Below are 115343 nucleotides of genomic sequence, written 5' to 3'. Positions count from 1 at the left end.
TTCGGTGAGCACGAAGGGAAGTCTATCCTTGAGATTTGTGACACTAATCCAGATTATTACAGCTATCTTATCGAAAAGAAGGAAGAAGGAAGCTGTATGATTAGAAGAGGAAAAGATAAGTCTTTTAAATTATACGTTTCATACACTTTAATGTAGAAACATCTCATTTTTTTGACGCGGGGCTTCTCGCGTCAAATTTCTTAATTAAATCCTAACAAAAGAATCCTGTCTTTTATTGTATTGTTTTAGTCAATTTAAACAAATACTAAACAGGACGGAATAATGAAAAAACTTCTACTTTCTGTACTTGCACTATTTTCAGTTCAAGCACTAGCAATCACTAAAATAAATGGAGCAGGCGCATCTTTTCCATATGCAATTTATTCAAAATGGTTTTCAGAATATTCAAAAATTCATTCAACAATTCAGTTCAACTATCAACCAATCGGTTCTGGTGGTGGAATCAGACAATTTGTTTCTGAGACAGTAGACTTTGGTGCATCAGATGCAATTCTGAATGAAAAGGATAGAGCTAAGGCAAAGCATAAGGTTATGCACATCCCAACAGTTCTAGGAGCTGTTGCGGTTTCTTATAATGTTTCTGAGATCAACAACGGAATCAAGCTAGATGGTCAAACACTGGCAAATATCTACCTTGGAAAAATTAATAAGTGGAATGATGCCGCTATTGTAAAACTAAACCCAACGCTCAATCTACCAGCAAAAGATATTCTTGTAGTAAGAAGAGCAGATGGTTCAGGGACAACATCGATTTTCACTGAATACTTAAGTGCTGTTAGTGCTGAATGGGAAAATAAAGTTGGTACTGGTAAATCTGTTCGCTGGGTTACAGGTGTTGGAGCGAAGGGTAATGATGGAGTTACAGCACTTATTAAGCAAACAGATGGAACTATTGGTTATATTGATTTAGCTCACGCTCAAAAAAATAATCTTTCAGTAGCTGCTCTGAAAAATAAAAATGGCGAATTCATTATCCCAGATGTAAATGCAGTTTCTCTTGCTGCCGCAAACTTTAAACGAGCAGGTGATGATTTCACAGGGTCAATTATCAATGCAGCAGGTTCTGGTGCATATCCAGTTTCAGCATTCACTTACCTGCTTATTTCTTTGAAAGAAAAAGACTCTATTCAAACAGAGATTCATAAATTTATAAAATGGGCCCTCACTGATGGACAGAAATATGCACAACCTCTCTTCTATGCACCTCTACCAAAAAATCTAAGTAGCGATGTACTTGAGGCGGTCAACAAGCTATAATGTCGAACATGATAGAAAAATCTACTGTTAATATAAAAGATGGTCCAAGTTCCTCTTGGGCCATTTCTTTTTCTAAACAAGATAAACTAGCCTATCTTATTCTTAGGTTTATCGCCCTGATTATCGTTATTCTACTTGGGGCCATGATTTTCAAGCTCTTCATTGCTTCAAAACTTGCATTTAATGAATTTGGTTTTAGCTTCATTTATACAGACTTCTGGAATCCTATCGAAGATGAGTTTGGGGCTCTTCCATTTATTTTTGGAACGATAATAACGTCTGTTGTTGCGCTGATTATCGCAGCACCAATAAGTATCGGTGTAGCAATTTACGTAAATGAGTATCTTGGAACAAAGGTTGCAACCTTTCTTTCTCTCTTCGTCGAATTAATCGCTGCGGTCCCAAGTATTATATTTGGTTTGTGGGGTCTTTACTACCTTGCCCCATTTATTAAAAATACTCTTGCTCCTTTTTTAAAAAGTACACTTGGCTTTCTCCCACTTTTCCAAGGAGTCAGTTACGGGATTGGAATTCTTGCGGCATCAATTATTCTTGCTCTGATGATTATTCCAACGATCACAAGTGTTTGCAGAGAAATTTTTAAAACTATACCTAATTTAAACAAAGAAGCAGCACTTGCTCTAGGGGCAACTAAATTTGAAATGATATCCCTGACAATTTTAAAACCATCATTCTCAGGAATTATAGGTGCAATCGTTTTAGGACTAGGAAGGGCTTTAGGAGAGACAATGGCCGTCGCGATGGTTATTGGAAATACTCCAATTATTTCAAGCTCATTATTCTCATCAGCATCAACAATGGCATCTGTCATGGCCAATGAGTACGCCGAAGCAGATTCTGACTTACATCTATCAGCTCTCTGCTATATAGGACTGTTACTTTTTGTCGTTACATTTATTGTGAATCTTTTCGCTCGAACAATCGTGTGGAGACAGACAAAGAAATCAAAGAGGAGAAATTAATGCAACTATCTTCTTCTCGAAAATTTAAAAATACATTATTCAAGGCAACTCTAGTACTTTCTAGTTTAATTGTTGTTATACCGTTATTTTTAATTTTTAATTTCCTACTTCAAAAAGGAATATCTTCTCTAAACTTCGACTTTATCTTTAACGCTCCTAAGCCGGTTGGAGAGATTGGCGGGGGAATGAAGCACGCATTTATTGGTACTCTCGTGATGGTTGGAATGGCCGCATTGATCGCCATTCCTCTTGGAACTCTTTGTGGTGTCTACCTTAGCGAATACAACAAAGGGAAAATAGCCTGGTTTTTAAGATTTACTATTGATCTTTTAACAGGTGTTCCATCTATAGTTATTGGAATTTTCTCTTATCTCATCATCGTTGTTTCCATGAAAGGATTCTCTGCATTTGCGGGGTCATTTGCACTTTCGATAATAATTTTGCCTACAATCACGAGAACGACAGAAGAGATATTAAAACTTATACCTACACATATAAGAGAAGCAGGTCTAGCACTTGGTCTTCCACGATGGAAAGTCATTTATCACATTCTTTTAAAAGGTTCTCGTGCATCTTTAATGACAGGAGTAATCCTTTCGATATCAAGGGCGGCAGGAGAAACGGCACCACTCCTCTTTACTGCTTTTGGAAGTATGTATGTAAGCTATGACCCAAGAGAACCAATGGCGTCTCTCCCAGTACAGATTTATAACTATGCCATCTCTCCATATGATGATTGGCAAAGACAAGCATGGGCCGGGGCATTTAGTTTAATTCTACTTGTACTCGGTCTAAATATTTTTGCAAGACTCTATTTTAAGAAGAATACATTTTTGAAATTCTTCATCAAGAAGTCTTAAAGAGGATTCGAAGTGAACGATATAGCTTTAAAAGTTTCAAATTTACAGGCATGGTTTGGAGACTTCCATGCAGTTAAAGGTATCTCCCTCGATTATGAGGCTAACACAATCAACGCTATAATTGGCCCATCAGGTTGTGGTAAATCGACATACATTCGTTGTTTAAATCGAATTCATGAAGAAGTTGATGGGGCAAAAGTTAGTGGCGAGGTACTTCTTGGTGATAAGAATATCTACGCGCCTAATATGGATCCCGTTGAAGTTAGACGTCATATTGGGATGGTCTTTCAAAAGCCGAACCCATTTGCTTCTATGTCTATCTTTGACAATGTTGTAATTGGTCCAAGACTTTGGGGAGAAAGAGATAAGAATAAACTTGAAGAGATTGCAATTTCTTGTTTGAAGAAAGCCGCTCTATGGAATGAAGTAAAGGATAAGCTTCATCAAGATGGAACAAGCCTCTCTGGTGGTCAGCAACAACGACTATGTATCGCTAGAACACTAGCAACTTATCCTCCTATTATTTTAATGGATGAGCCTACATCAGCACTTGATCCTATTGCTTCAGCGAAAATTGAAGACCTTATGACCGAGCTTAAGAAAGAACATACAGTAGTTATCGTGACTCACAATATGCAACAAGCAGCAAGGGTCGCAGATAACACGAGTTTCTTTATTCTTGGTGAAATGGTAGAAACAGGACCAAGTTCAGAAATATTTACAAACCCAAAAAAGAAACAAACAGAAGATTACATCACTGGAAGATTTGGATAAAAGGCAGACTCATATGGCAGAACTTAATGTTAATTTTTTACGTAAACAAATTCTCGAGATGGGGGCTCTTGTTGAAAAGATCCTAAGCTTTTCACTTGTTAGTGAAAACTCACTCAATGATATTTTCTCGATCGAAGATGAAATTAATAAGTATCACAAGAAAATTGATGATGATGTTTTCAAATATATTGCCCTTAAAGCACCGCATGCCACAGACCTTAGAACAGCCCTTGCTGTTATGAAGATGAACTCAGAACTTGAGCGCATGGGAGATCAGTCTGTAAGTATAAAGAGATACAACCAAAATCTAAAAGGTACTCACCCACTACTTGCAACTCTCCAAGATGAAGTTATGCAGATGGTGAAGAAGAGCTTGGATTCTTTTTCAACATCAAATACAAATCTAGCCGCAGATGTTATCAAAGCGGATAGAGAAGTTAATGCCATTCACCGTGAAATAATTAGAGAATACTTTAGAAAAATGAAAGAAGATGCACACCCATTTGAAGATGGTTTCGCAGCAATGAGAGTGGCCAAGAACCTTGAGAGAATTGGAGATCACTCAACAAATATTTGCGAAGATGTAATTTTCCTTGAATCAGGACATGATATAAGACACAACCCGGAGAAGAAGAATGAGCGAGTTTAGTGCACTAATCGTAGAAGATGAAAATGCAATTGCGAACCTTATTAAGGTAAATCTTGAGACTCTAGGAATTACAGCGACAATCATTAATCAAGGTCGAGAAGCCATTACTCATTTACAAAACTCAACAGATATAAATTACTCATTGATTATTCTAGATCGTATGCTACCGGCCCTTGATGGTATCGAAATCTGTAAATTTATAAGAATGTATGAACGGACCAAGAATATACCAGTTCTAATGGTTACGGCGCTAACTAAACCATCTGATATTGTCGACGGCCTAGAAGCCGGAGCAGATGATTATATCACTAAGCCTTTTGACATCAATGTTCTCAAGGCCAGAGTTAAGTCACTTCTTAGAAGATATCAACCCGAGAAAGAAGAAGAGAAGTCAGGCTCAATTACAGATCCGACACATGGAAGACTTAGCCACCGTGGAATCACTGTTGATACTGAGCAATGTCGAGTTTGGACAGGTGATGATGAAATAAGTCTGACAGTTTCGGAATACAAGTTACTCTGCACCCTATTAGAAAGACCTGGAAAAGTATTGACTAGAAAATATCTTGTTGAGACGATTCAAGGAGGACCAATCCATGTGACAGAGAGGACAATCGATACACATATTTTTGGTCTACGAAAGAAGCTAAATAATTACTCAAACTTTATTGAGACAATAAGAGGCATTGGTTATAGAATCCTTAACGACTAAGCATAAATTATTTCGAAATCTCACCTGGAGAATTTTCAAGCGCTTTGCCCTTGTGCAAACAATAGCGATGGCCTTGGCCATTATTTTAACAATTCTTGTCGCTAGAGATAGAATTAATAAAGTGGCTGCGAATAATCTTGTTTCACAGTCACGTAATCATGTGAATATTTTTTTACGATATAATGAGATCAATGATCCTCGCCTCTGCAATGCACTGAATGATGACCTAATCTACCTTGCCCTCTTTCATGCAACCGAACAGTATATCTGTAAGTCAAATAATTTTGACGGGGTTAAGAATCAAGATATTCTTCGAGTTTTTGATGATTTGAAAGGTGAAGATAAGAAACTACTCTATAACAAAAGACTGAATAATGACTTTCTCTACTATCACTCAGAAATAACTTTTGCGGAAAAGGCTTATTCTGTGTATATGATTTTTAATGCTGAGAAAATTTTTCAATTTCTTGTTAAAACAAATAATTCAATTCTAATTTATATTTTCCCTATCTTTATCATCAGTACTCTACTCTCGTTATTTGGTGCAATGAAGATGGCAAACCCACTACGCTCTATTCTTTCAAAGATTATTTCATTTTCAAATATTTACACCAAAGATAACCTTATCTCTGAGATTGAAAACTCTACTCAATCAGAATGGGAAATTATTGAAAGAAGTATTGATGAGAGTGAGTACACAAACAGAAAACTCCTCTCAAACCTAAAAAAAGAATCGAGTAAGTTCTACACTCTACTCGAATCAATTTCAGACTCTATTCTTGCAATTGACTCAAAGGGAAAAATTCTTTTTGCAAACAATGCTTTTGTTTCTTCTTTTTCAAAAAGAACGACGAAAGTTGATAATTTAAACTATATCGATGTAATCAGAAATCATGATCTAATGAAGTTTATCGAAAGCTCTTTAACTTCTGATAGCTACTCCTTCAGTGCAGAGTTTGCAATTGAGATTTCAGAAGGAAAGAAAAAGTATTTCTACATTAACACCAACCCATTAAAAGACACCGCCGGAAATAGTTACGGAATCGTTTGTATCTTCCATGACCTTACAAGTTTGAAAATGGCAGAAAAAATGAGGAGTGACTTCGTTGCCAATGTTTCGCACGAAATTAGAACTCCACTCACTGCAATTAAAGGCTATGTTCAAACAATAGAATCAATTAGAGCTGATTACACAGAGTCTGAGAAAGAAATTCTTCAAACCATCGTTCACAATTGCGACAGACTTACAAGTTTGTTTAATGATCTTTTAAGCCTTTCAACAATTGAAGCAATCAACGAAGTAGAACTAAGTGAAATCAACCTCCACGAGCTCACAGAACAATCTATCTCAGATACTCTTCAATCATTTAAAGATTTACAAGTTCAGGTAAATACAACATTTATGGCCAATGAGTTTATATCTAATCCAAAGATGGTTGAGCAAATTATCATCAATCTTGTTTCAAATGCCATCAAGTATAATGAGAGTGTTAGCGATATAAAGATTGATCTCAGATGGGAGGAGAATGAGCATAATACATTCCTCTACATTGCTGATAACGGTCCAGGGATTGCTAAAGAACACCTTCCTCGAATTTTTGAAAGATTTTATCGTGTCGATCAATCTCGTAACCGAAACTATGGAGGAACAGGCTTAGGGCTGGCCATCGTAAAGCATCTTGTTCAAAAACTTGGTGGAAAAATTAGTGTTACGAGTGAAGTTAATATTGGGACAACATTTAAGATTCAGTTCAGGAAAGACTTGGTATCTTAACCAAGCAGCTTAACTGCCGCCGCAGGTCTCGTATTTGCCTGTGCCAGAAGTGCAAGTGACGCATTCTTCATTATTTCATCTTTTGCATTATTAGTAGTTGATTCAGCAACATCAGCATCAGCGATCTTAGACTTCGATGCTTCAAGGTTTTCTCTATGAATCTGTAGATTCTGATTAATAGATTCCATTCTAACCATTGCTGAACCAAGCTTCGCTCTTGAACTTGAAACTTCACCAATCATTGCATCAACAGGTTGAAATACTCTTCTTGCATCTTCTTTTGTTAAAATATTAAGACCATTAAGTCCAAAATTATTAGACGACGCTAAAACTTTTTGTAGATCGTATACAAGACGGCTTGTTTCAGCTGATCCATCGATTCCAACTTGTAGTTCATATATTGAACCTTTCCCATTAATAATGTGGTTTCCGTTAAATTTTGTAGATGCTGTTAATCTTCTTGTTTCTTGAACCATTTGTTGAAATTCTTTATTTGCAACATAACGATCTTGATCATTAACAGTGTCTGAAGCTGCTTGCATTGCTAGCTCTCTTAGTCTTCCACTAATTGAGTGCATAACACTAAGTGTCCCTTCAGCTACTTGTAAAAGAGAGACACCATCATTAACATTTCGTTGGGCCTGGAGATTTGAAACACTTCTAGCTTTCATTCCTGTAGCGATTGCTAAACCTGATGGATCGAATGAAGCTTCAAATATACGACTACCACTAGACAACTTTGTCTGTTCCACATTCTGGTGCCTATTAACGTCACCAAGACGCCTTTGTGCAACCATAGATTGGTAGTTAGTATTAATTCTCATCTTCCGTGAGTCTCCGTGAGATCGACCTTGATCTCTTCTATCAACTAACTTTCGGAAAATATTGCCGAATACTTAAATTTTGATAATACCAGAGCTAATTACTGGCCTAATCCTAAGGCCAGTAACTATTGGAGGGATTAATTTCTAAGGGCAGATGCCTTAGAAAAAACTTTTGAAGCAGCTTTATAAGGGTTGTGATCAACACTATGAAGAACTACTGGTTGACCATATCTCTCAAGAATCATTTTAAACATGAAATCTTGACCTACTTTCTCAATATTCATTTTAACATTCATAAGATCTTTAAATTTTCTTTGAATTTTTTGGAATTTTCTCTCAATGAAATCTTGAAAGTTTTGAGACTTATCAACATGGTGGAAAACGAGATTGTGTAGCATATGAACCTCCTCTATCACTTTCCTTCCTACACTTGTAAGATGGTGTTAAAAATCAAAAGCACAAGGGTAAAATTTAAATTTATTGCTAAATATCCATTATCATTTAAAATAAAAGAGAATAATTATTAGGAGAAATATATGAGATTATTTGAATACATTGAGCAAGGTGGACCAATTATGTACCTACTGGTACTTCTTAATATTATTGGTTGGGCACTAATGCTATCAAAACTGTATTTCCTATCTCTTGAATTAAAATCAACAGATAATACAGCAGATACTTTAAAAGAGGACTTGAAAGGACTGACACAAACGAGTGACGCATCTTCAATCATTGAGCTGACAAAACAAATTGTATCAACGCATGTAACGAAAGCAGAAAAAGGTCTAAATACGATTAAGATTATCGCGACAATATCACCTCTACTTGGGCTTCTTGGAACAGTACTAGGGGTTTTAACAGCGTTTCATGTGATGTCACAAACAGGTCTCAATAACCCTTCAAATTTTGCACAAGGAATTTCGATGGCGCTTATTACTACTGTTGGTGGAATGATTGTAGCGATTCCACATTATGTTGGTCACAACTATCTTCTAGGAATGCTAGATAAATTGGAAAATGTTTTAGAAAAGAAGACATTATCAAAGGTTCTTTAAGTTATGGCGAGACGATCTAGACAAGAAGTTTCTACAGATATAACCCCGCTTATTGACGTTGTTTTTCTTCTTTTAATATTCTTTATGACTTCAACAGTCTTTAAGAAATCAGAACTGGCACTACTCCTAAGTCTTCCCAAAACAGAATCTGGAGAAGCTGTTAGTGCTCAAACTAAAACAATTGTGATCGAAGTAAACAAAGATCAAACAGCACTAGATGGAAAAAACCTAAGTCCAGAAGAGCTTGAAGCACAACTTACGGATATCAAAAATAAAGAAACGCCAATTGATCTTAGAGTGGATAAAGAAGTTCAATATCAAAGATTAGTTAAAATTCTCGATATTCTAAAGAAATTAAATCTAAGCAATTTATCACTTATTACAGAGAACTAAACAAGTTCTCTGTAAACATTCATAATATTTTCAGAAGTCTTACTGCGGTGAAATTTCTCAACAAAATTACGGCCATTTTCAACCATATCAAAACGCAGTTCACTATCCGTTAAGACACGCTCTATCGCGCTTGCGATTTGCTCAACACTTTTAGGGTCAATATAAATAGAGTTAGGTCCACCTGCTTCAGGAAAACAAGATCCTTCAGATGTAATAACTGGAGTTTTTGAATACAAAGCCTCTATAATTGGAATCCCAAAACCTTCAAAAAAAGAAGGATAGCAAAACAAGCTACTCCCCTGATAAAATGCAGGAAGGTCCGCGTTATCAACAGTCGTAAGAATTTTTACTCGATTCCCTAGGCCTTTACTTGCTATATAATTCTCAACCTCAGTTTTATAATCACCACCATTACCGATTAAAATAAGCTCATGATTAATTGATTTTTTAAGGCTCGCATAGGCCTTGACTAGACTTAATGCATTCTTACGTTCTTCAATTGCCCCAACGTATAAAATAAAGTTCTTACCCACCCCATACCTTCTTAGCACAGTATTTATTTCTTCCTCTTCGAGAGGAGTGTAAAAGCGTGGATTACAAGATTGGTAAACAACACGAATTTTCTTTTCATCGACATTGAGAAAGCTAACGAGATCTCTCTTTGTTTGCTCACAAATCGCAATCACAAGATCAGAACTTTCACAGGCATACTTAAATTTTTTGAGATAAACTTGACGATCAATCCAAGGAAAAAAGTTTGGATAGCGCATAAAAATAAGGTCATGAATAGTAACTATCGATCTGACATTAGACTTTTCAATTCCTTTTGGAAGTTCGTGACTAAGCCCATGGAAGATATCAAGCTGCTTTTTATCAATGTCTTCAGTTAGAAATAAACTTCTCCAGACACTTGAAAATTTACGATTAAAAAAACCTGAAGGCTCAACAACATTGAGCTTACTATATTGATCTAGCCACTTTTTAGCACGATCATCACTAAAAGGTGGCGTAAAAAGAAAATACTCATCATTTGGATAATAACGATTAAGACCGGCGATTAAATCTCTCGAATAATTACCTAATCCCCTAAAATTATGAAATGCTCTCTTGGCATCAAAACCTATTCTCATACGATTAGTATATTGAAGTCTTTAAGTTTTGACTATCCCTCATCTCTTAGTATTGTTAAAACTTGTCCAGAATAAACAATATTTGAGTCCAGATCATTTACTTTCTTTATTTCACCTACCGTAACCCCAAATTTCTTTGAAATCTTTGTAAGATTATCCCCGCGTCTCACACGGTACTTACTAGTTTGAGCTTTAACTAAAAGTTGTTGACCAACGTATAGCTTTGATGATCTTAAAGAGTTCATTTTCTTTAATTCAGTAATACTAAGTTTGAACATACGTGAAATATGATAAAGATTATCACCAGGTCTTACTCTATATGTTGTTGCGTTATTTGAAGCGACTTCTCTAGCTTTTTTGTGAACCTTTAATTTTTGGCCCACATAAATTTTAGAACCACTAATACCATTAATCTTTTTTAATGTATTAACATCGACACCAAGTCTCTTTGATATTGTGATTAGATTATCACCTCTTTTCACGCGATAAACTTTTTTCTTTACTTTACTATCTGAACTCGAAACTCTTACAACATCAATATCTTTTAATGCAGAAAAGTCAGTATGTTTTGAAGTTGGAACAAATACAACCTGTCCCTTACGCTTAGATACTTTAACCCATCTTTGTCTCAAGTCTGGATTCAATGCCTTAAATGTACTTAATGAAACATTTAATTCTTTTGCTTTTTTATAAAGATCGAAAGAACTTGATACCTTCACCGACTTAACTTTTTCAAATGGGCTATCAATTCTGCTCGGTAAACTAAGTCCATATTTTTTGGAGTCTTCATATAATTCACGTGCTGCAGCTACTTTAGGAATATAGAAAATTGTCTCCTTTGGAATCAATTTCTTCTTAACAAGTTCTTTATAGTCACGAGTATTACCCTTTCTAATTGCATTAATGATTCTATACTCTCCAGCATTATAAGCGCAAAGAGCTAATTCCCATGAACCAAAAATATTATAAAGATCTTTGAAGTAACTAGCAGCTGCTTCTGTTGCCTTTATAATGTGAGATCTCTCATCTACTTGTGAATCAACTCTTAGTCCATATCTTGTGGCAGTTCCTTTAATAAACTGCCAAGGGCCTACGGCAGATGCATGACTTCTTATATGAGTATTATATCCACTCTCAATTAGACCAACATAAAATAGATCAGTTGGTAGCCCATGAGAAGTTAGGATTTGATTAATTACACTTCTATACTTCGCCCCATTTCTTGCATGACGAATAAAACGTTCTTTTTCTTTCTTCGAAAAATAACCGATCCAAAAGTCAAAATGCTTTTGCTTATAGTCTAGATCAAGATCGTGAATGTGATCAAATATAGGCTTCGTTGTAGAACTTATTTGTCTTGAAACTTCATCACTCGTAAGACTCTTTATAGAAATATTTTTAGGAAGTGTAACTGGTACTGTTGCATTAGCGTTAACTGGCATTTCATCAACTTGCGCATTCTTCATTGCAATCTGATCACGAGTCATAAACTGACCACATGAAGTTAGTAATAAAGTTAAGGCTAATGAATGATAACGAGACAAGGCTAACTCCTAATAATTATTTTTTATATACTCTATTGTAATTAAATATTGAGAAAGTAACACCTGGAATTTAATTCATTCCTGACAAAACGACTTTCCCATTATCCCAGAATACTCGATCATATTTATCTACTTCTATTTTTGTAAATCCATCAAAGTCATAGTAATCAAAACCATAAGCGACAGAAAAGAGAGAAGCTATCCCAACACTAGATTCCACCATACAACCAAGCATTGTTTTCAGGCCAAGGTTCCTTGCTTGTGTTAATTGAGAGAGAATCCTTGGAATAGATTTACTTTTGGCACTTTTTAAAACAACCCCATCACAGATATCTAAAAAAGCATTTAAATGCTTATGATCTGCAATTGATTCATCGAGAAACACTTGAATGAGACCCAGTTCTTTTAACTTCTGGTGCTCTTGAACATTGTATCTACCAAATGGTTGCTCAACTAATAGTATTTTTGTAAGGTCCAACTTTTTAATCGATTCAACAAAACTATCTAAATCTGAACCCCATGATTCATTTGCATCAAGAACAATTTTTTTGTCACATGAATTTATGAAATCTACTTGCTCATTGAATGTTTCTTTAGAGATTTTAACTTTTAAAATATTTGATTGTGCATTCTCAGCAAGAAGCTTCTCCCCTTCTGCTGTAGAAGAAAATAGACCAATTGATGCCATTGATTGAATGCTACTAATTGTATTTGTCCCTAAAATTCTCCACTTCGATATCTCTGTGGCTTCACTTAAGTAATCAAGAAAAGCAGCTTCGATTGCAAAACGTAGTTGCTCAACTTCAAATTCTAGTCCATCAAGTAGTCTTGTAAGATCTGAAAACTGTGAAACATTCGCATCTTTGTAAGCATATGAGAATGTATCCAAATCCGCTTCAAGCGAAGCTCTAGAAATTTCCTCTTTACTAGAATAGGAAACTTCTCCAAGTCCCTCATATTTTCCATTCGTAAATTTGACTAAAAAGATTTGCTTCTGTTTAACTTCCGCACCTGCTATTTTCCAAGTTGTCTTCAATTTTGCAGATAAAGTATCTATTTCCCATTTCATAAAACATCCAATAAAGATAAAATAAACCAAAAAGGTATTTTTTATGTTACCAAAAATAATTTCAAATATCACACTAGCATTAATTGCCATTTTTGTGATTTACACTTTCGCACCCCTTATTCGAGATTTCTTTCTCTCTTTTTTAGGGACACCTCAAAAAAAGAATTATACAAAAGATGAGTTTGAAGACCTCATTCGTCGAAAGCAAGAAAGAATGGGTTCGACAACAGTAGGCTCATCCCAAGGCCAACAAGCAAGTTCAGTTAAATCAAAACGTGGAGAATTTGATTACCTTACTGAGAATCATTTCTTTGCCAGCGATGAAGAAAAAAATTATTTTATCGAACTAAAAAAAGAGCTCGAATGGGGAGCTGGAAAGAGAATCACAAAGATTCAGACAAGCATTTCAAAAAATCTTTCACAAGAAGTTGATGTCGATAAAATTGTAAAACTTGTAAAAGAAACATTAACTAAAAATTTTCTACTTGAAGCTTTCCCGATGAAAGGGATCAATATTGATAAATATATCTCCCATCTTTCATTTATCGTTCTCACTAGAGCTATTGCAGATCTTCAAATTATCGCAAAAAAACTTCAGTGCTCCCTCGAAGAACTGCAACAAAATATTGTACTTACAATCAAGAAAGAACAAAACCAAGAATGGCTAGCCTCAGTTGAAGAGTATATCGTAACAGGTTCAGCTGATTTCTCAACAATAAACATTGTAAAAATCTTCGAGTATGATGAATTCATGTCAAAACTAAAGAAAAATATCGACATCGTCGCCCCCCTATCATTTCTTGATGATAAAAAATTGAGACAGCTATATAATGAGGAAGATCAGGATCTTCTTAAAAAAAAGCACAAGCGATTACTTGCTCTCTATCATCCCGACAAGTGGACCTTTGCTGAAAAAACCGACAGCATCGATAAAAGACTTCGTGAAAACTTTGATAAGATTCAGACAGAATATACATTAAGGACAAATAAAAATGGCTAAGAAAAAAGAACAAATCATTATTACACTTGAGGAAGAACTGACAAAAATTATCAGTGAAACCAATGGTATTAATCTATCTGATACATTAGAGCTCTTGGGCTATAGCGAAGTCGTGTTAGAAAATCCCCCTGTTCAAAAAACTCTTAATGAGTTCATCACTCTTCTTGCAGCTTTCCAGGTTGATGAAGTTGATATTAATACACTACTTGGTCACCCAATGGCAGAGGTAATTTTTAATTTCTTTCAGAAATTTCCTCTTCCTTATCATGAAGAGCACATTCACCTTACAGGTTCTTTGAGTGCTGAGTTCATCTATCCTCGTCTCAAAAAACTTCTTGAAGGAAAAGATAGGGCCATCTATGAAAAGCAAATTCAAGCGGTGTATGGAGAAGATTCAATTCCTATTGAGTCAGTTGAAGATGTTGATGATCTTATTCGTCTTAAAGATGGCGAACAATTTGGGACTTACCTAAAAATTCTTTTTCTCGCTAAATTAATTCTGACTTCTCGAGAAGCTCACTTCGATGCAGCCTATCACATGGCAAAAGAACTTTACGAAAAGTACAATGTTGGAAATATTAGACTTAAATTTACTCTCTCTCGTGCTAATAAGATGGATGCAGAACAAATCCCAGGTCTTGAAAATGTAACAGAAGAAGATGTGGTTATTGGTCTTTATGAAGGATTTAAAAAGTTTCAGTCTGAAGTTGATTGTTTTGATTTTACGCTGTCTCCTAGTTTTAGGAAGGAATTAAATTTCTTTGACTCTGACTCATATTCAACAAAGAAAGAGCACTTTGAAGCACAAGTAAACTCTCTTTTAGAGATTATGGACAAGTATCCTCACATTAGAAAATACCTAAAAGAAATAGATACAGTTGGTGACGAAAAAGAACTTTATCGTAAAGCACACTTCAAAGAACTAAAAGGCGGACTTAGAAAACTTCAATACCACGGAATGAAGATTAGAAGTCACCACGGAGAAACTTGGAAGAATTTAAGAAAGGGTATTCAGTCTGTAGATAATGCTATGAATATTTGGCATATTGACACCCTAGAGCACGGACTAAGCCTTGGTATCAATCCAAACTACTACTTCCATAGACTTTACCAAAGAGTGATGGATAAAAATTTAAAGCATCAACAAATTCTCAAAAAATCACTTGAATGGGAAGAACTTGAAGACATGGAATGGCACGATCCAGAGATCAAAGAAAAGCTCTACGAAGGTATTCCACTGAATGATGAAGAGAAAATTTCTTTTTTAAAGACAAAATTTCATACGGCACGAGAAGTCGAACATTATCAGCATGATATTTTAAATCGTATGATACATAAGAATGTATCACTTGTGGCACTACCATCATCAAACTTAAAACTGACAGGCGCATTCCCCGATTATAAAGATCATCCATTTTCATGGTGGGAGAAGAAAGGTTTAAGACTTGGAGTGGGAACAGATAACTACATCACTCTAAGTACTAACTTCATTCAAGAAATGCTAATTCTACTTTTCTCTGATCCAGGTAAACTTAAAATCACAAAACTCTTAATGATCACAGCCAAAGAAGACCGTCGTCCATATATAAGTCATCTTCTATGGACAATGAGAAAGAAAATTGAATCAAAGAATACTTCTGAGGAGTGATGCCACTCCTTGGGGCTTAATATCAACCATGCACTTTTGATATACATCTTGAGTGCATTTTCCACTTCCATCCTTTGTACAAGGTCGACAAGCCAAATCAACTTCACAGACTTTTGATGTCGATGCGCTAGGAAAGCCAAATGCCGTTGGGCCAATAAGTGCAAGAGTTGGAATATGAAGAGTATCAGCGACGTGAAGAATTCCTGTATCGGCACTAATACATGCTTTTGACTGCTGAACAAGATAACTACTTTCTGTTAGGTTTGTCTTTCCCGCAAAATTAAAAACTCTATCTGGAGCAACATCTGCGATATCTTGGCAAAAATCATCGCTTGGTCCGCCGAGAACGACAATTTGATATTCAGATAAATCACGACAAAGTTCTTTCCAATGATCAATTGGCCATCGTTTCATTTCCCAAGCTGCAGAAGGAGCAATTGTAATAAAGTCTTTAAGCCCTGTTTCTAAAAGAAGACTTCCAACTTTAGACTTCACTTCTTCATCAAACTGCCAACGATCTCCCCTCTCTTCTTTCCCATGGTCACTAATCCAATCTCTTATCGGGTCAATGAACGAGAGAGCACCTTTGAAAGGTTTTGGAAATTTATTAACCTTAAAAGTAAAAAGTAAAATTCTCTTGAGTCTTTCTTTCGATCTAATTTTATAATTAATATCTGAAAATGTTTTAAAAAATAAAGTAAAGATACTGGATCTAATATTTGAGTGTGCATCATAAAGATGAGTATAACCGCTCTTACGTAATCTAATTGCAAGCTTAATAAGTCCGATAACCCCTTCTTTCTTTGAAAAAGATATTACCTGATCGACACTCTCGGATAACGATACTAATCCTGCGAACTCTTGTTTCACCAACCAATGAACTTCAAACTCTGGCTTTAAATACGGCAAAACGGCCATATTCTGAATAATATCGCCAAAACTTGAGAATCTTATAATCAAAATCTTTTTAGTCATTTATTTTAAACTCAATTTTAATTTATCCGATAACTTAGCATAGAACAAATCTCTATTTTTGACAATTTAAAGGATCTTAATGGCTTTTAGTTTAAATAACCTTAATTCTCTTATTAGTGTTGCCCTTCAAAATAATGCGAGTGATATCCATATTAGAAGTGGGGAGCCTCCATGCTTAAGAATTAGAGGAGAGCTTGTTCCAGTTAAGTCGAATAAAAATATCGAATTTGAGGATGTAAAAGATATTTGCAATATTATCTTTCCACAACATGAACTCGAACATTTTGATCACATCAAAGACCTGGACTTCGTTTATGAGATCCCAGAGCTTTGTCGTATTAGATACAACTTCTTTAGGTATAGTAATAAAATTGGGTTGATTCTTCGTCTCGTTCCAATGAACGTTCCTGAGATTGATGATTTAAACCTAAGTCCTATTCTAAAATCCATCGTGACCAAGAAACGTGGATTAATTCTTGTTACAGGAGCCACTGGTTCAGGGAAAAGTACAACTCTAGCTGCATTGATAAATCAAATTAATGAAACGGAAACACGACATATTGTAACAATTGAGGATCCAATAGAATTTCTTCATCCACAGAAGAAATCAAGAATTACTCAGCGTGAAATTGGAACTGATACAGAGGACTTTACATCTGCCTTACGTGCAGCAATGAGACAAGACCCAGATGTTATTTTGATTGGTGAGCTTAGAGATGCCGAAAGTATATCGACAGCACTAAAAGCATCGGAGACTGGCCATCTTGTTTTTGCAACAGTGCATACGACAGATGCGATAGCAACTATTGGGAGAATTCTATCAATGTTCCCACCAGAAGAACTTATTGACGTACGAAAGAGACTTGCTGATTCTTTATTTGCTACTATCTCTCAACGAATGGTTAAAAGTACAAAGGTCAAACGTGGTGTTGTGATCGCACAGGAAATCATGGTGACAAACCCTGGAGTAAAAGAATGTATCCGTGGAGAAGAACCAATGGATAGAATCATCCAAATCATTGAAAAGGGTGGAACTAATGAGCTTGGTGTAAAATGCCAGAGTTTTGATCAGAATATTATGGAACTTTATAAGAAAGGACTTATTACAAAAGCTGAAGCTGAGAAAAGTGTTCGCTCGAAGAGTGACTTTGTGCAAAAACTTATGATTGAATAAAAAAAGGGAGCTTAGCTCCCTTTTCTATTACTTATGTCCCAGTTGTACTCTAATTTTTCCTCTACTTCCAATTAATCCCGATGAAACACCACTCACAACAATTTTATCTAGTGGTTTATCAAGTTCGTGTGCAAGTCTAAAGGCTACTGCTTGACCAGGCTTTAATCTTCCATCAAGCTCTGTTAACTCTATCCTCTCACCATCTGCAAAGTGAAGAGTTACGCTTGTGACAGATACTTTTTCCTTCTCACCTACAAGCCTGATTCCATCAACAGGACCATTAACTCTAATAGTTTCAGAAGATCCAACAACCTTTGAAACTTTAAAGCTTGTTTCATCAGTAAAGTGAAGTTGAGAAGTATTTCTAAAGTCATATGAAGGAGTTGCCTCAAGACCAACAGTAATCGAATCAATTTTTATATCACCCAATGTAATTAACTTCAAAGCACCATCACCCTTTGCGTGACTTGGAACAAAGAAATTTGTATATGAGAATCCAGTATTACGAGTATGGTAAGAATCAGCATTACCAACAAGTGACCTTGACTCAAGCTCACCTCTTCCTGAAACAAGTTTCAACTGACCTTGATCGTCAATACTTTTTGCTCTCACTTCTACCGTATTGATAGACCACTGAGCCAGTTCAGAACGAGAAAGATCATCTCTTAGAATTCTTTTGATGCCTATTTGGCCAAAATCTCTAAACTCGGCTTCATAAAGATGAGTCGTATGACTTTTCTTCATTGCAAATGTTTGAGCACATAATAACGATAACAGTACAACTGATAAATTCTTCTTCATTGGTTTTCTCCCTCTACCTTTTGAATGATAAAATTCATAGAGCAAAATGAATGCCAAGTTTTCAGTAGGTTATAAGGGACAAAGTGCTACCTTAAGGTAAAAAGTGGAGCAATATCGCATCTTGCGTAGCAAAAAAAAAAGCCCCAAACTGGGGCCTTTTTTATCATATTTTTTAAAGTTAGAGATTCTTTATAGATAAGACTATATCATCGAGCTCTTTTTGGGCCTCATCACATAGAACTTTCCATTCATCGTGAGGAATGCGAGGGTCCTTATTTACAACTAACATACCTAGATTCTTTGAAGCTTCATTAAACTTTTTAAGTAGCTCAACTGCGAGAACCTCATCATCAAGGTTCTCTAAAATTGTCATTACTTCTTCAACTTCTTTATTATCTAGAATATTACTCATTTTATTTTCCCGAAGTATATACCATCTTCTTTGAAGTCTGCTCGATCAGATCAGCTAAGATATACATCGCTTCTTCAAGTCCTGCATCTTTTCTTAGAGTCTCAACCCAGTCTTCTTTTCTTTGTTTAAAATCTTCTTGCCACTGCTTTTCTTCACCAGCACGAACTGTTTCGTGTGCCTTAAGAGATTCTTCAAAATGTGTAACAGTTAATCCCTTATTCTCTTCATCGAGCTTGAGTTTTTCAACCATCTTTTTATTTTCTTTTTCTTCTTTTAGCCACTGATTAAGATTTAGCGTAACTTTTGTATCATCTTTTCTCTTTTTTAGGTAGGCTACATTTTCATTAATCTTTTGAAGACGAGCATTTTTCTTTACACGTTCAGAACTTTTCTTCTTCAGATTATCCAAATTATGTTTAGGCCCATTCCACTTTGTATACTTTCTCGCCTCTACTCTATCCCACGGAAGTGAATATTTAAGATCCTTCTCTCTATTTTCAATATAGCTAAATTGATCAGGAATAATAATATCTGGAGTTACACCTTTGTACTGTGTAGAGTCCCCGTTGATACGATAAAACTTTTGCACAGTAAGCTTTAGCGCTCCAAGCTTTTCAGAAACCATGCTCGACATAAATCCATTATCAAGAGAGATGACCTGTTGAACAGTTCCCTTTCCGTGTGACTGAGCACCACCAACTATTACTGCACGTCCATAATCTTGCATCGCGGCTGCAACAATTTCAGAAGCAGAAGCAGAGAATCTATTAATCATGACAATAAGTGGTCCGTTGTATTCTACACTTGCATCATGATCCGTTAGGATTTCACCTTTTCCCTCACCATCAATAATTTGAACAATTGGTCCTTTCTGGATAAAGAGACCTGACATCTCTTGGGCATCTCTAAGTGCCCCTCCACCATTATTTCTAAGGTCAAGAATTACACCATCAACATTTTGCTTCTTTAGTCTAACAAGTTCGTTTTTAACATCAGCCGTACAATTCACTTCACCACCAAACTCTCTGTAGAATTTTGGAACATGAATATAGCCGATTTTCATGTTAAGCCCAGCCAATTCGAGTACTGACCCCTTAGTAAATGAAGCCCCAATTACAACAACATCCCTTTTAATTGGAATTGTCTTTCGCGAACCATCTGCCTTTTTTACTTGTAACTTAACGATAGTGTCTTTCTTACCTCTAATATATCGAACAGCATCGTCTACTCTCATTCCCACAAGATCAACAACATCTTCACTATCACCTTCTGATACAGCTAAAATTAAATCATCAACCTCAAGTTCTTTTTGTCTCCAAGCTGCTCCACCTGGAACAATTTGATTTACTTTGATATACCCTTCATCTTCAGTTAGAACAGCACCGATCCCTTCTAAGCTACCTGACATATCAATATCAAAGTCTTCTTTCTTTTTTGGTGCAAAATAATTTGTATGAGGATCAAAGATTTCTGTAATTGAGTTATAGAACTTATCCATGAAATCATCACGCTCTTCTTGAAGTTCTCTTTCAAAATAACGTTGGTACTTCTTAGAAATAGCTTCATGTGCTTTTGTAACCATTTCTTTTTCTGTTAAGATTTTTCCTGCATCCTTATCTTTCTTCTGCTTTTTCTCTTTCTTGTCTTCTTTCTTTTTTGGATTTTTTAAGTCTTCTTGATCTTCTAAAATTGAAGTATAACGAGATAGTACTGATTGCTTAAAACTCTTTCTCCAGTAATCTTCAAATTCTTTTTCGTTTTTTGGAAAGTCTCTCTTCTTTGGATCAATTTCAATGCTCTCATTTGCATCGAAAGTAAAATGTGATTTAAAAAACTTTACGCGTAGAGCTTCTGCTTTCTTAATTCTCTCCATCATGATGTCATGAGATTTCTCAATGATTGGATAAACACCATCTAGCATCTGATCATCCATTTTTAATTTATACTTCGCAAGCTCCGCGACATCACTTTTAAGTAGAAATTGTTTTGAATAATCTAATTTCTCAATATATTGATCAAACGCCTTTTGTGAAAGGTCGTCGTTGATTTTAACTTTTCTATAATGTAGTTCTTCAAGATATTTTTTTAGTAATTTACCTAGAACCTGATCCCTATTTACTGTGAAAAGTCCATTTGATTGTTGTGCACTTGTCACGGTAGAGAAAGATATTGCAAGAATGCAAATTAGCGTTGCGAAATGTTTGCTCATTTTGTCTCCAATTTATTTTACTAAGGGACATTTTATCTCGATTCTAACTACTTAGAAAGAGGGAAATGACTCGTATATTTTACCCCTTATCGGCAAAAAAGAAGACAAGCGTATGTTAATTTTTCGTAAAATTACTATCTTTTATCATGAGCCTATTATTAAACGAAAAGACTTCGGCATTTTCAATACACTCATCAATTAATTCAGTACATGGAAATTTATTGATAAACTTATTAAAATACTCCATTTTTGGCTTAGTGATCGGATGCTTCGGAGCAAAGAGTGAACAAGCATCATCATGAGGAATAATAGAGGTATCGTGAGTTCCAATCTTTTTAGAAAGAGCAATAATATCTAATTTATTATTACCAAGAAGTGGTCTTAGTACTAACTTGTCACAACTTTTATCAAGAGCTGCCATGTTATGAAGAGTCTGACTTGATACTTGAGCTAGAGAGTCCCCCATTAATATTGCTTCGGCCTTAATCTTATCAGCAAGTTTAGATGCGACATCCATCATATATTTTCTAAAAAATAGAGTTCTATATTCTTCATAACATTCATTCGAAATGAAATTCTGAACATTTCCAAAAGGTATAACATAGAGTTTTGCTCCATTTTGGAATTTAGAAAGGATTTGGCACATTTTAACAATCTTATCTTTTACTTCCTCACCTACATATGGATATGCATAGAAGAATGCAAAAGTCTGCTTACAACCTCTACGTGACATCAAGTAACTTGCAACCGGAGAATCGAAGCCTCCTGATATTAGAGTAACAACATGTCCACTTGTATTTACAGGAAGGCCACCAATCCCATAATGTTTTTCCCACGACAAATAGATATGCTCATTTAGAATTTTTACCTCAACTGTAATGTCTGGATTATGAACATCTACTTTTAAATGTGTATTCTTAAGAATTGCTCCACCAAAATGAAGATTTAATTCACGACTTTGAGTTGGAAACGACTTATCAACTCTCTTACTTTGTACCTTAAATGTACTAATATCAGTTCTGAGTTTAAGATCAGCAATAACAAGATCTACGGCCTTATTAAGATCCTTTTCACATTTACGCACTTTTAAAACAGAATGTAGACCAGGAATATCACAAAGCCTTTTAATGACATCATCATTAAATCCTGCTTCACAATCACACACAAAACGTTGTTGATCATTTCGAATTGTCCACTTCGTATCAAGATATGAAGATAAGATATCTCTAACGTGCTTTCTTAAAGCATCTGAATATGATTTTCTATTTTTACCTTTAAGCCAGAGTTCATCAACGTTGATAATAATTGTAGTAAACATGTGTGTATTCCTATTTTTTAATTAAAAATTTAATTTCATTTATAACTTGATTAAAAGCACTTAAAAACCCATCAACGTCTTGCTCGGTTGTTGAATGCCCAAGTGAGACACGAAGAATATTCTTATGATATTTTTCTTCGATTCCAAGAGCCGCAAGCATTGGATTAAATCCTTTAATTTTTGAAGAGCATGCCGTCGTGCTTGATACGTACACCTTCTTCATTTCTAAATGTCTTAAAAGAACATCACTTGGTATTCCTTTAAATAATACAGAGATTATATAAGGTGATGTCACAACTTCTTTAAACGGTAGGCTAATATTTGGATGAACGACTTCGAGACCTTCTTCAAGCTTCTTTGCGAGTAATGTTATTCGAGCATAATTATCTTCAATATCTCTAATCGCAAGTGTTACCGCACGAGCAAGTGACAAAATTAGAGCAGTACTCGGAGTTGACGAACGAAGCCCTTCTTCGTGGCCTCCTCCAAATAGAAGAGGTTTAAGTTTCTTGTCTTCTTTCTTGTAAACAAGACAAGCAATACCACGAGGTCCACCTAGTTTATGACCAGCAATTGTAATATAATCATAAAGCTTTGGATCTTTAGAAAAATCAAAAGGAATTTTACCTATTGCTTGAGCAGCATCAATAAGAACAGCTATATTTGAATTAAACGCCTTCACTTTTTTTGCAATAGTTTCAATATCTACAATTAAACCTGATTGTGGATTAACAAGAGTCAAAACAACTAAGCTCACGCTCTCATCAAGTTGCTCAATTATGTCATCACTTAGTTTAAGGCCAATAGCACTTTCTTCCACGCTATTAGTAACGCTCGGGTGATCAGTTTCATAGAAGATAACTTTTCCACGCTTTGAAAAATTTTTTATAACTTGATTATTTGATTCCGTTGCAGATGATGTAAAAATTAAATTTGAATCTCTAAGTTTTAACGTTGCAAGAATCTCTTCTCGTGCCCCATTTATTTTCTTACTAAGGTCCACTCCAAGCTTGTGCTTAGATGCAGGATTGGCAAAGTCTTCTTGGAGACTCTTGCAAAGAATTTCATAAGCTTCAGCATTAATAGGCGTTGAAGCTGCATGATCAAAATAGAACATTGGTTTTCCTCTTAATAGCTATAAGTATGCCATACTCTTAATCTGCGTCCCAAATGTCAATCTGATGTCTAGCAATGGCTAAATAATACATAATTATTGACAGTGTCTAAAAGAGAGACACTCTATCTCCCTAAAACTAGGTTCTTTTTATGGCATAAGTATTGCTCCTATATACATTATGAACACACTAATGACGAAGAAAATTCTTATTATTCTCCTGGCAATATTTAGCTTAAATATATTCGCTAGTGAGGAGCTGTTAAAAGTCTCTAATGGCCTGGAAGCCGCAAAAAAATCTATTGATATCGGTATGGGAATCAATGCTCAGACGGAGCTCAAATATCTAAAAACCCAGGCGATGAATATGAGAGAAGACGTGCTGTCAGACTATCAAAAGAGCTTAAAATTACAGTATATTTACGAGATTGACCAACTCCTTACACAAACTTTCGAAACTGTGTCTCGTTGTGAATATATTTTCAAACAAAGTAATGAAAAACTTGATGCACTAAACCTTTCTGATTCTAGAAAATTTATCGATAATTGGAAAACGGTTAAGCTCATTGAATACAAAATTGGCGAAAACAGTAAATGCAAGCTGATGAGAGTTCTTAGAGAGCGTATAGACCAGACAAAAGCTAAAATTTATAAGATCTAAGGATTATCAATGAAACTTAAATTATTAGTCACTTCACTACTCACTGTTTTTGCATTTTCCAAAACTATTCTTGTCACAGATATCGACGATACAATTAAGGCCGCACATATTAGAAGTACGTTCGGTAAAATTAATACCGCGTTTAGAACTAAGAATGTTTTCCTAGGAATGGCCGATCTCTATTCAGAACTAAAAAAAGAAAACTCACTAAATATCTACTACCTTACAAATGCTCCAGAAAAATTAATGGGTAATTCCCACCGAGCAACACTTAGGAACGGACGTTTTCCAGAAGGAGAACTTCTTCTAAGACCATCTGGTGTTGATTCATCAGAGCATAAAGTAATTGAACTAGAAAAACTAATACAAAAAGAGTCTCCTAACAAAGTGATTCTCATTGGTGATAACGGAGAGCACGACGTGCACTTCTATCAAGAGATAATGGATAAACATCCAAGTATTAAGTTTCATACTTTTATCAGAATCGCTTATGATCTTGATGATGAGAAGGCGAATCCGACAGACTCACAAATTGGCTTTACAACTCCATTTGAGATTGCAGATGCTTTAAAGTCAGAAGGGATTTTTTCTGATCGTGCATTAAGAGAACTTTATGTTACTCATGGCCCGAGCTTTCTTGCGGATAAAAAAGATGAATCAAATGGACCTTTATATCTTCCAGAGTGGCAAAGCTGTAATGGACATAGCGTAAGACTTGAAAATCTTCACCACTTAACTATTGTTAACCTTGTAGAAGATAAAATTAACAAAAACTGTTCAAACTAGTAACTAACACAAGTCCAGTGGTTCTAATAACTACTGGACTAAGCTATCCCCAGCCTATCGTCTTAGATGTTTCCCGATTCAATTTTTAAACTGCTCCATTTAAATGGGGATAATATTAAGAATATCATCCGTTATATTAAGTGCTTATCCTTTAAATATTTTAACTGCTAAGAAAATTTAGATTTAGTACTTAGTAATTATTAAGTTTTTCAAATATTCTGTCCCCATTTACCCGGAGCAGTTTAAATCAAACACCACTTATAAAAATTACACGACTCATTGAGTGCTTGCGCAAAGCGTTATATGTTTAGATATTACTAAATATGGAGAATATGTGCTTAAAAAGCTATTAGTTGCCACATTACTAATTCAACCTGTTTTCTCAATGAAGATTGAGTTAAAGGCATCTAAAGACGTGACGAATGTTGCAACAGACTTTATTGTCGAAACTCTCAAACCACTTCCATATAAAATCAAAAAAGTATTAAGCAAGAAGACACTCTCGGTTGAGTTTGTTGATCTTAATAAGGGCTTTAAAGGCCTCCCAGATCCTTGTGCTGCAAGTGGATTTAAGTACGGTAACTACAAGCTTGGAAAGATTAAACTCGACAAGAGACTGATTCAGGTTATTAAAGACAAGAACACAGATAAAGAGTTTGATTGTAAGCACGGTAACTTCTATCAATTAACGAAGGCATCTCTTCTACATGAGATTGCTCACGCATACGACAATAAATTTCTATGGGTTAAGCGTGCATCTAATGACAAAGAATTAAGAGCTCTCGGTTTCTGGGATACTGAGGCAATTTTAAATAAAAACTACAATACTTTTCATAAACGCTCACCTGATGATTACGAGTATGAAAAGCGCAAGGAGTTCTTTGCTGTAAATTTTGAATACTTCTTCTTGGATAAAGAATTCAAGTGTCGTAGACCAACACTTTACAATTACTACTCAAAAGAGCTTGGAGCTACTCCATTTAAAAATTTTGAGTGTAAGACGAATGATGAAATAAATCTAACTACAGATAACGGTGTTATGTCTGTTTCAGTTAATAAAAATAAGATCAAAGAGGTTCAGTTCTTATTTGCAGCAGAGGGCCCACAAATGATGAGTAAGTGGGGACACTCAATGTTCAAACTAATCGTTTGTAAAGATGAGGGTGATAGTCTTGAAGAGTGTCGCAAGAACTCGAGAGAGCACGTTGTAATAAGCTTCCTTGCATACGTTGATGATATTTCAATTGATGCGGTAAAGGGAGTATTTGGAGCTTACCCATCGAGAATGTTAGTGTCAGACCTCGGTGCAATAAAGAGACAGTACACGCGTGGTGAATTTAGAAGTTTAAAAGCATTACCAATTAAATTTAACGAAACTCAAAGAGAGAGATTTTTAAATCATTTATTGAGAGTTTATTGGGAGTATGCAGGAAGATACTACTTCTTCACAAATAACTGTGCTGACGAAGCTTTCAAGTTAATTCAATTAGCAATTAATGAGGAGTCTGTTTACAAAGACGATGTTGTAACTCCACTGGGTCTATATAAATATCTTAATAAAACAGGCTTAACTGATGAGACGATTCTTGAGGATAGAAAAGCGGCAACTTCGAATGGCTACTACTATCCAAGCTTTGGGGACAGTTTAAACAAAGTTTACAGTGCTCTTAAAGTAAATCTTAGTGATATCGCATGGCCAGAAAATGTTGAAGAGTACACTAAACTTCACCCTCTAACGAGACGTGAGATTATTAGTGATGCTTTGGCCTTAGTTACAGAGAAGAAGGAAGTTTTCTCACTTATCGGAATCGAAGGACACGGCCAGTATCTTGATGGCTTAAAAGTTATAACATTGATGACTGATTTTAAGACTATCGATTCCCTTGGTGACGATTTTAAAAAGATGCTTGAGGAAACTGTGGAACTTAAAAACGTATATCTCTATGGAACCACAGTAAAAGAACTTGGGTATGGAATTCCACTAGAAGGAGATTTTTCTAGCGATGATACGACTCTTAGAGATGATAGTGATAAGCAAAGGGATGAAATCCTTGCAAGAGTAAGGGAAGAAATAAAAAGGGTGAACACAACAGTTTTTGAGCGATATGAAAATGCTCTAGAAAATATGACTTTAATTAAGAGTAAATTAAAAGATTTATAACAACAATACGGAACAACAAGGTCATGGATGGCTCAAAACACAAACGAGGCAAAAAATGAAAAAATTATTAACAGTTACTGTTTTAGCACTTATGGCAACTTCTGCTCTTGCACACTCTACTTATGAGAGAAGATGTACTACAAAGTATGACAGACGTGGAAATGCTTACACAAAATGTTCAAACATTAGAGTTTATCATGATCATCATGGTCACCATGATGGGTACGGAGATGGTTTCTTTGATGGGATGCTAGCATCATCTTATCTAACAATTACAACGTCTGATATTCTTGATGGAGATGATAAGATTGATGCATTCAAAAATGAAGTATCTCTAACTCTTTCACTTCTTTCTCAAGGAATTGATGAAGCAATTTCTCCAGAAATTCAAGACGAAATGGAAGCAATTAAAGCTGCTGATGAGTCTTTAAAGAATGCATCTGATGAAGAAGTTCTAGAAGCAATACTTCTAGCTGAATAATCACTCAGTTTTTAAGATTTTACTACGGGCCTTTAAGCTTTCCTTAAAGGCCTTCTCAAACAAGAAAAAATCTTCTTGCTGCCCTTTGGCCAACATAATCGTCTTTATATCTTCATGATACGCAAAAACTTTCTGCTCGAAGTTAATCGCTGATGACATCAGATTGTGATAATTCATGAACTCAATAGCTGCAACCATCTTTGAAATCACATCGATTTTACGAAGTCCTTTTTGTAGATAAAAAGTATGCCTATCTTTTCTGATTGAAGAAATAATTTCGTCATCGATATTATCTACGATAAAAAATAAGCTAGTTCTATCAATATTGATATTCTTTCTAAAGAGAAAACGGTTAATGTCAGATTTAGTCATGCCTTCGATAAAAATAAATTCAGGCGTCATTTGCGACGTAGCAGTAAACAACTCAGAAAGTGTTCTATATCGTTGAATATAGATATTTGAATCGCCGATAATTTCTTCTTTTAAAATATTATAAGAGTCATCATCGACAAGAGCATAAATCATATTTCTATCACCAAAGTCGAGCCTCGATGTCTTTGGATCAAATTTCTGCTGGTCTTGTATTTCTTTAAGTAAATCTAGACCTTGCTGCGTAAATTTTTCTGGCATAGGGCTATTTTTAAAAGCAACAAGCTCGTTATAGAAGTTTTCAGAAATTTCATCCTGTGAGCTACTTATCATTTTTTCAGCATCACCCAGATAGCGAATTATCAAGTTTAAAAAAACATGGTCTTGAACTTTCTTTTCAAAAAGATCTTCAATATCATGAAAGAACTCTCCGATTTTTATGAAGCCGACCATCTGTAAAGTCCCTTTCAAATTATGCAGAGATCTCTTAATGTGAATGCACAAGTTTAGGTCATACTTCTTTTCTAAGACCACGAGGAAATCAGAAAGCTTATTGAGTTCGTCCAAAATTTCACATTGCTCATCAATTTCAATATTCATAACCTCTCCAATATTTTAAGAATAACAATAAATATTAATGATCTCCAACATAAGAATTCTTGATTAAAATCAGGAAATGAATTCCTTTTATGAGTAGTGATCATTAACTTAACAGCCTCAAGATCTGAACATGTTCACATGCTTCTTTTAAGAAGCTATAAATATTCTTCCACGATAGCGTATCAATAAAAAGCTATTAACTCCAACAAACAATTTTTGATTTTAGTCAGAAGTGATTTCCCCCTCCTTATCAGAGGGGGAAATATAATTTAGATCAGTGTGAGTTGTTCAGATTTCTTAGTACATACTGAAGAATACCACCATTTTTAAAGTAGTTCAGCTCATCAACAGTATCAACGCGTGAAATGACTCGTACGACTTCAGTGGTCTTGTCTGCTCTAGTAATAGTCAACTCAAATTGCATTTTAGGGGCTAGTTCAGAACCTATTGGTGTTAGAGAAATTTTCTCTGACCCATCAAGATTTAATGTTTTCCGAGTTACTCCATTTAAGAATTGAAGAGGCATCACACCCATACCAATTAAGTTTGAACGGTGAATTCTTTCAAATGATTCAGTAATAACGGCCTTTACCCCTTGAAGATTTGTCCCTTTCGCTGCCCAATCACGTGAAGAACCAGTTCCATATTCCTTACCGCCAATGATAACAAGTGGAGTTCCCTCTTCTTTGTACTTCATTGCCGCATCGTAAATACTCATCTGCTGCCCAGAAGGTATATGTTTTGTGTACCCGCCTTCTACACCAGGAATCATTTCGTTCTTAATTCTGATATTAGCAAATGTTCCTCTCATCATAATATTATGATTTCCACGACGTGATCCGTAAGAGTTAAAGTCCTGCTTAGCAACACCCCTCTCTGTCAACCACTTTCCAGCAGGGGAATCAATTTTAATATTACCCGCAGGAGAAATATGGTCAGTAGTTACTGAGTCACCAAGAAGAGCAAGGATAGAAGCATTTTTTACTTCAAAGCTTTCAACTAAACCGTCTTTAATATTTTCAAAAAATGTTGGGTGAGCAATATAAGTAGAATCTTTATCCCATTTATATGTTTCTCCATCTGGAGCATTAACCGCCTTCCATTTCTCATCACCTTCAAAAACATTGGCGTATCTTGTTTCGTACATTTTTCCTGAAATAAATTGCGCAACAACTTTTTGAATCTCATCATTTGATGGCCAGATATCTTTCATAAATACATCATTACCATCTTTATCTTTACCTAGAGATTCCTTATTCATATCAAAGTCCATCGTTCCTGCAATTGCATAAGCAACAACAAGCGGAGGAGATGCCAGGTAATTTGCTTTTACATCTGGGGAAATCCTTCCTTCAAAGTTTCTATTTCCAGATAGAACTGAAGTTGCACACAAATTATTAGCATTTATTGATTTGGAAACAGCAGGAGGTAATGGTCCAGTGTTTCCAATACATGTTGTACACCCATATCCAACAAGGTTAAATCCAAGCTGATCAAGATATGTTTGCAGACCAGATGCCATAAGGTAATCAGTAACAACTTTAGACCCAGGAGCTAACGAAGTTTTTACCCACGGTTTAGTCTGTAATCCTTTTTCCACTGCTTTCTTTGCAATAAGACCAGCGGCCATAAGGACTGAAGGGTTTGAAGTATTGGTACAAGATGTGATTGCAGCAACAACAACATTACCATTTTTCATCTTGAAGTCTTTACCTTCAACTTCATATTCAAAACGAAGGGCATCTTCACTATAGCCAAAAGTCTTAGTCAGAGCTTCCTTAAATGAAGATTTTGCATTTCTTAACTGTACTTTATCTTGAGGTCTCTTAGGTCCTGAAACACAAGGTTCAACAGTCGACATATCAAGTTCTACAATTGATGAAAATACAGGATCTGCGTCTTCTGTTGAGAGCCAAAGACCTTGCTCTTTCGCGTAAGCTTCAACGAGAGCTATTGTTTCTTCTTTTCTTCCTGTTAGTCTCAAGTACTCTGTCGTCTTCTCATCGATAGGAAAAAAACCACAAGTGGCACCATACTCAGGGGCCATATTTGCAAGAGTTGCTCTATCAGCAAGAGATAGTACTTTGAGTCCTGGCCCAAAGAATTCAACAAACTTATCTACTACACCATGCTTACGAAGCGCTTCAACAACATTCAACACAAGGTCTGTTGCCGTAATCCCCTCTTTAAGTTCTCCAGTTAATTTAAAACCTACAACTTCAGGAATAAGCATCGTTACAGGCTGTCCAAGCATTGCAGCTTCAGCTTCAATTCCACCAACACCCCAACCAAGAACAGAGAGTCCATTAATCATTGTCGTATGTGAATCTGTTCCAACACAAGTATCAGGGTAAGCAAATAATTCACCATTAACTTCATTTGTCCAAACGACATCGGCAAGATACTCAAGATTTACTTGATGAATAATTCCAGTTCCAGGAGGAACTGCACGAAAATTTTTAAAAGACTTCTGTCCCCACTTTAAAAAATTATATCTTTCAGCATTTCTTTCATATTCAATTTCAACATTTTTTTCAAAAGCATCTTTATTTCCAAAATGTTCAACCATCACAGAGTGATCAATAACTAAATCAACAGGAACGAGAGGATTAATTTTTTGCGGATCTCCTCCAAGAGATACCATTGCGTCTCTCATCGCAGCTAGATCAACAACTGCAGGAACACCCGTGAAGTCTTGAAGAACAACGCGAGCAGGGTTATAAGCAATTTCATGATTAGATTTTCTAGTTTCGGCCCATTCATTGATGGCCTTTACGTCATCCCAGGTAACAGTCGTTCCGTTCTCATGCCTTAATAAATTTTCTAAAAGTACTTTTAATGATCTTGGAAGTTTATCGATGTTACCAAGTCCTGCGGCTTTTGCCTCGTTTAAAGAAAAATAAGAATAAGACTTTTGGCCCACATTTAAGGACTTCTTAAATTTACTCATATCCACTCCTTCTGACGTGATCTAAATTTTCTAAATTATAACATAGATGAGAATTTCGGGCTAGAAAAGCGAAGTTTCCAGCCCAGAGAGTTAAGTGAATTAACTAGATAGTATCAGAGATAAGCGACCACTTACCTCCTCCTTCAGAGCGAATGATATACCCCATATCATGAAGTTTTCTTCTTAAATTATAAAGGTGTACATCAACCGTCTTTGGGTGAACATTTGTATCGCCCCAAACATTATCAAGGATATCATCTCTTGTAACAACTCTATCAGGATTATCAAGAAATAATCCCAATAGTTGCTTTTGCTTACTCGTAAGATTTCCAATTTCTCTTCCGTCAAGTAAAACTGATTTCTGACCACCTACATGTGTGGAGACACTACTCTTCTTTGCTCCTGAAAAGATATTTTCAATTTTAACGATGAGTTCGTTTTTCTTAAAAGGTTTAGTTAGGTAATCAATTGCTCCTTCCATAAAACAATATCTAAGAGCATCAATATCATCAATTGAAGATACAATTATAAATGGAATTACCATAAGACGTGGATCCTTACCAGAGTTTAGGTAAGTCATAAAATTTCCATCGTCGAGCATTAGGTCCGCAATGAGAAGAGCAGGGTCTTCAGTTGTTGCTTCAAGGGCAGCTTGAAAATCAGCTATCTTACTAAAGTATCTCGTCTTATAACGATGATCGAGTGTTTGCTCATAGACAAACTGACAACCTTTATCATCTTCTAAAATCCAAATTTCTTTTTCTGAAAAACTCATAATCTAATCCTTACACTTAAAAAGTTATTATCTAATTCGATACTATATGTTCCATTATTTTCTTTAACCAGCTCCACTCCATTGAAACGTCGCTGAGTTTTTTCATTTTCATTTCCATTGTCCAAGATTGCATTGGCCTCCTCAATTGAAAACTTTGAAACGTTAGATGTAATTTTCACCTCACGTTCTCCATTGTTCAAAAGATGTCCACTAATTTTGAAATATAATTCTTTTTGGTGATCTCTAATTGCAAAAAAAGATGCTAGCGATGCTGCAGCATAAATAGCTTCGATGAAAAGAATTCCTTCATCTGTTGCAAGTTCGAGTTCACCTTCAACGATATAATTAATTTCTTTAATAAATTTTCCGTTATACAAAGTGACAAGACCAATTGCTTTTTCCGCAAGGCCGTCTAACTCAATCACACCAAATGGATCATGGTAACGAGAACATATTTTCCAAAGTTTGTTCATCTCCTCAAGTTTTGTAACGCCTTCTTCGATTTTCTCAGCAAGCTGATTATCGTCGCCTAGCTGTTCCACTAATTCATCAATACAAAATCTCAATAGATGTAAATGCCCAGAGATTTCGTGAGTACAAATTCGATGCGTCTCATTAAAAGATCTTGCAAATCGTGATAGCTTTTCCATTTCGCTCCATTTTTTAAACTATAAATATTGTCCACTGTTTTGGTGATTTTTTGAATCGGAAAAAAAGTCTCGTAAGTTCTTAATTTTCAAAGGTTAAAACTTACATAAAATGTCTGTAGACAAACGGTCATCTTCGTTTTATTTTGGCTCCATGCGTGATGAAGTATTTAAAAAACATAGAGACGAAATAAGTAAGTTCGAGTTTAACGATGATGTCGCTCAAGTATTTGACGATATGGTGGAACGTTCGATTCCTAATTACCATGAGATACACAAGATTATAGCTGACCTATGCCGTAGGGCTTATCTGGGTGGGAATATTTATGACCTCGGATGTTCTACAGGATCAACCCTGCAAATTATTGCACAAGCATTTAAGAAAATGGAAAAAGATCGTCCTGCGATGTTTGGTGTTGATAACTCAGTGGCAATGATTGATAAAGCAAGAAAGAAACTTGATTCATTTGGTTTAAAAGATATTAATCTTTCAAATGGCGATATTGAAACATTCCCTATGGAGAATGCTGGTATGGTTATTATGAATTATACCTTACAGTTTCTTGAGCCCTCTTCACGACCAGAGATTTTGAAAAATATCTTCGACTCTCTTAACCCGGGTGGTGTTTTTGTTCTTGCGGAGAAAATCATCTGCCATGACGACCAAATTGATAAGTTACTTATTGACCTCTACTATGACTTCAAAAGAAGAAATGGCTACAGTGAAATGGAGATCTCTCAAAAAAGAGATGCCCTCGAAAATGTTTTAAGACCTATTACGCCAACAGATCAAATTCAAATGATGAAAGAAGCTGGTTTTAAAAAGACAGAAATGATTTTTAGATGGTATAATTTCTGCTGTTACCTCGGAATAAAGTAAGGACAATAGATGGAACTTTCATATCTTGAAAAATATCAACCTCATGTTGATATTGAAAGTTTAAGAAAAATTCTAGATGAAAGAAATAGCTGGACTGGCCACAAGGCCGGTGAAAAGTACTCTCCTATCCAAGAGAAAATTTCACAACTTAATTCTATCGCAACTCAGGTTGAAGTTGATGACTATGTTCACCTCGTTACCAATAAATCAGAGTCACTACTAATTGAAGAAATTGCAAAAGACCTTATTCCATGGAGAAAGGGTCCATTCAAAGTAGATGACCTTGCTATCGACTCTGAATGGCGTTCTAATTTAAAATGGAAGAGAATTCAGGATTCAATTGGTAGCTTAAAAGATCAAGTCGTTTTAGATATTGGCTGTAACAACGGCTACTACATGTTTCAGATGCTTAAAGATCAGCCAGAACTTGTTCTAGGGATAGATCCAGTTATTCACAATAAGTTTCAATTTGAATTTATTAATAAGATAGCAAACAAAGGTAATTTAAAGTTCGAACTCTTCGGTATTGAAGAGCTCCCATATTTCAGATCAATGTTTGATACAATTTTTTCAATGGGAATCATTTATCACCATCGTCACCCTCTTGAACAACTAATGGAAATGAGAGAGGCGTTAAAGTCGGAAGGTCACCTTATTCTTGAAACAATTGGAATTCCAGGAGAAGAAAGTATTTGTCTCTTCCCTGAAGATCGTTACTCAAAAATGAGAAATGTATGGTTTTTACCAACCCTTTCTTGCTTGAAAAACTGGCTTAACCGCACAGGCTTTACAAATATTGAAGTACTCTCGGAATCTTTAACAACGACTGAAGAGCAAAGTACCACACCTTGGTGCCCTCCACCATTTCAATCTCTTGAAGAGTTCCTTGATCCTAATGATAAGACAAAGACAGTCGAGGGTCATCCTGCTCCTGTAAGATTCTGTGTAAAAGCTCAGAAGAAACCATCTCCTATTAAAAGGTTTGACTAATGACGATATCGAGAAAAACTAAGAAATTAATTTTTCTCACTCTCGGATTTGTTTCAATCATTCTAGGTTTTATTGGACTCTTTCTTCCCATATTACCAACTACACCATTTCTAATTCTTGCGGCTTACTTATTTTCTCAAAGTTCTAAGAGGATGCATAATTGGCTTCTCGAGCACAGAATTTTTGGGCCAATTATCAATGACTGGGAAAAGCATGGGGCCATAAGCGTAAAAACTAAATGGATTGCTTGCACTGCAATTGTGATTTTTTTTAGCTACACTCTAATTTTTGTAAATGTGAATATCTATATTAAATCGATTGTCGCATTATCTGGTATTGTAGTAATGGCGTTTATTCTTTCCAGACCTTCTCGCTAACGAGATACAGTAATCTTCTTTCCTTCAAAGAAACAATAAACCTTCCCATGAAATTTTAAACTCTTTCCGTTAACACTGATACCACTACCGTCTGGACAAGCATATAATGGTCTTTTAATTTTTGTTGAATGAGCGAGCAATTCTTTATCATAGCGTTTTGAATTTCTATAATGCGGAAAGAATTCAAAATTTACCAACCCAAGAGCCTTTAGGTTTTTCAAGTTTTCTTCATTATCATCACAATCAAATTCAGGGAAACCGGCAGTATCTATTGTTGGCGTCATTAGAATTCCACCAGCACTAAGACCAGTGAGAACTCCCCCATTTTTGACAAATCTTTTTAACTCGGCAAGCATTCCCTTAGAGCGAAGATACTTTAGGAAATAGTATGTATTTCCACCACCAAGGTGAATGATATCTGAATTAAAGGCTTCGTCTTTAAGTGTCTGATCAAAATCAACATCGATTGAAAATTGTAAAAATCTTTTCACTCCAAATTGTTGATACTGCTTTATTAGCGCACGAAACTCAATCTCAGACTCGTACGAGCCCGCAGGTATAAAAGTAAAACTTGGTGATTTCTTTCCAGTAAGGCTAATCGCCTCTAGATCAAGATGATCATTCTCCCATTCATGACCACCTCCATATAATACGAGATTCACATCCCCTCTCTTTTAATCAGATTCCCTCTCGATATGTACGAACAATCTTTAACATCCCTCTCATAATTTTTGAATGCTCTGTATTTCGCTCTCTCGATAATCTCTTTGTATCTGGGTCTAAATTTTGGTACTCAGCAAACTCATGCATAAGTTCAAACATCTGCTCTGAATTTAGTTTTGGTCTGTGAGCTAAGACTTTATTAACTATGGTTGTAATGCTATCACCTGTCACACGATCATACTTATTAATTATAGATGATCTCATTGTCACGGCCAGTAATGTATCTAATTGCGAAACATGATTTTTCTTTGAAACATAATCAATAAGTTCAAGATATAGAGCCTGAAAATCATCGATTTTTTTTGCTCGTGTAGGGTTTATCTCGATGTCTTCCTCTGTTGCATAAGAAGACTTCATAATCTCCATAAACTCTTCTCTGCTTACAACATCATCTCTATGGAGATAGATCTGTGGAAGCTCGCGTAGAATGTCTCTCATACAAAAGATAGCATTCCAATTAATACCATCACTCACTTCCTCTGGACCAAGAACAGATTTGGATCTTTCAAAATATGAAAAAACATTTTTAAGCTTTTCAACAGTGTCTGACTTTTTAGTAATAAGGTAATCACAGATATCTTGAGTATAACCAATCTTTTGGAGAAGATTATTAGACTTCTGTCTTTGAAAAATAACCTCGAACTCTTCGAGCTTTTCATGTTTATTGTAAGCGTTAATTGGCTTCTTCTCTTTTGTCGTTAAATAATCATAGATCTGGATAAAGCACTTAACAATATACTTTGCCTTATCCTTCTGTTCTTTAATAGTTGTAGAGTATCTTTGAACATCATCGTAACGATACTCATGGTGAAATAAACCGAACTGACGAACTGAACCATAATCAATGATTCCGCCATCCATTAAAATATTGTCGCCATCCCAATCAAGCCAGCAGAAGATATAATCATCTTCAAAATTAGCTGAAAGCTTAGCAAAGGTTTCCACTTGCTTATCTAAAAAGTACTTTAATCTTCCCTTGTGTGAGGTTGGTACATTAGTCCACCTCTTATTCCCTACTTCTCGATCGATGAAATAATTAACGATGTTACTTAGAGCATCGTAATTGCTTTGCTTTAAGTGATTAAACATATGGGAAGGACGAATCAGGTTAACATGAGCTCTAATATTGATCGAAATCCCCTTTGAAAATTCGATAATCCCAAGAACTCTCTCTGTTTGATATCCATTTCTATTTAAAACTTCACTGAAAAACAAAGTACCTAACCCTTCATCAACTTCACTATAGCCACATCCATAAGAAATCGAAGGATCACCAGTTTGAAAATATCGCTTTTGGATATGTGTCGCTGGGCTTAACCTAGTAGCTCCCGTTCCACAACTTGATATATCCCAGGTTTTTCCTTTATTTGAAATTGATCCATTCCAAATACTTCTACCGTCACCAGAAGTTTTCCCTTGCTTGTTAGGGTGTTGCAACTGGAGATAACGAGTGGCCATAAATTCATTTGGAAGAATATCTTCTTCGGGATACTTTATTTCGTTAATCTGATCATATTCATTAATAATAACAATTGAAAATGTATCTAGAATCTTTGTCTCAAGCTCTTTTGTAATTTCGAGAGGATGATCTTTTGGAATAATTCCCATTTCTTTAGCAAGATCGAAGTTAAAGAACGACACTTTCCCACCTTTTCTCTTTCTCGCTTTATAGGAGATAAAAGAATCAGGACAATTCTTCATTAATGGATGTTTTCCATTTATTTGGTTGAACTTTGAGTAGGGATCGCTGTGAATTTTTTTTCTTGCTGTTGTCATACAATAATAATTATAAATAATTAATGACAACAGTTTTAGCAGGCAAATGAGTCCCCTTCCTATAGGAAGGGGTTAAATGATTCTAAGTAGTTACTTGAGAACAGTCATAGAATTGATGATAATATTCTGAACAGGCACATCTCCCATTCCACCATTTCTACTTGTTTGAACTTTTTTAATCGCATTTACAACACTCATTCCTTTTGTCACTTTACCAAATACAGCGTAACCGTACTGAGATGGAGAAGTACCTGAGTTATCTAGAAAAGTATTATCCTTAACATTGATAAAGAATTGAGCTGTTGCAGAATCAACAACACTTGTTCTCGCCATTGCAATTGTTCCATTTGTATTTGAGATCCCATTTGTTGCTTCATTTTTTATTGGCGCCTTCGTATCCTTTTGCTTTAAGTTAATATCAAAACCACCACCTTGGATCATAAAATTATCAATTACGCGGTGAAAAATTGTTCCATTGTAGAAACCATCGTTAACATATGAAAGAAAGTTTTTAACTGTAATTGGAGCTTTTGTATCAAACAATTCAAGCTCAATATCACCTTTTGTTGTTTTCATTAAAACTTTTGTATTAGCAAAAATTTGGAATGTTAATAAAAGTACTGCAAAAAATTTAAACTTAACCATTTTGTTCTCCTTGAACTATATCAATAAACTTCTTGTAAACGCTTAAGTGCATGTTTAGAGGATCTTCACCTTTTAGACTTGCTTGAAAATCCTCAAAAGCATCAAGTCCCCAGAAAACAGTTCCTTTATTTGTTAAAGATGGGACTCCAAAAACTTGGGACTCAATAGCGTCTTGGATATTGAGCTTTAACTGTTTTCTCGCGTTTCTATCACTATTTAAATTCTCATATTCTTCTTCAGTAAAATGACATGTGTCCATAATCCACGATTTAAACTTAGAAAAGCTTTCGTAATCACCACCATCACGCCATCCAAAGCGAAAGGTATTTGTAATAAACTCAATCTGCTTCGCTTGATTATTCTCAAGTGCGCAAGCAAATCTTAGCAGGTCCATTGGGTTAAAAGGTAATCTTGCGGGGGCTTGAAATTTAATATTACTGCGATGAGCCTTTCGAATACAATCTTGAAAAAGAAAATTTCTCTTTGACGGTATCCCTGCTGGCCCAACACTACCAACATCATTTATAATTTTGCCAACGACAACTGGTTTTATGATAACTTTAGAGAAATCAAACTTAGTTTGAATTAGCTTCTCCCAAAGCAAGTACGAATAAGGTGAAGTAAAGTCGAAATATAATTTGCTATCCAAGGTCATCCTCTATGAAATATTTTTTTCTATTCTACCTTTTCTTTTTTCAAATTGTCAGCGCAAAAACAATAGAAGTTGGCTTAATAACAGAAAATTTGAATATATCAAACACTATTCAAATTAGTGAATCTTATGATTTTCCGGAGTCTTTTCAACTCAATGAAAGTGATGAAATTCATCACCGCTACACTGCTACTCCAGTGTGGTTCAAGTTTCAACTTCACAATACCCTTGATCGTACAAATGACTTCTATATCTACTCCAATGCTGGTCTTCTTGGTAACCTAACCCTTTATAAGTTTGAAAATAGTCTTAATGAGTATATTGAAGTTGCTAAAGATGCTATAAACGAACGCCAAGTCCCTGGCGGAGTTCACCCTAAGTTTAAGTTGCACCTAGAGCCGAATGAAACCGCAATTTATATTATCAAAAGAGAAAGTATACATCATCTCGATACGAAGTTTATTCTTGGAGATATTGATTCTGTAAACGAAAGCGAATACGCACTTGAAAAGCTCTATATTATTTATATCGCTGCCTTTTTAATGATTTTCTTTTACAATCTTTCTGTTTTCTCATTCACAAGGGACAGAGATTTCCTATACTACTGTTTATTTATTGCTTCGATTTCGATAACAGTTCTCATACTTAATGGATACCTTGAAAGAAATTATTTTTCATTTGAGATTAATGAGCACCTTGGAGCATTTTCTTCCCTATCACTCGTTGTGTCAGTCATCTTTGCCTATTCTTTTTTAAACTTTAAATCGGTCTATCCCAATATCAAAAAGATTTTAGCACCAAGCGTGGGTTTTGGAGTTTTCACTCTTGTCTCTAATTTCACACCTTTATACAAAGTATTTCCAAATTTTTTTGGAACTATTATTGATTTCAATATTGTTTTAACAATCTGCCTTATTATGTATCTAAGTATTAGAAAGGCAATTAAATATAAAGACCCTCTTGCAAAAATTTATGTTCTCTCTTGGTTTTTTATGTATGGTTCGGTCATTATTTGGTTTGGTGTTTATGCACAGATAATACCTTTCAATTTTTTCACTCAAAATATTATTATTTTTGGAAATATCATTGAGATGCTAATTCTTTCTGTTGCTCTAGCATATAAGATGAATATCCTGACGACAGAGAAAAATTTTGCAAACCAGCAGGCAAGGAATAAAGAAAAGCTTCAAAAAATCGTGCGTGTGCTATCTCATGATATTGCTAATTCAATTTTCATTATCCTCACCTATACGAGACAAAAAGAGCGCGGAGTTTCACACTTTGATAATGACAGAGCATGGGAAAGAGTAAAACGTGCGGCTAAAAACATTGAAAATATTTTAAATTCAGTTAAAGAAGAACAAAAACTCGAAAGAGAACTTGAATTCATTCAAAAAAGTAAGATAAATATCATCAAATCTCTTAATAGCGCGTTATCAAATTTTGAGGAAAAGGCTACAGAGAAGAATATCTCTTTCATTAAAGACTTTTTAGAGGAAGAAATATTACTTGAATCAAACGATACGATATTAACCCACCAAATCTTTGGTAATTTAATAAGTAATGCAATTAAATATTCACATTCAAACTCCGATATTAATATTACTATTTCAAAAAAAATGAATCAGACTATAATAGTTATACGTGACTATGGAATAGGTATCACTTCGGGACTTATTGAAAAGATTGAAGCTGAAAAATCAACTCATTCAACGATAGGGACTCATGGTGAACAAGGAACAGGCTTTGGGCTTTATCTCGTTATTTCCTATGCAAAGGCATTAGGAATTAAACTGACAATAAAGAGAGCAACATCAGGACTTGGAACAGAAGCAATATTAATTTTTTGAGGATATTATGGCATACACTCCACTTAGAATTTCAACAGTTAAACCAAACAGAGAATTATCTTTTGATCTTTATATTTATTTTAAAGACACATATCTAAAATATAGTGAGCGTGGAACTTCAATTGAAGAAGAAAAATATTCAAAGTTAAAGAAACAAAAAATTGCAAAGTTCTACATCACTGAAAGTGACGAGCCAAATTACCAAGCATTTCTTGATAAGTTACTTGTTGATACAATGAATGACCCTGCAGTACCACTAGATGATAAAGTAAACGTTGTAGATGGTGCTTGCTCTACCGCAGTAGAAAGAATGCAAAAAGATCCAGAAAGTGAATCTGCATACCGTATGACAAAATCTGCAGCAAAGAGTTTAAGACAAATTGTTGAACAAAATCCAGAAGCACTAAAAAAGATCTTCGGCAAGAAAGCATCTGAAGCTGATATGATCATTAAACACTCATTAAATGTCTCAGCACTTTCAACAAAACTAGCAGTGAAGATGAAATGCTCAAATGAAGAAATAGATAATATTGCCACTGCAGGTCTTATTCATGACGTTGGGATCACAAGACTTAATCAGCAAGACCAGGCTCTATTCAAAAGACAAAAAGGAACGTATACATCTGATGACAAACGTATTTACGGCCTACATGTAAAAGATGCAGTGAAAGCATTAAGTGACAAGCCATGGGTAACAAAAGACGTCATGGAACTTGTCATAAATCACGAAGAGGTCCTCTCTGGTCTGGGACCAAATAAAAAGAAAAAGCTAACTCTTCCAGAGATGATTCTGAGTTTAGTAAATACTTACGATAAACATATCATTACAACTGGTGAATCTCCACAAGAAGCAATCAAAAGTATCATGATTAGTGAACTTGGAAATTATGAACTAGACCTAATGAATAAATTTAAAGAAATTCTAAAAAGTGAGCAGATACTTGATTAAGCTGGTTGCATCACTTATTCTCTTAACACTCATACAATCCTGCTCTAATAAAGTACTTACGGCTGCTGATTGTGAAGAGATATCGATCAACTGTTATAAGGGTTTTCCGAATTCCTGTAATACATTAGAGAATTCATGCTCGAAATTTCAAATTAAATATACAAAGCTTACCTGCCAAGAAGCTTTTAATTCTCTACTGCTTGGAGCAGATAAAGAGACACTAGAAAAAAAATTTGGGGAACGAATTACAGAGTGTTTTTCAGATAAAGAAAAAGAAAAATATTTAAAGAAATAAAGAGGACACTAATTCTTAGTGCCCAAAAATCAAATTTTTAAATTTACCGATAACTCCCCCTCTCGCTTGAATACGACGGTGGTGCATTTCTTGTTTTTCCAAGTTTTCAAACTCTTCTTCTTTGGCACGGATAAACTTTTCTATTGAGCTAACATGAGCCTCACTTGCATTATCACCACGAAGAGACTCAACAAGTTCGTTATTTCTATTTGCGATTTCTCTCGCTTTTTTCACTGCAAGATTCCCCGAAAAAGATTTCCCAAATTGGTCATTGCTTTTCCATGGTCTTATATTCTTCTTTGTCTCTTCACTATTAGCAGTAAATGATTTTTTTGAATTAATTTGATCCAGTGATAGTGCCATATTTAAGGTCTTGCTCCATTAAAATTAAATTTTTGTGCGCTTAAAATTCTCTGATCGTGCCCGAACTCACGGTTTGAATTAACAAGAGAACTCTCAACACGCTGATGAACTTCCTTCATTAAAGTTACCATGTCGCGGCCAATTGGCTTTAGTCCTGCATGCTCAAGAATAGAAATATTAAGGGCCATTGCTTCTTCCGCAGTTACAGACTCTTTTATTCCTAAAGACGTGCAGCCTTCAACATTTTCTTGGTACCAAGTAAAGATGTCACTACTAAGTTTTTTATTTGGAGCAAACTTTGTTGGAATAAAAACATTTTCAAAGTTAAGTCTCATTTCATTTTTAAATTCTTTTAAAAAATGACTAAAAACTTTGAAGTTCCTAAAGTTATTAATCTTACACTCTAGTGGTGAAATTAAAGAATCACATGCTACAAGCGCGTTTGTTGTGAGCTTGTTCCAATTAGGAGAACAGTCCATGATGATAATATCAAAGTAATTCTTTAATGGTGCAACAACTTTTTCTTTCAACCAAAACTCTCTACGATTAATATTGTTTAAAGAATCGTTAAGAGCAACTAGCTCTGGAGTTTCAGGGATAAGAAAGAGATTAGGTAGGTCTGTTCCAACAATTATATCTTCAAGAGAAACTTGCCCAGCAAAAAGGTCATTCAAACCTTTTGTTTGGTCTAGTTTTTCAATAATTTCATCTAACTGGCTATTTGGCTTAATATCAAAATCGTACCCAAGTGCTGTCGTTACATCACCTTGAATATCGAGTCCAACCACACATGTCTTAAGACCATGTAAAGCCGCAGTTCGAGCAAGGTTAAGAGCGAGAGTCGATTTTAGAACTCCACCTTTTGTCGTGAAAACGGAAAGTGCTACTGACTTAGAAAACTTTGGGAAATACCCAACTTTTTCTCCAATAAGTGGCAACTCAGCCTTACTCCATCCGTTTCTAAAAAGAGCACCGCTTCTGAATTTTCGAGAAGCAGGAATATCACCAGCTCTCTCTAATTCTTCAATTGAAAACTTTAAATTATTGTCACCAAATATCTGCGCCACTTTCTTTAGTGGGTAGTAAGTATCCATTGAGCTCTCCTCCATAAGTGCATATCCTATTGTAATATCTTTAATTTCATTGTGTCAAAATTTCTAAATAAGATAGTCTTTAATCGAAATACGATGTATTATTTATTTATGCCAATGCAAGAAAAAGTCATCACATTAAAAAGCAATATTGAAGTAGTTCTTCGAGAGCTATTACCTAGTGACAAGAGTTATCTTGCAGAAGGTATGAAAAAGCTCTCTATTGAAACTATCCAACATCGTTTCTTCGTGGCCAAAAAAGGATTTACTGATCTTGAGCTTCAACGTCTTACTGAATACGATCATGAGTCGCACTTTGCGATTGCAGCTATCAGTCACCCAGAACAAGATGAAGGACTAGGGGTCGCGAGATTTAATATTGATGAAGATGACAAGCGTAGCGCAGAATTTGGTCTTCTTATCATTGATAAAATGCAGGGAAAGGGACTTGGAAAGACGATGCTTCTCGCACTAATTGAAGAAGCTAAGTCCCGTGGAGTGACAAGACTCTACGGTCAGCTAAAATCAACAAATCAGGCAATGATAAACCTCTCCCACAGCCTTGAAGGAGTTGGAGTTAAACTACTACAGGAAGGTCAAGGTATCCTTAACCTTCAACTGCTACTTTAATTTAATCATTTTTTCTTGATCAGTATAACTTGAATGCTTCAACTGAGTCTCATTTGAAATTTGTTGAATCTTTTTGACAATGTCGACAATTCTAAAAAGAGCATCGCTAATCTTAGCTACATTTTCTAAATTCTCCTCACCTTTCACTCTTCCAAGAAGTCCAAGAGCAATTGTAAGGGGATTATTGATTTCATGATTATATGTCACAATCATTGCCTGAGCAGTTTCAAGCTCGGCCTTTGAAAGGTTCTCATGATGCATTTTCTTTAAAGTTAGTTGAGCAGAAATTCGAGCAAGTGCAACTTCGATATTAATCGGTTTGACAATATAATCGTTCGCCCCGGCTCTTAAGCACTCTACAATATCTTCTGTTTCACTTTTTCCTGTAACCATTATAATCGGTAGTTCGAATGCCGAGTAATTCTTCCTAAGCTCAACAAGAACATCACTTCCAAACATATCTGGCATCATAATATCTAAAAGAACAAGGTCGATTTGCTTATTCTCAACAGCTTCTAAGCACTCGTGGCCGTTGAATGCTTCAACAACTTCGAAGCCACGCTTTTCAAGTTTCTTGCAAATCATCTTGTTATTTATTCTGTCGTCATCGACAACTAAAATTCTCATTTACTATCCTAGTTTTGTAATTAAGCAGCTTGTGAAAATTGAAACGATTTCAAAGAAGCGATTAATTTCACAGAATATTCTTTAAGCTTTTCAAACTTCTCCACTGCACCATCAAAGCTTCCAGCTCTCCCCATTTGCTCCAGTTCAAAAGCAAGCTCTTTACTTTCAAGAGCACAAAAAGTTGAAAGGACACCTTTAAAAGTGTGTGCTGAAATTTGTAGCGCCTCAGCATTTTTCGCTTCAATTGCACTGCTAATTTCACCTAGCATCTCATCTAGTGATTGCTCGAAGTCACCAAAAATCTCAAAGAAGATCTCTTGGTCATCTCCAAACATCATGGTCAATTCTTTACTATCAAATTCCATAGTTACTCCGAATTACATTATAAACGCTTTTCGGCTCTAAACGAAAAATAGTTGAGTGAATTAATTTTTGCCCTCTTGTTTTCCCAAGAGAGCAATGATTTTAAGTAGTTAGAATTATGCTTTACCAAGAACTGTACGACCAGATAGGTATGGTCTTAACTTTTCAGGAACAAAGATTGTCCCATCTTTTTGCTGATGGTTTTCTAGGAAAGGAACTAGGATTCTTGGTGTTGCCACGGCCGTATTATTTAAAGTGTGAACAAATTGAACTTTTCCTTCACTGTCACGGTATCTTGTATTTGTTCTTCTTGATTGCCAGTCATGAAGTGCTGAACATGAGTGAGTCTCACGGTACTTGCTCTCACTAGGTACCCAACACTCAATATCAAACATTCTATGCTTCCCTGCTCCCATGTCTCCAGTACAACATTCAACAATACGGTATGGAAGGTTTAGTTCCTGGCAAATTTCTTCAGCAGTTGTTAAAAGCATTTGATGCCACTTCTCTGATTCTGCTTCATCATTTTTACAAATAATATACTGCTCAGTTTTATTAAATTGGTGAACTCTAATAAGTCCTCTTACATCACGTCCATAACTTCCCGCCTCTGATCTAAAACATGGTGAATAACCTGCGTAAAGAATTGGAAGGTCTTTTTCATCAAGGATTTCATCCATGTGAAAACTATTAAGTTGAACTTCAGCTGTTCCTGAAAGATAGATGTCATGCTCAGGTACGTAGTAGGCCTGATCACGTCCTGTTGGGAAGTGACCCGTTCCAAATAGTGCTTGTTCTCTTGCCATCGATGGGGCTGAAACAAGTGTGAAACCTTTATCTAATAATTTATCAAGGGCCATTCGGTGTAGGGCCATTTCTAGAAGTACCATTTCATTTCTAAGGGAGTAACTTCTTGATCCACAAACCTTTGCGACTTTTTCAAATTCTGCCCAATTTTGTTTTTCAAGAATTTGTACGTGATCAAGTGGTTCAAAATCAAATTTTGGAAGATCTCCGTGCTTTTTAACTTCTACGTTGTCACTATCATCTTTTCCAAGTGGAGCTTTTGAAGATGGAATTTGTGGCACAAGATACATAAGTTGCTTAAGACTTTCTTCAAGTTCAGAAACTCTTGGTTGAATATCTTTAATCTTATTTCCAATCTCTTTTCCGGCTTCAATTAATGCTGGTCTTTCATCTGGTGAAGCTGTTGGGATTTTTTTTGATGTTACATTTCTTTGAGTTTGAAGTTCTTGTAATTCTTTTCCAAGTTCAAGAAGTTCACTATCAATTTTAAGTAATTCATCAAGGTCGAGACCAATCCTTTTGTTCTCAATTACCTTCTTCATTAACTCAGTATTTTCTCTCAAAAATTTAATGTCTAACATCTTTAAAATCTCCTAAAAATAATCTGGGATAGGATACATCAAATCCAGTAATTGTACCAGTCAACTTTGGGACACACTGCATATAAATAGGCCGAGAATTTTCACTGTAAATTTCGCCAAAATCAATCTATGATGGCCCTTCAATTTAAGGGAGAGAATATGGCAAAGTGTCGTTTTTGTAATAGAGAAATCACGTGGATGAAGGATGGGCGTAAGAACGTTCCTGTGGAGTCTGATGGGACAACACACAAGTGTGATGAAATGGTTAATTCAAGAAAGAGTTACAGAAAAGTTGAAGTTAATGAAATCGACCCAGAACTATTAAAACAGTATGAGCAGGCCATTAATGACAAGGCCGCGAAGCATCCTCCAAAAAAGAAGAGCTTCTAAGTTCTCGACCGCGTAAAAATCACAAAAGCGATAAGCATCATGGCCAGGCAGTAGAACTGGCCAATTGTAAGACCTGCGATGTAGCCAATTTGTATATCAGGTGCTCTAAAAAATTCGCAAATAAATCTGAACAGTCCGTAGAAAAATAAGAAGCGAACACTCTGTCTTCCAGCTTCAGAAAGAAATTTTCTTCCTCGCCACATGATCATAAATAAAACAGCTCCTTCAAGCATGGCCTCATAGATTTGAGACGGGTGCCTTGCTAGTCCGTCAGCATATCGTGGAAAAACCACCGCCCAGGGAAGTGTTGAAATCCTTCCCGCTAACTCTCCATTTATAAAGTTTGCGAGTCTTCCAAAGAGAAGTACCAGAGGGACAGATGTCACGACGAGATCGGTAAGTTTCCAAAAAGAGATCTTCTTAATTTTTGCGTAAATAAAAGTCCAAGCACAGCTTCCAATGATGGCACCGTGAAAGCTCATACCACCTTCCCAAATTTTAAAGATGCGTGAAGGCTCTTCAACGTAATAGCTTAGATTATAAAAAAGAATATAAAAGAATTTTCCTCCAAGAAGCATTGAGAAAAAACCGATGAAGAGATAATTTTGAAAATCAACGGCGCTAATTTGATGGGACTCTTGCTTGATTAATTTTAAAGAATAGAGAACCCAGAAATATCCACAAAAATAAACCAACCAGTACCACGCAAAGGGCATCCCAAAGAGATGGAAAGCGATTGGGCTTAAGTTATGAACATAGTAGCTCATTAAGAATTCACTTCCTCAAGAAGAAGCTTACATTCATGAGCGAAGAGTTCCTTGAAGTCCTCTTCTACTTGATAACGCTCCTTATCCTCTGCAAATTTTTCTTTCGAACTTAGGGCATTTCGAACTTCGTGAGTTTTGAAGTGTTTAAGTTTTTCATACATCGCAAAGATAGTTGGATACTTCTCATTTTCAATAAGCTCATTGCGATCAATTAGCATTCTTAGACGAATACACGCTTCACTGGCCTCGACTTGATCTTGGGTATACGCCATGCAAATTGTGCGAATACTATCAAAGATATAGTCATGTCTTTCTTGTTCATTTTTTTGTAGCTCTTTAACGTACTCATCTCTCACCTTCTTAATTTTTTGAAGTTTTACGTAGTAAAAGCTGACAGCGATTGAAAGAGCGAAAATAATAACAACAAGAATAGCACTATAAATATAAAATTCATTTTGAGTCATAAAATATCTCTACATATGTGATGGTTTCGGAGGATATGTCCCCTCTGGTGTACTAGTGTACCATTTCTCGACCTGATCGACTATCGCGTTTTGGTCGTGAGGTAATGTCCCACCAACAGGATACATATTTGAAACGTGGTTAGTTCTAAATAAAACATTTTTGTTAAAGCGAGCAAGTCTTAAGATTTCCTTCATCTCAAAAAGCAATTTCTTCGTCGTTAGCATTTTAAAGCCCTGCTTCACCATGCGTGCGTAAGGAGTGCCATCAACGGCCATTGTTGTGAGGAATGAAAGATATTGAGGAGAAATGAGGCTTAGGGCCTTCGCCGTTTCCGCAATATGACTTTCAGTGAATTTCTCGCCTCCCACTCCAAGCATACAGATCACGGAAAGTTCAATACCACTATCCATTAACTTCTGACTCCCTGTGATCATTTCCTCTTGGTTGTTACCCTTGACGATAAGGTGTAAAACCTTATCACAACCCGACTCCATTCCAAGATAAGCGATCCCTAGGCCTTTTTGGCGAAGTGTAACAAGCTCCTCATAGGTCTTTTCGATCATATTCTGTGCTGTCGCGTAGACGCCAACCTTCTTAATAAATGGCATTTCGCGCTTAATTTCATCAAGGGTAAAGCATAGAAGTTCAAAACTTGCACCGAGGGCATCACCGTCACAGAGAAAGGCCTTCTCTGGAAGGTAGCCAACTTTTTGAAAATAGGCAGAAGCCTTCTTGATGTCTGAAGAAATTTCCTCTTTAGTGCGTTCTGAATAAGATTTAGAGCGATACATGTTACAGTAGGTGCAACGGTTGTTTGAGCAACCAATAGTGACCTGCAAAAGAAAGCTCTTTCCTTCTGATGGCGGCCTAAAAACAGGCTCAATATAATTTACAGGAAAGTTATAAAACATCGATATTTCCTTATAAAAAACAGCATTTTGTGCTAAGAAGTGTCCTTATGACTGAATATAAACTTATTGATCTACATGATAAAGAAAATTGTCTGCTTCTTAGCGTAAGTGGCGGAAAATACTATTTATTTTGTGATAATCAGAACGAGGCCCACTCATATAAATTAGGCCTCATGCTTGAAACACTACCATCTCCCGCTGAGGCTCCAGAGCTTTATGAATCTGTAGAACTCAGTGGTTATGAGAATGTATTAAAACCAAAATCTCTTGCGTTTAACTCTCATGAAGAAGATGACTTTGATTCTTGCTGCCAAAGTGGCTGTGCGGGTTGTCCCCATTACAAGGGTCTTCGCTCGTGAATTGGAATGATTTCGAACGTCTCAAGTGCTTTCCACAAAACTGTAATTGTGAACCGATGAGATTTGAGCATCTAATACTACAACCAATAGCCGTTCTGACGAGCTTGCCTTTCATCATACTTGGACTCTTCTATATTCGTTCAGAGAAAGATTTTCATTTACGAGTATTGCTTGGACTTTTTATAGTCTTAGGTTTTTCTAGTATTTTTTTACATAGCTCATTTATACTTATTTCAAATTTTTTTGATTTTGGTTCAATCTTTGCCATTATTTCATGGACCTTAAGCTATCTCTATTTCAAAAAAAAATCGAATTTAACTTTCTTCCTTACATTGATTGGACTCACAATACTTTCGACTCTAGGGATATACTTTTTCCCTCACAATCCAGTTGGTGTTTTTGCGGGATATTTTATACCCGCAGTAATCGCAATTGGATTTAAGCTCAATCAACATAGACCAACAAGGAAAAATATTGTCCGCTTCTTTCGTGCTGTTTTACTTATCATTTTAGGTGGAGCTTGCTTTATTTTAGATCGTCAAAAAGTGTTTTGCTACAATAATATCTACACACATGGACATAGCATATGGCACCTACTCGTTGCTGTTGCACTATATGAACAATATAAGTTTTTTAAGGAATATAAATGAATCAAGCAGTTGAACACAAAAAAAAGATTTACTCTTATGCAGTAAATGAAAAAACTCCAGCACTAGAATTTCTTGCAGAAAATACAAAACTTTCAAAAATGGTGATTAAAAAACTTTTCAATGCCGGGGCCGTTTGGGTTGTGGATGAAAAGGGAGAGAATCGATTTCGAAAAATCAAGGGTGATCTCGAAGCAGGAACAAGAGTTCGTGTTTATCACGATCCAAATATTAAACCATTTGATATGGAATTAGTTGAGTGTATTCACGACACTCATAACTGGGGAATTTGGTATAAGCCGGCCGGACTTCTTTCACAGGGAACAAAGTATGGTGATCAGTATTCGATTTTAAGACTTGTGGAAAAGAAGATTAATCGTCCAGGTCTGCTTGTTCACCGCCTTGATAGAGAAACGTCAGGACTTATGATCATTGCTTATAATAAGAAAATTGCTCGCTACTTTAGTGAACAAATAAGAGAGAGGAAAGTTCATAAGTACTATCAAGCAGTCCTTAAAGGCGAACTTGAAAAAGACTCAGGGGAAATTCGTTTTGATATTGATGGAAAGGAAGCTGTTACGGAGTACAAAGTTCTTGAAAGAAAGAACGGGCAAACTCTTGTTGAGGCCCTATTAATTACTGGTAAGAAGCACCAACTAAGAATTCATTTTGATCATATCGGACACGCCATTATGGGAGACCCTCGCTACGGTTCATTTAACTCACACGAAGATGGTCTACAACTAGTGGCTTCAAAAATTATTCTTCTTGCTCCGGGAAGAAATAATGAAATGAAGTTTGAGATCAAAGCGGATAAGAAGCTTAGTATTAAGTAGTTGTTCGAAGTGGATGAAATCTGAATTCATATCGTCTTAACTAGTCGAGAAAGTATTTTAGCTTCTCTATCTGCTTCCAATGGCCTTCAGACCTGTCAGTTCCAATTTTAATTGCACTTTCCATCTCTTGCTTAGAGAATCCTTTTCCTTGTGATACCTGATGACCAAGTTCTGCACCAGTATAATGAGCAGCAGAATCAATTACGAAATATGGATGATCACCTTTAATACTCTTACCACTACTCATCGCAGGAAGAATATGACTCTTAATTTTATAGGCTTCGCCTATAAACTGCGACGCCCATGTTGAAAGTTCTTTAGAATGTCCTCTCTTACCAAGTTCATACCCAAGGGTCACTCCCGCAATTGCCTTATAGTTTCGATTGGACCAATTACGCTTAAAGTCCATCCCAAAAACATTTTTTGTTAATCCACTAAGCTCTATTAGAGAATTGATATTATCATCGCTTAATTCATTTCGAATTTTTTTAAATCTTTCAAGATCATCTCTTCTAAGCTTCTCTCGAAATTTTTCTTTAATAACTCTTGCTCCAGGATCAGATATAAGTACTTGGACGAGTCGAATTGCCATTTCATTACTTCCAGTAACTTTAATTGCAAGAGCACCTAAATCTAAGTTTCTAATTTTCTCAGGTAGTAATTCTGGCCTTGTTCTATCTAGTTCTTGAATTTGAGATTTCCAATTTTTTCCAAGTATTTTTTCAATCTCTTTATTAAACTCAACTATATAATTATCAAATTTCTTATCTTCTAAGAGATTATTAACATACACTTGTGAAAAGCTTCCTGGATATTCAGAAGTCAGATCAATAAGTTCAAATGTGTCTTTTAACACATGATCACAATTATTCTCTAATTCAAGAATGTTAAATTGAAAATTTTCTTTCATACAGAGTGTTTTCGCGATCAGTATATGTCTCTCATTTACAATGGCCACGTTACTTTTACGAGCTTGATCAACATGACAAGACCTTAGTATCTCTTGAAATTCAGAATCAAAGGTTCCAGGCTCAAAGTTTTTCAAATGAAATATATACTCAAAAAATGGGTCAGCTTTTTCTATTAATTCAGATGAAGAAATTGATTTTGACCTGATCGATTCTAAAAACCTTTCATTATCAATGAGAGACTTTTGTTGGATGGCATTTTCGACATCACCGTAAAGCTTTAAAACATCAGACAAATTATTTGCAAGACAATACCCATCATAGCACCCCTTATCTCGAACAAACTGACTCGATTGATAATCTTGGGCCTGAACTGTGATCATGAAAAGAAATGAAGAAAAGAAAATCCAAAACATAGAAAATTTATCGGTTAAGCTTCATCAAGACTTAAGAAGTAAGTGAGCGTCTAAACTTTCTTCAATACGCAAAAAACTGACACTAGATACTCATAAAATCAGCAACATAGAGAGACTTTCTTGGCACCTATGTTGCTTTTTATCCCCTATGATCTTCAAGCTCACTTTCAACATCTTTCTTTGGCTCTGCCTGAGCTTAAGTATCTTTGCGGCCGATATTGGGCTTCAGGAACTCGTCGAAACTCAGGGAAAGAATTTGAAATCGGGTCACACTATTGAGCTTTCCCATGGCAATGAAGTTGAGTTTGTGCGAAAGTTAGGAGCTGGAAATACAACGACAATTCATGAAGTAAAGTCTGGAGAGAATGTCTATGCACTAAGAGTTCCTAAGGGACACGGAAACTTCAATACCTTTTCAAAATTTTCAAATTATATTGATGCTTTCTATCTTGGACATGCAGCCCTGGAAACCCAAGGAGTATCAATTCCTAAAATCAATCGGTATGCAAAAGAAAATTATCTTCTTGTTGAGAAACTAAATCTAGAAGACTCCTTTGATCTTGAGGCGTTTATTTTAAACGAAGGACATATTAATGCCTCTGATTTTAAAAATGCTCTTGATCGTCTGGCTGATTTTTTTGAAACAATGGCCCCATTTAAAAAAGTTAAAGACTTTCATCTCAACCAATTAGTGTATTCTCGTAGTGATCAACGCTGGATATTGATTGACTGGACACACCCCCATGAACTATTTAAAAAAATCAATGATGACCTCCCCTTCTCTGTGGAGATGGTAAAATATCACTTAGAAAAACATGGAAAAATTTATCAAGAAAGTTCAGAATTTAAAGAGCTATTTAGCTTAATCGAATCCAAGATGACTAATCGACGCGAGTATATTTTAAAAGAAGAGAAGATTTTTTTAAGAAATTTAGAAAGGCTTAGCGATGAAGACTTCTTAAGAGCTATTGAAAATCCACCTCAAGGATATTCAAATAATTTAACACTTAAAATAATTGATCGTTTAATAAAGATGGATATTCCAGACGAATTGCCTGATTATCTTCTTGCAAGTCATGGTGATTATAACTATCTCATAAAGAATTATTTGGAGCATTCAAATAGCATTGAAGACCTTGTAGCTCTTTTAAGTTTTAAAGATTCACTAGGAATGAAGATTGACTGGAATTTAGAGATGAAGATTCAAAGTATTATTACAAGTAGTGATATCAATACTCCTCTTGAAACTTACAAAAAACTTGTAGCGCATGATTTTGTCACGAACTACGCCAAGGCCTGGATTAACCGTGAGCGCTTAAATATTGCACCAGTAGTTAATTGCACTGAGGCGGTGAAGAGTTTCTTATAAAGAAACTATCTTTGAATAATACTCACTGTGCGCTTACCGACCACCTGATTATTGATCAGCTCAGGAATGTAGGCATTGTATCGCGACTGGATAGGTTTACTCTCCCCTAAATTCGAAGACTCAGTCATACGCGCCATAAACTTAGCATCGACTGGAAATGCAGTAATTAGGCGTTTAGAATTACCATAGAAAGGGGAAGAAACTGAATAGACAAGAAGATAAGAGTTTGTTGAACCAGGAACCGTTTTCTTAAATTTAATAAAATCAGTTTGAATTTCAATATTACCGGCCTGTTCTGTCAAACGAGTATGTTCAAACTTTTTGAAATCCATTTCTAACAGAGAGCGCGCAACTGTTTTGCTTGATGATTGAAGCGCTAAAAGCTCACTAGCGTGACCCCTATATGCAAATTGCCCTACGAAATATGTGACATTCGCAAATAAAGTTCCACTCGACTCCGAAACGCTATTTGGAAGAAGTGTTCCCAAAGGGAGATTAAAACCGACTTCAACATCTGGTCGAACCCAGCGGGCGCGTTTATAACCATAGGCCGTTTTCAAATTACTAAATAAATAAGAATATGTATGCTGAATACCAGCATGTACAACGATCCCATCGCGCTTTGGTGTTTTAGATAGTTTGGTCAATATATCGACGACAGCAGGAGAGACAATTTGTCCTTTTGCCGACTGATCAAAATTTAAGGCCCTACCCCAAAGAGATTTTAATACTTCATTTCGAGAGTCGATTTCAATTTGCTCAACTAGTGCTGGTGCCTTCGCTCTAAGTGTGTCTTCAAGATTTTTTCCCTCAGATGCTACTTGATCAAGAAAGCGACTAATGCTGGCCCATGGGCAATCCTCAGATGTTTCTCCCAAGGCCTTGTTCGGACACCCGGATAAAACGTCCTTAGCTTCTGCCAAACCACCGAGACTTAATACGATTGAAAATATTAATGCAAAAACATTTGTTCTTCGTTCTTTCATTTTAAGTCTCCAGTAATTTTATAACTTCATACAATGATACTGTTTTTCTTTCAAATAAAAAACTCATTAGTAATCATTTATAGCTTTGCTACGGCTTCATACCACTTATCAAAAGATTTAATCTTTGTAGATAATCTATCGGCATAGGATTTCTCGTAGTAATCATTTCGAAGTCTTTCTTCTAAAGTTGATTTGCTTTCTAGAATATTTCGTAGACTCAGTTTAACGATTTCTGGATCAATTTTATGATTATCTACAACCATATCCTCAACATCAACAATACTTAAAGACAATTTTTTCGCACAGTCATCCAAAAAATACTTATGGTCTAGACCAAAGATAACAAGAACTCGCTTCCCCTCATACTCTTTGATCTTAAGTTTGAAGTTAGCACAAATATTTTCATTTCGAATACGCGATTGTTTATACCCCAATTGGTCATAACCATCATAAATAGAACGCACTAAATTTTGTACTTCATCATCATTAAGCTCTTTAAAACTTGTTGATTTAAACTTATCTACATACAGAGAAAATAAAGGTTCTATTCTCTTCTTCATTTCAAGATCTGAACTAGCCCTCTCACTCTCTTCCTTACTTTTTTGAATGTGCTCATCATTAAACCAGTCAATCGCGACAACCTCAATTTCTTGATGCTCAGCTATAGCATAAATAATTGACTGCTCTATTCCACCATCAATAGATCCTTCAATTGCACCAGGAAACTCAGATCTAACTTCAGTAAAAATGACGTCGGCCTTAAAAGAAAGAATGATACTAACAAAGGTATTAAGATTATATTGTGGATGCTCTAACATATGCCCGTGTAATGAGCCCATGTTAAACACTATCGTATTATTCTTATTATGCATTTTAATACTCTTTCCTAGAGATATTTATTATTCTCAAACTACACGAAATTTTAACTAGTCCTTTGTAATGTGTAAAAGAAATGGTGGAGGTATTGATTATATACTTAAGTATATAATTTCATTTACATAAAAGTCACAAAAACCACAGAATGCTACAAGAACTTCTTCTTTTGCTCTAAGTATTGTTCTTCTGAAATTGGGATATGAATCTCTTTTACGACCGCCATAATATTACCACTCTTTTCCTCTTTAACAATTTTTAAGGACATGGTTCTATCATCAATTTCAACCTGAACTGCATCTATGATTACTCCATTTTCAGGAATCCCCCTTTTACTCACAGATTCTTTATATTCTGTATTCAACGCTCTAGTTTCACTCATAACCGTTTCATTTTCATCATTCAAAATAGTTATAATATCTAATTTATCTGAGCCACTAATCTTGGAAGTACAGTTAATAATCCCTTTAAAAGTAAGAAGTTCAATTTCCATTCTATCTTCAGATAGGTTTTTCACTAGCTTTCCAAACATATCTTGTTCTTTCTTTTTAGAAGAACTTCTATAGTCAGAAATTTCAGTTTCGATTCTTGCGAATGAAGTTTCTACACTCATACTCTCCCTCTAGGTTTCATCATTATTATCAATAATACAATCATACTAGATCATTGGAGATAATTCCAGGTCACTAAAAATCGCAGAGGTAAAATACTGGAACCAAATCTAAGTTTACCATTAAATAAACTAAGATAACTGCTTCTGTATTGCCCTTTCTATCTTATAGTACAAACCTGAAAATCTTTCGTATCGATTATTCCCTTCACTAGGATATGGGGAATATAGGCAAACCACAGATACTTTCCACCCTCTTTCTTTACATTATTCCAAAACTCTATTGTTTCATTTGGGAGATTTTTAATTTCTTCATAAGATTCGCATAATGTGACAACATCACTTTCATGAACAGTGAAGTCACCATTTTGCTGTTTCTTATTTCTATCAAACACAACTGATTCATACTTTCCAAGAATCTGACTGATATGTATTTTAAAATACTCCAGTCTCATCAGTTTAAAGTCTTCTTCTATCTCTCTTAAGTGATCAACGATGACCTGCGGATCAATGGACGAAAACTGAACAACATCATTCCACTTGCAGTTTAATTTTGGAATAATCACATCCATTAATTTTTCACGACCGATATACTTTTTAGCATGATTCTTATACAGCTCACTGTCCCTATCCATCTGGTTTAGAGGAACCAGAGTAGTTCCCTCAAAAGGAATAGGCTTAAGATGATAGATATAACTCACGGGATCTCCAAAATTTATAGGTTCACTAAAAATTTACTTATAGTCACTTTTAAATTATCGCTTATTTACTTTAGATTTGCTTTTGAAATTATTTTAAAAGACACTGCCCAACAATTGCTGTTAGGCAGTTTAATACGATCGTTATTTTTTTGATTTTGATTCTTTCGTCTCTTTCTCTATCTGCTTGTCATCCACTTTGTGTTTTGGATAATTAATTTGATATTTTAAAACATCTTTTTTTAGAGGGTAGAGAACTTTATCTTTGCTAAAGAATACGTTTGATAATTTTACCGCCTTCAATACAAACTCCTTTTTTTAATAGTCACAAGATAAGTTCAAAATGATTGATGTCAATACTTGAAACTTACGTTTTCCTCTTCGACGCTTTTTCTGACAACTTTAGTCTACTATACGTCTTTTTAATCTTTTGCGAGAGGAACCGTCGATATACTTGTAACCCATTGAATTATATAAGTTATTTGCTTTTACGTTCTTACTATCAACTAGTAAATAGATTTCTGAAATTTTTAAATTCTGCCAAAGATAATTGTGAACCTGGTTAAGTAAGACCCTTGAAAGACCTCTTCCCTGCTGATTCTTAGCTACTGCGACAAAACAAATATAAGCGAGCCCAGGAGCTTCCTTGTATTTTAAAACCGCACAATGGGCCACTGCGCTCTCACCTTCATTTAAAATGAACGAGTATCTCAAAGACTTCTCTTCATCAAAAAACCACGAACTCCACTGATCGTGATCAAAAGGAAAATTAGCATCTGGCATGGCACTAATTAAAACCTCTTGATCTCGATAAATATCCTCAATAGCTTTTGCACTAAATGGTGAGTTTAATTCTAACTTAAAACTCAAAGAGTAATCCCTTTGCAGACTTAACTTGTACCTGTGCATTCTCATGCTCTAAGCTAATTCCATCACGATGAGAAATTGATTCGCCACCAATAGTTGCTTCGCCTTCGATCATTTGCAGCCAATAGGCCTTGTCAGCATCAAGATTAAAATTCTTATCTTTCAAATCAAAATAATAAATTCTAATATCCTGATTCACATACCCTACTTCATCATGCTTATTATTAGACACGATTAAGTTAAGCTTATTTTCTTCGAGGCGATCTTCAAAACGAAATTCACTATAGCTTGGTTCAGTTCCTCTCTCTTTTGATTCAACCCAGATTTGAAAAAGCTCAGTATCATTCTCACTGCTGGGATTAAATTCAGAATGTGAAACACCAGATCCTGCCGACATAATCTGAATCATTCCAGGAGTGATTGTCGCGGCATTTCCCATCGAATCTTTGTGAGCAAGCTCACCACGAATAATAAAAGTGATGATTTCCATGTCACGATGTGAGTGTGTAGGAAACCCTCCTTCAGGAGCAATGATATCATTATTGATAACTCTTAAACTTCTAAAACCCATATGACGAGGATCGTAGTAATTAGCAAAAGAAAAGGTGTACTTTGCTTGTAGCCAATCAATATTGAATGTTCCTCTTTCATTTGATCTTCTAATTTTCATAACTCTATCCCTTAAATAATAAAGGCCTCTTTCGAGGCCCTTTCTATTATTTTGTTTTAACAGAAAATTTTAAATCAACATCGTTGTAAATCATCTTATCCCCAAGACCTTCAAAGAATGACCCAGAGTTATACTTTACATTGAATTTAGTTCTATCAAAAGTTAGGTTCCCTGCAAGTACTGGCTTCGCTTTATTTGAAAGATCCACGTTAAATTTAACTGGGCTAGTAATTCCTTTAACAGTTAGATCAGCTTCAACTTCGTACTTATCACCTTTTTTAGAAATGATTTTTTTAAGACTCATTTTTGCTTCAGGGTTCTTATCTGTTGCAAAAAAGTCATCATTTTTTAAGTGACCATCAAGTTTACCTTTCCACTCACCTTCAAGATCTGTTGCACTAATAGTTGTCATATCAGCAACAAAGTTTGCAGCTTTTAAAACACCATTATCGTCTAACACAACAGTTCCAGACTTAAAGTCAATTGTTCCTACGTGTTGTCCAGTAACTTTCTTTCCTGTCCACTCAAGCTTACTTGCTGAAGTATCGACACTGAAAGATTTGTCCGCAAAAGCCATGTTTGATAAACCAAAAAGTACTGCTGATAAAATTAAATGCTTCATATTTCCTCCTGAGAAATTATATTCAATCTGTTTGTTGTATCGATATTAACCTTGATCTCGTTCTAATAAAACACTATAATTTCACTCAAGACGTTCTAATTATCGAACAAGGTGGCTTAATTGTGAACTTGGATCAATTACAAGTACTTAAAATCATTAAAGAGGAGGGTAGTTTTTCAAAGGCCTCTGAAAAACTCTTTAAGGCGAAGTCAGCCCTCTCCTACGCTATCCAAAACCTCGAGGATGAGCTAGGCCTGCTTTTAATTGATAGAAGTGAGTATCGACCAAAACTGACGAATTATGGTCTACAACTTCTTGAGAAAGCCTCTCCGGTTTTAAAATCTTTTGAGGAATTAACTACTTTTGCTAAAACTTTATCGAGTAATCAAGAGCTAAAAATTCGTTTATCAATGTCAGCGATTTTCCCTCTTTCTGAATTCACAAGTACACTTAGAAAAATTGAAGAAAACTTTTTAAATACTGAAGTCGTGTTCACCACAGAAGTTTTAAGCGGAGAAAAATTTTTACTCGCTGGAGATGTCGATATTTCTCTTCTTGCAGGAATAACAAATAAGGTTGATCTTGAGTATAAAAAAGTTGGAGAAGTTGAAATGCCTCTCGTCATTGCTTCGACTCATCCTATTGTACAAAAAGGACTTAAGCCAACGAAAGAAGTTCTCTCGAATTACCCTCAAATTGTAGTTCGAAGTACTTTACCTGATGAAAGTTCTTTTGGTGTCGTTAAGGGGTCGAAGAAGTGGTACGTTGATGATCTTGGAACAAAAATGAAGCTGATTATGGAAGGTCTTGGCTGGGGTCGACTTCCTGATCATATCGTTAACGAATATGTTCAACGCCAGGTTCTGGAAATTTTACGTACTGAAGAAATGGAGCATGAGAAAATTGAGATGTTTCTAGCGAGAAGAAGAAACGAGTACCACGGGATTGTTAGTAATTATATTTGGAACTCATTTTAAAAGGAATTATATATGCATATGAATTTTGAGCACACGGCACCGGCCTGTGATGAAATTGAATTTAACGATTTTCTAAAAGTTGATATTAGAATTGGACAAGTTATTGAGGTGGAAGATTTTCCAGAGGCAAGAAAGCCAAGCTACAAGCTTCAAATTGATTTTGGAGAGACTTTAGGAATTAAGAAAACCTCTGCACAAATTACATCGCTATATTCTAAAGAAGATCTGATGGGCAAGAAAGTTGCGGCAGTTGTAAACTTTCCAAAAAGACAAATTGGAAAGTTCATGTCAGAAGTTTTACTACTTGGTTTTTCAGATGAGGCCCAAAATGTTGTTCTCTTCAATCTGGATCATGAAGTCCCTAATGGATCGAGACTCCACTAATTTAGATAGGCAATAAAAATGAACTTTCAGAATTGATAACAAATCTTACTCGTTGATCAATTTGAAATTTTTCACGTCCTGGTCTTGTGATGAGAAACTTATTCTTATCTAATGCCTGGACGTAGAGAAGCTGAGTGCTACCACGATATTCGATTCTCTTAATTTTTCCTGCAATTGAATGCTCATCATTTGATAGCGCGACTTCCTCTGGACGAATCGCAAGGTAGACAAACTTCTTGCCTTCTAACCACAAAGTCGTGGCCGCGTGAAATTCTCCAAAAATATTTTTAAGTTTTACTTTATCTCCACTTACTTCAATCACATTTGAAGCCAGAAGATTTATTTTTCCCGTAAAGCGGGCTACAAATACATTGGAAGGCCTTTCATAAATATTAAATGGGTTATCAAGTTGTTGCACTTTTCCATGGGCCAAGACCATAGTCTTATCACTCACAGAGAAAGCCTCTTCAATATTATGTGAAACAAAAATAACAGCGATTCCATTCTCTTTAAAAATTGGGAAGACTTCTGAAATGACATCATCTTTTAAAAATTCATCGAGATTACTAAATGGCTCATCAAGAAGAATTAGTTTTGGTGATCTCACCATGGCCTTCGCAAATTCGACACGCTGTCTTTGGCCGGCCGACAAATCACTTGGTAGTTTTGCATCTTTGTATTCAAGTGCAAAAATCTCAATCATGTCGCGCGCTCTATCGCGGGCCACGTCATCATCAAGAATCCCCTTGGCTCCGGCCATAATATTTTCGATAACTGTTTTAGATTCATCAAGACTAGAAATTTGTGGAACGTAAGAAATCTCATTACTCTTTCCAGCAAAGACAACCTCTCCTTTATCAGGATTTAAAACTTCACGGATAATATTTAAAAGTGTTGTTTTTCCAGTTCCCGAAGGACCAATTATTGATAGGACTTCAGCCTTTTTAAGATCAAAAGAGATATCGATTAATTGGGCCAAAGATTTGTGATCAAAATTATGGCAAATATTTTTTACTGAAAGGATATTAGTCATCACTAAACTCACAAATAATAGGATTTGCTAAACGCAAAAAGTCTTGCGTTGAAATTACTACGGACTCAGTCAAGATTCCAGCATTAAAAACGATTTTGTCTCCAGTGGTCAAAGACTTATCCGCATAGTGAGGAAGTCCAAAAAGCGGGCCCGCCAGTGGAGGAAGTGCCCCTTTCACCACATGACAGATTTCCTTTAGTTCATCGTGTGTGGCAAAACGAAGTTTATTTGAGCCCAGAACTTTCCTCACCTTCTGAGATGAGACTTCAAGATGAGCACGAATGGAGAATACACAAAATCCACTTTTCCCTTTGAATAGAATAGACTTCGCACCAACACTGAGATCTAGGCCTCGCTTGGCTGAGGCACTCTCGCAAGTAGACGCGCTCTCGTGGACGAAGAGATCGTAGCTGATCTTATTCTCCCCAAACAAGCTGAATATTTTCTTATTTACATCCATGGCGGAAATATTAGCAGAATGCTTGTTAAAGGTCCAAATAACACACCGCGCTCGCACCACTTAGAATTGACGGTGCACCGTGAAAAGACTAATATCCGAAAAAAAAAGTTCGAAGGAGAGAGATATGGTTTCAGATATTTTTGACGCTAGTTTATGGGATGAAGTTGAAGGGTTTAACTTTGAGGATATTACTTACCACAAGGCCAAAGACCAAGGGACAGTAAGAATTGCATTCAATAGACCAGAAGTTAGAAATGCGTTTAGACCACAAACAGTTGACGAACTTTATCGCGCCCTTGATCACGCTCGTATGTGGTCATCAGTTGGTGTTGTTCTAATCACTGGTAACGGTCCTTCTCCAAAAGATGGTGGATGGGCATTCTGTTCAGGTGGAGATCAAAGAATTAGAGGAAAAGACGGATATAAGTATGTCGATGGTGAAGGTACACCTGACCCAGCAAAACTTGGTCGCCTTCACATCTTAGAAGTTCAAAGACTCATTCGTTTTATGCCAAAAGTTGTTGTTGCCGTTGTTCCAGGTTGGGCAGTTGGTGGTGGTCACTCTCTTCATGTTGTATGTGACTTAACAATCGCTTCTGAAGAACACGCAATCTTTAAACAAACAGATCCAGATGTAGCTTCATTTGATTCTGGCTATGGTTCAGCATACCTTGCACGTCAATGTGGACAAAAGCGCGCAAGAGAAATTTTCTTCTGTGGTTTTAACTATACAGCACAAGAAGCATTTGAAATGGGAATGATCAATAAAGTTGTTCCTCATAAAGACCTTGAAAAAGTTTCCCTAGAGTGGGCAAAAGAAATGAATTCAAAATCACCAACGGCCATGAGAATGCTTAAGTTTGGATTTAACCTTCTTGATGATGGGCTTGTTGGTCAGCAATTATTTGCAGGTGAAGCAACAAGACTTGCTTATGGTACTGCAGAGGCACAAGAAGGTCGCGATGCATTCCTTGAAAAGCGCGATCAGGATTACTCTAACTTTCCTTGGCACTTCTAAGTTATGGCAGGGATTCTATTACTCTCATTTGCTTGTCTTATTTGGGGGCTTGGTTTCGCGGGGACGAGATTTACTTTCATTGACTACTCTCCTCTCTGGTCACAGGGGCTTCGCTATTTATTCGCGGCCCTAATAGCAATTCCTATCCTCGCCTATCGTCGAGGCTTCAAAGAATTTAAAGGAGCTTTCTTTTGCTCCCTTTTTCTCACTGGAGCAATGATTACTCAGACAATTGGTATCTCAATGACGACAATGGCAAAGGCCGGTTTCTTAACTGTCTTCTACGCTGTCTTCACGCCAATTATTTCAGTGATTATTTTTAAGCAAAAACTTCGTAAAACATTTTGGGCGCTACTCGCCCTTGCAATGTTTGGAATTTTTCTCATGTGTGACTTAAAACTAGATGGTTTCAACATGGGAGATTTCTATATCGTTCTTTGCGCTATTTTCTTTTCTGGACATATTATCCTCACGGATATCTACGCTGAAAAATATGACACAATAAATTTCAACTTCCTTCAATGTACGATGATTGGATTTATTTCCGTAGTAATCGCTCTTGTTTTTGAAGGGCCAGTGAGTCTTGCTCCACTTATAAATGCGAAGGCACTAATTTTTCCATCGAGTCTTTATGGATTCATTATCCTTTCAATATTCTCATCACTAATAGCATTCTCACTTCAAATCTATGCTCAAAAGAAAACTCCTCCGCACATTGTGGGACTTGTATTTTTGAGTGAGTCGATCTTTGCAAGCATTTTTGGCTATTTCTTCTTTGACGAAAAGATTGGAGTTAAAGGAGGTATTGGTGCAGTAATTATTCTTATTGCTGTGGCACTAATTCCTAAGTTTGCAAATATACAGAAGCACCCAGAACAAGAATGATGAAAATTATCCTTTTCCTTCTTATATTTATTAGCTGCACTCAGGAATCAAAGGTCACTGATCAACAAGTTGAACAACATTGCCAAGATTTAAATATTCTTTACCAAAAAATCGAAGTTATATCATCGAATATTGCTAATGTTAAAACCACAAGAACCCCTGAAGGTGGATTCTATAAAAGGAAGATTGCAAAGGATTGTAAAAATGGCTTTTGCCAAATTGTAAGCAGCCAAGAAAGTCCTATACTAATTTATCAACCTAACCATCCTGATGCAGATAAAACGGGCTATGTTGCCTATCCAAATATAAACTTACAGGAAGAAGAAGCTCAAAAAATAAGATGGGAACGTGTATACAGTACAGTAATTGAACATAGCCCTGTCTCCAAAGATTTCTTCTTTAAAGATCCACGTGCAAAAAAATGTTTCGATAAATATCCAAATCTTAAGGAAGCATTGGATTTCTCAGAATATCTTGGTCGAAAGTTGCACTAATCCCACGCTACTTTGTCAGTTTAGAAATTGTTTGCTTAATTCTTATGACAATTGCATATAAAAAATATTATTTTAAGAAATGGCCCTATCTATAACAGGGCCTCTATAGAAGTTATATTTCTATCGAAAATCCTATATTGAATACAGTTGATTCATAATCTCCAAATATAGAAGTCGAACCTTCATAAACATTATAATCACTAATTGATCGGAATAACCCAACATCAACGACACTAGATTCACTTAATTTATACTGAGCAGCAGCTCCCCCAACAACTCCAATGGTTCTTTCAATGACTGTATCAGTAGTATCTCCTGCTTCTCTATAATTTTGATCATCTAAGCTTGCTACTCCAAGAGACCCCTTTAGGAAGAAAATTTCTGATGTTTGAACTTTTATCTCTGCTCCGACTACCACATTTGTAGTACTCTTATACTTTGTCATCGTATTATTAGAAAGATCCCTAACCTCACGTTCTGTATCGTGAATAATAGAAAGACTACCACTATACTGAATATGCCCTCTTGAACCACCAATTTCCAAAGTTGCTCCAACACTAGAACCCCCATCAAATGCATTTCCTTTTTTTGAGGTCGAAGCAGATTCAGCATCTCCAGTTTTTGGTGAATAAACACCAGAGAGATCAACGATTGTTTCTTCAGAGCGTAGCCTCTTTTTTAACACCAACTCGATATCTCTTAAACCACTACTTTCATAGTTTCGTATTGTTCCATTGATCGTCGAACCTGGACCATATTTCGATTCAGTCTCACTTTTAATGTTATACGAGAGCCCAACTCCGAAACTTAAACTATCAGTAGAAGTATAAAGAAGTGTTTGATTAACATTAGTCTCATCAACTTCTGATTTTGAAACGTTCTTACCAAAATATGATAATTCAATTTCCCCTTGTTCTTGAGAGAATTCAGTCTTAGAAAAGAATGCACCTTTAGCCGGCATGTATTGAAGATCTGTAATCTTAGCAGAGACACTTGTCGTAGCAACAAGAATAGGCACAAGTAAACCAAGCTTCATATAAAACTCCCTTTAAAATGATTTTATTTTCTCACATTTTAAAAGAAATAAAATTATATGCGAGCCAATTTTTCTTAACACATCTACACCTTTAGGGTGACATACTTTTGAATCTTATTTCCATTGCTCTTGCTTTCGCTTAGTTTGCTTGAGTAAAAACTCCGAAACAACCCGGACTAACTCATCAGGATATTCAAGCTCTTGATGAATCATATAAAGACTTGCTTCAATGCTTTTTGGTCCTACATCTTTTATCTTCCCACTTTTAAGATGCTCTCTGATACTTAAAGATGGAAGAATAGCGATTGCTTCATGCTTCATGATAAATTCGGCCATTGATTTATGGGAGTTAATCATAACATCAATATTTAGTTTACTTTTATGTGTTTTAGGAAAAACTTGTCTCAGATAAAACTCAAAAAGAGGATCATCTTCACGGTAAAGAACAAATGGCTGTTCAAGAACATTCTTTTTTTGGAACTTTGAGTTCTTACCCGTTACCATCATTATCTCTTCGGAAATAATTGGATACGTACGGATACTTTCAAGAATTACTTTTTGAGACATGATCCCAATATGAAGGTCACCACTTTTAACACCAGCTGAAATTTGATCAGTGGACATAAATTTTACATGAATCTTAATTTGAGGATACTTCTTCTTTAGGTCAGAGAAAATAGGAGTAAAGATCTGCTCTCCAACTTCCAGTAAGCATCCTATTCGAACGATCCCCGATATTTCCTCATCATTCTTTTGATACTTATTCAGTCTAAAGCATAACTGCTCATACAACGCTCGTGAGCTTGCAAGGAGCTCTCTTCCCTCATCTGTCAGTGTCACTTGTTGACGTGTCCTAAAAAAGAGCTGGCGTTGAAATTGCTCTTCTAATGCTTTGATTTGCTTAGAAACAACAGGCTGTGCTATTCCAAGTTCTTTTGAAGTCTCAGAGAAACTCAATGTTCGAGCGAGACTTAGAAACACTTCTAAGTGATTAAAATTAATACCGTTTCTCATTCCCACACCATATTCCAAAAGATTATAACAAACATCATTATTATATATTATGAATATAAACAAATATGACGTATTTATCAATCACATGTGTAAATACTGGGGGGTATTAAATGAAAAAAGAAATTCTACTAACTTCGCTGATTATGATGAATCCACTTGTAAATGTTCAAGCTCGAGAGCTATCTGAAGTAAAGATGGCAGTGAGAAAACAATTTGAAAAGCTTGCTGATTTTACTTTTGAAAGTACTGCTACATTTGATGGTTATTACTGGAAATACGATCCGGCAAGAGAAACTTCAGACAAAGTATTCGCCAAGTATAAAATTGTTCTTGAATTTAGCGACAATCGTGATGAAGACATTCTTCACACTGAAGATCATTTAAAAATGGAATATGCTTTTACATTCAAACAAGTATTCGAAGATGGATATGAGAGCTATGACGACATGACATATCGTGTGGACAGACTTGGAAAAAATAAATTTAAATTATACAACTGTGATTCGACGTTAAATTGTAGTCAAGGATTTCACAATTCGCTCATGACCATCAGTAGGATTGGTAAGGATAGATTTTTGAAAATTGATGATGCTCAAGACTTATTTTTTGGAGAAGATGGGCACAAGAACCAATTCTTTATTCAAGTAAAGTAATGAATTCAAGAGAAATTCTCACATTTTTAAAAACTCCCCTTGATACAACTCATGGGGAGATCTTTCATAAACTCATTCAAGAAATCAAAACTCTTGAGGGAAAGCTTAATCATTGTGAAAGACCAAACTGGTCAACTCTCGCAAGAGCTAGACTTTTTGCCTCCACGACAAATACTAAAGTGGTTACAGACAGTCTTTACAAATGGGATGCAGCAAATCAGTATATAAGTAGAGAAATACAAAATGACAGCAATTTAGATATTAATCTAGTTTCAAAAATAAATGCGATACTTATTGGGGATGAAGATAATATTAGGTCAGGTCCTATATATTGTAATGACATTAGCTATATTGACGCCAGTTTTATTGAAGATGCCACACAAGATTTTTCTAACCTTATCCTAAGAGGAAACTTCTCTTGTACTTTTGAGAAGGCCTTTCATATATATCTCTGGCTAACCACATTACACATTTTCAAGGATGGTAATGGAAGGACTGGCAGACTTGCCGCTGATTTTATTCTTATGAAAGAAGGGAAGCTACCAATATGTTTTGAATCAACTGTAGACGCACAAGTTGCACAACTTCAAGAAAAGAAAGTACGCTCAAAAGAAGAGAGTTATCTTAAATTTCTGAAGGCCGTACGGCGTAGTTACTTAATCCTTACTTCACCCTAGGCCGGCCAATAAAACGAATCGGGTGTTTCACGTGGTCCAAAGATCGCCTGCCCTAATCTGAGATCAGTAGCCCCTTCCTCGATTGCAATTTTGTAATCCCCACTCATCCCCATTGAAATTCGTGTAACTTCATTTTCTAGAACATTCATATTATTAATCTTTGTTTGAATGCTTTTTAATTTTTCAAAGCACTTTCTTACATCGGCTTCATTTTTCGAATTAAGAGCAAGAGTCATCACTCCATCAATTTTCAAGTACTCTAATTTTGATATTTCATCCAAATTGTCAAAAAGTTCAGCTTCTGAAAACCCATATTTTGATGTCTCCCCAGAAGTATTTACCTGAAGCATTCCGCGCATAATCTTATTAGATCGCTGCAATTCTTTTTCTAATGCATTAATCAGCTTTATACTATCAACAGAATGGACTTCTTTTGCAAAACGAACAACATCTTTAACTTTATTCGTTTGAAGATGACCTATCATTATCCATATTCCATTTTCACTTGTAGTGTATTTCCTAACCCCTTCCTTAACAAGATTTTCTCCGAATTCACGATAACCAATGTCTCGAAGACAAGAAACCTCTTCTAAACTTCGGGTTTTAGTAACTGGAAGTATATTAATTTCAGATGGATTTCTTCCGACTCGCTGGCAAGAATGAATGATACCTTCCTTAATTCGATCTAGATTGCTTAAGATAATATCTCTATTACATTTATTCATTAATCCTCGCAAAAAGAGTCTGAGGCGCGCTCATCAGACTCTTTTAAAAAAATAAAAACTAGGTAAGACTCACTTTCGGAAAGTCTACAGGAACATTGAAAGCGACATTTGTGTAATTAGTAAAAATATTTAAAGCCACATGAGCTAAAATTTCAGTAATTTCACTATCATTAAAGCCAGCATCTCTTACGGCTTCCACATCACTATCTTCTACGGCTCCGCGATTTAAAACAAGCTTCTTTGTAAATACTAGTGCAGCTTGAGTTTTAGAGTCTTGTGCCTTTCCTCTTTGTGCTTCAGACATTTCTTCAGCGCTTGCTCCAGCATTTTTTCCTAAAACAGTATGAGCAGCAAGACAGTATTCACATCTGTTTAAATCTGCAACGTAGACAGCAATTTGCTCTCCAAGCTTAGAGCCAATTGTTCCTTTTCCAAGGGCCCCAAAAGAAGTCCACATGCTTTCAAGACCCGCATGAGAATTTCCAATCGCCTTAAACATATTTGGAACAGTTCCAAAAGCTCCTTTAATTGATTTAAGTACTTCTCCGTGCTCACCATTAATTGAAGTTGGTTCTACTAATTTTACTCTAGACATAATTTCTCCTTCGCCTCTAAACAGAGGTCTTCATTTTTATTATTAAACTCGAGATAAGACTCTCGACTCTATCTAAATCTAAGTGACCAAATGCAGACAATTTAACTTCACCAAGATGATCAATAATAATTAAACTCGGTGTTCCTTGTAGCTGATAGGTTCTCATTGTTTCTGGCATCCACTGCCCCTCAAGCCTTAAATCAATCCCAACAGGAAACGGTAAGCGCCATTCATGAATAAAAACTTCCAAAGCTTCAGCTGTCATCACATGGTGATTTTCAAAGACCGAGTGTAATCCGACAACGGCGACCTCAGTTCCATTGAACTTATTAAAGAGCTCAATCGTTTGTGGAATTCCACGATAAACACATCCAGGACACAGCATTTGAAAAACATGAATAACTTTTATTTTTCTAGATTCAACATTCAGTTCAAATACTTCGTTTACATTTAGCCATTTCTCAATTTTTAATTCTTTAGCTTTCATCATTAATATCCTTTCGAATTATTCTTGCTGATGTCATGATTATCAGATATTAATGAATGAAAACAAGTACCTACAATTCGGTACGTAGGTACCAAATGGTACATCTTGAGGAATTTATGGAAGAAAAAATAAATATAAAATTTATGATCGAAGATATTGTTGGCTGTAAATGGTCTCTCTCTGTTCTCGATATGCTTGATCGTGGAATAAATAGACCTGGCATTATGACAAGAGAGTTTGATGGTCTAACAACAAAAGTGCTAAACGAAAGACTTCGTAAATTGATGAAGTATAAAATTATTGAGAAAATTGAATATGATGAAGTTCCACCACGGGTAGAATATATCTACACCAAATTTGGTCTTAAATTTCTTAAGATCGTAAATGAGATAAGAAAATTAGAAGAGGAATTTTGTTTGGAGTAACGTCAACTCGTTACTTTGCAAGTCTTCCAAGCTCTGCTTTGAACTCTGTATTTTCTTTTGACTTAATCAGATTTAGAACTTCTTTAATTGATGTGCCCTGGCTGGCCATCATTTTTTTCATCACATTTGTTTCAAAAATTGCGATTAGTTTATTAATTTCTTTTTCTGAAAACTTTGTTGAATAATTCTCTACTAAGAGCTCCATGACCTGTTTTTTAGAATAATATCTATCAATAACTTTTTTGACTTCAACTTTAGACTTTAGAAGATTCTTATTTTTCTTTAGCTCAAGAAGATAAAGATACTCACTCACCTTCTCGCTCAATCCATCTAGGCCACTAATCTCTAAAAAGTATTCGACCTTTTCTTTTGATGGACGAGCAGGTGACTTTTCACCCACTTGTGCTGCACCAGAAATCTGAATTATTAACGATAGGACTATAAATATTTTTTTCATAGTACTATGTTACGTAATTTTGAACCTGATGCAAGTGGATCAAATATTACGCAGCAATTGCGAAAGGATAATCGATGGTATCAGAGTGATCTTGGAGTATTGACTTCACAACTCGTCTAAAATCTAGCTCATTAACACCATTTATTTTTGCTTCAGTCCAGATTGTGTCTAATCTCTCACTAAAATCAGTAGCATCAAATACACCATAGTGTTTGCATTGATAGTAAAGATCCTGGATCTCTTCTCTACAGTGATTAATTAAAGTATCTTGAAAACCCTCTGCGTTCATAAAACGTCCTCCGATCTTTTTGTTGGGATTTGTTCATAATAATCCCAAACCGTTTATAGAGATCAAAAAATTAAAAAAATATAACACTCAAGTATTTTCAATAACTTAAAAAAGTCTATTTTTAACTATAAATAAATAAATTTGAAGAATTTTGACCACCTAGCTTGGCAAGAGCTATGTAAGAAGTAATAGATAGGTAGCTATTTACTCCAACCAATGCTAACTTCCATCAAAATGGCATTATTAAATTAGGAACTACAAAATGACTGCAACACTATATGTTGGAAATTTAAATTATGAAAGAGACGACAAAGGCCTTAAGGCTATCTTCTCTCATTACGGTAGAATCAAGTTCATCGATATTATTAAAGATGATAAGGGAAGAAGTAAGGGTTATGCCTTCATTAAGATGGAAAGAGCTGAAGATGCAAAAAAAGCTATTGCAGCACTTGATGGGAAAATCATTGATAAGAGAACCCTAAAAGTTAGTATCGCAAATGAAAGGGCTGATGTTGTAAAGAAGCCTTTTATTGAAAAATATGATGAAGAAGAAAAAGAAGACATCAAAGTGAGTTTCAAAAAGAAGAAGAAAGATGCTCAAGGCTTAAGTCTTCTTATGGATATGAAATCTCGAAAATTCAAAAGCAGCACTCTAGGCAAGTAGCCTAGAGTCCACAGCTCGTTACACCTTTCTTATATAAGTATTTCTGATGATATTCTTCCGCAGCAAAGTAATTATTTAATTCGACAATTTGAGTGACAATCGGAAGATCAAATCTCCCACTTTCCTGCTGCTCTTTTAATACTTCCTCTGCAATCACCTTCTGTTCCTCAGTAGAATAAAATACTACCGAACGATATTGCGTTCCAACATCTGGCCCCTGCCGATTCAATGTCGTAGGATTATGACTTCTAAAGAAAATATCAAGAAGCTCACGATATGTTATATCACGTGGGTTAAAATCGATCTTTACAACCTCTGCATGATCAGTCGTCCCAGTACATACTTCTTTATAAGACGGATTAGGTAGATTACCCCCACAGTAACCAACTTCAGTCGAGTTCACTCCAGAGAGAGTTCTAAATCTCTCCTCAACACCCCAAAAACATCCTGCACCAAAAACTGCGATTTCGCTCATATATACCTCCACCCGAATAAGTGTCAAAGGGCCAATAAACGTTACAAAAATTATGTAAGCTTTTCAAATACCCTAGCACGAAATCTCATTCTATGGAATTATCCACCCCATGAAATTAAAACTACTTATCTTATTGTCCCTTACCCTCAGTACTTTTGCTATGAATAAAGGTGTCTATGGAACTGATGATCGTGTTGAAGCGAGCCTCTATCATAATCCAATTATCAAAGAACAATCAAAAGCCGTTGCTGCGATGATATATAGTAGCCATATAAAAGAGATTGATGAAAATACCCATGAGCTTATGTGGGGAAAATATGGAATGCTTGATAACTTCTGTAAGGAGGTTCCCTTTCAAGGTCAGCCGACTTCGTCGAACTGCACGGCATTCTTAATCTCCCCAACGAAAGTAATGACCGCGGGACATTGTATGCGATCAACATATAACTGTAACGATACGAAGTTTGCTTTTAACTATAATATTGAAAATGTTACTGGTCCTCACGCTCCATATGACCGCTTTCATATTAATGGAGTAAAATTATATAGCTGTAAAAATATTGATATCACGATTAATGATAAAAACTCGCTTCTTGATTACGCAATTGTCGAACTAGATCGTCCAGTAGAAGGAGTAACTCCTCTTTCTCTTCGTAAACAAGGGGCCGCTGAGCTTGGTGACGGTGTTTATATGATTGGAACACCTGGGGGTATTCCTCTTAAAATTACCGACAATGCCACAGTATTTGATTCGACAAGTGAAGTCTTCTTTAGAACTGATCTCGATGCCTTTCATCGTAATTCCGGTTCACCAGTTTTAAATGAAAAAACACATGAGGTTGAAGGTATCTTAGTTAGAGGTCGTCCCGACTATCAAAAACAAGGAACCTGTAAAGCAATCAAGAAGTGTGATTCGAAAGATTGTCCAGAGGGCGAAGAAGTCACGAAAATTAATGCGACAAAGGTTTTTGATTTTATCAACTAGAGAAAGAATTCTATATCCTGAGTACGTGGTTTATGATCAACGTTGGTCGTAGTAATTTCATGCTTCTCAAGATCATGAAACTCCTCCAAAACTTCGATATTTAAAACCTTCGCTCCCCAAGAATTAAGAGTATCTAGCGTTTGAAGTTCTTCGAGAAATTGTTGAATATTATCACTATCTCCGCAAACACTACAAAGAACACGCTCACGGTTTTGACGATCATTAGTTGCTCCGGCCTCTAACTTTCTGGCAATGGCCCCATAACAAAATGTCTTTCTAAACATGACCGCTTGGACACGTCCATAAACGTAGAATGATACTTTCATAACCCATCCATCTCATATAATTCAAACTCTTCTAAAACATTATACACAGGTCCATGACGAGTTAAAATACTCTCCATAAGTAAATACTTATCTACATGAAATACTTCACTTCTAAAGATTGAGAAACTTTGAAGGAATCTTGCAACTTCTTCATAAGGCAACTTTTTGGGCCTTCCTAGAGTTACATGTGGAATATACTTTCTCACTTCCATATCAAACTCAAAACTTCGAAGCGAATCGACAATTTGCTTTTGCAAATCAAGTAAGGTCTGCTCTTTCTCAACCCCACAATAAAGAACACGAGGGTTATTCTCACTACCAAAATATCCCACAGAACTAAGAGTGAGATCAAAAGCACTGTTTCTTACTCGTGATAATTTTGAACAAATTGATTCCACATCATTATCATTGAAAGAATCGCCAAGAAACTGCAGTGTCAAATGCATATTCTCAAATGGCGTCCAATTAACATTAAATGTATTGATTCTTAAATCTAAGAGATCATCCCTGATATCCTCAGGGATCTCAATGGCAAGAAATAATCTTTTCATAAGATTATTATACTAAACCAAAACTCTTTTTAAATAGCTTTATTGCGATAGCAAGAAGAATAATTCCGAAAAGCTTTCTAAGAACACTCGCACCAGAATTTCCAAGAAATTTTTGAATGACTCCAGAAAGTTTCAAGACTCCATAAATAATAATCAAATTAATAACGATCCCAAAACCAATATCCCACTTTCCATACTCCGCACGGAGAGAAATAAGAGTAGTCATTACACCCGCACCAGCAAGAAGAGGAAAAACCAGTGGAACAAATGGCGTATTAATTTCGGCCTCATCGGGATGGGCCTTAAAAATCTCTATCCCTAGAACCATCTCAAGACCAAGGAAGAACATAATCAACGCCCCAGCAGCCGAAAATGATAGAACATCAACGCCGAAAAGCTTTAAGATATTTGATCCAACAAAGAGAAAGGCGAACATGATAAGACCGGAATAAATAGTAGCCTTACCAGGATAAATCTCGCCTTTTTTTCTTCTCAAATCGATAACCACAGGAAGCGCTCCAATGATATCAATAACGGAAAACAAAATTAGTGTAACTGAAAATATATTCTTTAAATTAAATTCCATAGAGACCTCTTACTCCATTGTCCACAGATAGCTTAGTCATCATGTGTCAAACTTGCCAGCCATCAGATACTTTTTATATATTAACAAGATGATAAGAACAAAAGAACTCACAAAAACATTTAAAAGTTATAAAAAACAGCCAGGAATTAAAGGCGCATTCGGAGCATTCTTTAAAAGAGATGAAATCTCAAAAAATGCTGTTGATAGTTTTGACCTTGAAGTTAACCAAGGTGAAGTCATCGGACTGCTAGGCCCTAACGGTGCAGGCAAGACAACTCTGATGAAAATGCTAACCGGAATTATCGTTCCAAGCTCAGGGGAGATTGAAATTGCAGGGCATGTGCCTTGGAAACGCGAAAAGGAATTCAGAAAGAAGATCGCACTCGTGATGGGACAGAAGTCTCAGCTTTGGTGGGATATCCCTTCTCTTGATTCGTTTAAACTTCTCCAAAAGTATTACGAAATTCCAGACAAGCGTTTCAATGAAAAGATCAATATGATGGGAGAACTCCTTCATGTTAAAGATCTCTTTCATGTACATGTAAGAAAACTCTCGCTTGGCGAAAGAATGAAACTTGAGCTTATGGCATCGCTTCTTCACGACCCCGAAGTTCTCTTCCTTGATGAACCAACAATTGGTCTCGACCTAATTGCTCAAGAAAACATAAGAAACTTCATTAAAGAGTATCATGAACTAAATAAGCTTACAGTTGTTCTGACATCACATTATATGGCCGACGTTCAGGCCCTGTGCCCTCACCTCGTCCTCATTGCCGGAGGCAAGAAAACTTATGATGGTCCAATCTCAAAATTTGAAAAAATTCTCGGTCATAAGAAGAGTGTTGTTTTTAACTTTAATCAAGTAATTGATCGAACAGATGATTTCTGGACAGGACTTGATCTTACTTTCTCAGATAAAGGAGATGAAGTTGAGCTTCGTCTTGAAGAAAGTGAAGTCAGAGAGATTTCTGCAGCTATACTTAACCGTTTTCCAGTAACAGACTTTTACACGGAGAAAATGCCGATTGAAAAAGTTATGAAGAAAATTATGGAAGACCCAAATATTGTTTTAGGAAAGTAATTTGAAACAGAATTTATTAAAATGGTATCAAACCATCCTCATATCATGGAAAAAGTATACGGCATACCGTCTAAACTTCTTCCTGCAAATCATCGGTCCTGCCGTTGTCTTCTTCTTTATTAAGTATAGTCTTTGGAATACGATTTTTTCAAAAAATCCAGGTACGACAATTGGTGGTTATACTTTTGCTGCAATGATCACTTACCATATCTGGAGTTTTATCGTATCGCTAATTGCACAGGGACACACGGCCTTGAACCTTTCCATGGATATACGCATGGGAAGAATATCAAGTTATCTAATATATCCATTTAACTTTTGGGAATTTCATACGGCATCTTTTATCGGTTTTCAGCTCCTACAATTTGTCGTCGCAAGTGTGTCTCTTTTGATCTTTAGCCTACTTGGAATTCTTCCTGACTTTACCTGGAACAATTTAATTCTTGGAATAACTTGCTCGTTCTATGTGAGTCTCTTTTGGTATACTCTTCAATATCTCACGGGACTTATTTCTTTCTGGCTAGAAGAGACGTGGATTCTTCGCGTGATCCTACAAATAGTAACAGTATTTCTATCTGGTGCCGTTATACCACTTGAGCTTTTTCCAGCTTGGGCCGTAAATATTTTGGAGTACACACCGTTTCCATACTTAACGTACTATCCAATCAAGATTTTTTCAGGTGCTCCAGTAGATCTAACTAACTTCTTTGTCGTGGTTTCTGGCTGGATGATACTTTTAACCCTAGCAAATAGCTATGTTTGGCGTAAGGGCTTGAGACTCTACACAGCGGCGGGAATGTAATGAAGATATTTAAAGAAATTAATCACTACCTTCAAGTCTATGGAAAATTTGCCTCGACCTCGATTTCTGAGGCAACAAGCTTTAGAACAAGTTTTATTCTCATGATTTTCATGGATGTCTTTTTCAACCTTTCATCACTTTTTACAATTAGTATTATTTACGATCACGTTTCTTTGGTTGGAAATTGGAACAAGGATCAACTACTATTTTTTACTTGCTTCATGCTTGTGGTTGATTGTTTTCACATGCTTTTTTTGAGCCATGGGTTTTGGCGATTCTCCGATGATCTAAAAACGGGAAATCTCGACTACACACTACTGAGACCAGTAAGTTCTATCTTTACTGTCTTCTTTAGACACTTCAAGCCCTCATCAATCCCGGATTTATTTTTAACAGTAGGATTACTTATTTATTTTGGAATAAAAGTTGGACTTGAAATTTGGCAGTGGATTGCAATTCCATTTCTCGTCCTTATCTCTTTCACGCTCTTGGCACTTATTGAGTTTATTATTTCATGCGCAATGTTTTGGTTGGTTGAAGGACTTGGAGTTAACTTTCTTCGTATGCAGCTGCAGTCAATGTCACGAATGCCAGACTTCATCTATAACCCATTTATGAAGAGAGTGCTTACATTCTGCATCCCAATTCTCTTAGTTGGTTCAGGCCCTGTGCAATTTCTATTTGATGCGAGTAAATGGGACTATGTTGCTTACATGATCGCAGCTATCATTCTATGCTACTACTTCTTGATCTATCTATGGAATAAGGGACTTAACTTTTACGACTCAGCTTCGAGCTAATTCTTTTTTAAGCGACAAAAATATAGTGGTCCAAAACCACATTGGTCAGGTAGAAATATCTGACCGTACTTTGTTGACTCACCAAGACCGTATGTTTCAAGTGGCGGTAGAATTTCCACTTCGTCACCTTTCTTAGCGATTAGCTTTTCAATAACGTCATCATTTTCAAGTGGTGATAGCGAACAAGTTGAATAAACAATCTCCCCTCCACTTTTAACTGTCAGAAATGCAGAGCAAAGAAGTGAGAATTGATTGAGGGCGAGCCTCTTTGTTCTCTTTTCGCTCCACTTTTCAAGCTCTGTTGGGCTATCCAAAAGATGCCTTTCCCCCGAACATGGAGCATCGAGAAGAACATAATCAAATTCATCTTTTAAATGAATCCCATATTTGTTGCCATCAAAGCCACGAATATCAATGCGCACTCGCTCATCTTCAGGAATGTACTCCCCAATCACTCGACGTAATCTTTCTTTGCGCGTTCTTGAAAGCTCATTACAAATAAGCTCTCCGCCATCAATTAACTTTTCAAAAAGAATCAAACTCTTGCCCCCAGGAGCTGCACACATATCGAGCACTCGAGAATTTGGGATGATATCAAGATTCCTTGCCACGATTACAGAAGCCGGATCCATCAGATAAAAGTTCTTGATTCCTTCCTCTGTTACAGCGATCTCTTCACTCTCAAAACATCCTGGAATAACTTCCTTCGAACCAGTCTTAGGTTTTGCCCAAACATTAGCACGATAGACCTTCTGTCCTTCACCCTTGAAGGCATCCTTTAGCTTGTCCCAGCGATCAAGCCACACAGACTTGTAGTAGGATTCAAAGAGTTCTGGACCTGACATTTTGATTTTTTTCATGTAGTCTTTATGCACTAAGATTTACCATTTGAAAATGTTTGGAGACAAAAGATGAAAGAATTCGCTAAGAAAGTAATCTCAAACCTCGAGGCCAATGGATTTCCGGCCAAGAAAGTATCACTTCCAACAGAGAAGATGTTTGAAGTTGCAGATGAAAAAGGCTTTAGCTTTAATGCGGTAATTGATCACCTCAAAGCAGATTATCAAATCATGGCAGAAATTGGAGCCGAGAAAATTATCTTCAGTAAGGAAGCCCCTGTTAATAAAGAGAATATGTTCAAGCAAGCACAAGAGATGATGGCAAATATGGACCCAGAAGAACTTAAGCGTATGCAGGATATGATCATGAATATGAGCCCAGAACAAAAAGATGAGCTCATGAAAAAAGGTAAAGAAATGGGGCTAATCTAAGCCCCTTTTTTTATTCTACAGATTTTCATCAAGAAAGTTTTTAATCCTTCTTAACTGATCCTTTGCTTTCATTAAACTATTATGCTGATTTTTAGAGCTTGATGCTTTTGATTCACCTAAAGCAACAACATCACAAGTAGCACGCTCATAAACGATAATATCAAGTTCTCCAAGAGTTCTTTGGTTAGCATAACGATATTCAACTCCAGACTCAATAGCATAATCTTGAGCTGGATAAGTATCCGTTAGAACTTGAAGGTAATAGCGAGTTAAGATTTCTAAAACAGCTCCAACATTTGGATCTTCTGACTTTTCTTTTACAAGTGTTTCTCTTACATAAGAAAGATACTCATTGTATTGCTCTTCTTTATTTACAAAAGAAACTGAAACATCACTTTCATCAGGTGCTGAGTTTTGTAAAAACTCGAATGGCCTTTGAGAATTTCTAAAGATCTTCTTATTACAGGCCTTATTCTTAATTCCTCTTTCAGGAACAAGTGCACACCAAATATAATCAACTCCATTTCTCTCGATTGGAAAAGCATATGTGTAACCATACTTCTTGGCATTATCGACACCAAAGTAGAAATACTTTTCAACTCTTTCAAATCGCTTAATGTCCCAAGTTGGACATTCCTTATTTACATAACCGTGAATATGAGAAAACTGAGTCGGCCTTCCTGCAAGAACCGAAAGACTTAAGAAGAAAAGAACTAAGTAGCGCATAATAGCTCCAAATATTGATTGGGTTTAATGGCATTAGTTCTAACAAATGTCTTTCATTAGTTCAAATAATACTAATTCGCTAAGGGCTTGATTATTAGTCTACGACCAAAGAATTTTAAGAATGCGCAAAGCGTCTTCTTTAAAATGAACAACTAATAAACCAAGATTATTTTTGCGCAGAAGCTCTCCTCTTGCTGTCATCAGGTCATGGGAAGGGAAAATTCCTGTCATGACGTAATAAGACTGCATGAGTAATTTTTCGTTTTGCGTGACAGTCTTCTCATTGATTGAACTGAGCATTTGGGCCAAGTGATTAATGAGAAGAGCAAGATTTGTTTTAAACTTTAAAAAAATTTCATCAGAAACATTATTTTCAAGAATCACAGGCGCCTTACAGGCAAGTCTCATCATATTAGGATTCTCTTCCAAGGATTCAACAATCACTTTAAGATAATTACTTTTAGTAAGCTTCACTTTTTGAAGGGTGAAAAACCATCTTGCAAAGAGAGAGCTAAAAACTTCTAGAAATAGTTCTTCTTTGGTCTCAAAATAATTATAGAGTGTGCCCTTTGCAACCTTTGCCTTCTTAGAAATTTCGTTCATTGAGGGAAGATCAACAGCACCACGATCAATCATCGAGGCAGCAACGTCAATGATTTGCTCACGCTTCGATTCTTTTTCTTCTGATGTTGTTGACCTAATTTTTCCCATAATCTATTTTAAAATTTCATGTGTTACTAAAGCGGATATCTTACGAGGAGACAAACGATTTAAAAAAGCTAGAGCATTATTTAAAAAACCTGGAATAAAACTGATGACACCCTTTTCAAGTTTTCTTATGGCCAGCTCTACTACTGGCTTCGACTTCATTATTAGTATCTTTCTAATCAAGCTATTATCATCTTGAAACTGGCCAGAGCGTTCGAAAAATTCAGTTTCAGTCATTCCGGGACTTAAAACACTAACTCGGACATTTGTGTTAGCTAACTCAATACTTAAAGCTTCACCAAAATGTAACACATAAGACTTAGAAGCACCATAAGAAGCATAGAGAGGACAAGGTTGATAGGCGCCAACGCTAGAGACGAGTAAAATTTGTCCCTCATTTCTCTCTTTCATTTTCTTTACGAAATAATGGGTCAAATATGTAAGTGAAATAATGTTCAAATCGAGCATATTTTTTAACTGAGAATAATCCATTTCAGTAAATTCACCGAATATTCCATACCCAGCATTATTAATTAGTGTATGTACTTCTATCTCCTGCTTTGAAATTTCAGAAAGTAGAAAGTTACATCCTTCTTCACTTGATAAATCACATGGGATGACTGAGATCTTACAGTCTGGATACTTACTAAGAATTTTTGTTTCGAGTTCTCTTAAATTTTGCTCTCTTCTCGCAGTAAGAACAATATTCGCTCCTTTCTCTGCAAAAACCTCAGCATAGTCTATGCCCATACCGCTTGATGCACCTGTTATGACAACCCATTTATTTTTATAATTCATCTTAACCTCCAAATGGACACAGGAAAATGACCATCGGTCAATTATATATGACCAATGGTCACTTATCAACTTTTTTGAGTTCGGCTAAGCATTGGGATTCAATGGAATTTCTTCTTTTTTCTTGTTTGGATCTATTGGTAGTCTCATTCGGCATGAAAAAACCTCTTTATCTGCATAAAGACTTACACATCTTGTATGACGACCAGAGCGGATCTCATAGTCTGTACCAGACTTACGCTTGTAATCAGTTTTAGCGAGATCCATTTTTGAGAATACTTTTTTAGCAAGCTCTCCTTCATAGTAAATATCGATATAGTTCCCTGCCAGTTTAACTTCCCCTACTCCAGCAATTTTGTCTTCAGATAAGTATTCAGTCATCGATCCAAGACCGTAGTCGAGATCTTTTTCGAAACTTGACAGTTCTCCATTATACTTGAAGTTTAAATAGATATTGCAAGAGAACTTCCCATCTGGTTCACGTGTGCAGTAAAAGTAACGATGATTTTTAATCAGTAATTCAGGGGCCAATCCTGCATGATAGAAATGTCCAGGAAGTTTGAGAAAGATTTTTTTTGCTATCGTACTATCTGTAACGGTTAGCTGATGGGCCTGATATTCAATGCGAGTCCCAATGTAACTTTCATCGTGGGGTGATTTAGCGTGAGAAAAAATAACATAAGAAAAACAGAGAAATACGAGTAGCAGTTTGGTCATTGTTACCTCCATGAGAAAAACTAACACACGATTAGTTTTTCACGAAGGAGGCCAACGAAATTTTATCTAACTTAACAAAGAATTAACAATTAGTTTCTTGAGTAAGAACACTCTCTTGACCACTTGTTACTACCTTTCAGTGCTTTAGAGTACTCAAGTCCATCAGCATGAAATTCAAGAATTACATTTGCTGTTGTTTTTGAAGTTCTAATTCCAAAATTATATTCTTTCATTACTTCATTTTTTACTAAGAAAACACCGTCAAATGTTGACTCAGCTTCTGAGACATATTTAGTTCCGTGTGACGAACTTTTGCTCTTTTTGACGAATTTTTCACCGTTAATATTTAAAAAATCTTCAGCTGTTTCATCTTCAAACATTGAACCCACACTACTTGTAGCAACTAGTCTTAATCCTTTTTCAACCTCTATTAGGCTTACACTATGTTCACATGAGGAATCACCTGACTTCAGAGTAAACTCACCTGTCACATCTGCTGCAAAAGAGGAAATTGAAGTTAAAAGACATAAAGCTACAAAAAGATTTTTCATAAAAGCTCCTAAATTTCGAATAATTATTTTTTCCAATTATAGCCCAGAGCTTTATCAAGATTGTAAATGGTGTAAAACTTACAGACTTTTGCGCCTCTTCCAGAAGCTAAGTACCTCTAAATGCGAAGTCATCGCAAACATATCAACAGGGATCAGACATTCAAGCTCATATTCTTTCTCAAATATATCACTATCGGCCTTAAGTGTCTTAGGGTTACAGCTCGAATAGACGAAGAATGTTGGAGCAATTTCACAGATTAGATTTGAGAACTTCTCACCAATTCCCCTTCTTGGAGGATTTACGATTAAAAGATCAACTTTCTCTTTATTATACTCCTGAAACTTTATCGCATCATCACAATAGAATTCAACTTTTGGAGACTGAATTGTTTTTGCACACTCGATCGCATTTTCAGATAGCTCAATACCAATTACTTTATTTGAAAATCTTGCGGCCGAGAAAGCAAAACCCCCAACTCCACAAAATAAATCGAGGGCGAGATTTATATCCTCATCTTTATATCTTGAAAATATTTGATCATATAATTTTTTAGCAACTTCACTATTTACCTGGAAGAAATTTGTTGTGGAACTTACTAAACGAAAACTTTCAAAATCATGCTGAATGAATTTCTCTTCTGTTAAATAATATGTATCACCTTCAAAAATTGCAGCATGCTTAGGCTGTATTTCAAAACTTATAACTTTAATATTTAAAAATTTTTCTTGTAATTCTTTTGCAAGTTTTTCTACACGTGGTCTGGACTCCGAGCTTCTCATTCCAAAACGAATAGAAACCTCTTCTGTTCCCTTTGCTTTTGTTAAGATGAGATACTTAAACTCTCCAGTCCTTGTTTCAAGGGAATACGGAGTTAGTAAAAACTTTTTAATACTCTCTTTGATATAAAGAGAAATTGTATTTAATTCTGCTTCATGAATTGGGCAATCAAGAAGTGGAGAGACTGTAAACTTATCCTGAGGTGATGGTATACCAAGTATAGGAGCTTCAAGAGTTCCACCTACAACAAATTTTGCTTTGTTTCGATATCCAAGACGCTCTGTTGTTTCGATCGCATCTTTTATCAATGCTCTTGGAAACATAATAGACAGAGTATCAATTTTTTCTTGAAGAGCTTCATGGTAGTTTTTTTCAATTAAAGAACAAGACCGACATCTTTGCTCAACAAATGCATTACAATTCATTTTTCTTAATTCCATTTGGCAAATTAAATTCTTACCGTCATAATTATATTAACGATGAAAAATCTATTTTACACCTTTTTAATCTCTTCGCTTTCAATTGCAACATATGCTGCGATTGATACCGGAACCGGAGCCGATGGTTCATGTAACTGGGCTGGCCCAACAATAGCCTCAGGCACATACAATTGCACAGACCTCACAATTTCCGGAGCCGTTCAAGTAACAGGAACAACAGCTCTCATTGTTAAAGTTCAGGGTGATGTCACTATTAATAACTCACTTACTTTAAGTGGACAAGATGGTTCTGCTGGTGGTGCCGGCGTAGCTGGTGGTTACAATGGTGGAGCAGGTTCAACTAATGGAAGTGGGCCTTCTGCTGGAACTTTTGGAAATGCTGGAGGCGACGTTACTGCGGGAGCATTTGGAAATGATGGAGCAGGAGGAGGTTCAGGAGGATCACACGGAACTCTTGGATCTGTAGGTATCGCGGGAACAGATAGTGGTGACGGTGGTCCAGGAGCAGCCGGGATAGCACCCACATCAACATACGACTCAGCAACTCTATTTACTACTACAATGACTGGTGGTTCCGGCGGCGGCGGCGGTGGAATGGATGATAACTCTACAGTTGGTGCCCAAGGTGGTGGCGGAGGTGGAATTCTTCGCATTTCGGCTGGAGGGACAGTTTTAATTGCAAGTTCAATAAATGCTAGCGGAGGTGCTGGCAACTCAGCTTCAAACGACGCAGGAGGCGGCGGCGGTGGCGCAGGAGGCGCCATTTTTATCGAGACAAATGATCACATTACAATCACAGGCTCAATTACTGCAAGTGGAGGGGCGGCAGGCCCTGGTGCTGGTAATGGTGGAGCAGGCGGAGCTGGTGGTAATGGAATTATTCGACTTGATGATAGCGATGGTGCAGTAACAGGTGTCGGATTAGTCACTCCTACTCCATCTGTTTTTCAATCTGATGTTAGTCTTTCTTCGCAAACCTCTGAACTCAATGCCTTCACATCAGACATCAGTCCAGGATGTGCACTTAGAGAAGTTCATGATGATTTTAAATTTGGATTTATCTTTTTGGGATTTTTATTTCTTGTCTCTAATTTATTATTAAATTTCAATCAAAGACAAGAAGTCGAAGTTCGTCGGTAATTCATCATCACCGATATTATTTGCTTCCCCATAGCCTAATTGGCCACGAGTACCTTGTCCGATACATTTAATTTTCCCACTATCTTGATGTGTAAAACAGTGATGTTCAACTCCCCCTGATACAGAACTAACACGTGCACCAAGACTGATTGATGCATGATCAGCAGGCGTATCAGTTACACCAACATTCGTCGTGTTCCCAAGACCGAGTTGACCGTAAACATTTCTTCCCCAACACTTTGCCTCACCTTCATTCGAGATCGCACACGTTGAAAAGTTACCTGCATAAATTTGTGAAACTTCAAAGCCAATATTTACGTTAGATGCAGCAGAAGGAAGCTCATCGTCACCAATCTTCTCTGAGTTACCAAGTCCAAGTTGGCCATGTGTATTTTGTCCAAAACAATTTACTGTATAATCACTTAAAAGAGCACAAGTGTGCTGACCACCAGTGCTAACCATAATCGCTGGTTTTGGAAGTGATACAGCAGTTGTTGGAATATTAGTATCAGTTGTGTTACCAAGTCCTAACTGCCCGTTCCCATTTTCTCCCCAGCATTTTAAAACACCACCAGCTGTAATTGCACAAGCATGGTAACTAATTGTACTTAAGTCCATTTGAAGAGCTGGAGCACCTAGATTTACGAGACCACCGGCAGTTGGAAGTTCATCATCTCCGATGAAGTTATTTGTTCCATTTCCAAGTTGTCCGTTAGTATTATCTCCCCAACATCTAATATTTCCATTCTTATAAAGAGCACAGTTAAAGTAAGTCCCACCGTAAAGTCTTTTTACTTCACTTGTCCCAAGCGAAACATATGGCACGTCAGTTACTTGCTCATTGTCACCAACATTATCAGTGTTACCTTGCCCTAACTGACCTCTATTATTGAATCCCCAACATCTCACTTTTCCAGATTCTAATAGAGCACATGTATGATAAACACCGGCCACAAGTTGAATTGCTTTTTCACCAAGTGGAACATAACCAATACCATTTAGTAGTTCATCGTCACCACGACGATCAGTATCACCAAGACCTAGCTGTCCATAATTATTTTCACCAAAACACTTCACATCACCAGTGGCAAGCAGGCCACATGTATGAAATCCACCTGCAACGACTTGGACAACCTCTTTAATAATTTGAGGTTTTTCACAGTACTGAACATGGGCCACAGAAAAAGTTGGTCTCTCATTAACCAGAGTTACGATATTTAATTCTGAGCTATATGTGAACGGAACACTAACTTCATTAACATAAGTTTTAATTGTAGCTGGATCTACATTTGCTACAGAGAGGTTGAAACTATTCACAGGAGCAAGCTTTGTCATCGCAAGTGTTCCAATTTTTGAAAGTCCATTTCCATAATCACCTGTTGCCATATCAACTGTAATACCACCTGCAAGCTCAATGGCCTCAAGGTATCCGTAACCGAGTTCATTTTCACCAGATAGTGGAATTGTATTTAAATTATTGTAAAGAACACCACCAACAACAAGTGGCTTGTCTTGATAAAGCTCCTTCAAACGATCAACAACGATTTTAGGTGTAACAATTCTTTCTCCACTACCATCGACACAATAGTTATTATAAGAATTTGTCTCTCCACCTTGAGGATCAGGAACAGGTGTTACCCCCGCTGGGTACTCGGCACAGATATCTTGCTCATCAGCGACAAAAATAACAACAAGGGCAGCATCGTCACGATAGAAACCTTGTGATTGAATATTTGCAAAGTTTGTTTCAGTTAAAGATTTATTAAGAGAATAAAGACCCATCTCTCCACCATCGGATGCATTATCTCCAGCTGGGTTTTGCATCTTAGTTCGTAAATGTGTTTTAATCTCAGCAATCGTTAAGCTTTGATTATCAAGAATTAGTGGCTCTGTTCCTTTTTGATAAAGAGCACCACTCTTCGTTGTTGCTCCACTGTGTCCAAGCATAACACCAACTCTAATATCAGCAGAAGCTGGCATCATATTAAGAAAGTTATCAAAGCCATCCGCGATAGCAGCGCGTTCATCAATGATTGATCCTGACGTATCAGGAACAATTAAGATATCAATTTTTCTTGTGATTGACTCTTCGGGTACAGCGTAAGCATCTTGGTAACAACTTACTTCAAGAGATGGTAATGGGGGTACTCCAGCAGATGGAATATTGATCGAGTCATCTAAGGCCTCTTCAACTTCCGGTTGTGGAGTACACCCGATTACAAATATAAGAACAAGTGACAGCACTGTCCTCGAGACAATTCTTAACAATGGTGTGACTTGTAAATTATAAGTTTTCATAAGCAATACCTTATCGGTTTGGTCTTGAATTATTATAATTTTTTAACAGTATTGGACTAAAATTCAGTACTTTAGCTCAAACTAAGAAGGGAATTTCATGATTAATATGACTATATTCTGTGGCTAGAGGCTAATTCCAAAGAGAAGGCCAAATGAAGTCTCTTTACCGTAATCTTCAGAGTCTCGAGTTACAAATTGAGGTGTTAATACAAAGTTTTTCTTATAAAGAGAGAGTGGAAAATCGTATCTTATGTCAAGGCCACTAAGTCCAACAAATGTATATCCAAGGCTTAGGTCCCAAACTTTCGTCTCTAATCCCACACTAAAGTTAGTAGTTCGCGCTTCTACGACTTTGTTACTCTCTACTTTATAATCATTACCATTTCTAATAGATAGTTTCATCCCCAGGTCAAAGCTTCGAACGGGATATAATCCTTTTAATGAAAATGTATTTTCTGAGTAACTGAGATCATTAAATACTTTTCCAGAGCTCTTATCAAATGAAGCTGTAAAATTAAACTTTTGGTAGTCAAAATAATAACTTCCACCAAATGAGATCATATCCACTCCATCAATCTTAGCCCTACTAGTCTCTCTCGAAGTTTTACGTGGAGAGAAGTATACTAACCATTTCGACCGTCTCGAACTTGCCTTCTTTATTTCCGATGCCTTTGTTAATTGCTTCACCTCAAAGTAGCGACGTTTTGATTTCCACTTGCCCGCACTCACACGCCAGAAAATCTTGTTCAACCGCATCTTCTTAGCATCAAGTTCAAACATTGAACCTTTTACTTTGAATTCTTTTGTTATTTTAAAAGACAAGCTATTCGACAATTCTACATTATATACATTCTCACCTTCTACAGCTTCCCATTCAAATTTAATGACCTCATCACCATCAAATGACTGGCGATGTTCAGGAGCGATGAGATTAATTATTGGATTTTTAACAACCTTCTCTATTATTAAAGTTGCAAATTCTGAGAACTCACCTTGCTGCTCCCAATAATCAATACTAGCGATACGATACTTATAACTACCAGGCGTAAGACTTTGTATTGAAATTGCATTGTCATTAACAATCTCATTAATAAGAAGTTTTTCACCTCGATAAATTTCAACCCGATAACTTTCGACATCATTTACCGGTGTCCATTCAAGCACATCCTCAGCAGCGTATGCAGCAGGAAAAATAAAATCGAGAATCGAATTTAAGATATTAGTTGTCACTCTCTTCTTAATTACTTTTCTAATTTTAGGTGCGGATGGAGCGAGTGGCTTACTTAAAATAATCTTCTTCGGTGAACCATACTCGACAGTTCCATCTTTATTAATTTTTTTAGCTCTCCAAAACATTTCACCTGTTTTAGAGAAACTCATTTTTGCTGTAAGCCCCTTAACATTTTTAGTCTTCGCAATCTTTTGAAAATTTCTATCGTTAGAGATTTCTAAAAGATAATTTGCGCTAGCTACTCCGGCCCAATCAAAGTCAACTTCCTGTCCAGGCTTCTTTAAAATAAATTTAGCCCCCTGCTCTAAATCAAGACCAGACGGCTCGAGGTAGACATGAAATTTACGCTTAGATCCGCCAATTACCTGATCACTGATTTCAAAGAATGATTCAATCTCTTGAGTTCCTGATTTATTTATCGTTAACTCTGTTTTATTCTCATCTGATAGAAGTAACTTATTTCCTTGGAATAAAACTCCTGTTGTCGCATCGGTAGTATTATCAACCTCAACATTAACAATTCCATGATCTCCATAAAGATAGAACTCTTGTCCCTCTGTTGGCGAAAGTATACGAGGCCCTCTCTTTGGCAATGACAACACCTCAACCTGAAGAGGTTTCGACCATAGAGCATCTAATCGGTCAGGATCATCTACCTTAAATAGGACAGACTGGCTTCCGACTTCATTAATTTGGAAAGAGTGCTTGAGTGAGCTGGTCTTTAATGTCTTGTCTCCAAGACGAATCTCGTAAGACCATTTTCCTTCGAAGTTATCCTTAAAACTTACTTCTTCTCCGGAGAAAACCTTATTACGATCAAGTGTAATTTCAGGAACTGTCTCGTAAATAATATTCATACTTGTAATATTTGAGATTTGATTCTTTATAGGATCGATAAAACGAATATAATTCATTCCTTCCTGAAGATGTAAAACAAATGTATTATCTAAAGGCGAATAGACACTTCTTTTTTCAAAAGAAATATCAAAAGAAGACTCTAGTTTTAACTTTTTTAAACTTTCCCAGTTTAGAGTTAATCCCTTATCTTTTTGGATATAATATGTTTTAGCATCGATAATATTTAATTTTGCAGGAAACTTCTCAACGAACTCAATATGCTCATCAAGTTTAGCAATTTCCCCTTGTTTCAACTCAAGTTTAGAACTTCCCGACACAAGAGAAGCCTCTCCAGAAAGAAGGGAAATTTGATTTCCTGTAATTTTAATTTTTCCTTTCTTTGATTTAACTTTATATTCCTTACCGCCTAGAATGAATAACAGGACCTCCGCATCAGAAGTTAAATCAGCGATAAACGATCCCCTCTCCATATCAAGATTGATTGTATTATTAATTATACTTACTTTAAAAAGACTCTCTTCATTAATTGTAATGAGATTACCACTCTCAAATTTGATCTGAGCTTTTGAGTTATTATCAGTGAATATTTTATCATTATTATAGATAGTCTCTTCATCACTTGCATCCACCCAGGAGACCTGATCAAAACTCTTCCTTCTTACATCATTAACAAGTGAAGTTAATTGCCCTGCACTGATACGTTCACCACCACTAAAAGGATAGAGATACTGAAGAGTCAACAATTTGTAGAGGATTGCAAATGACACAAAGAAGAGAAAAATAATAATGTATGTATCAAATTGCCTTTTAACCAAAATTGTTCCTAATTTACCTTGTCTTGAGAAATCCGCTAATATTACCTATTATTTTAATAAATAATTAGAAACACTGCTATTTAGGGCAAATATGGACAAGAGACTGAGTTTTCCGATCAAGATTAAAATTATTCTGTTAATGACAGTATCCTTAATCTGCGCAATCGCATTCTATACGTTCTACGCCTCAAGTCTTTTTTCAGAGGATAAGAAGGCCTATATCTTTGAAAACTCCCTAGCAACATCAACAGGATTTGCTAACGAAATTAGTTCGACACTTTCTAATATTAATAGAGACATTGAAATTTTAAACAAGCTTCTTGAAATAAAAAAATATAAGAATATTGAAGACTTCATTAAGCAAAGTAAGGTCATTGATGCTATTTGGACACCAAAATACTTTTTTACAAGTGAACAGTCATTAACGCCAGATGAGCTATCAGGGAATGGAGATCGACCAGAAACAAATAGCCACATACATCTAAAATCTAAAGATCTTATAGTCAGTGTTCGAAAATCTGTACTCACTAGTTCTCTTGAGCAAAATAGAGTTTATCGCTCTATCCTCTTCTCAAAAGAAAATCACATTCTCTACGAAAACCTTGTTGATACAAACAAATCAGACATCATTAAAAACTTAAGAGAAGTCACGCTTATCAATAGCGTTAAAATTTTGGAGCTTGGCAAGAAAAAGTATCTCTTCTCTGTCTCAAAAACAAAATTAATGGACTTTAGAATTTTTAATTTGATCGACTACGACCAAGCATTTTCTGTAACTGATTTTCTTATCCAGAAGTCAATTCTCTTTGGTCTATTCATTCTTTTCTTCATCAGTGCTATAGCAATGGTCTTTGCTAAATCAATTACGAATCCAATTGATAAGCTATTTATAGCATCCCAAGAGTTAGCAAAGGGGAATTTTGATACAATTGTTGAAGAAAGCTCTAAAGATGAGATTGGGCACCTAGCAAAAGCCTTCAACTATATGACCAGTGAGATTAAAAAATACATGGAACAAATGAAGGAGAAGCTTCGTCTTGAAAATGAAGTTCAAGTTGCAAAACTTGTACAAGAAAACTTCTTTCCTCAAACAGAAATAGAAGAAAATAGTTTTGAAATTATGGCATTTAACACTCCAGCTTCTGAGTGTGGTGGAGATTGGTGGAACTACTACAAAATCGACAATAAGCTTATTACGATTATCGCCGATGCAACTGGGCATGGGGTACCTGCTGCATTACTTACCGCAAGTATCAACACATCTTTCAATACGATTAAATTTCTACTTAGCGAAGGAAGATTTGAATTAACCCCAGAATACATTTTAAATTTTCTCAACAAATCACTGACTCTTACAAAGACAGATGTACTTTTGACTGCGTTTGTTTGCGTTTTCGACCTAGAAAAATTAACTCTTTCTTATTCAAATGCAAGTCACCTTGATGCTCTATATATTCCTCAAAAAAATGAGGCACTAGAAAAATCAGACATTATTCCTTTAATCGAGGCTAAAGGCGCGAGATTAGGACACAAAAGTGATTCTGTTTACTCTGGTCATAGTATAATGCTCAATGATGGAGATACAATTATTTTAAAAACCGATGGTATTATTGAATGCGTCGACAAAGACGATAAGCCGTGGGGAATAAGAAGGTTTCTAAAAACAATAATCGAAATTAGTACAAAAGATACTCGAGCACTTAGAAATAAAATTATCGAAGAGTTCTTATTATTTTGTAGCAAAGAAATATTTGAAGATGATCTAACCCTTGTCTGTATTAAGGTAAAGAAATGAAAGTACATCTAACAAATCAAGTTCGAGACGCCTACCCTACACTGGAGGCATTTCTTCAAAGAAACTTCGAACTTAGTAACACTATCGACAGTGAAACTGTGTCAATTCAAGACAGCGCTTCATTTCAAAATGAAACCAATGCCCTTGATACAATCGTTATTACGAATCGTACTGACTTAGAGAATGTGATCTTTCTAAACACAAATCCAATAAACCATCTCATTGGAAACTCATCTTGTCTTGAGAAAGAACTAGAAAGAGTATTACGAAAAATTCAAACAAATAATTTATTTGGAATTGAAAAATACCTTAATGAAGATGCAATTATTCACTCATTGCAAATACTTCATTCAAAAGATGCTCCAGAGCAAATAGAAAGTCTTCTTTCAAAATTTAACTATGATGAAGTATTTAGCTCCCCTCGAGATAACTTGAGAGTGGTTCTTAACGAACTAATCATGAATGCATTTTTTCATCAGGAACATCTCATTGATCAAAATAGAAAAAACTCAGTTTTTGTATCCTCTGATGAGGCAATAAATGTTTTGATAGGTATGGACTCTGTTAATATAGTAATACTTGTAAAAGATAATATCGGTAAGATTGACAGAGATCGCGTACTCAGTAGTATCAAACGAGGATTTATTGAAAGAAGACCACGGACAGAAGGACCTGGAGCAGGTCTTGGGCTCATGATGGTATATGAGAACATTAATCAACTACACATTAACAATAAGAAAAATCGTTTTTGTGAATTTGTAGGAATTATAGATATCAGTAAACGTTATAAAAATTTTAAGGAAAGAATAACTTCGTTCCACTATTTTGAGGAGGAGTAATGAGTGACAAATTAGTCATCAATATTACGAAGAATGAAGCAGACTTAGCAGAATTTCTTCTGCAAGGACAAATCGATGAGGATTCTACATTTGAAGAAATATTATCTTCAAAAAAGAGTACGATAATTATCGATTTTAACAAGGTAACACTAATTAACTCTTGTGGAGTAAGAGAATGGATCAACTTTCTTGAAGGAGTTAAGGATTGTAGCATAACTTACAAAAACTGCCCGCAAGTTGTAATCGAACAGATAAATATGGTTCACGGATTTATTTTGCCGAACACATCAATTGAGTCCTTCTACGCTCCTTATTATAGTGAGAAAGCTGATGATGTACTCAAAGTGTTACTACTCTCTTCGCAAGTAGTTGATGGGAAGGCGCCAAAAATCGAACAAGATGGAGAAGAACTTGAATTCGATGCGATTGAAGCGCAGTATTTCCAATTTTTAAAGCAAAAAGGTTAAAAATGAACTTTGAAATTCTAGATTCTCTTTTTGAGCCCATTGTCATTGTTAACAAAGACAATGAAATCATCTACTACAATCATATGTTTTCAACTTTTACAAAAAGCTCACCGCGAGTAATCAAGAATAAGAAGTTTTTGAAAGAGATTATTGCTGAGAACTTTATCTCTACCCTAATTGATCAAACTTTTGAGACAAAATCAAACACGATCTCCAAAGAAGAGCTTATCGATAGCCTACAAGACCAGGAGCTTCACGTTATTGCCAAAGGAACGTATCTTTTAGATAAAGATCTTGTTCTAGTGAGCTTGAATGATATAACAATCGAAAAAAATCTTTATCAAAAATATCGTTATCAAATTGAAGAACTTAAAGAAATTCATCATCAGATTGTTCAAGCTGACAAGCTTACAACAATTGGTGAAATCACGGCAAGTATATCTCATGAAATATCAAATCCACTGACGATTGCTTCAGGAACCCTGGAGTTAATCAAGGCTCTATTTGAATCAGAAGATATAAATTCTCAAAAAGAGTTATTAGATTCATGTTTAAATGACGTCATCGAATCTTTCATGCGTATTAATAGTATCATCAAAGGTATGAAGAAGTTCCTCCATGGTAATGAGGACAAGAAGGAGTATGTATCTGTTGAAGAAATCATTGAGAACTCAACAAGACTTGTAAATAGTCAGTTAAAGAAATCTCAAGTCTCTATGGAAGTGAAAAACAACACCGAATCCAAGGAGTCTATTGTTTTTGTAAACTCACTAAAGATGGAACAACTCTTTATAAATCTCATCAAAAATTCTATCGACTCTATAAATTCAATTCCAAATAATGAATCCAGATCAATCGGAATAACTCTCGATGAAACAGAAATGTGCTATGAGGTACAACTATGTGACACAGGAGCTGGCATCCCTACTGAGATCCAAGACAAAATTTTTGAATCTTTTTTTACCACAAAAGAAGTTGGAGAAGGAACGGGACTTGGGCTTGCGATTGCTACTAAAATCATTGAATCATATCAAGGGACACTAGAGCTTGTTTCAGCGAGCTCCCCTACTATCTTTAAAATAACAATTCCAAAAATGTCGACTTTAAGTATCGCTTCTTCGACTCTTAATAGAGACAATGCTCAAGAGTTAAATCTTAATATTCTTGTTATCGATGACGAAGTTAAAATTCTCAATCTCTTCAACGAAAGTATTAGTGACTCAAATGTGAATGTTATCTGTGCATCAAATCCTAAAGAAGCATTAGCACTTATTGATGATGGTCGCTTCAATATGATCTTCATTGATTTTTCGATGCCTGAAATGAATGGGGATGAGTTGGCAAAAAAAATTAGAGAACTTTCTTACAGCGGACCAATCATCTACCTTACAGGTAAAGTTGCTGATGAAAAGATAAAATCCGACATTGCAAGTGGACTGTTCAATGATCACTTACAAAAGCCTTTTATCAAAGATGATATTGTAAATATGATGAATAAATGGAAAGAGGGTGAAAAGTAATGAGTATCACTCTCCCAAAGATTAAAGATTCAGAAAAACCAGCAGTACTTATAATCGACGATGAGGTAAAAATTTGTATGCTCATCAAGACTTTTCTCGAGCAAACAAAGCTTTTTAGGAATGTCGTGGTCGCAGAGAATGCTTCAATTGGAATGTTAAAGCTTAGAAATGATGAATTTGACTTAGTTATAGTAGATTTCCAACTTCCAGATAAAGAAGGTACATATCTTGTTGAGATGGCCAAAAAAAGTTTGAAGTTTAGAAAACTGAAATTTCTTTTAATATCTGGGTATCTCGACAATAGATCAATGATCAATGTTATTAATTCAGGAATTAAGCACGTTCTCGTAAAACCATTTTCAAGAGACGATCTTATTTCGAAAGTGCTTCAAATACTCAAACTAGACTAAGATTTTTTTTATTTTTTCAAATTCAGGGGAAGTCACCTTCCCCTTTAAAGGATTGGCCCTTTCAAGTTCTCTCATCTGCGCAACTCTCTGCTCACTTGGAGGATGAGTCGACATAGCATCAGCAAACTTTTTAGCCAAAGCATTATCTTTCTTAGAATAATTCTTTTCCATTACAAGTAATTTTTCATAGAAATTTCCAACATGAGCATAGTCATAACCAGCCTTTAAACTAGTCTTAAAACCAATACGATCCGCTTCCATTTCATCTTCACGGGAATTTGCCATAAATCCATATTTCTGGATCAGTAGTCCTCCCATTCCCCCGGCCATTGCCCCATATTTAGCAACTCTCATCAAGCAGTCACGATCCTGTTTGGAGCAAAGCATCTTACCAAGACCAAAACCTGCAGCCCCCCCAAGGAGAGCCCCACCGAGCCCATAAATAAGTCCCTTGTTCTTCTCTTTTTCGGCCTTATATATTCTTTCTGCTGTATGTCGCGCCTGGATATGCCCTACCTCATGACCAATAACCCCGGCCAGTTCAGCTTCACTATCTGTCATCGCAATTAATTTTGATGTTACAAAAACTTCCCCTGCTGGTAACGCGAAAGCATTTATTTGGTTTGATGCGACCACTCTAAAATTATAATTATATGGATTACCTGCTAGCTTATTACTATCAACAATTTTACGTCCGACATCATTAATATAAGACTGAACATAAGAGTTTCTATATTTTTGATAGTCCTTCTCCATCTCTGGAAGATATTCCCTGGTCATTTTTCTTTCTTCTTCGACGCTTAGACCAACTTCTTGTCCTGAGTTATCCCCTTCTCGATATCTTGTCTTATCTGTAGTGGCACAACTCGCAAGAAGTAAAGGCAAGGCCGTTAGAAACGCACGACGTCCCTGTTTTGTCGAATTAAGTTTATTTAGATCGTGATTTAACTGATTGATTATTTTGTCTTCCATAAGCTTTCCACTATTTTATTGATTCTTAATACTATTTTATAATATAAGCTTTATTATGCAAAATTTTTACGATTATTCATTAACCGATTTTAAGAGCCTGACAAGTCTGCATGGTTATAAAGACGTACACGCTGAAAACTTTTACACATCAAAATATAAAGGTAGTGAAAAACATATTCCAGAAAATTTCATACAATACTTGAAGACAAATTTTAACTTGGCACTACCTAAAATACAAAAAATTCAAACAGCTGAAGATGAACTCACTGTTAAGTTTCTAGTTGAACTTTCTGACGGCAACTGCGTTGAAACTGTACTCGTACCATTTAATAAAAAATATACAATTTGTATTTCGTCCCAAGTTGGATGTGCAATGAAATGTAGCTTTTGTTTTACAGGGACTCAGGGACTAAAACGTAATCTCGAGGTACACGAGATCGTAGGACAGTATGTACTCGCATATAATTATATCAAGGAAAATTTTCCAGAGAAATTTGCAGCACCAAATATTGTATTCATGGGTCAGGGTGAACCTCTCCATAATTTTGATAATATTAAGAGAGCGATTTCAATTTTTCTTGAGGTACGTGGACTTCACCTTGGACCGAGACAAATCACACTTTCAACAGCAGGTTACCTTCCAGGTCTTAAGAAGATTGAAGAACTTAACCAAGTAAATATCGCACTTAGCTTTCACTCTCCTTTTAACAATCAAAGAGATGAGCTTATTCCACTGAATAAAGCTTACCCAATTGAGGAAATTGTAAGCACCTTAAAAGATATTCCTAGATTAAAACGACAGTATTTAACATTTGAATACTTGATTATCAAAGATATGAATCATAGCGAAGAGCATGTTCAAGAAATTGTTAAGTTACTAAGTGGCCTTCCTGTGATTTTTAACTTAATTCCATTCAATGAGTTTCCAGGAGCGAAGTACAAACGCCCACTTGATAAAGATGTGGATAACTTCAAACAAAGACTTGTTGATCACGGATTCTTTGCAAGTGTAAGAAAAACTAAAGGTGATGACATTCTCGCTGCTTGTGGTCAGTTAAATACAAAAAGCTAAACCCGAGCGAATCATTCCACTTTAAATTCCATTGCCAAATTATCATAAAATCGTAAGATAGATTCATGAGAGAATTCCAAGAATTAAAAGATATCGAAGAGCTCACAAAATTTAGCCATCCTATCGTTAGACACGAAATTTTAGACACCATCGATTTTAAAAATAAATCTTACCCACTTCATGCATTTTCTATTGGATCACAAGACCCAGAGGCTCCAACCTTTGGAATTTTTGCAGGTGTTCATGGACTAGAAAGAGTTGGAACTCATCTGGCAATTTCAAATCTTCAAAATCTTTTTACACGATTATCTTGGGATGACGAACTAGCAAGTTCATTTTCAAATTTTAGATTAGTTTGTATTCCTTTAATTAATCCTGTTGGAATGGATCTTATCTATCGCTCAAATGGAAATGGCGTCGACCTCATGAGAAACTCTCCTGTTGAATCAACAGAAAAAACAGCTCCGCTTTTAGGGGGCCAGCGATATAGTTCTAAGCTTCCGTGGTATCGAGGACAAGAGGGAGTAATAGAAAGAGAAAATCTTGCTGTTATTAATTTTGTTAAAAAAGAAATGTTCCCATCAAAGTTTTCAATGGCCCTTGATCTACATTCAGGTTTTGGCATGAAGGATCGTCTTTGGTTTCCTTACGCCAAAACGAGAAGTCCTTTTCCTTTGACGAGTGAAGCTCTTCAATTTAAAAGCTTGCTCGATAAAACTTTGCCGCATCATATATATCTTATTGAGCAACAATCTCAGAGTTACACAACAAGCGGGGATCTCTGGGATTATCTCTTTGACCTAAGCCATGCACAAAAAGAATCTTATGGAACATTCATTCCCTGGACACTCGAACTAGGCTCATGGTTATGGGTGAAAAAGAATCCAATACAGGTCTTGTCTGTGCTTGGACTATTTAATCCAGTGAGACAACACCGCTTTGAAAGAGTCATGAGAAGGCATATGCTACTTTTTGACTTCTTTACACAGGCAATTAAAAATCATCACAACTGGGTGGCTAAATAATGACGAGAAACTTTGTACTAATTAGAGGTTTAGGTAGACAAAAAGGACACTGGAGTAATTTTCCAGAACAGCTATGTCAGGCCATAGCAGATGCAAAAGTTCACTTTATAGACCTTCCCGGAAGTGGGAGTAAGTACGAGGAGGTTTTTCCACTAGAAACGCAATCCCTACTTACACAAGTTAAAAATGATCTTGATCAATTAAAAAGTAAACACCCCGAAGGAACTTGGCACTTTATTAGTATTTCCCTTGGTGGACTTGTTACCCTAAAGCTGACAGAACATTTCTCTAAGCTTTGCGATAGTATCATCATCATTAACAGTAGTGCAAAAGACCTCAGTCCATTTTATGAAAGATTAAACTACAAAATATACAAAACTTTTATCGCTGCGATTAAAAGTAAAGATTTAAAAAATCGTGAACGTATTGTTTTAGATCTCACGACCAATAATATTAGTAATGAAGAAAAAGATCGTATTGCATCAGAATGGGCCGTTCTCGCAGAAAAAGAGCCAATGTCGATGAAAAACTTTGGTCGTCAACTTCTATGGGCCGCCAAAACAAGTGCTCCCAAAAAACTGGCTACAAGAACCCTGATTGTGACAGGTCTTGGAGACAGACTCGTTTCTTATAATTGCAGTGTCAATCTAGCAAGACGACTTGGCTCAGAAATCGAAATTCACCCAACAGCTGGACATGATCTTTCACTCGATGCTCCGGAGTGGCTTTGCACACATATTGATAAATTTACTAATTGAGAAATCTTTTTTGTAATTCTGGTGAATAAAGACAAGTCTCTCTCTTGAAGATTTTCTTTCTATTTCTAGAAACGAGCATGTAGAGCGCGTCTCTAATAAATTTTGGAATGATATAAAATATTTTGGCCATACGATAAATTGCACCAAGTTCACAGAGGACTTCAATCGCAGCATCACTCTTTGTCAAAATATTTCCGTCTTTATAAAGAACGACAGTATCGAGATCTGCTATTAACTGTGCTGGTAGCTTGACCTTCGCGTGTTGACCTTGAAGAGGAGCAAATGAAAAGACTGCCTTCTTATCGAGAAAGAACACGATACGTACAATTTCTTGGCATAAGAGGCAGTCACCATCTATAAAAAGAATTCTCATTAATTTATACTTACAACCTTATAAACTCTAATTCCTGCAGCTGTCACAAGTTCGATTGACTCACCTACAACTTTTCCCATTAATTCGGCACCAAGTGCTGAAAAAATAGAAACAACAAGAATTGATTGTCCTTTAATATTTAAAATCGACCCACTATTTGCAGGCGAAATGAAGTAAGTTGCAACTCTTGAATTTGTTTCAAGTTCAATAATTGAACCAATTTCAATTGCTTGATGCTCATCCATTGAGATGCCTTCAAACATCTCAAGTTCTTCAAGCATCTCATTTTTCATTTCTTCGGTCTCACACCCCTGTGCAGAAGTTGTGATGGTTTTTCTGATATTATCTATAATTAAGTCTCTCATATTTTTCATCTCTATTTAAAAATTTTATCGAAGAATATTTTCATCTCTTCCCAAGATGCTTTATCAGCTTCTGCGTTGTAAGCAACTGGTAAGCTAAACTTCTTTCCAATCTCTGTTGCTGCAGGATTTGAAAAAGCGTGAAGAGCATTTGGATAATTTACAAATTTATAATCGGACTTACTCTTCTTCATCACTTTTTTGAAATTCTTAATATCTTTAGCTGTCACCATTGGATCAGCTTCACCATTTAGCACAAGATATTTTGCTTTAGCTTTCTTTGAAACTTTTTTGATATGTCCAAGAGATCCGTGAAAACTAACAACTCCATTAAGATCCATTCCGCCCGTTGCCATAGCAAGAACGACCCCACCACCAAAGCAGTAACCGATTGCCGCGATTTTTGTTTGATCGACATCTGGATCATTCTTTAATACTTCAAGGGCCTTTTGAAATCTTGCAGCTGCTTCTTTTTGATTTGTCATCACAGCCGTAGCAAATTCCCCCGCCAACTTTGGGTGATTAGCCTGTTTCCCCTCACCATACATATCAAGAGCAAAAGCAACATAACCAAGATCAGCGAGCATATCTGCTCTATGACGAACATAATCATTATGTCCCCACCACTCGTGTACAATAATGACACCTGGTCTCTTTCCCTTAATCTTAGAACTCTTGGCCAGGTAGCCATTCATCTTTGTTGAATCTGTTGAATAATTAATTTCATTAGTTTTTAGGCTTGAACAACTAACCATAAGAAATGACATAAGAATCATCAGTAATTTCATATTCCCTCCTAGATATTTATTTACATTGAGATTATACACAAAAACGGGAGTTTTCGGTCACTTAATTTCTTGACTGTCGAAGGAATAATAAGTAATTTTGCGCTATGAGCAAAAGACCAATATACGACTTAATTCCTAGTGAAATAAATAATTTCTGTGAGACAAATAGTCTCAAGGATCATGTCTTTTCTCAAATCAACAAGTGGTTCTTTAAAAAGAAAGAACCAAACCTCACACACTGGGATAAAACCTCTAAGCAAACTCGAGAATTTCTTGAAGAGAACTTTGAATTTAAGCTTCCAAAAATTGCGTGGAATGGTTTATCAAGTGATGGCACAAGAAAATTTCTTATCGGACTTACTGACTCAAATACTGTCGAAGCCGTCGCCATTCCTGCTAAAGATAGATTAACTCTTTGCATCTCCTCACAAGTTGGGTGTGCTATTGGTTGTACTTTTTGTCATACAGGAACTCAAGGTCTAACAAGAAATTTAACAACGGCAGAGATCGTTGGACAGTTCTTAGCTGTTTCAAAATGGCTTATAGATAATGTGAATAAAGAAAGTCGCCTTACAAATATCGTTTTCATGGGACAAGGGGAACCTCTTCATAACTTTGAAAATGTTAAAAGAGCAATCTCACTTTTTATTCACCCCGATGGAATTGGACTGAGTAAAACAAAAGTTACTCTTTCAACTTCAGGTCTTGCAAACCAAATTGAAAAATGGGATGACTTTCCAGATATCAATATTGCAATTTCTCTACACGCCGTTAGAAATGACCTCAGATCAAAACTAATGCCGATAAATAAGGCCCATGACCTTGAAAGACTTTTTAGGGCCCTTAAAACAATTCCAGTTAAGGCTTCTCGTCGTATTACCTATGAATACCTATTGATTGATAATCTCAACGATGCAATCGAAGATATTAATGGGCTCTGCGATCTTCTTGTTAGAAAAGAATCTAAAATAAATATTATTCCATTTAATGAATACCCAGGAAGTGAATATAAAAGACCAAGCAATGAAAAAGTCGCTTGGTTTCAAAATGAACTCCATGATCGCGGCTACACATGCACAGTACGTGTAACAAAAGGTGATGATATCCTTGCGGCCTGTGGCCAACTTAAAACAGAGTTTGAAAAGCTCAACGTATGGGATGGAGAGCGCGTCTCACCAAAAGCATATAGCCCAATAAAATCATAAACCAATCTGAATTATTTTTGAGATCATCTCTTTATATTTCATGCCCCGTGCTTGTGCAGAAAGAGCAAACTCATCCGCTTTAGCAATATTTGGATTTGGGTTTGCTTCTAGAACATAAATCTCATTATCTTTTGTCACTCGTAGATCAATTCGCGCATAACCACTGAGTTCAAGTGCCTTATAGGTTTTTTTACAGATGTGAGCAATTTTTTTCTCAAGTTCAGAGTCTAATGTAGCTTTGGATGACGAGATACCTTTTCGTTCACGATACTTTTTGTTCCACTTTGCATTTTCCGAATAAAGTTCTTTTCCAGGGTTATCAACATTCTCAAATTTTAACTCCCAGACAGGCAGAACTTCGAGTCGTTTATTTCCCATAACACCAACATAGAATTCACGCCCCTCTATAAACTCTTCGACAATAACTTCACTGTCATACTTATCAATAAGGTATGCCACACGCTCATAAAGCTTCTCTTCATTATTTACAACACTGGCATTTGAAATCCCCAGTGAGGCTTCTTGAAAAAGGCACTTTACGATAAGTGGAAACTTTAACTTCTTAGAAAGTTTTGCTGATTTTGATTTATGAAAATTTTGAAACTTTGGTGTTGGAATTCGATGATAGGCCAAGAGTTTTTTAGCTAGAGATTTATCTCTTGAGATCATCAAACCTCGCGGATTACATCCAGTATATTTTTGTCTTAGGAGTTCAAGAAAACTAACAACGTTTTGATCAAAGAGAACTTCACCGTCAAACTCCTCAAGAAGATTGAATATAATATGAGGCTTATACTCATCAATAGTATCTTTGATAACTCCTAAGTCACTATAAACACCTAAGCCTTTACTTGATACTTTTAGCTCTTTAAGTGCTTTAAGAACATTATACTCTGTGATCCAAGGTTCAAACTCAAAATTTTCATGGGATTCATCGACCACTTCAGGTGGAACAAGGGACTTATGAAATAATACAAGTACTCTTTTATCTTTCTTTAGCGTCACATTATGATCCTATGTTTTCCATCAGATAAGAACGTCTTGGCGTGACCAATCACTAAGTGATTAAGCACATCCATTTTTTTTGCTCGTTTATTAATTCTAAGGCCTTTTTTTCGAGCATTCAATTCTAAATCTTTTAAAACATAGGTAAGATCGTATTTTTTTATTTTTGTTTGAGAGCAAATCAGATCAATAATCTCTTTTCTATTTTCTTTTAGGGCAAGTGATAAATCTTCTCCTTCAGAGATATTTATGGCCCGAAGCTGAGAGAACTTAAACTTTCTACTTTTTAATTTCTTCTTTTGCTTTAAATATTCACCAAAAGTCATATCAAGACTTTTAAAATGATCATAAAAGAAATCATTTCGACGAGAGACCCTTTTATTTTTTAACTGCTTCATGACGCTATTAACATAGTTAAGCTTTCGAAGTGCGCCCCACCCCTCATACTTTGATCTCCAAGCACTTCCAGGAGTTAACCACACAGCAAATGTCTCAGACCAATCTTCTTCAGGGTGAGCTTGCGCGTAATTCTCACTCAGGTGACGAACAAATTTCTTCGAATACTTTTTAAAAGTATAATCCTGTGGATACGCTTGATTGTGGTCACCAAATAATTCTACTCTCCCCGCAATTTCTCGAAGAAGGTAAGCATTGTCCACAATATGACCACATTCGTGGCGGCACAGCTTGAGAAATTCATCACGCGAATCTCCTTCAACTTCACCACAAATATCTTTTTCTAATTCAGTAAGTCTTGGATGAAACAGAGTAAACGGAACTGCGAATGAGGTATGATCATCAGGACAAAACCAATCATCACTTCCCCAAATAAGTGGCTTAACTTTGAGTCCTTTTTTTTGAAGTTCAGCATGAAGAATACTCAGATTCTTTGCAAGTCCAGACTCTTCAAATGAGATATTAAGATCTCTCAATTTGAGTCTCAAAAGAGTCGATGTTGAAATGTGAGAAAGGTTATCAAAGACCATGGGCCGATTATAGCACCAACCAGCGGTTTCTCCATAAATATGTAATAAATACAATTAATCTTTATGATCTAAATCATACTCAAAAACACTAAGCTAAATCATATTTAGGGAATGGAAAAACTATACGAAAAATACGATAAAGCACTCCCCCGCTACACTAGTTATCCGGCCCTACCTCACTGGAATAAGGCCCTGAACCCATTTATCTGGCTTGAAAATGTCAATGAGCACCTCTCGGGAGCCCCTGAGTTAGATATCTATATCCATATACCATACTGCAAAAAACTTTGCTGGTATTGTGGTTGTAATCGTGAAATAGCAAAGAGCGAATCTAAGGCAGATCCATATATTACGGCACTTAGGGCCGAGTGGAGCTTCCTCCTAAGAAATCTTGGCTCTGCTTCGAAGCTTAAGATTAAGTCAATCCATCTAGGTGGCGGTACTCCGACCTTCCTAAACAGGTCGCAACTTGAAAGCATGCTAGAAGTCTTTAGGCCTTATATTTCAAATGATTTTATTGGAGCTGTTGAAATAGACCCGCGAACACTTACAGACGAGCAACTCGACGTATTTAAAGAATATAAATTTTCTCGAGCCTCACTCGGCATCCAAGACTTTGACCCTGAAGTTCAAAAACAAATTAATCGTATTCAAAGTTATGAGTTAGTAGTTGAAACTGTCTCAAAGCTTAGGGCCAATGGCTTCAAGTCAATTAACTTTGATCTTATTTATGGCCTCCCGGCCCAAAGCCCTGAGACTGTAAAAGCGACAATACAGAAATCACTCACCCTAAAGCCTGACTTGATTAGCTTCTATAGCTATGCTCACCTCCCAGAGAGAATAAAAAACCAACGCCTCATTAATGCAGACCTACTGGCTTCTTCTTCAGAGAAAAGAGCACTCTACGAAGGAGGACGCCAAGAACTCCTCGGAGATGATTTCGTTGAGATCGGCTTAGACCATTTCGCGAAAAAAGGAAGCTACCTAGAAACGGCGCTCAGAGAGAATAAGCTACAACGAAGCTTCATGGGATACACAGATCAAAAGTCAAAAGTTCTAATCGGACTTGGAGCAACAAGTATTTCGAATACTCCGTCTGCTTATAAACAAAATGAAAAAAATGTTAAAGAATATATTAACCAGATTACTCTTACTGGGGAAGCTAGCATCACCACGTCCCATCTTTTAACGCCTATAGATCAAGAACAGAACTTAAAAATTCAAAAATTGATGTGTACACAAAGAATACCTTTAACTGAAAATCTCAATCCTAGAACGGCTTTAAAACTCAATCAATTTGTAATTGATGGTCTACTTGAAATGAAAGACGACTGTTACTCAGTTACAGAGATTGGAAATATCTTTCTAAGAAATATTTGTGCAATTTTTGATGAGTACCTAGAGGGACAAACAGAACAGAAGCGATTTAGCCAGAGTGTTTAAGAACTGGCTGCCACTTGCTCGATAACTCTAATGACGTTTCCTACTCGCGAAACTTTGATGATAAAATTTGCATCAGAAATTTTAGATCTAAGATTAGAAAGATGCGTATTTACTGTTCTACTTGCTACATACGAATCACCCCAAACAAAATTAACGAGTCCATCCTTTGTAGGAGAAGTGAGTCTATTTGTTAGAATGTAGAAGAGCATTTTATATTCAATATTTGTAAGTTGAATTTCCAGTGAATTTATCTTTACACGAAACTTATCACTTTCCATTTCAAGATTTCCAAAAGAAATATTTTCTCCTTCTTTTTCTGAGCTACTCATGGAAGCTGAGCGACGAGAGATCAAACGATTTTTGATACGTGCCGAGACTTGATTGTGAGACATTGTCTTAAAAAGGAAGTCTTCTGGCATTAATTTTAAATGCATTAAGACAGTTTCATCTCTTTCATCTGCTGATAAAAACAGAATTGGAATGTTCTCGATTTCCGTTGTTTTTCTAATATCATTAAAAACTTCAACTCCTGATTTACAAGGCATATGGACATCTAGAATAATGAGGTCAGGATTGACGCGCTTTACATGCTCAAGCACTGTTTTTGGATCATTGTGCGTAAGTACATTAAACTCATCTTTATGTTCTTCGAAGAAAACTTCACAATAGTCGACATTATCATCGACAAAAAATATCGTATATCTGTTCATCATATCAATAGTTTAGCTCACATTTCCTGATTTTCAGAGTCAAGATTTCTTAACTATTGAAAATATAATTTGTTTTATCTTCTAATGTATTGAAATCATGGGAAAGTTTAGATAGATTATTAACCATAAAGAAGAAATGAAAAGAAAAAATGATTAAACTCCCTTCTTTTTCATGGTGTTATGGAAGAAAACTCATTAAATGTTTACGGTGAACAACTACGATCATGCTCAGTTAATCCTCTGACAGGATTTTTCCGGGATGGTTGTTGTAATACCTCTTTTGAAGATACAGGAATTCACACTGTTTGCATCCAAGCAACGGAAGAGTTTCTTCACTACTCAAAAGCTGTTGGCAATGATCTTTCAACACCTGTTCCACAGTACAATTTTCCAGGGCTAAAACCAGGGGATCATTGGTGCTTATGCGCAGGAAGATGGGTCGAGGCCTATCAAGCCGGAGCGGCTCCCAAAGTCTATCTCGAAGCAACTCACGAGGAGACTTTAGCAATTATCCCTCTAAACCTCTTAGAGAAGTTTAAGGCTTAAGCTGATTCACTAAACATGGGTTCTGTCTCAAGAGCAGATTTCCAATAGTCCAAAGTTTGCTGTCCTATTGAATGTCGGTTATGTGCATAAACTTCTGTCTCAAGGTAGTTAAGTAATTCTTTTGCCTCTTCTTCAAGACCAAAAATTTTCAACGAATGAAGAACTCTCGTAATCCTAATGTAATTGTGGTTATAAAGAGTCACCCAATTTTTTGCGATATAATCCTTCTTCATCGTAGGAGAACTTTCAGGGTGGTATTTATGTTTGACTTTAAATCCCCAAAAATCCTCCATTAACTGAAGTGAGTGAAAAAGATTTTCTTGAAAGTCTCGTGAGCTTAATGCTTCTCTAACTTCATCAGCTGAAACAACCAAGGAAGTATCATTATGATTACTTTTCATCTCTAGAGGGAATAGCCACTGAATATATTGGTGCCTATTTTCTAACTCCCAATCTGAGAAATTCCAAATATCCTTTAGGAAAAGACCATCTGGATTAGATTTTCTATTCGTGTAAAATTCTAATAGAGCACTCATAAGCAATCTCCATCTAGGTTCAATTGCTTATATTATACAATACGAACTCGACTTAGAATCACAGAATATTGTCGGTATATTTTAATAAACGAGGGCTAAACCTACAATCTACCGCCACAGTCAGGCATTGAGGCATCGTAAGGATTTTGAACATTGGCCTCTTTTTTAGTATTTTGAATCCATCTCTTACGGACCATCGGGCAGTAGTAAGCTTGATACTTTTCACCGAGGTCATATTTATTAATTATTTTTACAAGATAGATATTTGCTAGGCCATAGAATTTTTTATTCTCATCCTCATTTACCGTGGACTTAATTTGAGAAAGATACTCATTCGCCTTATCGATATCAGCTTTAAGTAATTTATCTTTATTCGTCTGACTTACTGACAATACTAATTTAGCGGCTGCTTCAACTTCTTTAGCTTTGTAAGAAAAAAATGATGAATGAAGAGATTCATTCTTATCTAAAATTTTTAACATCAATTCTTTCGAAGACTTTTCAAGCTTGTCTTTTGCGAATCCAGAAAATGAGACGGCCAGTAATAGGATTAGAATTAATTTTTTCATTGAACTTTCCTTTTAAATTTTAAAACTACACCTTCATCGATTGTTTCGAGCTCTGGATTTGTTGAGTCAAATCCATCTCTAATTGAGAAACTTCGAGAAAATGAACTAGTAAAAGAACTACGCTCTGTTTTTTGCACAAGTTCACCACTTACTAATATAACACCATTACTTATATTAATCGCTATACTATCCCTATTCATATTTGGGGACTTAATCTCAACAATATAGTGTGTTTCAGAATAGCTTTCATCAATATTAACAACAGGAAGCATATCAATTTTATTAGAGACTATATTCGTTAGTGAGTTAGTAAAAAGACCTTCTTGGGACTTGAGATCACTCCGCTCTTTTGCGACGGGTACTCGCTTAGTTATCGTATCTGACACATTTACAGCAATCAAAATTAAACAAATAACCGCGAAAAAATAAATATACCTTTTGTTTTTATTCACAAATAGTCCAATATCAATCATATTAATGGTAATATTTAATCGTATTCATGAGAGTTCGACAAGGAGTATTCATTTTGCAAGGCAAAACAAAAGTTGCTATTTTTTGGAGTGGTGGGAAAGATAGTGCGCTTTCATTAAGGCGAATACTTAAAGATGAGAATTACCAAGTCGTTACTCTTATAACAACATTAAATAGAGAGTTGAATGAAGTACCATTTCATGGAGCTAGTGAAGTTCTTGTCACTAATCAAGCGAAGCTTCTCAATCTACCACTAGTGAGAGTTTACATTCCTACCGATTGTTCAAACAAAGAATACGAAGAGATTTTTTCAAAATATTTTGAACTTCTAAAACGTAAAGGTGTTGAAAAAATTGTATTTGGAGATATCTCGCAACAAGAGATAAGAAATTATCGAGACCAATTACTCGACAAGTGCGGACTACAAGGTCACTACCCTCTTTGGGGAATGAGCAGTGAGGAGGTAATGGCAGAATACCTACAAAGTGGATATCGTGCAATTATCACCGCGGTCAGAGAAGATCTTATAGATATTAGCTTTCTTGGAAAAGAACTCAATCTAGAACTTCTCGACCGACTACGTGCACTGGAGAAATCTCCCGATATTTGTGGAGAAAATGGTGAATACCATTCGTTTGTCGTATATGGTCCTGGCTTTAGAAATCGTGTGCCTTATTCTAAAAATGTTACAACAACACAAGGGCCCTACACTATTTGTAAACTTAGAGAGGCTTAATCTTGGAACCGTTTAAAAATTTATTTAATACACAAACGGTCAAGGAAATTGCCTCTAACCTTGCAAATGAAAATAAAAGTTTTAATGTTAAGAAATTTGAAAAAGATATTCTTGCATCTCTAGATTCATTAGAAATGAAAGACAGGGTTCGTCTCATCGCAGACGCTCTTAATCAACATTCAAACCTTGATTACAAGCAAAACCTAAAAGTGCTGACAAAATGTATTATCAACAATAATCTAAAGGGTTTCATCCTCTGGCCATTTTCACAATATGTGGAGCAATATGGATTATCTCATTCTAAGAATATCAATGAAACATTTAAGCTACTCGAACTCATAACAACCAACTTTACAAGTGAATTCGCGATTAGAGACTTTATCAATACTTATCCAGATGAGTCTTTCGCTTTTCTTCTCTCATGTGCTAAGTCTCCTAATGAACATTTGAGGCGGTTTGCGAGTGAAGGCTCGCGCCCATCTCTACCATGGGGTAAAAAGATCATCGATATAGAAAGACTTAAAGATTTTACTTTAATTGTATTAGAAAAATTAAAATACGATGACTCAGATTACGTAAGAAAAAGTGTCGCCAATCATATTAATGACTATAATCATATCGACCCTAAATTCAGCTTAAAAATATTATCACGTTGGAGTAAGGAGGGAGTTTCAGAGAAACTAATTCGCCATGCTCTCAGAACTCTTCTCAAGGAAGGTAATTCTCAAGCCCTTAATATTTTAGGCTACAAGAGCCCAAAAGAAATCGATGCAAAAATATTATCCCTTAATAGCAAAGAAATTTTCGAGGGTGATTCAATTGAAGTGAAAGTTATAATTAAGAACAATAATTCAAAAGCTAAAAAAATTCTCGTCGATTATATCATTCACTACCCTAAAAAGAATGGGCGCTACACTAAAAAAGTTTTTCGCCTCAAGGATGTTGAAATTAAAAGTAAGCCGATTGAGATAACAAAGAAAATATCTTTCAAGTCTGTTACTGTTAGAAAACACTACGAAGGAAAATACTATATAGAGTTACAAATCAATGGTAAACTTTTTAATAAAAAGAGTTTTAAATTAAATGAAAAAAATTAGCGTCATCTTTTCTACATTCAACGAAGCTGAAAATGCATTCTTCAAGAACTCAATAGAAGCGTTAAAGAAAGATAATGAAATTGAAATCATTATTATCGATTACAATAGCTCCGATAGAACTCGTGAAATTTGTGGCGAGGGCGTCATTTTTATCACAACTGATCTTAACTCAAGGGCAAAGAGATTGAAGCTTGGGTTGTCCTATGCAACTGCAGCGATGGTGATCTTTCATCACCCAAGGAGTCTGGTTGACACAAATGGATTTAATAAGCTAAAAAAACTGGCCGATACAAAAATCTGGGGTGGCTTTACTCACTGTTTTGATCTTAACACTCCAATTCTAAAATTTACTTCTTGGTATTCAAACCGTGTAAGAGGCTATATTCGAGGGATTCTCTATCTCGATCATTGCATCTTTGCATCGAAATCACTTCTTAATAAAATTAATTTTCCAGAGGTCGATATTTTTGAAGATACAATCTTAAGTGATGAACTGCGGTTCTTTTCACCTCCTGTCATACTCCCCGAAGTTAGTACGACTTCCGCGATACGTTTCGTTAAAAATGGACAGGTAAAACAAGCGATTCTTAATCAAGTCATGAAAATGTGCTACTTTCTCAAGATAGACCACAAGGTAATGAATAAGATCTATGAGTTTGGAATCAATCTAAATTCAAAATACTAAACTTCATCATTTTACAATTATTAGACAGTGAATGAATTTTCACACTCTTTTATGATTCTTTTTGTAACTGGGCCGTACAATATACAAAAAGGAGGTCTTTTATGAAGGACAATATAAAAGAATGGACACCTGTGATAGCACGCTCAATATTGGGAGCTATCTTTCTCATTAGCGGTACAAATAACTTCATGAGTTTTCTACCAGAGCAGCAGTACACACCAGAAGGGCTAAGCTTTATTCTTGCTCTTAAGGAATCCGGTTACCTTTTTACATTAATAAAGGCAATGGAAGTTCTATGTGGGTCAATGCTACTTTTTAATCTATTCACACCATTTGTGATGATTATAATCGCACCAATTATTGTGAATATTTTCCTCTTCGAACTAATCTTAAGTGACTCTTATATGATTCTACCAACTGTACTCGTTGTTTTAGAGGCTTATCTTTTCTACGAGTATAAGAACTTGTTTATTTGGCTATTTAAATATCAGGTTCATACGCATACTAATGATAATAAACCGCCAGAGATTCTCATTCTTGATCAACTAAAAGAAGAGAATCCACAGGAATATAGTCATTTAATTCACGCAAAAGGCGTTAATAAGATTATACTAAGATAGATGAAAATAGCAGTTATCGGTGCCTCCGGCTTTGTCGGAGGCCATCTCATTCAGGAACTTAAAAGAGATAATGAAATAGTCTGTTTATCTCGATCGCCCATGAAAGTGGAAGACAAGAATCTCACATGGAAGAGATGTGATCTTTTTTCAATGCTAGACATCGAAGAAGGCTTAAGAGGCTGTGATACTGCAATCTATCTCGTTCACTCAATGGCCCCCTCTGCTCATCTCGACCAAGGAAGTTTTAAAGATTACGATCTGATTATCGCTGATAACTTTATTCGTGCAGCAATTAAAGAAGGTATTAAACACATCATATACCTAGGCGGTATAGTTCCAAAGGATAAAAATCAATTATCACTTCACCTTGAAAGCCGTCTTGAAGTTGAGCACGTAATTCAAAGTGCAGCAATCCCTGTCACTATCATACGAGCAGGAATGATACTAGGTCCAGGAGGGTCAAGTTTCAATATAATGCTAAGGCTTGTCCAACGATTAAAGTTCATGGGTCTTCCTTCATGGACAGAAACAAAAACACAGGTTTCATATATCGACGATATAGTTGATGGTATTAAGCAATGTCTAGATTTAAATATGTATGGGAATAAGACATATGAAATTGCAAGCTGCGCGCCTCTCACATATAAAGAGATGCTCCACAAAACAGCAAAGGCCTACAACTTAAAGAGATACCTCATATCCATTCCCTATATATCTCGAGGTCTTTCGAAATTTTGGATATCACTAGTTTCTGGAGCTCCTCGAAGTTTAGTTTATCCCCTCGTTGAAGGTCTCAATCACGAAATTATAGCGAGTGAAGATCTAAAGTTGAAAAACTATAATCGTACGTTTGAGGAATGCATTGATCTTTGTGCTGCTAGTGAAACACCAGCAAAGATTCATGCATTTTCAAAGGCCAAGAGAAAAAGTAACTACGAGGTTAGATCAGTTCAACGTTACAAGAATACAAGTGGGATGCAAGCAATTGACGTTGCCTATGAATATATGAACTGGCTTCCACTCTACCTCAACTCATTTATAAAAGTTTTTGTCGAGAATGAAGTAATTCTATTTACTTTATTAACAAAAGAAATCGTGCTCTTAAAACTTGTCTACAGCCCTGAAAGATCTTCTGACGACCGCCAGCTTTTCTATATAAGAGGAGGTCTCCTTGCAAAAGAAACAAAACGAGGACGTTTAGAGTTTAGAGAATCATTAGAGGGTAAATATATACTTGCAGCTATTCATGAATTTATTCCATCACTCCCTTGGTCACTTTATCGTTTGACTCAGGCTCCTTTTCATTTAAAAGTAATGACTGAATTTTCAAAGTTTCTCGAGCGAACCAATGAACAAAATCTCATGAAATTAAAAAACAAACAGGAAACTATTAAACGATCAAATATTTAAGACAACACTCCTCATTATAAATTGCCAAAGACACTTCAATTAGTAATAATAAAAAGAAAAATGGTGAACACCGGTGAGATTCCGGGACTGTCCCGCAACGGTAATGAGAGACCTCTAAGTCCGAGCCCAACCCCCGAGGAGGATTCATGAATCATAGATTCATTTTTACAACAATTTTACTTGCACAAGTTACCTACAGTTCTGAAGTCATTGTTACTGCAGATAAAATTTCAAAAAAAATTAATGACAGTACAAATTCAGTGACAATTATTGACGCTGAATCCATTGCTAACTCTCCAGCAAATACTATCGAAGAAATTCTTCAATCGACACCAGGTATATACATTAGCACCAATGGCTCACTTGGAGGAATCTCAGTGCTACGCATGCGTGGAACGGGACGAGGTTTTTCAAAAGTAATTATCGACGGCTTAGAACTTAATGACCCGACTGATATTGATAATTCATTTCAACTTAATCAGTTAAGCCTCGATAATATTGCTTCGATAGAAATTCTTCGTGGTTCGCAAAGTACAGTTTATGGTTCAGACGCTATCGGGGGAGTAATCAAGATTACAACAAAGTCTGGGAAGCTCCCAACCACAAAACTCCGCGTTGGTTATGGCTCCTATGATTCAAAATCAATTGACTACTCAGTAATAGGAACAAGCCAAAATGGGATCAACTATTCATTTTCGACGAGTTACTTTGATACAGATGGCCTATCAAAATATAATGGAAAACTTGCTGAGACAGATAGATTTAACAAATTAAATATTAAAGGATTAGTTTCCAAAAAATTTAAAAGCTCAAAAGTATCATATCAATTTCACGCAACAAAATCTGATACAGAGATTGACGATTCGACAGGAGACCTTGCAGACAAGGACAATGCATCCTATGATCAAGACATTCATCAGTTAAGCATTGAGAACCGACTATTTAATGATCTATTACTTTCAAAAACTAGTTTTAAGTTTATGGAAATTAATCGAGACTCTGCAGGTTCATACCCATCAAAGACTCTTGGAAAAGAAAAAGCTATTTCATGGCAAGGTTCTTTATTTATTGGCCCTACATTTACTTCAGTAATAGGTGTAGAATACAACGACCAACAGGCAGATAATCAATATGACTTTTCTAATACCACGAGACGTAGTATCAGAAATACTTCATTTTTTATCTCGTCAAATTATATTAAAGATAACTACAGTGCAGATCTAGCAGTCAGAACAGATCACAACTCTGTTTTTGACAACTATGAAACATGGAAAATTGGTGGAGCATATGAAGTATTTAGTGGTTTACGTATTAAAACAAACCTCGCAACTGGATACAAGGCTCCAACCATTTATCAAACTTATGCAGGATCACAAAACAGAGATTTGAAACCAACGGAATCTTTCTACTATGATTTCATTATTTCTATGGAAAAAAGCATTTTCAATATTGATCTTACATACTTCAACTATGATTTCAAAAATCAAATAACGTATAAGACAAACCGCTATGAGAATATTAATAAATCTGAAATTAAGGGACTTGAAACAGAACTTAAAATAAAACCAACAAAAGACTTCATTTTTGGTAGTGCTGTAACTATTCAAAGAGCAATAAATAAAGAAACAACGAAGTATCTTGAAAAGACTCCTCGTCTACTTGTAAAATCATTTCTCCAAATTGATTCATTAATAAGCACAAATCTCGAATTTACATATGTAGGAAGACGTAATGATAGTGGTGCCCTACCATCTTACTATCTTGTAAACACTTCATTTCACTATGAGAACTTGAAGGTTAGCATCAATAATTTATTAGATCGTGATTACGAAGACACTCGAAACTACACAACACCAGGGCGCAATATTTTTGCAAGCTACCAATTTGAGCTATGATCAGAGATCAACGAACAATTTTTTTAGTTTCATTAATATTGACGGCTGCAGTTCACTTACTTCCTCTTGTTATTTCAAGAGGAAGTGATCATGCAGCAACTTTAAAAGCAAAAAGTTCAAACAACTCTATTTCAATATCGGTCAAGAGTGTCTCCATACCTGTTCACATTGCCAAGAAAGATGGCCGCGACCAGAAGAGAGAAAAGCCTGAAAACAAAAGAAAGCAAACTTCACTCTCAGGAGCAAATGGCGCCAAAGAAGCGAAACTCAGTGGAGATTTTCGTCCAGAGTATCCTCATCTCTCCCGGGTCTATGAAGAAGAAGGAACAACCAGAATAAAAGTCAAAATTGATCAGCATGGGAATGTCGTTTCAGCAGAAATTTTAACGAGCTCAGGCTTTCCAAGATTAGATTCTCAAGCCCTCTCCTCAATAAAAAACAGCCACTTCTCACCTGCTTTAGATAGTGACTCCCAACCTATTTTCAGTGAGTTAATACAAGATATAACATTTAAGCTTGAAGAATAATTCCCTCAAGTATTCTAACTAAACTGTCGAAAAGTCTTAGGATGAATATTAAAAACAATATCAGTATATTTGTAATTAGTACTTTCCTAGGATTATTCATAGGAATTTTGATTACATTTATTTTGGTTTTTCTCGACATTCAAGAAATGGGAATGGTCGTTAACTTTGCTAATATTCTAAATATAATCAAGTCTCAAAGAATTTATACTTTCGCGCTTTTAACTTTTCCGTTTGGGTTTACTCTAATTAATCTCTTAATGCTTAAAACTTTAGTTAACTCAAAACAACTAAAAGAACAAAGTGAATATATCTCTAACGTTTTAAACTCAATGGAAGATTACATCTTCTCAGTGAATGGAAAATACGATCTTCTCCCTCAAAATCATCTCGACACAGTAGAAACAAAAACATTTAATGAAATAATTTATAATCACAATAGCTACATTGATCTCGTTTCTGGTATCAAAGATCATTTTGAACTAGAATTCAATTCTAAAATTTATATTATTCACTTCTCAAAATCTAATAACCTCGTGAATAACCTAGGCATCCTCTCTGCAAAGGATATAACATCACTGAAAGACAAGCAGTCTCAACTTGAAGAAAAAAGTAAAGAGTTAGAAATTAGTAGTCGCATGAGTGCGCTTGGAGAGATATCTGCAGGTATAGCACATGAAATCAATAATCCTCTTGCAATAATCCAGGGAAACATTTCTCTTATTATCGCAAAATTTAAACGCTATGGAAGAGTTGAAGAAAATCAACTTGAACTTTGCGATGATAAAATTTCTCAAAATATTGAGAGGATATCGAATATCATCAAAAACTTGAAAAACCTAGCGTCAAAAGAAAGTTCACTTAGCTACAGTAGCGTTTCAGATCTTATTTCAAAGAGTAAGCCACTGATCAATAATATCACTAGCAATCATGGAATAAACTATAATATAGATTACCAGATCGATCCTTCGACAATGGTCAGCTTCAATCCTGTTGAGTTCACACAAATCATGTTCAATTTATTCTCTAATTCAAAAGATGCAATGGATGATTTCAAGTCTAATCGCTGGATTAAATTAGTTATTGAAGATATTCATGATAGTGTAATTTTCAAAGTCATCGACTCGGGAAAAGGAATCGACAAAGAAATCGCCACAAATATATTTACACCTATGTTTACAACAAAAGATTTTGGAAA

The 115343-nt window shown here is 35.9% G+C and carries 131 protein-coding genes and 1 riboswitch (2 of these 132 only partly in view); of the genes, 63 read left to right on the top strand and 68 right to left on the bottom strand.

Translation table 11 applies throughout. The features are described from left to right. The 8 genes from M900_RS09955 to M900_RS09920 form a co-directional block, all read left to right on the top strand. Window positions 1–156, top strand: partial view of a hypothetical protein gene (locus M900_RS09955; protein WP_021274416.1) — the 3' portion only. Its footprint begins 60 nt before the window's first position; the window shows 156 of its 216 coding nt (coding positions 61–216); its start codon lies off the left edge, out of view; its stop codon occupies window positions 154–156. Window positions 157–282: 126 nt separating this feature from the next. After that, entirely contained in the window at window positions 283–1278 is a 996-nt protein-coding gene (pstS, locus tag M900_RS09950; protein ID WP_021274728.1) for a phosphate ABC transporter substrate-binding protein PstS, read from the top strand. Window positions 1279–1286: 8 nt separating this feature from the next. After that, entirely contained in the window at window positions 1287–2261 is a 975-nt protein-coding gene (pstC, locus tag M900_RS09945) for a phosphate ABC transporter permease subunit PstC (RefSeq protein ID WP_021274445.1), read from the top strand. Then, window positions 2261–3121, top strand: coding sequence for a phosphate ABC transporter permease PstA (gene pstA / locus M900_RS09940; RefSeq protein ID WP_021274611.1), 861 nt, complete (start codon window positions 2261–2263; stop codon window positions 3119–3121). The genes pstC and pstA overlap by 1 nt, the downstream gene beginning before the upstream one ends. Before the next feature lie 21 nt (window positions 3122–3142). Beyond that, complete coding sequence (pstB, locus tag M900_RS09935) at window positions 3143–3895, top strand: phosphate ABC transporter ATP-binding protein PstB (RefSeq protein ID WP_034732368.1); 753 nt, start codon at window positions 3143–3145, stop codon at window positions 3893–3895. 13 nt (window positions 3896–3908) lie between these two features. Further along, the gene (gene phoU, locus M900_RS09930; RefSeq protein ID WP_021274677.1) at window positions 3909–4544 is read left to right on the top strand and encodes a phosphate signaling complex protein PhoU; all 636 of its coding nucleotides are present in this window, start codon (window positions 3909–3911) and stop codon (window positions 4542–4544) included. Then, window positions 4531–5256 carry a response regulator gene (locus M900_RS09925; RefSeq protein WP_021274593.1) on the top strand — a complete coding sequence of 242 codons (726 nt, stop codon included), beginning with the start codon at window positions 4531–4533 and terminating at the stop codon, window positions 5254–5256. The genes phoU and M900_RS09925 overlap by 14 nt, the downstream gene beginning before the upstream one ends. Further along, the gene (locus tag M900_RS09920) at window positions 5231–7030 is read left to right on the top strand and encodes an ATP-binding protein (protein WP_157680622.1); all 1800 of its coding nucleotides are present in this window, start codon (window positions 5231–5233) and stop codon (window positions 7028–7030) included. Before M900_RS09925 ends, M900_RS09920 begins: the two co-directional genes overlap by 26 nt. On the opposite strand, the gene M900_RS09915 is transcribed toward M900_RS09920, so the two are convergent. Both M900_RS09915 and M900_RS09910 read right to left on the bottom strand, forming a co-directional pair. After that, a complete protein-coding gene (locus M900_RS09915) occupies window positions 7027–7854 on the bottom strand; it encodes a flagellin (protein WP_021274653.1) in 828 nt (275 codons plus the stop codon). The genes M900_RS09920 and M900_RS09915 overlap by 4 nt on opposite strands. A gap of 137 nt (window positions 7855–7991) precedes the next feature. After that, entirely contained in the window at window positions 7992–8252 is a 261-nt protein-coding gene (locus M900_RS09910; protein WP_021274423.1) for an HPF/RaiA family ribosome-associated protein, read from the bottom strand. 138 nt (window positions 8253–8390) lie between these two features. Here M900_RS09910 and M900_RS09905 point away from each other — a divergent pair, with 138 nt between their 5' ends. Beyond that, window positions 8391–8909, top strand: a complete 519-nt coding sequence (locus M900_RS09905; protein ID WP_021274778.1) for a MotA/TolQ/ExbB proton channel family protein — start codon at window positions 8391–8393, stop codon at window positions 8907–8909. A gap of 3 nt (window positions 8910–8912) precedes the next feature. Further along, window positions 8913–9302: a biopolymer transporter ExbD gene (locus M900_RS09900; RefSeq protein ID WP_021274761.1), complete on the top strand. Its 390-nt coding sequence runs from the start codon at window positions 8913–8915 to the stop codon at window positions 9300–9302. On the opposite strand, the gene M900_RS09895 is transcribed toward M900_RS09900, so the two are convergent. The 3 genes from M900_RS09895 to M900_RS09885 all read right to left on the bottom strand — a co-directional run bounded on the left by M900_RS09895 (window position 9299) and on the right by M900_RS09885 (window position 13045). Then, window positions 9299–10432, bottom strand: a complete 1134-nt coding sequence (locus M900_RS09895; RefSeq protein ID WP_021274700.1) for a glycosyltransferase family 1 protein — start codon at window positions 10430–10432, stop codon at window positions 9299–9301. The two genes, M900_RS09900 and M900_RS09895, sit on opposite strands and share 4 nt — an antisense overlap. 32 nt (window positions 10433–10464) lie before the next feature. Next, a complete protein-coding gene (locus M900_RS09890) occupies window positions 10465–11976 on the bottom strand; it encodes a lytic transglycosylase domain-containing protein (protein ID WP_021274770.1) in 1512 nt (503 codons plus the stop codon). 70 nt (window positions 11977–12046) lie between these two features. Then, window positions 12047–13045 carry an enolase C-terminal domain-like protein gene (locus tag M900_RS09885; protein ID WP_021274607.1) on the bottom strand — a complete coding sequence of 333 codons (999 nt, stop codon included), beginning with the start codon at window positions 13043–13045 and terminating at the stop codon, window positions 12047–12049. 43 nt (window positions 13046–13088) lie between these two features. Here M900_RS09885 and M900_RS09880 point away from each other — a divergent pair, with 43 nt between their 5' ends. Together M900_RS09880 and M900_RS09875 are read left to right on the top strand one after the other, a co-directional pair. Beyond that, complete coding sequence (locus tag M900_RS09880; RefSeq protein ID WP_021274702.1) at window positions 13089–14045, top strand: hypothetical protein; 957 nt, start codon at window positions 13089–13091, stop codon at window positions 14043–14045. Further along, a complete protein-coding gene (locus tag M900_RS09875; RefSeq protein ID WP_021274533.1) occupies window positions 14038–15693 on the top strand; it encodes an adenosine/AMP deaminase in 1656 nt (551 codons plus the stop codon). Before M900_RS09880 ends, M900_RS09875 begins: the two co-directional genes overlap by 8 nt. Here the strand turns inward: M900_RS09875 and M900_RS09870 are convergent. After that, window positions 15670–16668 (bottom strand): glycosyltransferase family 9 protein, encoded by a 999-nt coding sequence (locus M900_RS09870; RefSeq protein ID WP_021274491.1) that lies wholly within the window; start codon window positions 16666–16668, stop codon window positions 15670–15672. The two genes, M900_RS09875 and M900_RS09870, sit on opposite strands and share 24 nt — an antisense overlap. Window positions 16669–16747: 79 nt before the next feature. On the opposite strand from M900_RS09870, the gene M900_RS09865 reads away from it, so the two are divergent. After that, window positions 16748–17842 carry a type IV pilus twitching motility protein PilT gene (locus M900_RS09865; protein WP_021274319.1) on the top strand — a complete coding sequence of 365 codons (1095 nt, stop codon included), beginning with the start codon at window positions 16748–16750 and terminating at the stop codon, window positions 17840–17842. A gap of 27 nt (window positions 17843–17869) precedes the next feature. Here M900_RS09865 and M900_RS09860 read toward each other — a convergent pair whose 3' ends face one another. The 5 genes from M900_RS09860 to M900_RS09840 form a co-directional block, all read right to left on the bottom strand. After that, complete coding sequence (locus M900_RS09860) at window positions 17870–18643, bottom strand: hypothetical protein (protein ID WP_021274626.1); 774 nt, start codon at window positions 18641–18643, stop codon at window positions 17870–17872. Window positions 18644–18821: 178 nt separating this feature from the next. Continuing rightward, window positions 18822–19055 carry a hypothetical protein gene (locus M900_RS09855; RefSeq protein ID WP_021274541.1) on the bottom strand — a complete coding sequence of 78 codons (234 nt, stop codon included), beginning with the start codon at window positions 19053–19055 and terminating at the stop codon, window positions 18822–18824. Window position 19056: 1 nt separating this feature from the next. Further along, window positions 19057–21264, bottom strand: a complete 2208-nt coding sequence (locus M900_RS09850; protein WP_021274418.1) for a carboxy terminal-processing peptidase — start codon at window positions 21262–21264, stop codon at window positions 19057–19059. Window positions 21265–21379: 115 nt separating this feature from the next. Further along, window positions 21380–22582, bottom strand: a complete 1203-nt coding sequence (gene thiI, locus M900_RS09845) for a tRNA uracil 4-sulfurtransferase ThiI (protein WP_021274415.1) — start codon at window positions 22580–22582, stop codon at window positions 21380–21382. Between the two features lie 10 nt (window positions 22583–22592). Continuing rightward, the gene (locus tag M900_RS09840; RefSeq protein WP_021274526.1) at window positions 22593–23699 is read right to left on the bottom strand and encodes a cysteine desulfurase family protein; all 1107 of its coding nucleotides are present in this window, start codon (window positions 23697–23699) and stop codon (window positions 22593–22595) included. Between the two features lie 178 nt (window positions 23700–23877). Between M900_RS09840 and M900_RS09835 the strand changes: the two genes are divergently transcribed. The 4 genes from M900_RS09835 (at window position 23878) to M900_RS09820 (ending at window position 27785) form a co-directional block, all read left to right on the top strand. Next, on the top strand, window positions 23878–24357 hold the full coding sequence (locus tag M900_RS09835) for a hypothetical protein (RefSeq protein ID WP_198295991.1): 480 nt from the start codon (window positions 23878–23880) through the stop codon (window positions 24355–24357). 9 nt (window positions 24358–24366) lie between these two features. Beyond that, window positions 24367–25143, top strand: coding sequence for a phosphatase domain-containing protein (locus M900_RS09830; protein ID WP_021274628.1), 777 nt, complete (start codon window positions 24367–24369; stop codon window positions 25141–25143). Window positions 25144–25477: 334 nt separating this feature from the next. After that, entirely contained in the window at window positions 25478–27304 is a 1827-nt protein-coding gene (locus M900_RS09825) for a DUF4105 domain-containing protein (protein WP_021274681.1), read from the top strand. A gap of 55 nt (window positions 27305–27359) precedes the next feature. Then, entirely contained in the window at window positions 27360–27785 is a 426-nt protein-coding gene (locus M900_RS09820; protein ID WP_021274332.1) for a hypothetical protein, read from the top strand. Here M900_RS09820 and M900_RS09815 read toward each other — a convergent pair whose 3' ends face one another. The 4 genes from M900_RS09815 to M900_RS09800 all read right to left on the bottom strand — a co-directional run bounded on the left by M900_RS09815 (window position 27786) and on the right by M900_RS09800 (window position 33129). Then, on the bottom strand, window positions 27786–28754 hold the full coding sequence (locus M900_RS09815; protein WP_021274658.1) for an Hpt domain-containing protein: 969 nt from the start codon (window positions 28752–28754) through the stop codon (window positions 27786–27788). Window positions 28755–29028: 274 nt separating this feature from the next. Next, a complete protein-coding gene (gene acnA / locus M900_RS09810; protein ID WP_021274477.1) occupies window positions 29029–31704 on the bottom strand; it encodes an aconitate hydratase AcnA in 2676 nt (891 codons plus the stop codon). A 103-nt stretch (window positions 31705–31807) separates the two neighbouring features. After that, entirely contained in the window at window positions 31808–32479 is a 672-nt protein-coding gene (locus M900_RS09805; protein WP_021274377.1) for a response regulator transcription factor, read from the bottom strand. Then, window positions 32476–33129, bottom strand: coding sequence for a hypothetical protein (locus tag M900_RS09800; RefSeq protein ID WP_021274781.1), 654 nt, complete (start codon window positions 33127–33129; stop codon window positions 32476–32478). Before M900_RS09800 ends, M900_RS09805 begins: the two co-directional genes overlap by 4 nt. A gap of 151 nt (window positions 33130–33280) precedes the next feature. Between M900_RS09800 and cmoA the strand changes: the two genes are divergently transcribed. From cmoA to M900_RS09785, 3 genes are read left to right on the top strand one after another with little or no spacing between them, the layout of a single operon-like run. Beyond that, window positions 33281–34006, top strand: coding sequence for a carboxy-S-adenosyl-L-methionine synthase CmoA (cmoA, locus tag M900_RS09795; protein ID WP_021274585.1), 726 nt, complete (start codon window positions 33281–33283; stop codon window positions 34004–34006). A 9-nt stretch (window positions 34007–34015) separates the two neighbouring features. Next, entirely contained in the window at window positions 34016–34996 is a 981-nt protein-coding gene (gene cmoB, locus M900_RS09790; protein WP_021274468.1) for a tRNA 5-methoxyuridine(34)/uridine 5-oxyacetic acid(34) synthase CmoB, read from the top strand. Beyond that, complete coding sequence (locus M900_RS09785) at window positions 34996–35373, top strand: YbaN family protein (RefSeq protein ID WP_021274338.1); 378 nt, start codon at window positions 34996–34998, stop codon at window positions 35371–35373. The genes cmoB and M900_RS09785 overlap by 1 nt, the downstream gene beginning before the upstream one ends. Here the strand turns inward: M900_RS09785 and M900_RS17220 are convergent. From M900_RS17220 to M900_RS09765, 4 genes are all read right to left on the bottom strand, one after another. Continuing rightward, window positions 35370–36035 carry a Type 1 glutamine amidotransferase-like domain-containing protein gene (locus M900_RS17220; protein WP_021274485.1) on the bottom strand — a complete coding sequence of 222 codons (666 nt, stop codon included), beginning with the start codon at window positions 36033–36035 and terminating at the stop codon, window positions 35370–35372. The two genes, M900_RS09785 and M900_RS17220, sit on opposite strands and share 4 nt — an antisense overlap. 16 nt (window positions 36036–36051) lie before the next feature. Continuing rightward, window positions 36052–37872: a hypothetical protein gene (locus M900_RS09775; protein WP_034732361.1), complete on the bottom strand. Its 1821-nt coding sequence runs from the start codon at window positions 37870–37872 to the stop codon at window positions 36052–36054. 90 nt (window positions 37873–37962) lie between these two features. Then, on the bottom strand, window positions 37963–38517 hold the full coding sequence (locus M900_RS09770) for a peptidylprolyl isomerase (RefSeq protein WP_021274620.1): 555 nt from the start codon (window positions 38515–38517) through the stop codon (window positions 37963–37965). After that, window positions 38510–39166 (bottom strand): DsbA family protein, encoded by a 657-nt coding sequence (locus M900_RS09765; protein ID WP_021274506.1) that lies wholly within the window; start codon window positions 39164–39166, stop codon window positions 38510–38512. The genes M900_RS09770 and M900_RS09765 overlap by 8 nt, the downstream gene beginning before the upstream one ends. Before the next feature lie 11 nt (window positions 39167–39177). On the opposite strand from M900_RS09765, the gene M900_RS09760 reads away from it, so the two are divergent. Genes M900_RS09760 through M900_RS09750 form a run of 3 tightly spaced genes read left to right on the top strand, consistent with a single transcriptional unit; the run spans window position 39178 to window position 42263 of the window. After that, window positions 39178–41019 (top strand): 7TM diverse intracellular signaling domain-containing protein, encoded by a 1842-nt coding sequence (locus M900_RS09760; protein WP_021274365.1) that lies wholly within the window; start codon window positions 39178–39180, stop codon window positions 41017–41019. 7 nt (window positions 41020–41026) lie between these two features. Further along, window positions 41027–41968, top strand: a complete 942-nt coding sequence (locus M900_RS09755; protein ID WP_021274419.1) for an HD-GYP domain-containing protein — start codon at window positions 41027–41029, stop codon at window positions 41966–41968. Beyond that, the gene (locus M900_RS09750; protein WP_157680620.1) at window positions 41949–42263 is read left to right on the top strand and encodes a hypothetical protein; all 315 of its coding nucleotides are present in this window, start codon (window positions 41949–41951) and stop codon (window positions 42261–42263) included. Before M900_RS09755 ends, M900_RS09750 begins: the two co-directional genes overlap by 20 nt. 15 nt (window positions 42264–42278) lie before the next feature. On the opposite strand, the gene M900_RS09745 is transcribed toward M900_RS09750, so the two are convergent. After that, a complete protein-coding gene (locus M900_RS09745; RefSeq protein ID WP_021274595.1) occupies window positions 42279–42626 on the bottom strand; it encodes a hypothetical protein in 348 nt (115 codons plus the stop codon). Between the two features lie 2 nt (window positions 42627–42628). Beyond that, the gene (locus tag M900_RS09740; RefSeq protein WP_034732206.1) at window positions 42629–43720 is read right to left on the bottom strand and encodes a ParA family protein; all 1092 of its coding nucleotides are present in this window, start codon (window positions 43718–43720) and stop codon (window positions 42629–42631) included. Between the two features lie 93 nt (window positions 43721–43813). Here M900_RS09740 and M900_RS09735 point away from each other — a divergent pair, with 93 nt between their 5' ends. After that, on the top strand, window positions 43814–44347 hold the full coding sequence (locus M900_RS09735) for a GNAT family N-acetyltransferase (protein ID WP_084703565.1): 534 nt from the start codon (window positions 43814–43816) through the stop codon (window positions 44345–44347). On the opposite strand, the gene M900_RS09730 is transcribed toward M900_RS09735, so the two are convergent. From M900_RS09730 to serS, 3 genes are all read right to left on the bottom strand, one after another. Then, complete coding sequence (locus tag M900_RS09730; protein WP_021274554.1) at window positions 44339–44974, bottom strand: PleD family two-component system response regulator; 636 nt, start codon at window positions 44972–44974, stop codon at window positions 44339–44341. The genes M900_RS09735 and M900_RS09730 overlap by 9 nt on opposite strands. Window positions 44975–44994: 20 nt before the next feature. Continuing rightward, complete coding sequence (locus M900_RS09725; RefSeq protein ID WP_021274369.1) at window positions 44995–45339, bottom strand: Hpt domain-containing protein; 345 nt, start codon at window positions 45337–45339, stop codon at window positions 44995–44997. 114 nt (window positions 45340–45453) lie between these two features. Further along, the gene (gene serS / locus M900_RS09720; protein WP_021274583.1) at window positions 45454–46725 is read right to left on the bottom strand and encodes a serine--tRNA ligase; all 1272 of its coding nucleotides are present in this window, start codon (window positions 46723–46725) and stop codon (window positions 45454–45456) included. 129 nt (window positions 46726–46854) lie between these two features. Between serS and M900_RS09715 the strand changes: the two genes are divergently transcribed. Continuing rightward, window positions 46855–47115: a hypothetical protein gene (locus M900_RS09715; protein WP_021274368.1), complete on the top strand. Its 261-nt coding sequence runs from the start codon at window positions 46855–46857 to the stop codon at window positions 47113–47115. On the opposite strand, the gene lgt is transcribed toward M900_RS09715, so the two are convergent. From lgt to M900_RS09700, 3 genes are read right to left on the bottom strand one after another with little or no spacing between them, the layout of a single operon-like run. Beyond that, a complete protein-coding gene (gene lgt, locus M900_RS09710; protein ID WP_021274581.1) occupies window positions 47112–47882 on the bottom strand; it encodes a prolipoprotein diacylglyceryl transferase in 771 nt (256 codons plus the stop codon). The two genes, M900_RS09715 and lgt, sit on opposite strands and share 4 nt — an antisense overlap. Beyond that, on the bottom strand, window positions 47882–48346 hold the full coding sequence (locus M900_RS09705) for a DUF2489 domain-containing protein (RefSeq protein WP_021274780.1): 465 nt from the start codon (window positions 48344–48346) through the stop codon (window positions 47882–47884). The genes lgt and M900_RS09705 overlap by 1 nt, the downstream gene beginning before the upstream one ends. A 9-nt stretch (window positions 48347–48355) precedes the next feature. Next, the gene (locus M900_RS09700; protein ID WP_021274624.1) at window positions 48356–49258 is read right to left on the bottom strand and encodes a radical SAM protein; all 903 of its coding nucleotides are present in this window, start codon (window positions 49256–49258) and stop codon (window positions 48356–48358) included. A gap of 47 nt (window positions 49259–49305) precedes the next feature. Between M900_RS09700 and M900_RS09695 the strand changes: the two genes are divergently transcribed. From M900_RS09695 to M900_RS09685, 3 genes are read left to right on the top strand one after another with little or no spacing between them, the layout of a single operon-like run. Continuing rightward, a complete protein-coding gene (locus M900_RS09695; protein ID WP_021274543.1) occupies window positions 49306–49617 on the top strand; it encodes a hypothetical protein in 312 nt (103 codons plus the stop codon). After that, window positions 49614–50267 (top strand): ceramidase domain-containing protein, encoded by a 654-nt coding sequence (locus M900_RS09690; protein WP_034732202.1) that lies wholly within the window; start codon window positions 49614–49616, stop codon window positions 50265–50267. Before M900_RS09695 ends, M900_RS09690 begins: the two co-directional genes overlap by 4 nt. Beyond that, window positions 50264–51100 carry an RluA family pseudouridine synthase gene (locus M900_RS09685; protein WP_021274750.1) on the top strand — a complete coding sequence of 279 codons (837 nt, stop codon included), beginning with the start codon at window positions 50264–50266 and terminating at the stop codon, window positions 51098–51100. Before M900_RS09690 ends, M900_RS09685 begins: the two co-directional genes overlap by 4 nt. A gap of 40 nt (window positions 51101–51140) precedes the next feature. On the opposite strand, the gene M900_RS09680 is transcribed toward M900_RS09685, so the two are convergent. Next, window positions 51141–52424 carry a hypothetical protein gene (locus M900_RS09680; protein ID WP_021274349.1) on the bottom strand — a complete coding sequence of 428 codons (1284 nt, stop codon included), beginning with the start codon at window positions 52422–52424 and terminating at the stop codon, window positions 51141–51143. A gap of 148 nt (window positions 52425–52572) precedes the next feature. On the opposite strand from M900_RS09680, the gene M900_RS09675 reads away from it, so the two are divergent. Beyond that, complete coding sequence (locus M900_RS09675) at window positions 52573–53793, top strand: hypothetical protein (RefSeq protein WP_021274484.1); 1221 nt, start codon at window positions 52573–52575, stop codon at window positions 53791–53793. Window positions 53794–53798: 5 nt separating this feature from the next. Here M900_RS09675 and M900_RS09670 read toward each other — a convergent pair whose 3' ends face one another. The 8 genes from M900_RS09670 to M900_RS09640 all read right to left on the bottom strand — a co-directional run bounded on the left by M900_RS09670 (window position 53799) and on the right by M900_RS09640 (window position 59119). Further along, complete coding sequence (locus M900_RS09670; RefSeq protein WP_021274606.1) at window positions 53799–54779, bottom strand: hypothetical protein; 981 nt, start codon at window positions 54777–54779, stop codon at window positions 53799–53801. A 77-nt stretch (window positions 54780–54856) separates the two neighbouring features. Continuing rightward, window positions 54857–55651 carry a hypothetical protein gene (locus M900_RS09665; RefSeq protein ID WP_021274556.1) on the bottom strand — a complete coding sequence of 265 codons (795 nt, stop codon included), beginning with the start codon at window positions 55649–55651 and terminating at the stop codon, window positions 54857–54859. Window positions 55652–55803: 152 nt separating this feature from the next. Continuing rightward, the gene (locus M900_RS09660; RefSeq protein ID WP_021274722.1) at window positions 55804–56265 is read right to left on the bottom strand and encodes a hypothetical protein; all 462 of its coding nucleotides are present in this window, start codon (window positions 56263–56265) and stop codon (window positions 55804–55806) included. 158 nt (window positions 56266–56423) lie between these two features. Then, window positions 56424–56963, bottom strand: coding sequence for a hypothetical protein (locus M900_RS17215; protein WP_021274325.1), 540 nt, complete (start codon window positions 56961–56963; stop codon window positions 56424–56426). A 141-nt stretch (window positions 56964–57104) separates the two neighbouring features. Then, window positions 57105–57263, bottom strand: coding sequence for a hypothetical protein (locus tag M900_RS17730; protein ID WP_021274527.1), 159 nt, complete (start codon window positions 57261–57263; stop codon window positions 57105–57107). A gap of 99 nt (window positions 57264–57362) precedes the next feature. Further along, window positions 57363–57830: a GNAT family N-acetyltransferase gene (locus M900_RS09650; RefSeq protein ID WP_021274380.1), complete on the bottom strand. Its 468-nt coding sequence runs from the start codon at window positions 57828–57830 to the stop codon at window positions 57363–57365. Then, window positions 57820–58497: a pirin-like bicupin family protein gene (locus M900_RS09645; RefSeq protein ID WP_021274609.1), complete on the bottom strand. Its 678-nt coding sequence runs from the start codon at window positions 58495–58497 to the stop codon at window positions 57820–57822. Before M900_RS09645 ends, M900_RS09650 begins: the two co-directional genes overlap by 11 nt. Window positions 58498–58543: 46 nt before the next feature. Further along, a complete protein-coding gene (locus M900_RS09640) occupies window positions 58544–59119 on the bottom strand; it encodes a YceI family protein (RefSeq protein ID WP_021274508.1) in 576 nt (191 codons plus the stop codon). A gap of 122 nt (window positions 59120–59241) precedes the next feature. Here M900_RS09640 and M900_RS09635 point away from each other — a divergent pair, with 122 nt between their 5' ends. Then, a complete protein-coding gene (locus M900_RS09635) occupies window positions 59242–60096 on the top strand; it encodes a LysR family transcriptional regulator (protein WP_021274717.1) in 855 nt (284 codons plus the stop codon). Window positions 60097–60108: 12 nt separating this feature from the next. Continuing rightward, on the top strand, window positions 60109–60480 hold the full coding sequence (locus tag M900_RS09630; RefSeq protein WP_021274649.1) for a tRNA-binding protein: 372 nt from the start codon (window positions 60109–60111) through the stop codon (window positions 60478–60480). 1 nt (window position 60481) lies between these two features. Here the strand turns inward: M900_RS09630 and M900_RS09625 are convergent, their stop codons facing one another. After that, window positions 60482–61459, bottom strand: a complete 978-nt coding sequence (locus tag M900_RS09625) for an ABC transporter ATP-binding protein (RefSeq protein WP_198295989.1) — start codon at window positions 61457–61459, stop codon at window positions 60482–60484. 46 nt (window positions 61460–61505) lie between these two features. Further along, window positions 61506–61973: a YbaK/EbsC family protein gene (locus M900_RS09620; RefSeq protein WP_021274397.1), complete on the bottom strand. Its 468-nt coding sequence runs from the start codon at window positions 61971–61973 to the stop codon at window positions 61506–61508. A gap of 124 nt (window positions 61974–62097) precedes the next feature. Here M900_RS09620 and M900_RS09615 point away from each other — a divergent pair, with 124 nt between their 5' ends. Genes M900_RS09615 through M900_RS17210 form a run of 3 tightly spaced genes read left to right on the top strand, consistent with a single transcriptional unit; the run spans window position 62098 to window position 64370 of the window. Continuing rightward, window positions 62098–62991 carry a 1,4-dihydroxy-2-naphthoyl-CoA synthase gene (locus tag M900_RS09615; RefSeq protein ID WP_021274732.1) on the top strand — a complete coding sequence of 298 codons (894 nt, stop codon included), beginning with the start codon at window positions 62098–62100 and terminating at the stop codon, window positions 62989–62991. A gap of 3 nt (window positions 62992–62994) precedes the next feature. Then, entirely contained in the window at window positions 62995–63876 is an 882-nt protein-coding gene (locus M900_RS09610) for a DMT family transporter (protein WP_021274509.1), read from the top strand. Beyond that, entirely contained in the window at window positions 63876–64370 is a 495-nt protein-coding gene (locus M900_RS17210; RefSeq protein WP_021274688.1) for a flagellar basal body rod protein FlgC, read from the top strand. The genes M900_RS09610 and M900_RS17210 overlap by 1 nt, the downstream gene beginning before the upstream one ends. A 112-nt stretch (window positions 64371–64482) precedes the next feature. Here the strand turns inward: M900_RS17210 and M900_RS09600 are convergent, their stop codons facing one another. Beyond that, window positions 64483–65406, bottom strand: a complete 924-nt coding sequence (locus M900_RS09600) for a hypothetical protein (RefSeq protein WP_021274307.1) — start codon at window positions 65404–65406, stop codon at window positions 64483–64485. 114 nt (window positions 65407–65520) lie between these two features. Continuing rightward, window positions 65521–66420, bottom strand: coding sequence for a LysR family transcriptional regulator (locus M900_RS09595; RefSeq protein WP_021274345.1), 900 nt, complete (start codon window positions 66418–66420; stop codon window positions 65521–65523). A gap of 110 nt (window positions 66421–66530) precedes the next feature. Here M900_RS09595 and M900_RS09590 point away from each other — a divergent pair, with 110 nt between their 5' ends. Further along, on the top strand, window positions 66531–67073 hold the full coding sequence (locus M900_RS09590; RefSeq protein ID WP_021274614.1) for a hypothetical protein: 543 nt from the start codon (window positions 66531–66533) through the stop codon (window positions 67071–67073). Further along, window positions 67073–67750 carry a Fic family protein gene (locus M900_RS09585; RefSeq protein ID WP_021274417.1) on the top strand — a complete coding sequence of 226 codons (678 nt, stop codon included), beginning with the start codon at window positions 67073–67075 and terminating at the stop codon, window positions 67748–67750. Before M900_RS09590 ends, M900_RS09585 begins: the two co-directional genes overlap by 1 nt. Here the strand turns inward: M900_RS09585 and M900_RS09580 are convergent. Genes M900_RS09580 through M900_RS09570 form a run of 3 tightly spaced genes read right to left on the bottom strand, consistent with a single transcriptional unit; the run spans window position 67747 to window position 69557 of the window. Then, window positions 67747–68475 carry a YggS family pyridoxal phosphate-dependent enzyme gene (locus M900_RS09580; RefSeq protein ID WP_021274698.1) on the bottom strand — a complete coding sequence of 243 codons (729 nt, stop codon included), beginning with the start codon at window positions 68473–68475 and terminating at the stop codon, window positions 67747–67749. The two genes, M900_RS09585 and M900_RS09580, sit on opposite strands and share 4 nt — an antisense overlap. A 58-nt stretch (window positions 68476–68533) precedes the next feature. Then, entirely contained in the window at window positions 68534–69070 is a 537-nt protein-coding gene (locus M900_RS09575) for a carboxymuconolactone decarboxylase family protein (RefSeq protein ID WP_021274438.1), read from the bottom strand. Between the two features lie 16 nt (window positions 69071–69086). Continuing rightward, complete coding sequence (locus tag M900_RS09570) at window positions 69087–69557, bottom strand: peroxiredoxin (RefSeq protein WP_021274576.1); 471 nt, start codon at window positions 69555–69557, stop codon at window positions 69087–69089. 116 nt (window positions 69558–69673) lie between these two features. Between M900_RS09570 and M900_RS09565 the strand changes: the two genes are divergently transcribed. Next, window positions 69674–69982, top strand: coding sequence for a helix-turn-helix domain-containing protein (locus M900_RS09565; RefSeq protein ID WP_021274348.1), 309 nt, complete (start codon window positions 69674–69676; stop codon window positions 69980–69982). A 10-nt stretch (window positions 69983–69992) separates the two neighbouring features. On the opposite strand, the gene M900_RS09560 is transcribed toward M900_RS09565, so the two are convergent. Together M900_RS09560 and M900_RS09555 are read right to left on the bottom strand one after the other, a co-directional pair. Next, complete coding sequence (locus M900_RS09560) at window positions 69993–70439, bottom strand: DUF2059 domain-containing protein (RefSeq protein WP_157680616.1); 447 nt, start codon at window positions 70437–70439, stop codon at window positions 69993–69995. Window positions 70440–70485: 46 nt separating this feature from the next. After that, complete coding sequence (locus tag M900_RS09555; protein WP_021274559.1) at window positions 70486–70728, bottom strand: hypothetical protein; 243 nt, start codon at window positions 70726–70728, stop codon at window positions 70486–70488. A gap of 262 nt (window positions 70729–70990) precedes the next feature. On the opposite strand from M900_RS09555, the gene M900_RS09550 reads away from it, so the two are divergent. Beyond that, window positions 70991–71392, top strand: a complete 402-nt coding sequence (locus M900_RS09550) for an RNA-binding protein (RefSeq protein WP_021274427.1) — start codon at window positions 70991–70993, stop codon at window positions 71390–71392. Window position 71393: 1 nt separating this feature from the next. On the opposite strand, the gene msrA is transcribed toward M900_RS09550, so the two are convergent. Next, window positions 71394–71867: a peptide-methionine (S)-S-oxide reductase MsrA gene (msrA, locus tag M900_RS09545; protein WP_021274577.1), complete on the bottom strand. Its 474-nt coding sequence runs from the start codon at window positions 71865–71867 to the stop codon at window positions 71394–71396. Window positions 71868–71976: 109 nt separating this feature from the next. On the opposite strand from msrA, the gene M900_RS09540 reads away from it, so the two are divergent. Continuing rightward, window positions 71977–72852 (top strand): serine protease, encoded by an 876-nt coding sequence (locus M900_RS09540; RefSeq protein ID WP_021274354.1) that lies wholly within the window; start codon window positions 71977–71979, stop codon window positions 72850–72852. Here the strand turns inward: M900_RS09540 and M900_RS09535 are convergent. Genes M900_RS09535 through M900_RS09525 form a run of 3 tightly spaced genes read right to left on the bottom strand, consistent with a single transcriptional unit; the run spans window position 72849 to window position 74315 of the window. After that, window positions 72849–73178, bottom strand: coding sequence for an acylphosphatase (locus M900_RS09535; RefSeq protein ID WP_021274463.1), 330 nt, complete (start codon window positions 73176–73178; stop codon window positions 72849–72851). The two genes, M900_RS09540 and M900_RS09535, sit on opposite strands and share 4 nt — an antisense overlap. After that, on the bottom strand, window positions 73175–73729 hold the full coding sequence (thpR, locus tag M900_RS09530; RefSeq protein WP_021274706.1) for an RNA 2',3'-cyclic phosphodiesterase: 555 nt from the start codon (window positions 73727–73729) through the stop codon (window positions 73175–73177). Before thpR ends, M900_RS09535 begins: the two co-directional genes overlap by 4 nt. 7 nt (window positions 73730–73736) lie before the next feature. Next, a complete protein-coding gene (locus tag M900_RS09525) occupies window positions 73737–74315 on the bottom strand; it encodes a MarC family protein (protein ID WP_021274785.1) in 579 nt (192 codons plus the stop codon). 88 nt (window positions 74316–74403) lie between these two features. Here M900_RS09525 and M900_RS09520 point away from each other — a divergent pair, with 88 nt between their 5' ends. The 3 genes from M900_RS09520 to M900_RS09510 are packed head-to-tail and all read left to right on the top strand — an operon-like array spanning window position 74404 to window position 76998. Continuing rightward, a complete protein-coding gene (locus tag M900_RS09520) occupies window positions 74404–75396 on the top strand; it encodes an ATP-binding cassette domain-containing protein (protein ID WP_021274662.1) in 993 nt (330 codons plus the stop codon). Window position 75397: 1 nt separating this feature from the next. Further along, window positions 75398–76198 carry an ABC-2 family transporter protein gene (locus M900_RS09515; protein WP_021274507.1) on the top strand — a complete coding sequence of 267 codons (801 nt, stop codon included), beginning with the start codon at window positions 75398–75400 and terminating at the stop codon, window positions 76196–76198. Next, a complete protein-coding gene (locus tag M900_RS09510) occupies window positions 76198–76998 on the top strand; it encodes an ABC transporter permease (protein ID WP_021274691.1) in 801 nt (266 codons plus the stop codon). Before M900_RS09515 ends, M900_RS09510 begins: the two co-directional genes overlap by 1 nt. Here M900_RS09510 and M900_RS09505 read toward each other — a convergent pair. Next, window positions 76995–77858, bottom strand: a complete 864-nt coding sequence (locus tag M900_RS09505; protein ID WP_157680614.1) for an RsmB/NOP family class I SAM-dependent RNA methyltransferase — start codon at window positions 77856–77858, stop codon at window positions 76995–76997. The genes M900_RS09510 and M900_RS09505 overlap by 4 nt on opposite strands. 51 nt (window positions 77859–77909) lie before the next feature. On the opposite strand from M900_RS09505, the gene M900_RS09500 reads away from it, so the two are divergent. Further along, complete coding sequence (locus M900_RS09500) at window positions 77910–78269, top strand: hypothetical protein (protein WP_021274337.1); 360 nt, start codon at window positions 77910–77912, stop codon at window positions 78267–78269. Window positions 78270–78284: 15 nt separating this feature from the next. Here the strand turns inward: M900_RS09500 and M900_RS09495 are convergent, their stop codons facing one another. From M900_RS09495 to M900_RS17205, 6 genes are all read right to left on the bottom strand, one after another. Continuing rightward, the gene (locus M900_RS09495; RefSeq protein ID WP_021274490.1) at window positions 78285–78995 is read right to left on the bottom strand and encodes a hypothetical protein; all 711 of its coding nucleotides are present in this window, start codon (window positions 78993–78995) and stop codon (window positions 78285–78287) included. A 99-nt stretch (window positions 78996–79094) separates the two neighbouring features. Beyond that, entirely contained in the window at window positions 79095–79706 is a 612-nt protein-coding gene (locus M900_RS09490; protein ID WP_021274621.1) for a TetR family transcriptional regulator, read from the bottom strand. Window positions 79707–79709: 3 nt separating this feature from the next. After that, window positions 79710–80501, bottom strand: a complete 792-nt coding sequence (locus M900_RS09485) for an SDR family oxidoreductase (RefSeq protein WP_021274386.1) — start codon at window positions 80499–80501, stop codon at window positions 79710–79712. An 84-nt stretch (window positions 80502–80585) separates the two neighbouring features. Then, a complete protein-coding gene (locus tag M900_RS09480; protein WP_021274515.1) occupies window positions 80586–81215 on the bottom strand; it encodes a hypothetical protein in 630 nt (209 codons plus the stop codon). An 89-nt stretch (window positions 81216–81304) separates the two neighbouring features. Continuing rightward, on the bottom strand, window positions 81305–81766 hold the full coding sequence (locus M900_RS09475) for a hypothetical protein (RefSeq protein WP_021274629.1): 462 nt from the start codon (window positions 81764–81766) through the stop codon (window positions 81305–81307). A gap of 78 nt (window positions 81767–81844) precedes the next feature. Further along, window positions 81845–82984, bottom strand: a complete 1140-nt coding sequence (locus M900_RS17205; protein ID WP_084703563.1) for a methyltransferase domain-containing protein — start codon at window positions 82982–82984, stop codon at window positions 81845–81847. 39 nt (window positions 82985–83023) lie between these two features. On the opposite strand from M900_RS17205, the gene M900_RS17725 reads away from it, so the two are divergent. Beyond that, on the top strand, window positions 83024–84124 hold the full coding sequence (locus M900_RS17725) for a hypothetical protein (RefSeq protein ID WP_021274738.1): 1101 nt from the start codon (window positions 83024–83026) through the stop codon (window positions 84122–84124). On the opposite strand, the gene M900_RS17195 is transcribed toward M900_RS17725, so the two are convergent. Together M900_RS17195 and M900_RS09455 are read right to left on the bottom strand one after the other, a co-directional pair. Then, window positions 84083–86422, bottom strand: coding sequence for a chromosome condensation regulator, RCC1 repeat-containing protein (locus M900_RS17195; protein WP_021274370.1), 2340 nt, complete (start codon window positions 86420–86422; stop codon window positions 84083–84085). The genes M900_RS17725 and M900_RS17195 overlap by 42 nt on opposite strands. A 123-nt stretch (window positions 86423–86545) precedes the next feature. Next, window positions 86546–89326 carry a FecR domain-containing protein gene (locus tag M900_RS09455; protein ID WP_021274586.1) on the bottom strand — a complete coding sequence of 927 codons (2781 nt, stop codon included), beginning with the start codon at window positions 89324–89326 and terminating at the stop codon, window positions 86546–86548. A 139-nt stretch (window positions 89327–89465) separates the two neighbouring features. On the opposite strand from M900_RS09455, the gene M900_RS09450 reads away from it, so the two are divergent. The 5 genes from M900_RS09450 to M900_RS09430 are packed head-to-tail and all read left to right on the top strand — an operon-like array spanning window position 89466 to window position 94357. After that, on the top strand, window positions 89466–91121 hold the full coding sequence (locus M900_RS09450; protein WP_198295988.1) for a SpoIIE family protein phosphatase: 1656 nt from the start codon (window positions 89466–89468) through the stop codon (window positions 91119–91121). Next, on the top strand, window positions 91118–91960 hold the full coding sequence (locus M900_RS09445) for an ATP-binding protein (RefSeq protein ID WP_021274316.1): 843 nt from the start codon (window positions 91118–91120) through the stop codon (window positions 91958–91960). The genes M900_RS09450 and M900_RS09445 overlap by 4 nt, the downstream gene beginning before the upstream one ends. After that, window positions 91960–92427 (top strand): STAS domain-containing protein, encoded by a 468-nt coding sequence (locus M900_RS09440; protein ID WP_021274645.1) that lies wholly within the window; start codon window positions 91960–91962, stop codon window positions 92425–92427. Before M900_RS09445 ends, M900_RS09440 begins: the two co-directional genes overlap by 1 nt. Window positions 92428–92429: 2 nt before the next feature. Then, on the top strand, window positions 92430–93947 hold the full coding sequence (locus M900_RS09435) for a response regulator (RefSeq protein WP_021274363.1): 1518 nt from the start codon (window positions 92430–92432) through the stop codon (window positions 93945–93947). Then, window positions 93947–94357, top strand: a complete 411-nt coding sequence (locus tag M900_RS09430; RefSeq protein ID WP_034732193.1) for a response regulator — start codon at window positions 93947–93949, stop codon at window positions 94355–94357. Before M900_RS09435 ends, M900_RS09430 begins: the two co-directional genes overlap by 1 nt. Here M900_RS09430 and M900_RS09425 read toward each other — a convergent pair. Continuing rightward, window positions 94349–95329 carry a M48 family metalloprotease gene (locus M900_RS09425; protein ID WP_021274748.1) on the bottom strand — a complete coding sequence of 327 codons (981 nt, stop codon included), beginning with the start codon at window positions 95327–95329 and terminating at the stop codon, window positions 94349–94351. The two genes, M900_RS09430 and M900_RS09425, sit on opposite strands and share 9 nt — an antisense overlap. Before the next feature lie 55 nt (window positions 95330–95384). On the opposite strand from M900_RS09425, the gene rlmN (M900_RS09420) reads away from it, so the two are divergent. The 3 genes from rlmN (M900_RS09420) to M900_RS09410 all read left to right on the top strand — a co-directional run bounded on the left by rlmN (M900_RS09420) (window position 95385) and on the right by M900_RS09410 (window position 98184). Further along, window positions 95385–96401, top strand: coding sequence for a 23S rRNA (adenine(2503)-C(2))-methyltransferase RlmN (gene rlmN / locus M900_RS09420; RefSeq protein WP_021274473.1), 1017 nt, complete (start codon window positions 95385–95387; stop codon window positions 96399–96401). Window positions 96402–96466: 65 nt separating this feature from the next. Further along, complete coding sequence (locus tag M900_RS09415; RefSeq protein ID WP_021274731.1) at window positions 96467–97426, top strand: M14 family zinc carboxypeptidase; 960 nt, start codon at window positions 96467–96469, stop codon at window positions 97424–97426. After that, the gene (locus tag M900_RS09410; protein ID WP_021274434.1) at window positions 97426–98184 is read left to right on the top strand and encodes an alpha/beta fold hydrolase; all 759 of its coding nucleotides are present in this window, start codon (window positions 97426–97428) and stop codon (window positions 98182–98184) included. Before M900_RS09415 ends, M900_RS09410 begins: the two co-directional genes overlap by 1 nt. Here the strand turns inward: M900_RS09410 and M900_RS09405 are convergent. From M900_RS09405 to M900_RS09395, 3 genes are read right to left on the bottom strand one after another with little or no spacing between them, the layout of a single operon-like run. Next, window positions 98177–98557, bottom strand: coding sequence for a thiol-disulfide oxidoreductase DCC family protein (locus M900_RS09405; protein ID WP_021274646.1), 381 nt, complete (start codon window positions 98555–98557; stop codon window positions 98177–98179). The two genes, M900_RS09410 and M900_RS09405, sit on opposite strands and share 8 nt — an antisense overlap. Then, window positions 98557–98922, bottom strand: coding sequence for a GreA/GreB family elongation factor (locus M900_RS09400; protein WP_021274396.1), 366 nt, complete (start codon window positions 98920–98922; stop codon window positions 98557–98559). The genes M900_RS09405 and M900_RS09400 overlap by 1 nt, the downstream gene beginning before the upstream one ends. Window positions 98923–98933: 11 nt before the next feature. Next, the gene (locus tag M900_RS09395) at window positions 98934–99707 is read right to left on the bottom strand and encodes a dienelactone hydrolase family protein (protein WP_021274567.1); all 774 of its coding nucleotides are present in this window, start codon (window positions 99705–99707) and stop codon (window positions 98934–98936) included. A 104-nt stretch (window positions 99708–99811) separates the two neighbouring features. On the opposite strand from M900_RS09395, the gene rlmN (M900_RS09390) reads away from it, so the two are divergent. Beyond that, window positions 99812–100912, top strand: a complete 1101-nt coding sequence (rlmN, locus tag M900_RS09390) for a 23S rRNA (adenine(2503)-C(2))-methyltransferase RlmN (RefSeq protein ID WP_021274579.1) — start codon at window positions 99812–99814, stop codon at window positions 100910–100912. Here rlmN (M900_RS09390) and M900_RS09385 read toward each other — a convergent pair. Both M900_RS09385 and M900_RS17190 read right to left on the bottom strand, forming a co-directional pair. Further along, the gene (locus tag M900_RS09385) at window positions 100907–101917 is read right to left on the bottom strand and encodes an ATP-grasp domain-containing protein (protein ID WP_021274713.1); all 1011 of its coding nucleotides are present in this window, start codon (window positions 101915–101917) and stop codon (window positions 100907–100909) included. The genes rlmN (M900_RS09390) and M900_RS09385 overlap by 6 nt on opposite strands. After that, complete coding sequence (locus M900_RS17190) at window positions 101914–102903, bottom strand: putative zinc-binding metallopeptidase (protein ID WP_021274557.1); 990 nt, start codon at window positions 102901–102903, stop codon at window positions 101914–101916. Before M900_RS17190 ends, M900_RS09385 begins: the two co-directional genes overlap by 4 nt. A 111-nt stretch (window positions 102904–103014) precedes the next feature. Between M900_RS17190 and hemN the strand changes: the two genes are divergently transcribed. After that, window positions 103015–104346: an oxygen-independent coproporphyrinogen III oxidase gene (gene hemN, locus M900_RS09375; protein ID WP_021274782.1), complete on the top strand. Its 1332-nt coding sequence runs from the start codon at window positions 103015–103017 to the stop codon at window positions 104344–104346. Here the strand turns inward: hemN and M900_RS09370 are convergent. Then, window positions 104343–105059 carry a response regulator transcription factor gene (locus tag M900_RS09370; RefSeq protein WP_021274436.1) on the bottom strand — a complete coding sequence of 239 codons (717 nt, stop codon included), beginning with the start codon at window positions 105057–105059 and terminating at the stop codon, window positions 104343–104345. The two genes, hemN and M900_RS09370, sit on opposite strands and share 4 nt — an antisense overlap. A gap of 177 nt (window positions 105060–105236) precedes the next feature. Between M900_RS09370 and M900_RS09365 the strand changes: the two genes are divergently transcribed. Beyond that, on the top strand, window positions 105237–105602 hold the full coding sequence (locus M900_RS09365; RefSeq protein WP_021274480.1) for a DUF2237 family protein: 366 nt from the start codon (window positions 105237–105239) through the stop codon (window positions 105600–105602). Here the strand turns inward: M900_RS09365 and M900_RS09360 are convergent. The 3 genes from M900_RS09360 to M900_RS09350 all read right to left on the bottom strand — a co-directional run bounded on the left by M900_RS09360 (window position 105599) and on the right by M900_RS09350 (window position 107159). Then, window positions 105599–106138: an opioid growth factor receptor-related protein gene (locus M900_RS09360; protein ID WP_021274462.1), complete on the bottom strand. Its 540-nt coding sequence runs from the start codon at window positions 106136–106138 to the stop codon at window positions 105599–105601. The two genes, M900_RS09365 and M900_RS09360, sit on opposite strands and share 4 nt — an antisense overlap. Before the next feature lie 101 nt (window positions 106139–106239). After that, a complete protein-coding gene (locus M900_RS09355) occupies window positions 106240–106707 on the bottom strand; it encodes a DUF3347 domain-containing protein (RefSeq protein WP_021274344.1) in 468 nt (155 codons plus the stop codon). Continuing rightward, complete coding sequence (locus tag M900_RS09350; protein WP_157680610.1) at window positions 106704–107159, bottom strand: Hsp20 family protein; 456 nt, start codon at window positions 107157–107159, stop codon at window positions 106704–106706. Before M900_RS09350 ends, M900_RS09355 begins: the two co-directional genes overlap by 4 nt. A gap of 74 nt (window positions 107160–107233) precedes the next feature. Here M900_RS09350 and M900_RS09345 point away from each other — a divergent pair, with 74 nt between their 5' ends. The 8 genes from M900_RS09345 to M900_RS09310 all read left to right on the top strand — a co-directional run. Then, window positions 107234–107914: a diphthine--ammonia ligase gene (locus tag M900_RS09345; protein ID WP_021274472.1), complete on the top strand. Its 681-nt coding sequence runs from the start codon at window positions 107234–107236 to the stop codon at window positions 107912–107914. Between the two features lie 2 nt (window positions 107915–107916). Next, window positions 107917–109011 carry a hypothetical protein gene (locus M900_RS09340; RefSeq protein ID WP_021274326.1) on the top strand — a complete coding sequence of 365 codons (1095 nt, stop codon included), beginning with the start codon at window positions 107917–107919 and terminating at the stop codon, window positions 109009–109011. Further along, a complete protein-coding gene (locus M900_RS09335; RefSeq protein WP_021274376.1) occupies window positions 108998–109696 on the top strand; it encodes a glycosyltransferase in 699 nt (232 codons plus the stop codon). The genes M900_RS09340 and M900_RS09335 overlap by 14 nt, the downstream gene beginning before the upstream one ends. Before the next feature lie 101 nt (window positions 109697–109797). Beyond that, window positions 109798–110316: a DoxX family membrane protein gene (locus M900_RS09330; RefSeq protein WP_021274597.1), complete on the top strand. Its 519-nt coding sequence runs from the start codon at window positions 109798–109800 to the stop codon at window positions 110314–110316. Then, window positions 110317–111726, top strand: a complete 1410-nt coding sequence (locus tag M900_RS09325) for an NAD(P)H-binding protein (protein WP_021274642.1) — start codon at window positions 110317–110319, stop codon at window positions 111724–111726. A gap of 11 nt (window positions 111727–111737) precedes the next feature. Continuing rightward, window positions 111738–111876, top strand: a riboswitch (cobalamin riboswitch). Next, the gene (locus M900_RS09320) at window positions 111873–113621 is read left to right on the top strand and encodes a TonB-dependent siderophore receptor (RefSeq protein WP_021274753.1); all 1749 of its coding nucleotides are present in this window, start codon (window positions 111873–111875) and stop codon (window positions 113619–113621) included. It overlaps the preceding riboswitch by 4 nt. Further along, a complete protein-coding gene (locus M900_RS09315; protein WP_021274651.1) occupies window positions 113618–114148 on the top strand; it encodes an energy transducer TonB in 531 nt (176 codons plus the stop codon). The genes M900_RS09320 and M900_RS09315 overlap by 4 nt, the downstream gene beginning before the upstream one ends. A gap of 41 nt (window positions 114149–114189) precedes the next feature. Beyond that, window positions 114190–115343 carry the 5' portion of a sensor histidine kinase gene (locus tag M900_RS09310; protein ID WP_021274540.1) on the top strand. Its footprint extends 148 nt past the window's final position, so 1154 of the gene's 1302 nt are visible here — the first part of the coding sequence; it begins with the start codon at window positions 114190–114192; its stop codon lies beyond the right edge, outside the window.

Origin of the sequence: Bacteriovorax sp. Seq25_V (genome assembly GCF_000447795.1) — a bacterium.
In the GTDB taxonomy this organism is placed as follows: domain Bacteria; phylum Bdellovibrionota; class Bacteriovoracia; order Bacteriovoracales; family Bacteriovoracaceae; genus Halobacteriovorax_A.
This window is presented reverse-complemented; position numbering and strand designations above follow the sequence as displayed.

Coding starts and splice junctions, on each gene's coding strand:
- pstS (WP_021274728.1), top strand. CDS start 283: ATGAAAAAACTTCTACTTTCTGTACTTGCACTATTTTCAGTTCAAGCA.
- pstC (WP_021274445.1), top strand. CDS start 1,287: ATGATAGAAAAATCTACTGTTAATATAAAAGATGGTCCAAGTTCCTCT.
- pstA (WP_021274611.1), top strand. CDS start 2,261: ATGCAACTATCTTCTTCTCGAAAATTTAAAAATACATTATTCAAGGCA.
- phoU (WP_021274677.1), top strand. CDS start 3,909: ATGGCAGAACTTAATGTTAATTTTTTACGTAAACAAATTCTCGAGATG.
- M900_RS09925 (WP_021274593.1), top strand. CDS start 4,531: ATGAGCGAGTTTAGTGCACTAATCGTAGAAGATGAAAATGCAATTGCG.
- M900_RS09915 (WP_021274653.1), bottom strand. CDS start 7,854: ATGAGAATTAATACTAACTACCAATCTATGGTTGCACAAAGGCGTCTT.
- M900_RS09910 (WP_021274423.1), bottom strand. CDS start 8,252: ATGCTACACAATCTCGTTTTCCACCATGTTGATAAGTCTCAAAACTTT.
- M900_RS09905 (WP_021274778.1), top strand. CDS start 8,391: ATGAGATTATTTGAATACATTGAGCAAGGTGGACCAATTATGTACCTA.
- M900_RS09900 (WP_021274761.1), top strand. CDS start 8,913: ATGGCGAGACGATCTAGACAAGAAGTTTCTACAGATATAACCCCGCTT.
- M900_RS09895 (WP_021274700.1), bottom strand. CDS start 10,432: ATGAGAATAGGTTTTGATGCCAAGAGAGCATTTCATAATTTTAGGGGA.
- M900_RS09885 (WP_021274607.1), bottom strand. CDS start 13,045: ATGAAATGGGAAATAGATACTTTATCTGCAAAATTGAAGACAACTTGG.
- M900_RS09880 (WP_021274702.1), top strand. CDS start 13,089: ATGTTACCAAAAATAATTTCAAATATCACACTAGCATTAATTGCCATT.
- M900_RS09875 (WP_021274533.1), top strand. CDS start 14,038: ATGGCTAAGAAAAAAGAACAAATCATTATTACACTTGAGGAAGAACTG.
- M900_RS09870 (WP_021274491.1), bottom strand. CDS start 16,668: ATGACTAAAAAGATTTTGATTATAAGATTCTCAAGTTTTGGCGATATT.
- M900_RS09865 (WP_021274319.1), top strand. CDS start 16,748: ATGGCTTTTAGTTTAAATAACCTTAATTCTCTTATTAGTGTTGCCCTT.
- M900_RS09860 (WP_021274626.1), bottom strand. CDS start 18,643: ATGAAGAAGAATTTATCAGTTGTACTGTTATCGTTATTATGTGCTCAA.
- M900_RS09855 (WP_021274541.1), bottom strand. CDS start 19,055: ATGAGTAATATTCTAGATAATAAAGAAGTTGAAGAAGTAATGACAATT.
- M900_RS09850 (WP_021274418.1), bottom strand. CDS start 21,264: ATGAGCAAACATTTCGCAACGCTAATTTGCATTCTTGCAATATCTTTC.
- thiI (WP_021274415.1), bottom strand. CDS start 22,582: ATGTTTACTACAATTATTATCAACGTTGATGAACTCTGGCTTAAAGGT.
- M900_RS09840 (WP_021274526.1), bottom strand. CDS start 23,699: ATGTTCTATTTTGATCATGCAGCTTCAACGCCTATTAATGCTGAAGCT.
- M900_RS09835 (WP_198295991.1), top strand. CDS start 23,878: ATGAACACACTAATGACGAAGAAAATTCTTATTATTCTCCTGGCAATA.
- M900_RS09830 (WP_021274628.1), top strand. CDS start 24,367: ATGAAACTTAAATTATTAGTCACTTCACTACTCACTGTTTTTGCATTT.
- M900_RS09820 (WP_021274332.1), top strand. CDS start 27,360: ATGAAAAAATTATTAACAGTTACTGTTTTAGCACTTATGGCAACTTCT.
- M900_RS09815 (WP_021274658.1), bottom strand. CDS start 28,754: ATGAATATTGAAATTGATGAGCAATGTGAAATTTTGGACGAACTCAAT.
- acnA (WP_021274477.1), bottom strand. CDS start 31,704: ATGAGTAAATTTAAGAAGTCCTTAAATGTGGGCCAAAAGTCTTATTCT.
- M900_RS09805 (WP_021274377.1), bottom strand. CDS start 32,479: ATGAGTTTTTCAGAAAAAGAAATTTGGATTTTAGAAGATGATAAAGGT.
- M900_RS09800 (WP_021274781.1), bottom strand. CDS start 33,129: ATGGAAAAGCTATCACGATTTGCAAGATCTTTTAATGAGACGCATCGA.
- cmoA (WP_021274585.1), top strand. CDS start 33,281: ATGCGTGATGAAGTATTTAAAAAACATAGAGACGAAATAAGTAAGTTC.
- cmoB (WP_021274468.1), top strand. CDS start 34,016: ATGGAACTTTCATATCTTGAAAAATATCAACCTCATGTTGATATTGAA.
- M900_RS09785 (WP_021274338.1), top strand. CDS start 34,996: ATGACGATATCGAGAAAAACTAAGAAATTAATTTTTCTCACTCTCGGA.
- M900_RS09775 (WP_034732361.1), bottom strand. CDS start 37,872: ATGACAACAGCAAGAAAAAAAATTCACAGCGATCCCTACTCAAAGTTC.
- M900_RS09770 (WP_021274620.1), bottom strand. CDS start 38,517: ATGGTTAAGTTTAAATTTTTTGCAGTACTTTTATTAACATTCCAAATT.
- M900_RS09760 (WP_021274365.1), top strand. CDS start 39,178: ATGAAATATTTTTTTCTATTCTACCTTTTCTTTTTTCAAATTGTCAGC.
- M900_RS09755 (WP_021274419.1), top strand. CDS start 41,027: ATGGCATACACTCCACTTAGAATTTCAACAGTTAAACCAAACAGAGAA.
- M900_RS09745 (WP_021274595.1), bottom strand. CDS start 42,626: ATGGCACTATCACTGGATCAAATTAATTCAAAAAAATCATTTACTGCT.
- M900_RS09740 (WP_034732206.1), bottom strand. CDS start 43,720: ATGGATACTTACTACCCACTAAAGAAAGTGGCGCAGATATTTGGTGAC.
- M900_RS09735 (WP_084703565.1), top strand. CDS start 43,814: ATGTATTATTTATTTATGCCAATGCAAGAAAAAGTCATCACATTAAAA.
- M900_RS09730 (WP_021274554.1), bottom strand. CDS start 44,974: ATGAGAATTTTAGTTGTCGATGACGACAGAATAAATAACAAGATGATT.
- M900_RS09725 (WP_021274369.1), bottom strand. CDS start 45,339: ATGGAATTTGATAGTAAAGAATTGACCATGATGTTTGGAGATGACCAA.
- serS (WP_021274583.1), bottom strand. CDS start 46,725: ATGTTAGACATTAAATTTTTGAGAGAAAATACTGAGTTAATGAAGAAG.
- M900_RS09715 (WP_021274368.1), top strand. CDS start 46,855: ATGATGGCCCTTCAATTTAAGGGAGAGAATATGGCAAAGTGTCGTTTT.
- lgt (WP_021274581.1), bottom strand. CDS start 47,882: ATGAGCTACTATGTTCATAACTTAAGCCCAATCGCTTTCCATCTCTTT.
- M900_RS09705 (WP_021274780.1), bottom strand. CDS start 48,346: ATGACTCAAAATGAATTTTATATTTATAGTGCTATTCTTGTTGTTATT.
- M900_RS09700 (WP_021274624.1), bottom strand. CDS start 49,258: ATGTTTTATAACTTTCCTGTAAATTATATTGAGCCTGTTTTTAGGCCG.
- M900_RS09695 (WP_021274543.1), top strand. CDS start 49,306: ATGACTGAATATAAACTTATTGATCTACATGATAAAGAAAATTGTCTG.
- M900_RS09685 (WP_021274750.1), top strand. CDS start 50,264: ATGAATCAAGCAGTTGAACACAAAAAAAAGATTTACTCTTATGCAGTA.
- M900_RS09680 (WP_021274349.1), bottom strand. CDS start 52,424: ATGTTTTGGATTTTCTTTTCTTCATTTCTTTTCATGATCACAGTTCAG.
- M900_RS09675 (WP_021274484.1), top strand. CDS start 52,573: ATGATCTTCAAGCTCACTTTCAACATCTTTCTTTGGCTCTGCCTGAGC.
- M900_RS09670 (WP_021274606.1), bottom strand. CDS start 54,779: ATGAAAGAACGAAGAACAAATGTTTTTGCATTAATATTTTCAATCGTA.
- M900_RS09665 (WP_021274556.1), bottom strand. CDS start 55,651: ATGCATAATAAGAATAATACGATAGTGTTTAACATGGGCTCATTACAC.
- M900_RS09660 (WP_021274722.1), bottom strand. CDS start 56,265: ATGAGTGTAGAAACTTCATTCGCAAGAATCGAAACTGAAATTTCTGAC.
- M900_RS09645 (WP_021274609.1), bottom strand. CDS start 58,497: ATGAAAATTAGAAGATCAAATGAAAGAGGAACATTCAATATTGATTGG.
- M900_RS09640 (WP_021274508.1), bottom strand. CDS start 59,119: ATGAAGCATTTAATTTTATCAGCAGTACTTTTTGGTTTATCAAACATG.
- M900_RS09630 (WP_021274649.1), top strand. CDS start 60,109: ATGCATATGAATTTTGAGCACACGGCACCGGCCTGTGATGAAATTGAA.
- M900_RS09620 (WP_021274397.1), bottom strand. CDS start 61,973: ATGGATGTAAATAAGAAAATATTCAGCTTGTTTGGGGAGAATAAGATC.
- M900_RS09615 (WP_021274732.1), top strand. CDS start 62,098: ATGGTTTCAGATATTTTTGACGCTAGTTTATGGGATGAAGTTGAAGGG.
- M900_RS09610 (WP_021274509.1), top strand. CDS start 62,995: ATGGCAGGGATTCTATTACTCTCATTTGCTTGTCTTATTTGGGGGCTT.
- M900_RS17210 (WP_021274688.1), top strand. CDS start 63,876: ATGAAAATTATCCTTTTCCTTCTTATATTTATTAGCTGCACTCAGGAA.
- M900_RS09600 (WP_021274307.1), bottom strand. CDS start 65,406: ATGAAGCTTGGTTTACTTGTGCCTATTCTTGTTGCTACGACAAGTGTC.
- M900_RS09595 (WP_021274345.1), bottom strand. CDS start 66,420: ATGAGAAACGGTATTAATTTTAATCACTTAGAAGTGTTTCTAAGTCTC.
- M900_RS09590 (WP_021274614.1), top strand. CDS start 66,531: ATGAAAAAAGAAATTCTACTAACTTCGCTGATTATGATGAATCCACTT.
- M900_RS09585 (WP_021274417.1), top strand. CDS start 67,073: ATGAATTCAAGAGAAATTCTCACATTTTTAAAAACTCCCCTTGATACA.
- M900_RS09580 (WP_021274698.1), bottom strand. CDS start 68,475: ATGAATAAATGTAATAGAGATATTATCTTAAGCAATCTAGATCGAATT.
- M900_RS09575 (WP_021274438.1), bottom strand. CDS start 69,070: ATGTCTAGAGTAAAATTAGTAGAACCAACTTCAATTAATGGTGAGCAC.
- M900_RS09570 (WP_021274576.1), bottom strand. CDS start 69,557: ATGAAAGCTAAAGAATTAAAAATTGAGAAATGGCTAAATGTAAACGAA.
- M900_RS09565 (WP_021274348.1), top strand. CDS start 69,674: ATGGAAGAAAAAATAAATATAAAATTTATGATCGAAGATATTGTTGGC.
- M900_RS09560 (WP_157680616.1), bottom strand. CDS start 70,439: ATGAAAAAAATATTTATAGTCCTATCGTTAATAATTCAGATTTCTGGT.
- M900_RS09555 (WP_021274559.1), bottom strand. CDS start 70,728: ATGAACGCAGAGGGTTTTCAAGATACTTTAATTAATCACTGTAGAGAA.
- M900_RS09550 (WP_021274427.1), top strand. CDS start 70,991: ATGACTGCAACACTATATGTTGGAAATTTAAATTATGAAAGAGACGAC.
- msrA (WP_021274577.1), bottom strand. CDS start 71,867: ATGAGCGAAATCGCAGTTTTTGGTGCAGGATGTTTTTGGGGTGTTGAG.
- M900_RS09540 (WP_021274354.1), top strand. CDS start 71,977: ATGAAATTAAAACTACTTATCTTATTGTCCCTTACCCTCAGTACTTTT.
- M900_RS09535 (WP_021274463.1), bottom strand. CDS start 73,178: ATGAAAGTATCATTCTACGTTTATGGACGTGTCCAAGCGGTCATGTTT.
- thpR (WP_021274706.1), bottom strand. CDS start 73,729: ATGAAAAGATTATTTCTTGCCATTGAGATCCCTGAGGATATCAGGGAT.
- M900_RS09525 (WP_021274785.1), bottom strand. CDS start 74,315: ATGGAATTTAATTTAAAGAATATATTTTCAGTTACACTAATTTTGTTT.
- M900_RS09520 (WP_021274662.1), top strand. CDS start 74,404: ATGATAAGAACAAAAGAACTCACAAAAACATTTAAAAGTTATAAAAAA.
- M900_RS09510 (WP_021274691.1), top strand. CDS start 76,198: ATGAAGATATTTAAAGAAATTAATCACTACCTTCAAGTCTATGGAAAA.
- M900_RS09505 (WP_157680614.1), bottom strand. CDS start 77,858: ATGAAAAAAATCAAAATGTCAGGTCCAGAACTCTTTGAATCCTACTAC.
- M900_RS09500 (WP_021274337.1), top strand. CDS start 77,910: ATGAAAGAATTCGCTAAGAAAGTAATCTCAAACCTCGAGGCCAATGGA.
- M900_RS09495 (WP_021274490.1), bottom strand. CDS start 78,995: ATGCGCTACTTAGTTCTTTTCTTCTTAAGTCTTTCGGTTCTTGCAGGA.
- M900_RS09490 (WP_021274621.1), bottom strand. CDS start 79,706: ATGGGAAAAATTAGGTCAACAACATCAGAAGAAAAAGAATCGAAGCGT.
- M900_RS09485 (WP_021274386.1), bottom strand. CDS start 80,501: ATGAATTATAAAAATAAATGGGTTGTCATAACAGGTGCATCAAGCGGT.
- M900_RS09480 (WP_021274515.1), bottom strand. CDS start 81,215: ATGACCAAACTGCTACTCGTATTTCTCTGTTTTTCTTATGTTATTTTT.
- M900_RS09475 (WP_021274629.1), bottom strand. CDS start 81,766: ATGAAAAATCTTTTTGTAGCTTTATGTCTTTTAACTTCAATTTCCTCT.
- M900_RS17205 (WP_084703563.1), bottom strand. CDS start 82,984: ATGGAATTAAGAAAAATGAATTGTAATGCATTTGTTGAGCAAAGATGT.
- M900_RS17725 (WP_021274738.1), top strand. CDS start 83,024: ATGAAAAATCTATTTTACACCTTTTTAATCTCTTCGCTTTCAATTGCA.
- M900_RS17195 (WP_021274370.1), bottom strand. CDS start 86,422: ATGAAAACTTATAATTTACAAGTCACACCATTGTTAAGAATTGTCTCG.
- M900_RS09450 (WP_198295988.1), top strand. CDS start 89,466: ATGACAGTATCCTTAATCTGCGCAATCGCATTCTATACGTTCTACGCC.
- M900_RS09445 (WP_021274316.1), top strand. CDS start 91,118: ATGAAAGTACATCTAACAAATCAAGTTCGAGACGCCTACCCTACACTG.
- M900_RS09440 (WP_021274645.1), top strand. CDS start 91,960: ATGAGTGACAAATTAGTCATCAATATTACGAAGAATGAAGCAGACTTA.
- M900_RS09435 (WP_021274363.1), top strand. CDS start 92,430: ATGAACTTTGAAATTCTAGATTCTCTTTTTGAGCCCATTGTCATTGTT.
- M900_RS09430 (WP_034732193.1), top strand. CDS start 93,947: ATGAGTATCACTCTCCCAAAGATTAAAGATTCAGAAAAACCAGCAGTA.
- M900_RS09425 (WP_021274748.1), bottom strand. CDS start 95,329: ATGGAAGACAAAATAATCAATCAGTTAAATCACGATCTAAATAAACTT.
- rlmN (WP_021274473.1), top strand. CDS start 95,385: ATGCAAAATTTTTACGATTATTCATTAACCGATTTTAAGAGCCTGACA.
- M900_RS09415 (WP_021274731.1), top strand. CDS start 96,467: ATGAGAGAATTCCAAGAATTAAAAGATATCGAAGAGCTCACAAAATTT.
- M900_RS09410 (WP_021274434.1), top strand. CDS start 97,426: ATGACGAGAAACTTTGTACTAATTAGAGGTTTAGGTAGACAAAAAGGA.
- M900_RS09405 (WP_021274646.1), bottom strand. CDS start 98,557: ATGAGAATTCTTTTTATAGATGGTGACTGCCTCTTATGCCAAGAAATT.
- M900_RS09400 (WP_021274396.1), bottom strand. CDS start 98,922: ATGAGAGACTTAATTATAGATAATATCAGAAAAACCATCACAACTTCT.
- M900_RS09395 (WP_021274567.1), bottom strand. CDS start 99,707: ATGAAATTACTGATGATTCTTATGTCATTTCTTATGGTTAGTTGTTCA.
- rlmN (WP_021274579.1), top strand. CDS start 99,812: ATGAGCAAAAGACCAATATACGACTTAATTCCTAGTGAAATAAATAAT.
- M900_RS17190 (WP_021274557.1), bottom strand. CDS start 102,903: ATGGTCTTTGATAACCTTTCTCACATTTCAACATCGACTCTTTTGAGA.
- hemN (WP_021274782.1), top strand. CDS start 103,015: ATGGAAAAACTATACGAAAAATACGATAAAGCACTCCCCCGCTACACT.
- M900_RS09370 (WP_021274436.1), bottom strand. CDS start 105,059: ATGATGAACAGATATACGATATTTTTTGTCGATGATAATGTCGACTAT.
- M900_RS09365 (WP_021274480.1), top strand. CDS start 105,237: ATGGAAGAAAACTCATTAAATGTTTACGGTGAACAACTACGATCATGC.
- M900_RS09360 (WP_021274462.1), bottom strand. CDS start 106,138: ATGAGTGCTCTATTAGAATTTTACACGAATAGAAAATCTAATCCAGAT.
- M900_RS09355 (WP_021274344.1), bottom strand. CDS start 106,707: ATGAAAAAATTAATTCTAATCCTATTACTGGCCGTCTCATTTTCTGGA.
- M900_RS09335 (WP_021274376.1), top strand. CDS start 108,998: ATGAAAAAAATTAGCGTCATCTTTTCTACATTCAACGAAGCTGAAAAT.
- M900_RS09330 (WP_021274597.1), top strand. CDS start 109,798: ATGAAGGACAATATAAAAGAATGGACACCTGTGATAGCACGCTCAATA.
- M900_RS09325 (WP_021274642.1), top strand. CDS start 110,317: ATGAAAATAGCAGTTATCGGTGCCTCCGGCTTTGTCGGAGGCCATCTC.
- M900_RS09320 (WP_021274753.1), top strand. CDS start 111,873: ATGAATCATAGATTCATTTTTACAACAATTTTACTTGCACAAGTTACC.
- M900_RS09315 (WP_021274651.1), top strand. CDS start 113,618: ATGATCAGAGATCAACGAACAATTTTTTTAGTTTCATTAATATTGACG.